Genomic DNA, 115343 nt, shown 5'->3' with positions numbered 1-115343 from the left:
CAATCAGAAGTGGTTGTGTTAAATAGACATCCGCCCCTTCAAATCCGGTGAAAGACGCCAACGTACTGATACTTGTCATCAGCATTTGATTGGTAGACGTCGGATATTTTCCGCGTTCGGTCAGATAGTAGTCCGCAGCTTCCTGAAGATCTTTTGGGGCACTGGTATCACCCAATTTGGGCACATAGTTGACATAAACTGGTGCGCCGCCTGCTGCTTCGACTGTGCGCTGTTTAGCAACCGCATCCAGAGTTGGAATGAGTTCAGATTCTGATGTTGTTCCCTCCCAGCCTTTACGGGTCGCCGCTCCAACATCTACGGCACTGACCGTTGCCAGCGCTTTGATTCGGCGTTCCGTCATCGACGCTTTAACCGTGATACCACTGCCTGCACAAACGCCTAATGCGCCGATTCGATTATTATCGACATAAGGGAGAGTCGTCAGGTAATCGACTGCGCTATAGAAATCGACGACTCGCTTCATGGGATCATCAACAAAACGCGGTAATCCGCCACTAGCCCCCTGATGGGAGGCATCAAACGCCAGAGTGACAAATCCTTCTTTAGCCAGTTTTAGGGCATAAAGTCCAGCTGTCTGTTCCTTAACGCCACCACCAGGGTGGACAACCACAATAGCAGCGTATTGACGGTTTTCGCTGAAATCCGGGGGGACGTAGACATTTCCGGACATCATTATCTCATTGTTCCGGAACAGGACGCTGGTGACTGTGATGCCATCTACGTGTGTAGTGGTGCCAGATGTATTAGGTGTAGGTGAGAGCATGGCTGAGGCATGACCCGCCATCAGTAACCCTGCTGAGGCCACTGAACTCGTCAGGATAAAATTACGGCGACTTAACCCACCTGTTTTTTTACTCATTGCAAGACTCCTTCATATACATGATGGCGGCCCTGGCCGCTGAAAGAACATGGATTGTTTCAGCGGCCATCTTAATCTCTTTAGTATTGAGAAATTAGATGCTTAATTTCGCATGGGCTTAGAAGGAGGTTTTATTAATAGGGTTATAAGTAACTGAGTTCGATATGGACCAGGACAAACAGCGCTCAAAGGTTATGGGGTACGGAGTGCTTCGAGCACAAGTGCAAATGCCGGAGAATGTTGTAGACGGCTGGGGTAGTAAAGATGATAGGGGGGACGCGGTGGGCACCAGTCTGTCAGCACCTGGACTAACATCCCGTTTTCAAGATAATTCTCCACGGTATCTAGCGGCAGATAAGCAAGTCCCAGTCCATCAAGGGCGGCCTGCCTCATCATATTTATTGTGCTGAAAGTTGCTCGTCCATCAATACGGACCTTAATGTCAGTCTCATCCTTGCGAAACTCCCAGGTATAGAATCCGCCATGAGTGGGTAGGCGTAATCTGATACAGCTATGATCGTTTAAATCACGAGGCGTTCCCGGATAGGTCTTCCCCATGAAATAAGAGGGTGCTGCGACCACTGCAAAACGGAAGTCCTTGGCAAGTGGCAGGGAAACCATATCCTTATCGACCTGTTCGCCCAACCGAACGCCAGCATCATAACGCTCAGCGACAATATCTTTGAGTCCGTACTCGCTGATAATTTCAATGTTGATATCGGGATACTCAAGCATCACCGGGGCGAGTTTAGGCCAGAGAATTGTATCGGCTGCATGTTCAACGGCAGTAATACGCACAGTACCGGCTGGTTTTTCTCTCAACCCGCTGAGTGCGGCGATCTCACTTTCAATTTCGTCAAAATATGGTCCTATACGGGAAAGTAGCCGCTCGCCAGCTTCTGTCACAGAAACGCTACGGGTGGTACGGGTAAGAAGACGAAGGCCAAGATCTGCTTCTAGAGTCCTTACGGTGTAGCTCAGCGCCGACTGTGAGACACCTAACCGAGCGGCCGCTTTTGTGAAGCTTTTTTCACGGGCTACTGCGATAAAGGCTTGGTAATCGTTCACATTTTTTCGGCGCATTTATTGACCAGGTTCTTTTGGATTAATGTTTCTTACTTATAAAATAATTCCTGGCGTGGAGGTTTGTCTATTGGTAACGATCCAACGTTCCTCATCCACGACAAGTATCCATCAGCACTCACTAATGCTCAATAGAACCAAGGCTTACCAACTTCCGCTTTTGGCGCATGGCTGACTGTCGGATCAGTGGCCATGGCTCCGGCTGAGTTGTTTGGCACGGAATTTACGGTCGTCGCTCATTCCAACATATAAGCGTTTTCATCGTAGTGTATTGAAACTATTCCGTAAGCCGCTTGCCAGTTGCGTAAACACCTCAATAATTTTTGGCAACGCCCTTTGCGGATCGTCGCTCGCAGCAATCCATAGTGCGGAATTCAGCGCAGCACTGTTTAACAGATGTGCCGCAGCATCCGCGTCTACCGGTTTGAGTATGCCGCGTTCGATCAACTTTACGACAGTCTGGCGGGTGGATTCGAGGCAGCTATTCTGGCTGGGCCATTGTGCAGGATCCCCAAGAAAAGCCGGACCATCAAGCAAAACGATGCGCCGTACTTCTGTGTCCAGCGCCATCTTAATGTAAGCAATCCCTTCAGCCAGCAGCCTTTCCCAATCGTCACCGGCAGTCGCGGCGGCGGCTTTGGCTCGTTGTGCCATTTCACCATCTACTTGTGCAACAACAGCGGCAAGTAGCCCCTTTTTATCACCAAAGTTGTGGTACAGCGCCCCACGTGTCAGGCCAACACTAGCGGTTAATTCATCCATTGATACGGCAGCAAAACCTTTTTCGGCAAAGGATTTCCGCGCTGCCGTAATCAATTTGGCGCGGTTCTCTTCCATTGTTTCGGCGCGACGTTTGGCGGCCATAAGATCCCCTTTTTGACATACGTGACGTATATTATTTGACATACGCGGCGTATGTGTGATTAATTCAACATACGCCGCGTATATTAAATCAATTTTACATGCCGCGCATCCCGCATCCCGCATTACACATTGACTTAAGAAAGGAAATTCCATGATCCAGCGTGAACCTATTTTTCCTGCTAACCGTCATGCTCTCTATGAAGAGCACGGCTATTCAGCCGCGATCCGTTCTGGTGATATGTTGTTCGTTTCCGGTCAGGTTGGTAGCCGCGCCGACGGTACGCCGGAGCCGGATTTTGCCGCGCAGGTACAACTTGCATTTGATAACCTGGCAGCGACTCTTGCAGCAGCGGGTTGTACGTTTGACGACCTGCTGGATGTCACGACCTTTCATACTGACCCGGAAAATCAGTTTCCGACGATTATGCAGGTGAAACAGTCAATTTTCCCGCACCCCCCTTACCCGAACTGGACAGCCGTTGGTGTTACCTGGCTTGCGGGATTTGATTTTGAAATTAAGGTTATTGCCCGAATCCCAGCACCAACCTCCGCAGGCTGACAGACCTTGATTGTACCCCGTATCTGTTGGTGATCATTTTGGTTGTCATAACCCGTTCGGAATTCAGCTTTAGTTTCTCTATCAGCACGTTACTGACTACAGTGTTCCCAGTCAGAGGAGCCCGATTAAAGAAACTTAAGCGGGCTTTTTGTTTTTGTGATTTTGGTTTTTATAAATAGCCAGATTCGTCAGTCGGCCAAAAATTGGTTATCATCCGCTCCCACTTTCCATCCCGGTAGCCTGATGTCTGCGATTATCGATACCTTTATTGCTCCACCGTGCCATGACGAAATCGAGATCCTCTATCAGGACGACCATCTGGCGCTTATCAATAAACCTGCCGGGCTGCTAAGCCTCTCGGGGAAAAATCCGCAAAATCTCGATTCGGTGCATCACCGGCTGGTACAAATATTCCCCGGCTGCACGCTGGTCCACCGACTGGATTTCGGGACGTCCGGGTTGATGGTGATTGCACGCAATAAGGCGATAAATGCCGCCCTCTGCCACCAGTTCAGCCAGCGCACCGTGACCAAAATGTACAGCGCCCTGCTCTGCGGGCATCTTGACGACAACCAAGGAGTGATAGACGCAGCCATCGCTAAAGACCCGGCGCTGTTCCCGCTAATGTCAATTTGCGCAATCCACGGCAAGCCCGCCCGCTCCACCTATCAGGTTGTTGATCGCTTTTATCATGAATGGGAAGACGGGACGTTGCTGCCATTAACGCGGGTAGTGCTTACTCCGGAAACCGGGCGGACTCATCAGCTGCGCATTCACTGTCAGCAGTTGGGCCACCCTATTTGGGGTTGTGACCTGTATGGCGGCCGCCTGCTGCCGGGTACCGAACAGACATCGCGGCTGATGCTGCACGCCAGTGAGCTGCATTTTGTTCATCCCATTGGCGGGGAGCAGATCAAAGCCAGCAACAACAGCCCGTTCTGAACGCGGTCATTACCACATCAAATCATCGGGCACTTTAAAGTCGGCATAAGGATCTTCTTCATCCTGCTCTTCCTGGCTCAGCGTGCTGTTTAATACGATACTGCTGGCATCGCGCTGTGCAATTTTATCGGCAACGATAGCGGGGATAATCGCGTATTCACTTTTGCCACTGCTATCCACAACCAAACGGGCAATGGCGAGACGGCCACTGATCAGCTGAGCCTGAGTGGTTTTATCCACATCGATTTTTTTAATTAAATTATTATCTGTGAAGTTAAAACCAATATTGCCTTTTGAAATGTCGATTCTGTTCATTTCAATCAGCTGCTTCACCTGCGCTTTATGCTCTTTAGATAAAGCCGCTTGTTTTTGCTGTTCGCTCAACTGCTTATCACGCTCAAGTTGCGCTTTTTTGTTTTCTTCCACCGCCTCTCTTGCCTCACGAGCCTGAACGCGTGATTTTTTAGCCGTTCTTTGAACTTTGGCCATTTTCTTGCTGGTCACTAAACCCGCTTTTAGCAGTTGCTCTTGTAAGGAGAGTTTTGTCATTTTCTTTTCTAAGCCTGTTGGATATTTTCTGAGATTATACCTGTAATTTTCGAGGCTGTACCAGATTGCAGGACTTGATGGCTGTCTGGCTTGGTTTTAGAGCAAGGAGTCAAAGACTGGGACGCAAGCGAACAGTAATGAGAGGCTAACTTTCTGAATGACAGGTGATTTATCGATGAGTCTAAGCTAAAAATCACAGGGTGTTTCCGGTAGGTTTTACCAAAAAAATCAACATCCTATTTCTCTTTCATTTCTCCTTCTGTTCCATTTTGGGATATATTGGGAACACTCGCGTAAAATTATCTTTTTATAACAGGTGGCACCGGCAATGGCTCTGATCCCAAAAAACTATGCACGGCAAGAAAGCGGATACCGTGAGAAAGCACTAAAAATCTATCCGTGGGTATGTGGACACTGCTCGCGTGAGTTTGTTTATTCAAACCTACGGGAATTAACGGTTCACCATATCGATCACGACCATACCAATAACCCGGAAGACGGCAGTAACTGGGAGTTGTTGTGTCTGTTTTGCCATGACCATGAACACTCGAAGTACACGGAAGCTGACCAGTACGGCACAACCGTTGTGGCCGGCGAGGACGCGCAAAATGATGTGGATGCAGCGACCTATAATCCCTTTGCTGATTTAAAGTCGATGCTTATTAAGAAGAAATAATGTCCGCAGCCTCCGCGCCTGCTGCCAATCTAACGACCCGACCTGATGTGTCCCCATTAAAAAAGCCCGCATAAATTTCCTTAAGCGGGCTTTTGGCTTTTCAATTCTCTGTTACTTAATCACGCCAGCCCATTTCGGGAGCGACGTGTTTTAGGATAGATTCGATCACATGCACGTTGTAATCAACGCCCAGCTGATTCGGCACGGTCAGCAATATCGTGTCAGCCTCAGCAATCGCTTCATCCTGCTTCAATTGTTTAATCAGCGTTTGCGGATCAGCGGCGTAGCTGCGGCCGAATATTGCGCGGGTTTGTTCATCAAGATAACCAATTTTATCGCCATCGTTGCTGCCCGCGCCAAAATAGGCACGGTCACGGTCATTCATTAGGGCAAAAATACTGCGGCTAACGGAGACTCTTGGCGCATGTTGGTGGCCAGCTTCGGCCCACGCAGCTCGGTATGCCCGAATCTGGTTCGCTTGCTGAATATGGAAGGGTTCGCCAGTTTCATCAAATTTCAGCGTAGAACTTTGTAAGTTCATTCCGAGCTTCGCCGCCCAGACCGAGGTCGCATTGGTCGCGGCCCCCCACCAGATTCGCTCGCGCAAACCAGCAGAAAAGGGCTCTGGGCGCAAAAGACCCGGCGGGTTCGGGAACATGGGCTGAGGGTGCGGTTCGGCAAAACCTTTTCCGCGCAACACTTCCAGCAGCTCTTCGGTATGACGTCGCGCCATATCGGACTCCGTCTCGCCTTCTGCGGGACGAAAACCGAAATGCCGCCAGCCGTCGATAACCTGTTCCGGCGAGCCGCGGCTGATCCCCAACTGCAAGCGGCCACCAGATATCAGGTCCGCTGCACTAGCGGTTTCAGCCATATACAGCGGATTTTCGTAGCGCATGTCAATCACGCCGGTTCCGATCTCAATCTTGCGGGTTTTCGCGCCAATCGCGGCCAACAATGGGAAAGGCGAGCTCAGCTGACGAGCAAAGTGGTGCACCCTGAAATATGCACCATCTGCCCCCAACTCCTCGGCAGCTACGGCAAGATCGATAGATTGCAGCAACACATCAGCCGCCGAGCGGGTGGCCGACTGCGGGGATGGCGTCCAGTGACCAAACGATAAAAATCCAATCTTTTTCATAGCGTAGTTATCCTCATATTCCGGCTGAGCGTCAGCAGGAAAGCTCGGCATATCCTGGCAAGGTATGCCGTCGTCATGCGATTACTTTACGCGACTCTGGATGAGAATAAATTTCATTTATTTAACCTAAGGGTTCAGTTTATTTGACTAACTTCGTGGGGTTTTCAGTCAAAGGAACCTAATAGAGAAGCCCGCTTAACGCCATCTAAGCGGGCTTTTAACGTTCTAGCCGTTCACCACTTTCTTCGCATCCAGCGCCTTATGGATTGCCGCTTCCAGTTCATTGATTTCAAACTTCGCGACATAGCCGTCGGCGCCGACTTTGCGGACGTGATCTTCATTGGCACTCCCCGATAACGACGAGTGGATGATCACCGGAACGTTTTTCAGGAATTCATCGCGTTTAATATTCAGCGTAAGCGTGAAGCCGTCCATCTCCGGCATTTCCAAATCCGTTAAGACGAACGCGATTTTATCGGAAATGGGTAGTCCTTCTGCCTTGGCCTGTTCTGCGATTTTTTTAATATTGTTCCAGGCTTCAAGACCGGTGACGTGCATAACGTTGGGGATCTTCATCGAATCGAGACCACGCTCAAGCATGGACCGCGCGACTTTAGAATCTTCCGCCACAATCGCCACCGCGCCCGGTTTAAGATCAAAGGGCCGGGTTTGTGCGCTGTCTATTTGGGTATTCCGTTCCGGCGGCACGATGTCATACAGGATTTGCTCAACGTCGAGTACCAGCGCCAGGCGGTTGCTCGCAGAGTCGTTGTCCAGACGCGCAATGCTGGTGATATTACGGCTTTTCACGCCAGCCTCTGCGGCCAGTACCTGGCTCCATTCAAGGCGAACAATGTCATCTACCGACTCCACGGCAAAGGCCTGCGTGCTGCGCGCATACTCGGTGACCAGCAAAATGTTCAGGCCGGTTTTCGGTACACAGCCCACTACCGCAGGAAGGTCGATCACCGGAATAATTTCGCCGCGAATATTCGCGATGCCTAACATCGGTGACACCATGCCCGCCGCTTTGGTCAGCGGTGGCATCGGGACAATTTCACGCAGCTTGAATACGTTAATGCCGTACAGCTCAGACTGCTCCTCGTCCGCCGATGCCCCCAGACGGAACAGCAATAACTCGAAGCGGTTTGATGAAGTGAGATTGGTTCTCTCATCGATGTCTTTCTGAAAATTGTCCATACCTTCCCCAATGAGAAAATTTTGTGATGTGCACTTATCCATGTGTGTCGTGCAGAACTGATCTTATTATCGGCAAAAGGCAGGAAATACTTAGGCGTGTGAATGATGAAGAGTGATAAAAGAAAAGCCCGCCGGAGGTGACGCGGGCGGGCTTCGTTGGGTCAGAGGATTCGATTCGTCTACGACTGCGTATCCCGGTCCTCAACAGACAGCGACACCAGCCCGATCCCCAGTTTTCTCGGCTCAAAACCGCCACTGGTGCCTTCGGTTGGCTCCGTCGGCGACGGCGGCGTGATGATAATGCTCTGTGCCGTGCCCGGATTACTGAACTGTACGGTGATCGTTTCGTCTTTGTCGCTGAAGGTGACGAAATGCTCTTCTTCGCCCACTTTCACCGAAATCGGTTTGCCAATGTTATTGCCATAGGCGCGTGCGCGCAGTACGACGTCAAAGCTGGCGGGAAGCGGATCGACGTAATCAATTTTCACGGCCGGTGCCACATTGGCATCCGACCAGCGGCCCCAGTTTTCCACCGTGGAGACACCCGTAATGGCTTTCACCTGCTGCGGTAAACCGGGCAGCATAAAGGCGATGGCCACAGACTGGTATTTGGTTTGTTCGTCATCGATGTTCAGGGTTTTCACCGTCTCCTGATAGGCCTGCTGGCTACCGGCGCTCTCCTTGCTGAAGTCAACGCTGCCTTTGTACACCCCGCCATTGGCCTGCACGATCACCGGTTTCGAGCCCAAATTACCCGACGCGACACACAACCCCGTATTGAGTGAAAGTTCCGGCGCCCATACACGCCCCATCTCGTAACATTTATCCACCCAGACAAAGTTGTCACTGACGGTGAGCGAAGCCAGCTGTTTTTTCAGCGGTGTTGACAGGTAAACGTCAAACATCGGCTCAATTTTGTTGGGGGTGACTTTCAGAATAAACGGCGCTTTTATCGCCATGCCGGAGAAGGTAAAGGTATTGGCTTTATTATCCACCACATATTTGCTGATACTGTTCGGGAAGCCCCACTGCTTGATCACCGCTGGTTTCCAGCCGTCGATTTTCTCGTCGATATTCATAAACTGCGTCGCCAGTGACGTACTCGATATACCGCTGCGGCCAAGACCAATGAAGTTATCACCGCCCATAATATCGAGCACCGTGGCACCGTTATCGATGGTGCTGCGTTTAACGTTATTCAGTTCAGCCTGCGGGTTGCGGCCGTCCATCACGAAGAACAGATCTTTGCGGTTTTTCTTCGTCAGGATGTCATACGCGGTGTTATTCATCGCCAGATGGTCAGAGCTCACGACGATAATGGTGTTGTCGTAATAGCCGGAAGCTTTGATTTTGTCGATAAATGCCGCCACCAGTTGCTGGCTGCACGCCACTGCGCTCAGTGAGCGGTTCTCTTTTTTATTGTAGAAATACTCTTTTTTGGTGCAACCGCGCGAGATAAAACCGTCCGGATGGTGGGTATCCACCGTCAGGGTAAACAGCGAGAAAGGCTTACCGGCCTTGCTCAGTTCAATAAATTTTTTAAAGACTTCGTCCAGCAAAGTGTCGTCGTACCAGCCCCAGTCATTTTTATACTTAGGATCGGCCACTGTGCTGCGCAGTTCGTTGTAACCGTATAAATAGTCGAACCCGTGCGAGGTGAGGAAGGTTCCTTTACCGGCAAATGCCAGTTCCGCGCCCTGATAGAAATAGTTTTGATAGCCCGCCGCTTTGAGCACATCACCCAGGCAAACATTTTCCGGATAGAAGGTGGAAAGCGCGCTGGAAGCGTTACCGTCAAACGGCGCAAACAGCGGAATTCCGCACTGGGATGAGACCATACCGGCGATGGTGTAACCGGTCCCCGGCACCTGACGCGTGGCAGTAAAATCGATGCTGGCATCTTTGTGGCGTGCAAGTTCAGTGGTCAGCCCCGGGAAGGTCTGCTCATCGAAATAGGTTCTCTCCAGACTTTCGCCATAGATATAAACCAAATTCGGCTTTTTACCTTTAATCACCTTCTGTGGCACTTTGTAGTAGTCGTCAAAGTCGGCAGTGTCGCCACTGATTTGGGTTTTCACCAGCCGCGAAATGTTTTGGAACGCCTGCGTTGAGCCGACAGAAAACACCGCCAGCACCACGGCCAGTACGCTGAATTTCCAGCTGCTGTTATGGCTTTTGCGTTTTTTCAGGCACCAGACCAGCAGGCTGACAATCACCGCCAGCGCGACTACCAGACCCGAAAATGGCAGAATATATTTGGTCAGCCCCGCGCCTTTGAGGCTGCTGGTCACGGTGTAGAGCACCGCGTCGGTGATACCGTCGCCGGTAAAATAGTTACTGCCGATCAGCACCAGATTCAGAATGACGTATAAACAGAGGAAAAATAGCAACAGGGAAAACCAGACTCGCCCCGCAGAGGCCCGCCGTATATAGAGAAAAATGGACGATATAAAGAACAGGAATGAAACCAAATCTGAGACCATCTGCTGCGACCTGCGACATAAAAAGGTTAAAAACGGGGATCATGCCTGCGATGCGCAGGGGCCGTAAAAAACGGGGATGCGCTATATAGCGTAATAAAATCAGCAGGGTCAACGACTGTTTACTGCCTGATGCCACGAAAGTGTCATAAAGCCACAAAACATCCAAAAAATGTGATCTGATTCGCGCATTGCCGTAGTAAATTGTTCACTTAGATTCAATTATGTCGCAACATTCAGCAGCAGCAAGTTAAATTGTGCGGATGCCCGCAGGCCCGCACAATTTCGGTTAATTCTCAGGTGAAAACCGCTCAGATCCCGCCTAAGTAAGCCTTGCGCACTTCGCTGTCCCCCAGCAAATCCGCCCCGCTGCCGGTCATGCGGATCTGGCCATTCACCATCACATATCCCCGGTCTGAGAGCTTCAGCGCATGGTGCGCATTCTGTTCCACCAAAAATATCGTCATGCCACCCCGCGCCAGTTCCCGCAGCGTCTGGAAAATCTGCTTAACGATGATTGGCGCCAGCCCGAGGCTCGGTTCGTCCAGTAGCAGCAGTTTTGGCCGGCTCATCAGCGCACGCGCTATCGCCAGCATCTGCTGCTCACCACCGGATAAGGTCATCGCCCGCTGTTTTCGCCGCTCTTTCAGGCGGGGAAACAGCTCAAACAGGGTTTGCAGATCCTCAATTGCGTATTTATCGCCAATGGGAATGGTGCCCATCAGCAGGTTCTCCTCGACGGTCATATCAGGAAATACCCGCCGCCCTTCCGGCGACTGGGCAATGCCGCCGGAGGCAATAAAGTGCGTGGGCTTGCGGCTGATATCTTCGCCGCGAAACAAAATTTGCCCGCTGCGGATATGCGGCTGGCCGAAAATCGACATCAACAGGGTCGATTTTCCTGCGCCGTTGGCACCAATCAGTGCCACGGTTTCCCCCTGATTCACCGTCAGCGAGACGTTCTGCAACGCCTGGATCGCACCGTAATAGACGTTCACATCGCGAAATTCGAGCATGGCTTCACTCACCGGTCAGTCTCCTCGTCATCCGCGCCCAGATAGGCCGCAATCACCCGTTCGTCATGCGCAATCACCTGCGGCGTACCTTTGGCAATCACGTCGCCGTGGTCGAGCACAATGATGTGGTCGGAAATTTCCATCACCATGCCCATGTCGTGTTCAATCAACAGCACCGTGATCTGATGGTGGTCACGCAGGAAACGGATGATTTTACTCAGCGCCCGCGTTTCCACCGGGTTCAGACCCGCCGCCGGTTCATCCAGACAGACAACCTCAGGCCCCGTACACATGGCGCGGGCGATCTCCAGCCGCCGCTGCTGGCCGTAAGACATCTCACCGGCAAGCCGGTTGGCGCACTCCACCAAATCCACCACTTCCAGCCAGTAAAATGCGCGGTCCAGCGCGCGCTCTTCCGCCTGCCGGTAGCCCGGCGTATTGAGAATACCGGTGATCAGATTGCGGTTAGTCTGCATGTGCTGGGCCACCAGCAGGTTTTCCACCACCGACATGTCGCGGAACAGGCGGATATTCTGGAAGGTACGGGCCAGTCCGGCGCGGTTGACCTGATGAGTACCACCGAACATTTTATAGAACAACCGCCGCCCAAACCGTGGCGGATTCAGCCAGTCACCGGGCTGGAATTTCTGCCCGAGCACCTGGATCACATTGGTGGTTTTCAGACGGGTATTGAGCAGAATAGTGCCGCCGCTGGCTTTATAGAAACCGGTCAGGCAGTTGAATACCGTGGTTTTTCCGGCTCCGTTGGGGCCAATCAGCGCCGTAATCGAACCGCGTTTCACCTCAAGATTGACGTCATTAAGCGCTTTGATGCCGCCGAAATGCATCATCAGGTGTTCGACGCAAAGAATGTTGTCGCTGGTCTGCGTAAACACTTCACTCATGGCGCGACTCCTTTACGCACGGCAAACCCGCTGCGGCTGATGCGCATTAATCCGCGCGGCCGCCAGATCATCATCACTACCATCAGCACGCCAAACAGCAGGACGCGATATTCGGCAAAACTGCGCAGCAACTCGGGGGCAACGGTAAGTACAAACGCCGCCAGCACCACCCCGAGGGTTGATCCCATCCCGCCCAGCACGACAATGGCGAGGATCAAGGCGGATTCAAAAAAGGTGAACGACGTCGGGTTAACGAACCCCTGATAAGTGGCAAAAAATACCCCCGCCAGCCCGGCTGTTGAGGCCCCGAGCGTAAAGGCTGAGAGCTTGACCAGTACGTGATTCAACCCCATCGCCCGACAAGCGATCTCATCTTCCCGCAGCGCTTCCCACGCACGGCCAATCGGCATGCGGGTCAGCCGGTGTTTGATGTAGAGCACCAGCAGTACCACCAGAATCAGGATGCCGTAGATAAAGATGAATTTCAGATTGGGGTTATAGGGAATATGCAGGAATTCGTGAATGGGCACGCCGCCCTCTTTCGCCCTCCGGCCAAACTCCAGACCGAAAAAGGTCGGCGGCGGCGCGGAGATGCCGTTCGGCCCGCCGGTAAAACTGACCCAGTTGTTGAGCACCAGCCGAATGATTTCCCCAAAGCCCAGCGTGACAATCGCCAGATAGTCACCGTGCATACGCAGCACCGGAAAGCCCAGAAGCGCACCCGCCATGGCTGCCATAATGGCTGCGATGGGCAGCATCGACCAGAACCCCAGCCCGAGATATTGATAGCCGAGCGCCAGCCCGTAAGCGCCGATGGCGTAAAAGGCCACGTACCCGAGATCCAGCAGGCCCGCAAGCCCGACCACGATATTCAGCCCGAGCCCCAGCAGCACGTAAATCAACCCCAGAATAGCCACGGTCAGAATGTATTTGGTCGCCACAAACGGAAAGAAAGCCGCCAGCACCAGGATCAGCGGAATGACCCAGCGCAGATTACTTTTGTGCCCCACGGGCCTTACGTAAACGCCCGCGCTGTCGGCTTCAAAACGCTGCATCGCCCGCTGGCCGGTGGACGTCTGTAAGAACACGCTGAGCAGAAAACGCCCGGCCATCACTGCGGCAACTATCCACACCAGCCGCAGCGCGTGAAAATTAAAGCTGTAGCCGTCGAGCACCACGCCGACAATCGGCCCGAAGATAATTAAGGCGATAAGCCCGGCCAGTACCGCGTCCAGCAGGCAGGGTTTGAGTTGAATACGCGAGGGCATTGTGTGTTCAGACATCATTCCCCCTTAGACCTTAGCCACAACGGGACGGCCAAGCAGCCCCTGCGGACGGAAAATCAAAATAACCACCAGCAGCCCGAAGGAGAAAACGTCTTTGTAATCGGAATTCACCATGCCCGAGAACTGCGCTTCGGCAATACCTAAAATCAGCCCGCCGAGCATGGCACCAGGCAACGAGCCGATGCCCCCCAGCACCGCCGCCGTAAAAGCTTTGATGCCAATGATAAACCCGGCGTAAAAATCGAAAGTGCCATAGTTCATGGTCACCAGCACACCCGCCAGCCCTGCCATCGCCGCGCCAATCATAAACACCAGCGAGATCACCCGATCGGTGTTAATACCGAGGATCGAGGCCATTTTGCGATCCTGCTGTGTGGCCCGACACATACGGCCCAGTTTGGTGTGCCCGATGATATAGGTCAGCACCAGCATCCCGACCAGCGACGCAATCAGGATAAAGATTTTGGTGTAGGTCATCTGGACAAAGCTTTCACCAATATGAAAACGCACCGCGCCTTCAATCATGGTCGGAATGCCCTGCTGGCGCGGACCCTGGCTGATTTGCGCGTAGTTTTGCAGAATAAGCGACATGCCGATGGCTGAAATCAGCGGCGCCAGACGGGTTGAATTGCGCAGCGGTTTATAGGCGATACGTTCAATTACCCAGCCATAAACGCCGGTCACCGCAATGGTAAACACCAGCGTGCCGAGAATCAGCAGCGGAAATGAGTGCAGACCAAAAAAAGACAACAGCGCCAGCGCAATGGCGCACAGATAGGCGGAGATCATGTAAACCTCGCCGTGGGCGAAGTTAATCATGCCAATAATGCCGTACACCATGGTGTAACCAATGGCGATCAGGCCATACACGGCGCCGAGCGTGATGCCGTTAAACAGCTGTTGCAGGAAGAATGAATCCATAAGTGCGCAGTCTCTTTTGGCGACCGCGCCCGGCTAAGGCGCGGTCTGATACGGGTTCAAAATGGCAAATAAATTAGCCTTATCACTGCACTTCCTGGTATTTGCCTTTGTCATCCCACTTATAGACGACGTAATCCGAGACTTTCAGGTCGCCCTTGCTGTCCCAGGACTTTTTGCCCATCACCGTATCAACGGAATTGGCTTTCAGCCACGCACTGGCTTTGGCGGAATCGGTGCCGCCGGTGGCTTTGAAGGCGGCGGCAATCGCCTGAACAGACGCATAGGAGTAAAGCGTATAACCTTCCGGCTCAAATTTATTGGCGCGGAATTTATCAATCACTGCTTTGCCGTCAGGGATCAGGCGCGGGTCTTTGCCGAAGGTCATCAGAATGCCGTTGGTATACTGCGGGCCACCGGCGGCCGTCACCATCTCTTCGTTGACGATACAGTCACCAGAGAAGAAGGTGGCTTTCACACCCTGTTCGCGCATCTGGCGCACCAGCGGACCCGCTTCCGGGTGGCAACCGCCGAAGAACACCACGTCCGGCTTGGCCGCACTGATTTTGGTCACCAGGGCGTTAAAATCTTTTTCACCGCGAGACAACCCTTCATACATCACTTCCGTCACGCCGCGTTTATTCAGCGCGGCTTTGGTGGCATCCGCCAGCCCCTGCCCGTAGGTGTCTTTATCGTGGATCACCGCAACGCGTTTGGCGTGCAATTTGTCGACGATATAATCACTGGCGACCAGCCCCTGCTGATCATCACGCCCGCACATGCGGAACATGTCGGCCATACCGCGTTCGGTAATTTGCGGGTTAGTTGACCCTGGGGTAATAGCAATAATGCCCGCATCGTTATAGACCTCAGAAGCAGGCATGGTGGAGGAGGAACAGAAATGCCCCACCACCGCCTGCACCTTGTCCTGATCCACCAGACGGTTCGCTACTGCCACCGCCTGTTTCGGTTCGCAGGCATCATCGCCCTGCACCAGTTTGATTTTCTGCCCGTTAATACCGCCTGCTGCGTTAATGTCTTCCGCTGCCTGCGTCGCACCGTGCCAGTACTGGTCACCGTAGGTGGCATTCGGTCCGGTAAACGGCCCCGCCACGCCAATGACAATATCCGCCTGCGCGGAAAATGCCGTCACCAGACAACCTGCCAGTAAAAGGGAAAGAGGATTTCTTATAAATTTCATCGACATCATCGTGATCCTTAGTAGCCTGTTTGAGCAAAATGGTTTTAATAAGAACGCATGAGCGTGGTCATAAATCCTGTAGCAAAAACACCAACAAAAAGCACTGAGGGGTAGAGTGGTTGAAATCTTCCTGGGGACGACTGCGGGGTTTCCTTACGGTTTTGCTAAAGGTGTAAACCTTAAGCAAAATTGCTGCCAGTGTTGCAACCGGCGATTGAATGCCGGGTCATTCTGATTATAGAGCGCGTGCAGCCACGCCCTGAGGCAAGTTACAGAAACAACGGCGGGATCACACCGCACTGCTTTGGTGCCGCAGCGGCAAAGCAAAGTAATGTGTCTGTGGGAGGTGCACCAAAATGAAACGGGGGAATTCCTGCTGACAGGTTCGCACTATTACGCTTCCTGACATTTTTATCCTTTGCATGTTGGGGTGGGTTGCTTTGTAATGCGGGCAGATGATTGCAAAGGGAAACAACTGAACAATGAAGATATTATCTTGCCTGACGGCCATCGCGCTGGCCCTGACGCTGTCTGGCTGCGCCGGTGATTATGTGATCAACACCAAGGCCGGTGACCAGCTTTTCGCCCATGGCGAACCCGACCGCGACCGCGATACCGGCATGACCAGCTACACCGACATGAACGGTGATTATCATCTGATGAATACCAATGATATTGCGGGGATTGTGAAGAAATAGGGGTATGGCGATCGAAACACACCGTTCCCGATCGCCTTTGCAGCCAGCCTGACTCACCGTCACTTTTGGAATACTCATCCTCATTAATCTGTCCCTTGTTACCGTAATTACTGGCGGCATGCGGGGGAAGATCTGCTCGTAAAACCGATGCCTGTGGGGCATCCAAGCACTCTGTAGATCTCAGAAACAACCTGCATCGTTGCGTCTTCGATCATTCCGTCATTGCGGCATAAGGCCCAGCCGTGGTTTGCAATTTCTCGCTCGAAAGCTTGGGTACAAGCGACATGATCTTCCAGCTTATGAATCACAGTACTACTTAGCCCACGCGGTCGGGCCGCGGCCCTGGCCCATGAAATATCAGGCGCTGTAACAACTCCGACATGCAGGTCTGGCGTTCGTACGTTTCGTTCAATGTTTAGCTGTAAAATCTTTGCAAAGGGAACCATCCGGCGAAACGCGGCTTCCGACGGGTACCACCGATCCATCAAGATGATGCTACCCGGTGGCTGTTTAGTCAGTATATGCTCGGAAATCCATGCACGGCTATCAGCAAAGCGCTCACAAACCTCCCATTCTAAATCCCGGGCGGGATTTCTGGCGAACCTGTTCACGAGGGCCATTGTTTCCCTCCTGTAAGGATCGCTTTTTTTCTCGCAAAGTCGGACCACCTTCTTGTTATCCGCCCTTAGTACTTTCGTAATGGCCTCCAACAGCGTGGTTTTGCCGACTCCCTTGGGCCCATCCAGAGAAATAAACAAGGGACGACTCATTCTTGCCATGATGATTGATGTACGGTTTTTGAAAAGCTCAAATCTGGCAAAAGCATCTTACTTCCTTCGTATGAAACGCTGACTACCTTCTTCGTTCGTCGTTGCCGCCTGGCACGTCAGTGCGAACCGAATGGAAGGTACTTATAACAAGACACTGATAAACATTCTGGCAATAGGTTTAACTCACAGGTCAAAAAAAGCTCACCGGCTAACGCGGTGAGCCTGCTTGCTTATTAACGTATTACACTAACATTTTCAAATTTCACCAGACCTTCAGCTTTATCACCTACTTGCTGAGCGACCGGGACGAAGACGTTGAGATCTTGCAGCCAAGCTAATTTTTCACTGGTCTCCAGTTGCCCTTCACTCTTTGCATGACACGCAACTGATAGATATTTCCCACTAAACTCAGGTGCAATGCTATGTGCGTCCCCCTCTCCCCTTACGTCACAGCGTAACGATGAAGCAGTGACTTTCTTATCGGAATCAATATTGTCCAATTGCGCCTGATATTGTTGACCTGTCACTAACGGGAAACGCAGATCCGTGTCTAACTTGCTGAGCAGTGAGGAACCTCTACTGATGGACATGGTGAACTTCAGCTGTAGCTGATTAGCCAGCGTTAAACGTTGCACCGTCCAGATACCATAATCTTCAAGCTTGCGTATATAACCATCCGGTTGTGCATCCAACTGTACTTTGACCTTACCTAACGCGCTGACTTCGGTATAACGAATCTGTTTAAAGCGCGGAAGCGCCCATGGTTTGATCAATGACTGCGCCTGGCGGTCAATGGCAGCAGACAGGGGGGATTTATTCAGCCACTGCGGATTATTATTACTCAGATCGGGCATGGATGGCCCCATCAACGTTGATGCTGGCTTGTTAACAGCGGGGACAAAGCGCCCTTCGGTTGTGAATGTTTTACCTGCTGGCAACTGGCAGAGCTGCTCGAAGCGTTGTGCCATTTGAGTGTTAATTTTGAAGCTACTCTTGCGGCGAACAATCTCAGCAGTGATGAGTGAGTCCGTAACGCGCCCGTCGCTATCGAAGTTCATTGCAGCGACAGCGTTCCCCTGATGGGTTTTACAGTTATACAAGTAGTGCTCGATCTTTAATTCAAGCGGCGCGTCGTAAGGCGGTTCCCAGATGATATCTGCAAAGTCATATCCCATGCGTACCGATAAAATGTCGCCAATACGCTGAATGCTATTAACATCGATAAGATTGGTAATGCCGAATTTAGACGTGGCTGATAATCTTTCCCACCGTGCATCTTTTATCGGTAGCGTGCAAACCGTCTGGATATCCTCTGCTGTCATCTGCTTATCATCCTGAGCAGGCGCATAACGGAGGTAGCTGGTGCCGTAAGAGCGAGCTTTGGTAAACCCCTCCGCATTCAGTAAATCCTTGTACAGAAGCTGTGCTTTGCCCTGTTTACAATCAACGGAACGCCATTGCTGAGCTGTTTTTCCGTTATTGAAGTTTAACGACACCATGTAATTCACACGATCGTGGATTCTGGTTACAGACAAGGGATTAGTGCCACCACCTATCAATGCAGGCTTATCAGCAGCCTGAACGAAAGAAAATGGGAGGAGAGACAGAAAAAAAAATGGGCGCATCAAAGGGCGTACGCAGTACATACATGTTCCTTCATATATTGATTAAGAAATAATGGTATCGGCATCAAGGAATAAATAATTAGTCTGACTTGATATGTACCTTATAGATCAAGGTGGTGGCGTGTTAGTTACGTCCATTTCTGGCACGAAGCAGCTATGTTAGAACAGCGCAGCTATGAGCGAAAAATGGAAGTTAACACATTACGCTGGCTTTGATAGAACGTTATTAAAACCGAACAGCTGTCACTATCTGGCTGGCAGCAACGCATCAAAGGCCGAATATAGCTTCAATTTCTATTGAGAGGTCAGGTGAGAAGAGGCGGCTTACTTCTACAAGTGAACTGGCAGGCCGGTGATCGCCATAATTGCGGTAGAGCACTTTCCGTAGCTCGTTGATCTCCTCAAAAGAGGTGAGGAATATAGTCACCTTGATCAGTGCTGAAAAATCAGTGCCTTCTATGCTGACGATTTTCCTAATTTGGCTGAATATTTCTTCAGCCTGCTCAGCACTGCCTTCATGTTGAGCCGCTGTGCCAAACGCAGTCAGCCCTGAAATATAGAGCGTGTTGTCATGCTTTACAGAATGAACGTAAGGAGCCTTTACTTCACCTAACTCAGGATAATTTTTTCTTACCACATTGTTCATATCTAAGCCCTTTTTGAAAGAGGACCAGTCATAAGCTTATCATTCCTCTGTCAATGCTCAGCGTTAATTGGCAGAGCATGAGGTATGCAATGTCCGTTTAACTTGTGGCATGGAAGCATCTCGATTATTCGTGTCTATTCGCAAAGAATTTGATAACTTGAGTCGCCCCACCACCTTAGAGTGCGATCCTACTAATAAAGGAATAAATAATGAAAGCAAGGGTGCTTTTAAGTCTATTACTTTTGGCAATGTCATTTAATGTTGCTGCATTTACTCAATTCAAACCGGCGGTATTAAATGCTGCTCTTTTGTTCGAGCATGATGCAACTACCGGGAACGTAAAACATAGCCTTCAGTGGATCCGAGATGTTTACGGTAAACTTCAGGCGATGACAGAAGTTAGATATGATCGTAGCGGGTGCTTTACTAATATCAACATGGTCGATAAGGCAAATGACCGAGAGTTTCATTTGGTAAACAAAGATGGCGTACTGACCTCTTTTAAAGGCCAGCGTATTACCGGAAAAATCAATGAACGCTGCGAAATCACTGAGCTTGAGAATGAAAAAGGCAAATATGTGCTCAGCTATAATGTTCGCGGATTGCTTGAAACAATCGCGGACAAAGACACGGGCGAAGTTGTAGAGCGATATGAATATCACAATAGCCAATTCCCTGTACGCATAAGAAACTATAAAGATCAGAAGGACAAGCGTATCTTTTACCCATCCGGAAGCGCGCAATTTCTTGACTCAGAGATAGTATCAAAAAGAGGAGGCTTAACTGTCCGAGTGAAGCAAAGCTGTGCTTACACCGCTGATGGTAATGCAGATAAATGCTCGCTGATAACCTCCACTAATGACGACTATCGTGGCTCAATCTTAATATGGATTTCTAATCACGAAACGGAATATTTTTAATATCTATTGAAAAGAGCAGAACCAACATAACCTCCTCCGAGAGATTGACCTGCTTCCTAATATTTAACGCAATTGAAATATTATTAATGTCCGCTTCTGGCACACAGCAGCCAAGTGCCTGGGGCGGAGTCCGCCATAAACGACAAGCAGAAATGAGAACTGAAAATTAATTCCAGGTATCAGCGGATCGAATTTTCAGAATTGATGCGGAGACTGAGTCAATCCAGACAAAGGGAAATTTTTATTTGAGCAAGGATCAAAATCTGAACAATGTTGTCGCACAGGAGTCATACAGGCAGTATGGATGCTACCTGACACAATAATAAATAAGAGAATTTAATGTTCCGAAAACCGACTCTGATGACTTTACCTCTGCTGATAACATCGGTATCCCTGCTGACAGGATGTCCCCCAGCACCGGATCTAAAAAAGTGGCAGCGTTCTGATACGAACATCGATGGCGTGCGCGTCGCGATGGGTAAATGCGGCGTACAACTCCCTGGCCCCGATATCCCTAAAACGGATAATGAGTCAGTTCTGTATTACCAATGCATGGAGAATATGGGATTTACCCGTAAAGACGGATTCAACATTTGCAGCGTTCGGATTTACCACGATACACCAGCCTGCTTTGAGCAAGAGCAGGGGCATCCCATAAGTCAGAATCAGCTGGATGCACTCCCTTTTGTCGCAGACAGAGGGTTTCATCCGATTAAACCGGATTCCGGCGTGAGCACCTTTTCCCTGATCACCTGGCGTAAAGTGGGGGCGTCACTGCATTTTTCTCATGACGTTGAAAATGACAAACAAGCACTGGCGGTGATGTATCAATGCGGCTATCCGCAACCTTTAGGCTCGGTGCCATACGTGCCGACGCTACGTAAAGCCGCTATTGTTCAGCAATGCATGCTGGATAAAGGTTTCGAGCCGAAATACAAACTCAATCTGGTATGTCGCAATTACCCGCAAGTCACGGGCTGCCCAAAAACATAACTATGTCCTCTGAACTTACCCCAAGGAAGCGGTATTTACGCAGTAGGAATATCCCCCAATGATTATGGCGGTCGATCAAGAGCGAAGAGCGGACTTAATACTTTAAAAAATCAGACAATAAAAACCAAACAACATTTCAAATTTAGTTAAGCCAACGCGACCAAAACATTTAAATCAACTCTCAGCAGCACCTATTAAAACCGGGCTTTCGCCCGGTTTGTCGTTTTCAGCATCAGCGGACATTTAACACCCTGCTCACTCCTCCAGCAACGCCTCTGCGCAGGCCTCGTCAGTGACCAGTCCGTTGATCCATTTACCGGTTAGGGCGGCGCGGACGGCGACGTGTTTGTCGCTTCCCCCCGCCAACGCAATCACCGGTTTACCCTCCTGCGGGTGCAGGCCGACGCTGGTGAGGCGGGCGTTGAGTTCGCTGTCAATGCGCTCACCGTCTGGCCCCATAAAGTGGCCGAGGATCTCCGCCACCGCGTTCTTCGCCATCAGGCGCTCGACGTCGTCGGCACTGATAAAGCCATCTTTGTGTAACGGGCAACCGGGTTCGATAGTGCCGATACCGATAAAGGTGACATCCGCCTGACTGGCCTTCTCGCGAACCGTGCGGTAAATGCGGTGGCTGCACCACATCGCACGGTCGTCCTCACCATCGGCAAACAGCGGTGCGGGCAGAATGAAATAGCGCCCCTGAGTTCTCTCTGCCATCAGCAGCGGAACGTCGTAACGGGTACAGGAGCCGTCAGAGGCAATCGCGCCAATCAGCGACACGCTGCTGTGCTGTGGCCGTTCGATGTCGACCAGTTCATCAATCGCCGCTTTCAGGCTGCGCCCTGACCCTACGCCAATAATCATCGGCTGCTCATTGCGGATAAACTGCGCCATCACCTCAGCCCCGGCGACGGCAATCGCGTGGCTGATGCCAGCGCTGTCCATCCCCTGCCCTGGCACCACCTGACACACTCCCAGGCCGTAGCGTTTTGTCAGCTGCGATGCCAGTTCCATACAGCGCCCGACCGAATGCGAAATATGCACGCTGACCAGACCGTTATCGATGGCGCTGGCCACCAGCCGCTGCGCCACCTGCCGCGAAACGCCCAGTGCGTTAGCGATATCATGCTGCGTCTGCCCCGCCACAAAATACATCCACGCCGCGCGCGCCGCCTGATCCATTTTTTTATCATTCTTACTCATGCGTACTTCCCGAACGGCTGATTTCAATGGCGGCATTTTATCGCCATTTGCCTGCCGCCGTGATCGCAAATTCCGATCAGGATCTGAATATGTGAGCCAAAGCCCATTTGATGGGCAAATGTTCTATTAAGCTAATCACAACTGAGCAAAAGCCCAACTAACGAGCTTAAGCCCAAAGGTTACCTTTAGCGGAGAACATCATGAACACGACAACCCCCTCAACGCCTTCCATCTGGCTGCACATCGGCAGTGGCTCTTTCCACCGCGCCCATCAGGCCTGGTATCTGCACCGCCTGCTGGCAGAAGGTGATAACCGCTGGTCAATTGCGCTCGGCAATATTCGTGAAGACGGCGTACCGCTGCTGAATGCATTACAGGTGCAGGAGGGAAAATATGTGCTGGAAACCGTGACGCCGCAGGGCGAGCGTGAATACGAGATCATCACATCGATTCAGAAAGTCATCCCGTGGGATAACGAGCTGGCAGCACTGACAGAGCAAGGGGCGGATGCACACACCAAAGTTGTCTCCTTTACCGTGACCGAAGGCGGTTATTACCTCGATAACCAGTTCAATCTGGACCGGCTGAACGCTGACATCCAGGCCGATATTAACGGCGGTTGCCGCACTATTTATGGCGCGGTCGGCCATATTCTGGCGCGGCGGATAGCGCGTAACGGCGGTGATGTCACTCTGCTCAATTGCGACAACCTGCGCCATAACGGCGACCGTTTTCATCGCGGCCTGTTGCAGTTTCTGGCCCTGCGCCAGCAGCAGGCCGTGATTGACTGGGTGGCAAAACACGCCAGCTTCCCAAACACCATGGTGGATCGCATCACCCCGCGCCCTTCCCCTGACGTGGCGCTGCGCGTTGAGCAGGCGACCGGCTTTAAAGATCGCGCCCCGGTGATGGGTGAAGCCTTTATTCAGTGGGTGATCGAAGATGATTTTATCGCCGGACGCCCGGCGCTGGAGAACGTCGGCGTAGAGATGGTGGAATCCGTTCTGCCATACGAAGAGGCAAAAATCCGTATTCTGAATGCCAGCCATAGCTGTATCGCCTGGGCCGGAACGCTGCTGGGGCAGAGTTTTATCGATGAAAGCACACGCACTGAGACCCTTTGTAAAATCGCTTACGACTACGTGACCGAGGACGTTATTCCTTCACTGACGCCAAGCCCGCTGAACCTGGAGAATTACCGTGACGTGGTGCTTGAGCGCTTCAGTAACCCGCATATTCAGGACACCAATCAGCGCGTGGCCGCCGACGGTTTCTCCAAAATCCCCGGTTTTATTACACCGACATTGCAGGAGTGCTATCAGCGCGGACAGGTGCCGCACGCCACCGCCATGTTACCGGCGCTGTTCTTTGTCTATATGCAGCAGTGGCACCAGAACCGCCTGCCGTATGAATATCAGGATGGCATTCTCGACCCCGCGGCTGTACATGCCATGTTCAACAGTTCGGATCCTGTCGCCATTTTCGCCAGCGATGAAAAACTATTTGCCTCACTGGCCGGTAACGCGGAATTCACTGACCTGATGCGTAAGTCGGTAGCGCGGGTCAACCAGTGGCTGGCCGATGCCAAACGCGCATAAGGGGAAAGCCATGTATCTCGGACTGGATTTAGGCACCTCGGAAATCAAAGCCGTGGTGATCGATGAACAAGGCAAGCTGCTGGCAAGCGCGGGTGAACCCCTGGAAGTCAGCCGCCCGCATCCACACTGGTCGGAACAAAACCCTGCCGACTGGTGGCAGGCGACTCACCTCGCCATCGCACGTCTGCGCAATAAACTTCCGCAACTGTGGGGGGAGATCCGCGCTATTGGCCTCTCGGGCCAGATGCACGGCGCAGTGCTGCTCAGCCGTGAAGGGCGGGTACTGCGCCCGGCCATTTTATGGAATGACACCCGCAGCGCGGCAGAGTGTGAACAGCTCACCCAAAGCGCGCCGCAGTTGCATCAGGTGGCAGGTAATCTGGCGATGCCCGGTTTTACGGCCCCCAAGCTGCTGTGGGTAGCCCGTCATGAACCGGCCATATTCGAACAAACCGCCACCGTGCTGCTGCCAAAAGATTATCTGCGCTGGATGATGAGCGGCGAGAAAGTCTCTGATATGTCAGACGCCGCCGGAACCTTATGGCTCGACGTCGCCAAACGTGACTGGTCAGACTCCCTACTGGCTGCCTGCGGGCTGACTCGCGACCATATGCCACGGCTGGTGGAGGGCAGCGACGTCAGCGCCACGCTGAAAAATGATATCGCCCGCGCGTGGGGGCTGCGTGACGACGTAGTGATTGCCGGAGGCGGAGGCGACAACGCCGCCAGTGCCGTCGGTATTGGTGCCGTCAATCCAGGTGATGCTTTTATTTCCCTCGGCACGTCCGGCGTGCTGTTTGCAGTTAATGACCGCTTCAGGCCCAACCCGCAGTCGGCAGTGCATGCGTTCTGCCATGCGCTACCGGGGCGCTGGCATCAGATGAGCGTGATGCTTACTGCCGCCAGTGCGCTGCGCTGGTACTGCAATCTGATAGGCAGTAACGAAACCACACTGCTGGCGGAAATCACTCAGCTCAGCCCGGCACAACAGCGGCAGGCACCGATATTTCTGCCCTACCTGTCCGGCGAACGTACACCGCACAACGACCCGAATGCCACCGGCGCGTTTCACGGTATGACCCACAGTTCTGACCGCGCGGCCCTCGGCTATGCCGTGCTCGAAGGCGTGGCGTTCGGTATGGCCGACGGGCTGGACGTCATGCAGCAGGCCGGTACTCAATTACAACAATGTTCGCTGGTCGGCGGCGGTGCGCGCAGCGACCGCTGGGCGCAATTGATGAGCGATGCCCTGAATTTACCGGTAGTCACCCACTGCGGCGGCGAAGCCGGTGGCGCACTCGGTGCCGCACGCCTCGGCTGGCTGGCGGCAGGCGGAGAGTTCGCCGACGTGTGCCGTAAACCGACCATTGAACGCCAGTTCCTGCCTGATATCGAAACCCGCGGCATGCTGGGTGAACGCCTCACCACCTACCGGCAGCTTTATCAGCAACAGGTCGCTTTGCGATCCGCATAACCAAAACCGAGGGCGCCTGAGCGCCCCATCTCTGTCCCTACCTATCACCAACTGCGGGCCCGCCCGCAGAGGAGTCCAATATGCACGATATACAAAAACCGCGCACCCACTGGTTCGGTTTGCCAATGAACCTGTTCTGGGGTTACATCGCCATCGCTATTTTCATGAGTGGCGACGGCTTCGAAATGGCATTCCTCTCCAAACATATTATCGATATGGGCTTTACGGCCTCTCAGTCCGCCGTGGTCTTTACCGTGTACGGGCTGGCGGCGGCGCTGGCGGCCTGGAGTTCCGGCGTGGTCGCGGAGATCATTACGCCGCAAAAAGCCATGCGCATCGGTTTTATCCTGTGGGTGGTGATGCATGTGCTCTTTATGCTGTTTGGTCTGGGGATGAAAAATTATCCGCTGATGCTGTTGTTCTACGGCGTTCGCGGGCTGGCTTATCCGCTGTTCATCTACTCTTTTGTGATGTTGGTAGTACAGACCGTGCCGAAGCAGAATCTCTCTTCCGCCATGGGCTGGTTCTGGGCGATGTACTCAATTGGTATCGGTTGTATCGGCAGCTATTTGCCGAGCTTTACCATCCCGCTGATGGGCGAAACCGGCACGCTGTGGTTCGCGATTGCCTGGGTGGTGGCAGGTGGTCTGATGGCAATCACCTTACTGCGTAACGTGGGTAAACCGAGCATTAAAGCCAGCCTCAGCCCGAAGGAAAAACTGGGCGAGCTGAGCCGCGCGGTAACGATTTTGTTCACCAACCGCAATATTTTCCTCTCCTGCCTGATCCGAATTATCAATACGATTTCGCTGTTTGGGTTCGCGGTGATCATGCCGATCCTGTTCGTCGGCCGTCTGGGCTTTAGCATGCCCGAGTGGTTGCAAATCTGGGCGGTGTTCTTCTTCGTCACCATTTTCACTAACATTATGTGGGGAATTCTGGGGGAGAAAATTGGCTGGTTGCGGCAGGTACGCTGGTTCGGCTGCATCGGTTGCGCCATCTCCAGCCTGACGTTCTACTATCTGCCGGTCTATTTTGGGCACAACTTCTGGATGGCGCTGATCCCGGCCATTATGCTCGGCATCACCGTCGCCGCCTTCGTGCCGATGACCGCCGTTTTCCCGGTGCTTGAACCCAACCATAAAGGTGCAGCGATTTCGATTTACAACCTGTCCGCAGGCCTGAGCAACTTCGTCGCGCCAGCTATCGCTTCCATCGTGCTGCCGTTCTTTGACATCGTGGGCGTAGTCTGGGTCTACACTGCGCTCTATCTGGTCGCCGCCGTGCTGACGGTCATTGTTAAAGTCGAACAGCCGGGGCATCCGTCAAAAACCAAACCCGCGCCCTTACCCGCCGCCTCTACGGTGCGGACATAAAAAAACCGGGCGCAGGCCCGGCTAGAAACTCAATACGTTATCAACCCCAAAATCATTCAAGTCGCCTAGAGGCGCCTGCTTTTGGTACAGGAAGACGGCCAACGCATCTGCGGCTTGAAGGATGCAGGGGAATCAGACGCCCTGCTCGGCAATATCCATCGCAAAGTAGGTCAGGATGATATCTGCTCCCGCACGCTTGATTGCGCCGAGGCTTTCACGCACTACGGCGCGCTCGTCGATGGCGCCGGCCTGTGCGGCAAATTTGATCATCGCGTATTCACCGCTGACCTGATATGCCGCCAGTGGCAGGCGCGAGGCTTCGCGGATATCGCGGATCACGTCGAGGTACGCACCGGCAGGTTTCACCATCAGTGCGTCGGCGCCTTCCTGCTCATCCATCAGGGATTCGCGCACCGCTTCGCGGCGGTTCATCGGGTTCATCTGGTACTGCTTGCGGTTGCCTTTCAGCACGCTGCCGCCTGCTTCACGGAACGGGCCGTAGAGCGAAGAGGCAAATTTCGTGGAGTACGCCATGATTGAGGTATCGATGAAACCGGCTGCGTCCAGCGCGCTGCGAATGGCCTGTACCTGACCGTCCTGAGCGGCGGATGGCGCGATGAAATCCGCACCGGCGGCGGCGGCAACGACGGCCTGTCTGCCGAGATTTTTCAGCGTTGCATCGTTGTCTACGCCGTGGTCATGCAATACGCCGCAGTGGCCGTGCGAGGTGTATTCGCAGAAACAGGTGTCGGACATGACGATCATTTCCGGCACGGTGTCTTTACAGATCCGCGCCATACGGGCAACCAGACCGTTTTCGTTCCAGGTATCACTGCCGGTAGAATCCATGTGTTTGGAGATACCGAAGGTCATCACCGAGCGGATACCGGCGCGGGCATAACGCTCAATCTCAAACGCCAGACGGGATTCAGGAATACGCATCACGCCAGGCATGGCTTCAATCGGTACGTATTCAGATGTCTCTTCTTCCACAAAGATCGGCAGTACCAGATCGTTCACGCTGAATTCAGTTTCCTGAAAAAGAGCGCGCAGCGAGTCGGACTGTCTCAGGCGGCGAAGGCGTGAACTGGGGAACTGATTAGACATGAAAACTCCTAAGAAATTAACCTGTTGCGTGTAGAAAGTGTTCGCATACCAAGTCAGACGGCGGGAGGAAAGCCAGCGCCGTCGAAAAGCGAGAGATCTATTTTATAACAATGCGTATAAAAATGATGAACTTTACGTGAGGGGATATTACAAGGGGTATGCGGTTTATCCGCATACCCCTAATAGGCTTATATCTGCACAAAATGCCCTTTCGATACTTCGCTGTATTTCCTGACTGGCGGCACATAACTGTTATCCCGCACCGGGCTTTTCAGTTCATCAACCTGCATGTGGCGCTTGAGCGCGCGTCTGGCCGGGTCAGGCACTGGCACCGAAGCCATCAGTTTGCGGGTATAGGCGTGCTGCGGATTATCGAAAATCGCGGCACGCGGGCCGATTTCCACAATCTCTCCGAGATACATGACCGCCACGCGATGGCTGACGCGTTCGACCACCGCCATGTCGTGGGAAATAAACAGGTACGACAGGTTCATGCTCTCTTGTAAATCAAGCAGCAGGTTCACCACCTGCGCTTTCACCGACACATCCAGCGCCGACACTGACTCATCCGCCACAATCACTTTCGGATCGAGCGTCAGCGCGCGGGCAATGCAGATGCGCTGGCGCTGACCGCCGGAAAACTCATGCGGGAAGCGGCGCATCATGTCCGGCGACAGCCCAACTTTATGCAGCAGCGCGGCGGCCTTCTCTTTGGCATCCGCGCGGTTATGCAGTTTGTGTTGCAGCATCGGCTCAATCAGCGCGTCACCAATGCGCATTCGCGGGTTCAGGCTGGCGAACGGATCCTGAAAAATCATCTGGATACGCTGGCGCATCTGCAAGATTTCACGCTTGTTGATGTTCATGACGTTGAAGCCGTCGAAGTCGATGGCACCGCTGTGTGGCGTCATCAGCCGCGTCACGGCGCGACCGGTGGTAGATTTACCGCAACCCGATTCCCCCACCAGCGAGAGCGTTTCGCCCTGCAACAGATCAAAACTGATGTTTTCCACCGCGTGCACCGCCCCAACCTGACGGCTCAGTAAACCGCCGTAAACCGGAAAACGGGCGCTGAGGTTTTTCACCGACAGCACCGGCGACTGGCTGATGTCCGGCGTATTGGCGACTTCCACCGGCTGAGTGGCCGCGCCGGTTTGCAGGTCAATTTGCGGGAATCGCAGCGGCCAGGCCCGGCCCTGCATCGATCCAAGTTTCGGTACCGCCGCCAGCAACGCACGGGTATAAGGGTGCTTCGGGCGGTGGAACAGTTCGGCCGTTTCGCCACTTTCGACACATTCACCGCGGTACATCACCAGCGTGCGGTCTGCTATCTCCGCTACCACACCCATATCATGGGTGATGAACAGTACCGCCATGCCCTCCTCTTCCTGCAAGGTTTTGATCAGATCAAGGATTTGCCCCTGAATGGTGACGTCGAGCGCGGTGGTCGGTTCGTCGGCAATCAGCAGTTTGGGTTTGAGCGCCAGCGCCATGGCAATCATGACGCGCTGACGCATACCGCCGGAGAACTGATGCGGGTACTCGTCAAAACGCGCCGCGGCGTTGGGAATTCGCACTTTTTCCAGCAGCCGCAATGTCTCTGCCCGCGCTGCTTTTGAAGACATACCGCGATGACGTTTCAGGCTTTCGGCAATCTGCCGCCCGATGCTGAATGTCGGGTTCAGCGAGGTCATCGGTTCCTGAAAAATCATCGCCATTTCATTGCCGCGAATATCGCGCATCGCCTTGTCGGAGAGTGTCAGCAGGTTGCGCTGATTAAGGCTAACCGAGCCTTCAATTTTGCTGGAATTCGCCTTCAGCAAGCGCATGACTGACAGCGAAGTGACACTTTTGCCGGAGCCGGACTCACCGACAATCGCCAGCGTTTCGCCCGGATAGACTTCAAACGAGAGATCCCGTACCACGGGCAGCCAGTCGTCGTCACCCCGAAAGGCGGTGGTGAGATTTTTCACTTCCAGTACCGGCAGGCGTGGCGTGGCGGCAGGTGCTGTCATGATTGGGGTCATGCTGTTTCTCCGGCAAATTCAGGTCGGTAAATTAACGGCTACGGGCGGAAAGCACCGGTTGCGGCGTAAAGCTGAAATCTTTATCAAACGGGAAGGTATCGCGCACTTTGCGGTTGCGCGGCAGACGTTCGACAAACTGATCCACCACGCCGTTGGAGAGTGCCATCAGGTTTGGCCGGGCAATCGGCGCCAGTTCAGGCGACAGATAACCGGACTTCACTACCACGATTTGGGCAGCATGGGGGTCCAGCCCCAGCGCGGTGAAATCACTGATGTTGTGATACGGTCTGCGGCGCGCCGACACCACGACGTCGATACCGCCGGTGCGCAGCAACGCCTGACGGTCAGCGGGAGCCAGTGCGTCGAGCAGCAGCACCACTTCAAATTCACCTTTCACCTGCGGGCTGTCGTGATCGAGCGAGGCGCCCAGCGTCAACGTTAAGGTTGAACCCACACCGGCGTTGAATGCCGCTTCGGTCGCCGCTAAATCGGTGATCCCGGCGACAATGACCCCTTCGGCATATTGTGCAATAAGTTCGGCCAGCACATCGGCACGGTCACCCACACCGCCGCCGGTCGGGTTGTCGCCGGAATCGGCTAAGACCACGGGCTGCGTCGGGCTGGCGATCGCCTTCGCAACGCAGGCTTTCACGGTGTCGGTTTCACAGCCGAACACGAAATCTTCACGGGCATCCCAATACGCCTGTGCCAGTTGCTTCGCTTCACGCTCAAGCACGGCCTGGTCGGTGCCGGTCATGATCACCGCCGCCGTAGCACGCGGCTCATCGGCCCAGACATAACCGACCATCAGCGAGCTGTCCCACACGCCGTCGATTTCATCCATCGCCGGTAAGCGGGCGTATAAACTCCTGGCCGGTTCATCTTCGGTACTGGTGCGTTCGCCCGGTAATACCACCGGCACAGGCACCCAGAGTAACGTCGGTTTCACACCGGTTTGCAGCGTTTTCACCAGCATGGCGACCGAGCGGCGCATGGTCTCTTCGGTATCAATGTGCGGCGCGGTGCGGTACGTGGAGAACATGTCGATGGCATCAATAATTTTCTGCGAGACGTTGCCATGCAGGTCGTAGCTGACGCTGATAGGACAGTCCGGCCCGACGACCTCGCGGGCAGCAGCGATCCAGTCGCCTTCGGCATCTTCCATTCCTTCTACATACATGGCGCCGTGCATCGGCAGATAGAGGCCGTCGAAGGGCTTTTGTGCTTCCAGACCGGCAATCAGTTCGCCTTTGAATTTCTCATAGGTCGCGCGCGAAACCGGCCCGCCGGCGATAGCACGGGCGTGGATCGTCGGCAAAAACGTCGCCGGATAATCCTGTAGAAACCTGAAATAGGGAGCGGCCAGCAGCGCGGCATCACGCGTGACACGGAAGTCTTTTTCTTCGTTAAGAACCGGATTGTAAGTACTGCATTCGATATGGATACCGCCAACGGCTATACGCATGAGATTGTTACCTTACAGTGGAATCAGGGCCTGTCAGAAAACGATGCGCAGAGATGCTCGCCGCAGCGCGCGACCACGTATCGTCGTTAAGTGAAAATGTCCGTACCGGCGTCATACCGGCCACGCCGGGCAGGACGTTGGCGTCAATGGATTGCTGCACCACCGTGCCGAATAACCCGCTGAACGCGCCTTCCTGATGGGCAATCAGGATCATTTCGGGGTCATTGATTTGAATAAGATGCGACACCGCCAGCCCCAGCGCCGTCCCGGCGTGGTGCAGAATGCGCACTGCCTGGTTGTTGCCCTGCGCCGCCAGTTGCTCCAGCTGCGCCATCGAGCTGACTTTCAGCCCTTCAGCTTTCGCCGCCTGCATCACTGCATTGAGCGAGGCGATGGTATCGAGGCAACCGCGTTTACCGCAGCGGCACGGCGTGCCGTTCAGCTCGATGGTGCTGTGGGCAATTTCCCCCGCACCGCCGTGCGCGCCCCGGTATAAGTGACCGGCAATAAAATGCGCGCTGCCGATCCCTGCGCCGTGGCTGAGCAGCGTAAAGCTGCGCAGTTCGCGGGCGTGACCGAAACGTTTTTCACTCACCGCCAGCGCTTTGGCATCGTTCTCTATCGCCACGTCCATGCCGGTGGTTTCGCTGACCAGCGCCGCCAGCGGGACATCACGCCAGCCGAGCAGCGCGGACTGCACGCAGGTCGACTGATGGGCATCGATAAACCCTGAAAGCGTGACACCCAGCCCGAGCAGCTTTCCGGCGGCTCCGGCATGATGTTCAAGCAGTTCAGGTAGCGCGGCGGCAATGTCTTCGGCCAGCTGCTGCGGGACGTTGCTGAGCGGAAAAGTCACCCGTGAGAGGATCTCGCCGTGCAGGTTGATAAGCACCATGTGGGCGGGATCCTGTAATAGCGACACCCCGGCGAAATAGGCCCCTTCAGGATGCACCATCAGGCGTACTGACGGCCTGCCCTGACCCGCGCCCGGCACGGTTTCGGCTTCAAACAGAAAGCCCGCGTCAATCATCTCCCGCACCACGCCGCTGACGGCGGCTTTGCTCATTCCGGAAAATTGCACGAGGTCAGTCCGGCTCAGGCCATCTGACGCGGCAATGGCACCCAAAATCTGTCGTTGTAAGGGAGTTAACATATTCGTTTTCCGGCTCTCAAATTTAACTCAGCTGCATTGACATTAAACATTAAAAATGGATATATCAATGTCTATTAGTTCACAATTTGAACCAAACATCGTTACATAAGTTTTTCATATGAACTAAATACACCGTCCACGGGCACACTATTTACAGTCTTCAAAAGAAAGGGATTTGTGACGGTTTCTGAGCAGTTTTTTCTCACTCACATTATTTTTGGCAGAGGAAATACGATGAACACTTTCGGTAAAATTAGACGTCCGGGGCGGTTAACACTTCTGAGTACAGCGCTGCTTGCCGCGCTTTCCTCCCCGCTCTATGCGGCAACCCTGACGGTGATGCAAAACGAAGCGCCGCGCAGTATGGATCCGGGCAACCAGACCGCGACGTTTACCGGTACGGTGCTCGACCCGATGTACGAAGGGTTGCTGAAAATGTCGCCGGAACTGAAACCGGAAGCGGCGCTGGCGACGTCGTGGAACAGTGATGAGAGCGGTCTGAAGTGGACCTTTAAACTGCGCGATGGCGTCACATTCCATGACGGCACCCAGTTCAATGCCGATGCCGTGGTCGCCAACTTTGACCGCCATCTTGATTCCAAACGTGGCCTGGCCGCCAGTGGCCGCCTGCGTACCTTCCTCGACAGCGTGACCAAAGTGGATGACTCCACTGTGCTGTTCACGCTGAAAAAACCGTATCCGGCCTTCCTGAATTTACTGACCACCGGCGCATCGCTGATGGTCAGCCCGACGGCGGACAAGGCAGGAACCCTCGACAGTAAAGCCGTCGGTACCGGCCCTTATAAAATGGTGCAGTACAAAACCGGTGAGTTCGTGCTGGAAGAGAAATACCCCGGCTACTGGGGCAATAAAACCTCCGGGCCGGATGACCTGAAATGGACCTGGAGCGCCGAGCCATCCGTGATGAACATGGCGTTGCAGGCCGGTGAAGCGGACGTGATTAACCCGGTGCCGCCGCAGTTTGCCACGTTGCTGAAAAACAATTCCAAGTTCCAGCTGCATGAAAGCCCCGGCTCCGCCGTGTTCTGGGTGGCGCTGAATACCGATCTCAAACCGCTTAGCGACGTACGCGTGCGTCAGGCGCTGAACTTCGCTACCGACCGTGCCGGCCTGGTGCGCGCCATCATGTCCGGCTTCGCCATTCCGGCCAACTCGCCGCTGGCGCCGGTCACTGCCGGGTATGACAAAACGCTCGACCCGTATCCGCTCAATCTTGAAAAAGCCAAAGCCCTGCTGAAAGAAGCCGGTGTGCCGGACGGCTTTACCATGACGATAGCCGTACAGGGTCAGGACGCACGTATCGGTCAGGTGCTGCAGAGCATGTGGGCGAAAATCGGCGTGAAACTGGATGTGCGTCAGATGGAAAGTGGCGTGTGGGCCAAAGCCGCCTTCGCCGACCAGGCAGGTAAAAAAGCCGACAACACCGGTGCCGTACTGGCGTCGTGGTCATCTGGCGTCAACGGCGCGGACCTGCAACTTCGCCCACTCTATTACAGTAAAAGCTTCGCACCAGGCGGTGCAAATCTGGGCTTCTTCAATGATCCGAAACTGGACGGGATGTTAGACAAAGCGGCATCCACGCAGGATGAAAATGCGCGTAACGCCATTTATGTTGAGGCACAGAAAGAGATCAATCAGCAAGCCCCTCAGGTGTTGCTGTATTACCAGAATGATTTGTACGCCACAGCTAAAGATGTGTCCGGAGTAAGTATGATCCCCGGCGGACAGATTGTCGTAAAAGACGCACATAAGGGTTGATATGAAAGCTTATCTGGCAAAAAAACTCATCGCTTTTCCGATCATTTTGATCGGCGTGTCGATGCTGATTTTTGGGTCGATCCGCGCGCTGCCGGGCGACCCGGCGCGCCTGATGGCCGGGCCGGAAGCCACGCAGGAAGCGGTGGACAATATGCGCGTACGCCTTGGGCTGGACCAGCCCATCGTGACCCAATACGTGCATTTTGCCACCGACGTGTTACACGGCAATCTCGGGCTGTCGCTGCAATCGCAACTGCCCGTGACGCAGGAGATCGGTGAACGCCTGCCGTTCACCCTTGCGCTGGCCGTGCTGGCTTATTTTCTGGCGGTGGCAATTGGCGTTCCCGCCGGGATGATTGGCGCGGTGTACCGCAACCGCTGGCCGGATTACGGCGTAATGCTGCTGGCGATTGCCGGGGCCTCTGTCGCTAACTTCTGGCTGGGGCTGATGGCGATGAACTACTTCTCGGTGTCACTCGGCTGGCTGCCGCTGCTCGGCGCGACGTCGTGGAAAAGCTACATTTTACCGTCAGTCACGCTGGCTGTTTTGCCCATGGCGGTGATGGCGCGCATGACCCGTTCGAGCATGCTCGACGTGCTCTCGGAAGATTATATCCGTACTGCACGCGCCAAAGGGCTGTCTGCCGTCACCATTTATTGCAGCCATGCGTTTCGTAATGCACTGATCCCGATTGTCACTATTGTGGCACTCAACTTCGGCAGCCTGATTGGCGGCGCGGTGGTCACCGAGTCGGTGTTCAACTGGCCGGGCATCGGGCGGCTGCTGGTCGATTCCGTACGTTACCGCGACTACCCTGTCATTCAGGGCGTCGCGCTGGTGGCCGTCTGCGGCGTGGTGGTGATGAACCTGCTCGGAGAGCTGTTGATCGCCTTCCTGAATCCAAAAATAAGGTTCGATTAATGTCTGCCATTATCACGCAACTGCCCCGCCGCAAACCGCGGACTTCGCGGTTCTTCCGCTGGTTATGGCGTCATCCGGCGATCACGCTCGGAGGGCTGATTGTCAGCGCGATTGTGCTGATGGGCATCTTCGCCCCGCTGCTGACTCGCCATGATCCTTATGCTCAGGATCTGCTCGATACCCTGCTGGCACCCTCGGCTGAACATCTGTTTGGCACTGACGATTATGGCCGCGACATTTTTTCCAGAGTCATTTACGGCGCACGTATTTCGATTGTCGAAGTGGTGCTTAGCGTTGGCCTCGCGATGATTGTTGGTATTCCGCTCGGCGTGATTGCCGGGATGGCAGGCCGCTACGTGGATATGATCATTATGTGGTTTATGGACATGCTGTTCGCGTTTCCGGGCATCGTGCTGGCTATCCTCGTTGTGAGTATTCTCGGCGGCGGATTAATCAATTTACTGATCGCCATTTCACTGTTTGCCATTCCCGTATACGCCCGTCTGAGCCGCAACCTGACGCTGGGGCTGAAACAGATGGAGTATGTCGAAGCGGCGCAGGCGCTGGGGCTCTCGTCCTACCGGATCATCGTGCATTACATTCTGCGTAATGCCGTCGGCCCTATCATCGTGCAGTCCACCCTGACCGCCGGTACGGTGATCCTCGCCGCCGCCAGCCTGTCATTTCTTGGTTTGGGCGTGCAGCCTCCGATGCCGGAATGGGGTACCATGATGAGTGATGGTCGAAACTTCCTCGGCATTAATATTTATCTTTCGCTGTTCCCCGGTCTGGCAATTATGCTGACGGTGCTCGGATTCAATGTCCTGGGCGATGGATTACGCGATTTACTGGACACCCGCTCATGAGCAAACCTTTTACCGCCGCGCCTGTTGATGCGGCGGTTTTTTGTGCCGATATCGGCGGTTCTTTTATTAAGCTTGGCGTTTCACGACGTGCCGGTGTTGTTGAAGAGTTCGGCAAAGTCCCTACGCCGACTGCATCCTGGGCTGAGTTTGTTGCTGCGGTTCAGGGTTTACTCAACGAATTTGGGGGAGATTTCCCCGCGGATACGCCGCTTGCGATCTCCACCGCCGGGCTGGTTTCACCGCAAACCGGCGAACTGCTGGCGACCAATATTCCCGCGTTTACCGGCCGCTCTCTGGCAGCCGATCTGAGCCGCGAATTACAGCGCCCGGTGACCGCCGCTAACGATGCTGACTGCTTTGCTCTGGCCGAAGCCTACGCCGGCAACGCGCAAAATCAGCCGATCGTCGCCGGCATTATTCTCGGCACCGGTGTCGGTGGTGGTCTGGTGATCAACGGTCAGTTAGTCCGTGGCCACGGTGGCGTCACCGGAGAATGGGGCCACGGCGCCATCACCCGCACCGAACTGATACTGAACGGAAAAACCTACCCCATTCCCCGCCTGCCCTGCGGCTGTGGCCAGCTCGGATGTCTCGACATTCTGGGCGGTGCACGCGGGCTGGAACGCCTGCATCAGCATTTACATCAGCAAGGCCGCACCAGCCAGCAAATCGTCGACGGCTGGCAGAACGGCCAGCCGGATTCAGCCCTGACCATCAGCGCCTGGCTGCAACTGGTAGCTGAACCGCTGGTACTGCTGGTGAATATTCTCGGCCCTTCCAAAATAGTGGTTGGCGGTGGTCTCGCTAATGCCACAGCGCTGATATCCGCGTTAGATTCGCAGGTACGGCTGGGGCCATTACATCGCTATACCAAACCGCTGGTGGTGCCAGGGAAATTTATTGGTCACAGTGGGAACGGTGGAATGATCGGGGCCTCGGTGCTGGGGCGGCAGCACAATCCCGCTTTTTAAATTCAACGTCAAGGTCGTGGGCACCGGCCCACACCGGGTTAAGGGCAGTAAACGCTGCCCTTAACAACCCTGCGTTTTTTGCTGCTATAACACCGCAGCTACGCGAGTCACAATGGCCGTGTTTCAGGTGCCACAGTGATAGCCGCAAAATGTCATCGCTCCGCGATCCCCGGCTGCGGCTTTGAGCCAACGATAAACCCGTTGTCTCGCCACCGACTTGCCGGTGACATTTTGAACGCGGCCGACGCTTTTTTAAATTCAAATTCAAAACCAGAAAGTCGACGTTGGTGAGAGGTTTTGACTTCTGATCCCCCTTATTCTGTGTCAGGAAATCGCTGAAAAACGAACATTCCGCCGACGGCCTGGGCGTAGCGCGCGACCGTTTCCAGATTGGGGGAAACAACGCCATTCTCCATGGTGGGGTTTTAAAAAAAACCGGCCGCATTCAAAAATGGCGCCGACGGAGAGGTGCAAATCCGCGAGGCTTTTTGCGCGGGTTGAAACCCGAACGGAGGGGACCGCAACGCGGCGACATTTTGCGGCTATCACTGAAGCGCCTGAAAGACGGCTATCCCGATTCAGCGACAGCGCGCAGTGAAAAGAGCGTAGAGTCCAGAGACCCACACGACTGCGGGTCTCTGGTCAGTGTGGGCCGACGCCCACGACCTTGAATTTGAATTTGAATTTGAAGTTGAAGTTGAAGTTAAAAGCGGGTTTGGGCAGCAGCCCAGGATCTTTAGGTTAAGGACAAGATGGGTCCGCTATCCAATCCCTTTTCCGCAGCCGATACAGGCAATGTTCCTGCAACCAGCTTCCCGCCTCCACTGCCGGATGGTCAAAATTTTCATCCGGGCTGAGGGTCATGCCCATTCTCTGCATCAGCGCTTGTGAACGGAGATTCGGCAATGCGGTGAACGCTACGATCTCGTTGAGATTGAGCTGGTTAAAACCAACATCAAACGCGGCGCGGGCGGCTTCACTCGCCAGCCCTTTTCCCCACGCAGCAGTGCAAAGACGCCAGCCCATTTCCACACAGGGGGTAAAAGGCAGGTTATAACCCGGCGTGTGCAGGCCAAGAAAACCGATAAATTTGCCGTCATCACGGGTTTCCAACGCCCAGATCCCCCAGCCGCGCTCGGCGATCAACGCACTACAGCGCTGCGCCATGCCATCGCTCTGCTCGCCGGTCAGCGTTGCTGGAAAAAACTCCATCACTTTTGGGTCAGCGTTCATGGCCGCAAAAGGGACCCGATCCTCTTCACGCCACTGGCGCATTAGCAGACGCGGCGTCGTGATTTCAATGATTGGGGTGACAACGGGAACGGTAAACTCTTCCATGTTTTCTCCTTGCTGATGGGCGGGGTTTTTACAACCTAACAGGATGTCAAAATAACAGAACAAGACGACAGTTCACGAATAACGCCACAGGGTGAAACCCTTAAATGTGGAATCCTTATCGCATTTATAAATCATCGTTACGCAAATCGAAAATCTTATTTCGAAACATCTCGCATAGGGGAAATGTGCCTGTGATCGTTGAATAAAAAAGGAATAGTGTGTCGTTGCTGTGGCAAAAATCCGCAGCCGGGTGTAGGAACCCGGACATACACAAACTAATACAGTTCAGATAATGTATTACCGTCTTACCTATTACGTTAGTTGTTGTAACGTGACAATGGTGGCTCAGGCGGGGCAGGCTTCGGACTGACCGGAAGTGGATACCGGTTCCTACCTCCGCCTGAGGTGTCTCCAAGAATGTAGGATTTCAGGAGACAGAAATAACCACTATTTAAGACAGGACGTAATTCAATGAACAACATTACGCACCCAATCAACTCCGTCGATGGTTTTTACGATCACTGAACTGAGTAATCCCGTAGCCAAAAAGTTGCTGAACGTCGTTCTGTGGGAACGCCTCGACCAGTTGTATCAGACGCTCGATGCGCCAGTAAATGATGATGAGACTGTTTTGGCGGTTGCGGTTTAATACGTTGAGTGATCCTACCCGCGAATGTGAACGGGCACACTGCAATGCGCCCGTTTTAGAAAAATTGCTCTCTTAGTTCAACATCGAACGTAAGATTTCCCACGCTTTATCCAGTCGCGTAAAACCATCACGATCAAGAAAATGTCCGCCCTGCGGGATCCCGAAAAGGGCAGCATTGAGATCCTGACTCAGGCGAAGCGAATGTATTGGGGCAACGATACTATCGTCCAGTGACAGTAAAACGGCACGTCTGCGAATACGCTTTTTAAGTAAATCAAAATCCAATGGGGTACGGGTAAAACCCTCTAGCTGAGGTAATGTCTCTACCGTTTGGCCGAAACCAGAAACCATCACGACGCCACCAACGGTAACGGGATTTTTGAGCAACTGAATAAAGCGCAATGCTGTTACGCACCCTAAACTGTGACCGACAAAGAAAGTGTTTTCGTCTGTATCGCTGACCACGTTTTGCAATGTTAATTGCCATGCCTCGTCATCAGGCGAAGACGAATCGGGCATCTGTAACACATGGGCCTGTGCACCATGGCTTTCTGCCTGCAGCTTCAACCAGGTGAACCAGTTGGAGTCGGGCCCCGCAGTATAACCGTGGATAATGAAAATTTTGCTTATTGCACTCATACCATTCCCTTTTTTAATAGCCGAATACATTACTTGTGATTCGGCCCCCCGAGGTTCCAGACAATATACTCAAGACGTAATTATTTAAAAGCTCAAAACTACATTCAGAAATGACACAGAATCTTAGCTTTAAAACTCGGGCCGCATTCAAAAATGGCGCTGAACAAGAGGTTCGAAACCTATGGCTCGAACCCGCAGAAAAGCAGGTTTGGGCGGCAGCCCAAGATTCACCGTGCTGGCCGACTTAACGCCAACCATGCTAATACCGCCCCGGTATTTTCCTGTTTGCGCTGCAGGATAGTCATATTGGCGCGCAGGTTGAAATCCCGCAGCGGTTTATACAGCAGGCCGGGCAGCGGAACTTGTTCGAACGTAGCCGGAACCATCGCGAGCCCCTGACCGGCGGCGGCGAGGATCAATACGCTGAGCGTGCTGGAAACGCGGTGGGAGATATTGGGTTCAGCCCCCAGCGCCTGGCGCAGTTGTGCCAGTTGACCGACGTCGGCAGCCCCTTCGGTGGCGTAAACCACCAGCGGTTCTGAGGCGATCATGTCAGGAGTCAGGAACAGCTGCGAGGCCAGCGGGTGATCGGAGGCCATCGCGATAATCATCGGCCAGTCGCCGACCCGTTCGGCACTGAGCTGATCGTCGACATCAAACCCCATTTCAGGACAGTAACCGACGTCGATTTTACCGGCCATGATCGCTTCACCCTGCAACTGCGGTGCCATTTCGCGCAGTTCCAATTCGACATGCGGATAGGCGGCTCTGAAGGCCCGCATGTCGGCCAGTAATTTGCCGGTGAAGACAGCGTTACCGGCAAAGCCAACACGCACCCTGCCGGTTTCGCCACGCAGTGAACGCTGCACCACGGTTTTGGCTCTTTCAGCCTGCGCTACGGCCAGTTCGGCCTCCGCCCGGAAAAGCCGGCCGGCTTCAGTCAGTTCCACTTTACGGCTGGTACGCAGAAACAACGCGCCGCCAATCTCTTCTTCCAGCGACTTAATCTGCATACTCAACGCGGGTTGTACAATATTTAACCGTTGTGCCGCGCGACCAAAGTGGCCCTCTTCGGCTACAGTCAGAAAGTAACGCATTTGACGCAGATCCATTTTTGTCGATTCCATCAATTAAAATGATTGATAACTCAATTTAAACTATTTGTTTTGATAACTACAAGCGCCGATGCTGTGCGCAGAGAAATTCCTCACCATCCTTCAGGAGAACCACTATGAGCGCAACATTACAAGACCGTCAGGACATCGCCGACTTAATGACCGGCTGGATCCACCGTGATTTGGCCGAATGGGATCAACTGCTGGAACTTTTCCACGATGACGGCGTGATTGAGGTGACCTGGTTTGAAGGTTTGTTCAGCCAGTTTGTCGAGGGGTCGAAAAAGATGGGCGGCTCTGATCTTGCCACTAAACATTTGATTACCTCACCGGTGATCACCTTTAACGGCAATCGCGCCATTGTTGAAACCAATGCCATTATTATTGGTGAAAACACGAAATTGGGCCTGGGATGTAATGGCCATAACCGCTTCTACGATCTGATGGAAAAACGTGACGGCGTTTGGCGGATTGTGAAACGCCAGTCAATTTATGACATGGGCAATTTCACCTTCCCGACAGGCGTGGTGGAAATTGATAAAGACGTGGTCGCCAAATACCCGCGTGAGTATGCGGCACTGGCCTACCTGCTGGAGAAAAGCGGCTTCCCGGTCAAACGTGTTTTTGCCACTAAATTCAGCAGGCTGGAAAAAGAGATGAAGGCTGCCGGTAACCAGTGGCTGGCTGAAGCGAAATAATACCGGGCCACGCTTTCCGCCCTCCGCTCAGCGAATCACCCGTTATCCTTCCCGCTCTTGGGAAATTCACGGTCAGTCGGGACTTCAGGCAGGTCGTTAAGATCGGGCTGAATCCCTTCTGAGATATAATCTTTCGCGGCCATGGCCTGTTCATGGCCCGATTCATCCCGCACCAGCACATGTTTAATTGTGCCGTCTTCCAGTACTTCGCGGTGAATACCCTTAAATTCGCTCATAAGTTCCTCTTTCTTATTATCAAACTGAAGCCGGATGCGTCATGCCGACAGTGAGCTGCTCATGTTTAAGCGTAGTGGCTTTCCTGAGGTTCACGAATAATAAATATCTGAATATTCCTTCAGCGGCGATAACCTTTTCCTGATAAATTAACGGACTAGTCAGGGTCACACTGACTTCCTCAAGATTCATCGGCGCACCGACAGGAGAAGGCATTTTGGACGCGAGTACTATCAACACACTTTTTTTTATTGGCGCCCTGTTGGTAGCAGCAAGCATTCTGCTCAGTTCGCTCTCTTCCCGCCTCGGGATCCCTATTTTAGTCATTTTCCTCGCTATCGGTATGCTGGCAGGCGTTGATGGCATTGGCGGCATCGCTTTTGACAATTACCCGGCCGCGTATCTGGTCAGTAACCTCGCGCTGGCGGTCATTTTACTCGATGGCGGTATGCGCACCCGCGCCTCCTCATTTCGCGTGGCCCTCTGGCCCGCCCTTTCGCTGGCAACCGTTGGCGTACTCATCACCGCCGGGCTGACCGGTCTCGCAGCCGCTTGGCTGTTTAACGTGGATTTGATTCAGGGCCTGCTGATTGGTGCCATTATCGGCTCGACGGATGCCGCGGCAGTGTTCTCGCTGATTGGCGGCAAAGGGCTGAACGAACGCGTCAGCGCGACGCTGGAGATTGAGTCCGGCAGCAATGACCCGATGGCGGTATTTCTGACCATTACGCTTATCGACATGATTGCCAAAGGCCAGCACGGCCTGAGCTGGATGTTCGTGCTGGATGTGATTCAACAATTCGGGCTGGGGATTTTCTTTGGTCTGGGCGGCGGCTGGCTGCTGCAAAAGTTAATTAACAAGATTTCGCTGGCAACCGGTTTATACCCGTTACTGGCCTTCAGCGGCGGGCTGATGGTGTACGCGCTGACTGTGGCGATGGACGGCAGCGGCATTCTGGCGGTTTACCTGTGCGGTCTGGTGCTGGGCAATATGCCCATCCGCAACCGTCACGGGATTATGCAGACATTCGACGGGCTGGCGTGGCTCAGCCAGATTGGGATGTTCCTGGTGCTCGGGTTGTTGCTGACGCCAAGCGATCTGCTACCGATTGCCGCCGGTGCGCTGGCCCTCTCCATCTGGATGATATTCTTCGCGCGCCCGCTGTCGGTGTTTGTCGGCCTGTTTCCGTTTAAGAATTTTACCCTGCGCGAACGCTTCTTTATTTCGTGGGTGGGTCTGCGCGGCGCGGTACCCGTCATTCTGGCGGTGTTTCCGATGATGGCAGGCATTCCTCAGGCCAATCTCTATTTCAACGTTGCGTTCTTTGTGGTGCTGGTGTCATTACTGCTACAGGGCACCTCGCTCGGCTATGCCGCGAAGAAAGCCAAAGTGATCGTGCCGCCAATGCCGACGCCGGTGTCCCGCGTGGGGCTGGATATCGATGTTTATAATAACTGGGAGCAGTTTATTTATCAGCTGGGCTCAGAGAAATGGTGCGTGGGCGCCGCGCTGCGGGATTTGAAAATGCCGCAGGAAACCCGGATTGCAGCCCTGTTTCGGGGTACGGAAATGCTCCACCCGAGCGGCAGCACGCGCCTGAAAGAAGGTGATATTCTGTGTGTTATTGGTCAGGAAAAGGATTTGCCGGAACTCGGCAAGCTGTTCAGCGACAGTAATGCCGTGGTGCTCGACGATCGCTTCTTCGGTGACTTTATTTTGCAGGCAAATGCACCGCTCGAAGCCATTTCACAGCTTTATGGTCTTAATCTGGAAGAGTCAGTTGATAAGTCGCAGTCACTCGGCAACTTCGTGATTAAGCTGCTCGGCGGTGAACCGGTTATCGGTGACCACATCGAATGGGACGGCCTGACCTGGACTATCGCGGAAATGGAAGGCAAAGATGTGAGCAAGGTCGGCGTGCGGATCGTAACGCAGAAAGCCTGAGTGATTTAAAAAGCACTCCAATAAAAAAACGCCTGTCAGGTTAAACCTTGCAGGCATTTTTTTTGAACTTCACGTTTACAGACTTCTTAGATCCTAAACCCAGCGGTTACTGCGCGGCAGCCTGTGGATCTTTGTCGTAGTCAGAACAAGACTGGTAGCCTTTGTTCATGACATGACCGGTGTCGTTGAAACTGACGAAGTAAGTTTGCGCTTTACCATCACGTGGAGCAACGGCATAAGTCTGGCAAGTCCCTTTAGCATGGACCAGCGTCGCTTCGGTAGACGGTGGTCCGGCAAGGGCACGTACCTGAGCTTTGGTCATCCCGACTTTAACGTCGCTGACCACAGGCTCTTTAACGTAGCTTGCCGCACGATCGTAAGTCTGACACCCAGCAAGGACTGAAACGGCGGTAGCAACAATAATCAACATTTTCTTATTCATGACTTCTTTCTCCTGAAGTGCTTATGTCCTATTAAGAGTAGAAGAGATAAGGTTTTTTTCCAACCGATATGACTTTTATTTATCAATTTCGCTGTAAATTAGGTTTTTTCTGATAACGGCCTTTGGCCGCACTTCTCCGCCGCGGCAATGATTTCCTGCTGATTTAATGTTAACCCGCCGTTTTTGTTCTATACCTGAAGGTTGTAAGCCATTGAGCTTGCAGCGCTTCATTTTACTTTTTGGGACAAGGAGCCGTATTCATGCCTTTGGATCGACGCCAGTTTTGTACGCTGCTCAGCGTGGCCGCCCTGCTGCCGCTCTCCTTGTCGTTGCACGCTCAACCCCGAGAGGTTCCCGTGGAGATTCTGCATCTCGATAAACCCGACGGCGGCGTGCCGAACAATCATCTGCCGCTGCTGATTTACCATCATGTCATCCCCCCGCAGGCCGTTGATAACGCAGATTATCTGGAGCATCTGTTCCGCTCTAATGGCTGGCCGCCGCAGTGGCGTTATCCGGTATATCCCTACACGCATTTTCACTCCAATACACATGAGGTCGTGGGGGTGTTTTCGGGTTCGGCGCAGCTGCAGCTGGGGGGAGAGCATGGGAAAATCATAGAGATCAAGGTGGGAGACGTGTTGCTGATCCCGGCCGGTGTCGGGCATAAACAGATTTCAGCCGACGATGATTTTATGCTGGTTGGGGCTTATCCACCGGATGTCACCGCCGATCTTTGCCACGATGAGCCAAAGAAAATGGCCGGAAGGGTGAAGTCCATCAGCCAGGTACCGCTGCCCGAGACCGATCCGGTGACCGGTCACTCGGAAGGCAGCATGCTTTACTGGCACGGTAAGAATTAAGCGTTAACGCAGCGGGCGCTGCATAACCGTAACCTGCTCGTTATCGACTTCGCGTTTTTCGACTTCCAACCAGCCGTGACTTTTATACAGCCCTTGCTGATCGGGCGTATAGAGCCATAAGGTATCCACACCCGCAGCGCGGGCCCGTTCGATACTGGCTTTGATCAGGGCTGAACCAATACCTCTGCCGCGTAAATGGTGACGGGTAAACACTTCGCCCAGCCAGTATTTTCTCTCTGCGACGTCATCAAGTTCATAGCGCATGACGCCAGCGGTGCCGACGACGTCGTCATTTTCATCAAATGCCACCAGCACAAACTGGCGACCTTTACTGCTCAGGCGCTGCTCAAGCCGCTGACGGATATACTCTTTCTGCGCCCAGTGTGGAAAAGCAGACCATTCGCCATGCAGATATTCCGTGATCACGTCCAGATACTGGGGAACATCCACAAGGTTGGCGATTTTCACAGCACAGGCGTTGGATGGAGATGAAATCTGAGTCATGGGAAAACCGTTTTAAGCAATCAAGGGGAACTAATTTGATGATTCATCCCGCGAGTGTCAAGCCGCGAACACGCAGACTCACTTTTTCTGCCTATTTCTTAATGGTCTTTTCCCATCCATTCGCTTCACGCTTATCCAACCGGCGCAGGCTTTCATGCTGAATATCAGTCATAGAAGCAGGGTCCTGTGAATAGCAGTGTTCAACGGTGGAAAGAGTCGTGCACGTCGGTTCAGTAAGGATACGCACAGGAGCCATTTTCTCTTGCCAGATATTCGGATCAGAAAGATCAACTTTGTTGAAAGAAGCTGCATGGGCAGCCCCTGCAAGCAATGCGGAAAATAACCACAGAGATATAAATCGCATATCCTTATCCTCTCATTTTCATTAAATTTCGTGTCCGTCGTCTTAATGCACAGCATGGGTAAATTAGCAGAAATGGGAGGTTTAAAAATAAGCACTCTCTGATTATATGAATAGGTGAAAAGACTCATCAGGAGCTGCTTTGACGCAACCCCTGGATGATTTAGCTTTTAGGGAAAATCCACAGATGTTCAACCGGCAAAGAAAGGCGGCACATCTCCTGACTGCGCACGTCAGTTCCGTAGGCGCGGACCACGAAATCTTCTGCCACGGTACGGAAGAGATATTCCCAGCGGTCACCGAGATACATGCTGGTCAGCAGCGGCAGCTCTATCTGGTTGCCGTCCGGGTTGTCCCCCATCCGCACACGTTCCACGCGGATAACCGCGGTGCCCTCCTCACCGGCTTTCACCCCTTCGCCTGCCTGTCCCCACAGCTCCCAGTCTTTGCCTTGAATTCTGGCTTTGCCGTCGGTCACTTCAGTCACTTTTCCGTGCAGACGATTATTACTGCCCATGAACTCGGCGGTGAACAGTGTTTTGGGAGAGCCATACATCTCCTGCGGCGTGCCCTGCTGCTCTATTTTGCCGTTATTGAGCAGCAGAATGCGATCGGAAATAGCCATCGCTTCGTTCTGATCATGCGTGACCATCAGGGCCGACAGCCCCAGTTTGATGATCAGCTCACGCAGGAAGACACGCGCTTCTTCGCGCAGTTTGGCGTCAAGGTTCGACAGCGGTTCGTCGAGCAAAATCACCGGCGGGTTATATACCAGAGCACGGCCTATCGCCACGCGCTGCTGCTGCCCTCCCGATAACTGGTGTGGATGGCGCTTGCCCAGATGGCCTAAACCGAGCTGCTCCAGCACGGCCTGCACCCGCTGGTTAAGTTCCGACGAAGCGACTTTGCGCAGTTTCAGCGGATACGCCACGTTCTCAAACACGGTTTTATGCGGCCAGAGTGCGTAGGACTGGAAAACCAGCCCGAGGTTGCGCTCCTCTGCCGGGATCTCGCTGCGCGAAGTACCGTCATAAACGGTGTTTTTGCCAATCACAATGCGGCCCTGCGTCGGTTTTTCCAGCCCGGCGACGGCGCGCAGCAGCGTGGTTTTTCCGCTGCCCGACGGCCCCAGCAGCGACACCACTTCCCCGCGCTTGAGATCCATAGAGACGCCTTTCAGCACCGGATTGTCGCCGTAGGTTAAATGCAGGTTATCTACTGATAGCTCAATCATGTAATTTGACTCCGAAACGTAAGGCAATACCCAGACCTAACACCACCAGAAGGATGTTAATAAAGGAGAGCGCGGCGACGATATCAATCGCACCCGCAGCCCAGAGGGAAACCAGCATCGAGCCAATGGTTTCTGTCCCCGGCGAGAGCAGGTAGACCCCGGTGGAGTATTCGCGCTCGAAAATCAGGAACATCAGCAGCCAGGAGCCAATCAGCCCGTAACGCGACAACGGGATGGTGACGTGACGGGTAATTTGCCCGCGGGTAGCACCGGTGCTGCGCGCCGCCTCTTCCAGTTCAGGACCAACCTGCAATAACGTTGAGGAGATGAGCCGCAGGCCATACGCCATCCACACCACGGTGTAAGCCAGCCAGACGCTGAAAATGGTGCTGCGCAGTGAACGCAACCACACCACCAGATTGTCACGCAGCCACTGCGACCACCACATGTCCGACAGCCAGCCTGATTTGAGCGAGTTATCGAGCCACATCGGCAGGAACAGGAAGACCCACAGGAACGCCAGACCGGCCAGCAGGCCCGGCACCGCACGCGGTACTAACACGCTGTAATCGAGAAAACGCGTCACGCCGTCCGGTTTACGGTGCATAGCAATGCCGATAAACAGGTAACAGACCACGGCCAATGCGCCACCGATAACGCCAATGCTCATCGAATTGACGATCGCCCGTAGCAGGTTTGGCTGCTCCCAGATAGTGCGGAAGGTATTCAGCGAAAGCTCATCCCAGATAGATACGCCCACGCCCCAGTTGGAGATAAAGGCACGTAAGATCACGCCCACCAGCGGCACACCAATCGTCACTGTCAGCCAGAAGGCCACCACCGCACCGGCCACCCAGCGCCATTTGCCAAGCGGTAAGGCACGGGCCTGTGACGCTTTGCCCTTAACCGTCACAAAGCGGTTGGCGGTGCGCATCAGGCGACGCTGTAACATTACCAGCGGAATGGTGATACAGATAAGCACCACGGCGACGGCGGCCATCAAGTGATAGGACGGCGTCCCCAGTTTGTTGGTCAGTTGGTAGAGGTAAGTCGCCAGCACCATGTTGCCTTCCGGGTCGCCGAGCACCAACATCAGGCCGAAGACTTCCAGCCCGAGGAAGAACAGCAATACGGTGGCGTATAAAATCGCCGGGCGAACCATCGGCAGACTGACCGCCGTCATGACTTGCAGCGGCGAAGCCCCGGCGGTACGGGCGGCCTCTTCCACGTCAGAGCCCACGCTGCGCAACGCAGAAGAGATATAGAGATAGGCGTGAGGAACGTGGGTAAGACCGGCGATCACCACGATGCTCGACATGTCATAAATGTTCCACGGAACAAAGCCGAACAGCGATTCCGCCCACAACGAGAAAAACCCTACCGGCCCGGCGGCAACCACATAGCCGAAGCCCAGTACCATCGGCGACACAAAGATCGGCACCAGAATCAGCGGCTCAATCAGACGGCGGCCGGGTAAATCGGTTCGCACCATCAAAAAGGCCAGTATCCCGCCAAGCGGAATAGAGATAACCACCAGTCCGAATGCCAGAATAAAGCCACTCTTCAGCGCTTTATAAAAGTCGGGATCGGTAAAGATAAATTCAAAGGCTTCAAGACTGAAGACTTTTGACGGCGAAAAGAACGGTGCTGAAAGAAAACTTTGTATAACGATAAACGACAGCGGGATGTAAATAACAAGGGCTGTTATCAATACCACCATACTGCGCGGCAACCCCTGCCACTTTCGGCGTAATGTATTCATGAGTGATCCCTTGGATGGTAAACCTGCACGACGTGATCAGGCAAAAATAAGGAGGCTTTCACCTCCTTATTTACCCAAAATCATTCGGGCTGCAGCTAACGCAGCTACAGGTTGAAGGATGTCGGGTAATTTATTTTGCGGCTGCGGCGCGCCACTCTTTGATGTAATCCAGACGTTTTTTCTGCTGCAGATATTCCAGCAGGGTTTCATCAACCGGGATCGGTTTGAGCGCGTTACCGAGCATTTTGGTCATGCCATCGATATCGTTGGTGCCTTCGATATCATTACGAATTGAAGGAATGTCGGCTTTGTTAGCAAGAATGCTCTGCCCCGCTTCTGACAGCACGTAATCAAGCCACAGTTTTGCCGCGTTGCTGTTTTTAGACTCCTGGCTGATAAAGGAGACGCGCGACAACACCAGGGTGTAATCCTTTGGATAGGAGATACCGAGAGACGGGTCGGTTTTGGCGCGGGCTTCAGCGTAAGAGCCAAGAATGTTAAAGCCAATCAGGTTTTCCCCTGAAGAGACCCTTTCCATCATGGTACCGGTCGAGGATTGTACCGCCAGCCCACCTTTCGCCACTTCACTCAGCGTCTTGAAGTAATTCGGGTCAGCTTTGAAATCCTGTACGGAGAGCATGAAGCCGAGACCTGATTTTTCAATGTCATAGGTCGTGACTTTTTTCTTAAATTTGTCTGGCTGACTGGCAATAAGCTTGGCCAGCGCCGTGTGGGAGTCAGGAACGTCGGCCTGCGGGATCAGGCGTTTGTTATAAATAAAGACCACCGGCTCATACGTCGTGCCATACGCCTTGTCTTTCCACACGGCCCACTTCGGTAATTTTGACAATTCAGGTGACGAGTATTCAGCGGCGTAGTTCGTCGCCAGTTTCAGCGCGGTGTCCATCGATGAACTCCACACGACATCACCACTGGTGCCACCCGCCGCCTGTTCGCTGATATAGCGGTTGTAGAGTTCGGTGCTGTTCATGTCGTTATATTCGACTTTTATACCCAGATACGCGGCCTCAAAGCCCTGAATCAGCGGGCCTGCCGCTTTGGTGTCGGTGGTCGAATAGATAACCACCTTGCCCTCTTTTGTCGCCGCATCGACGATTTTTTGATAGTCAGCAGGATACCCTTGAGGCAGTGCAGAAAGCGCAGAGGTAGAGATAAGTACAGCAGAAGCAATCAGAGAGATACGTAATTTTTTCGACATTATTGTTAACCTCTAGTTACATTTGAGAAACTAAAAATCAACATAACGCATAACATCTGACAGGCAATGGGGTAAATTTTTTATCTTCGCAATTTGTGATTCGGGGCGTTTTTTAGGCAATTAACTCCATTAAAACCACGGAGAAAAGGAATTTGGCGGGGCTGGGCTTAACGACAGGCACAAAAAAAGCCGCTAATCACTTAGCAGCTTTCTTTTGTTGTTTGTGGCGGAGGAGGAGAGATTCGAACTCTCGAATGGTTTCCCATCGCCGGTTTTCAAGACCGGTGCCTTCAGCCGCTCGGCCACCCCTCCGCAAACAACAACTTGCCTGAACGTTCAGTTGTTCAGACGGGGCGTAGTATACAAGACAGGATAAAAGATGCAAACATTATTTTCATTCCAGCTTGTTGATTTTATGAGCATTTACACAATATCCCCAAAAGACAGGCACAAAAAAAGCCGCTAATTGCTTAGCAGCTTTCTTGTGTTGTTTATGGCGGAGGAGGAGAGATTCGAACTCTCGAATGGTTTCCCATCGCCGGTTTTCAAGACCGGTGCCTTCAGCCGCTCGGCCACCCCTCCGCAACGAAGCGAACTATAAACATAGCCTTTCTCCTTGTAAAGCCTGATCACGTTCATTTGCCTGAAAAATCGGCATTCGATGATCAAATGATGATTAAATCATCATTGCGGCCATTTTTACGTCACTGCGCCGCGGTTTACCGGCGTTCTGATGGGTAAAGAAGGGTAAAACGCCTTTAATCACCTGCCGTAACTATCTATGATCCTCTCCTGATTGTATTTTCACCGACTCCAACTTTTGTCGATAAGTGAGATTTTTACTATGGATCGTATCGTTGCTTCTTCCTCATCACGCGCGGGTTCGCTGTTAAGCACACACCGTGTGCTGCGTAATACTTATTTTATGCTTGCGCTGACGCTGGGCTTTTCTGCTATTACCGCGACGGCCAGCACGATACTGCGTCTGCCTTCACCAGGCATGCTGATCACTCTGGTCGGTTTTTACGGGCTGATGTTCCTGACTTACCGCACTGCCGATCGTCCGGCCGGAATACTGGCGGCGTTTGCCCTGACTGGTTTTATGGGTTACACCCTTGGTCCGATGCTCAGCTCACTGCTGGCAGCCGGTGCGGGTGACATTATTATGCTGGCCCTCGGCGGTACGGCACTGGTGTTCTTCTGCTGCTCAGCCTATGTGCTGACTACCCGTAAAGATATGTCATTCCTGTCAGGGATGATGATGGCGGGTTTTGTGGTGTTACTGGTGGCGGTGGTCGCTAACCTGTTCCTGCAGATCCCTGCGCTGTCGCTGGCGATAAGCTGCCTGTTTATTCTGTTCTCCGCCGGTGCGATTTTGTGGGAGACCAGCAACATCATTCATGGTGGCGAAACCAACTATATCCGCGCGACGGTCAGCCTGTATGTCTCGCTGTATAACGTGTTCGTCAGCCTGTTGAGTATTCTGGGGCTGTCACGCAGCAACTGATTCTCACGAATGACGACCAGAGCCCCGCAAGTGCGGGGCTTTTTATTTTGTGCCGATGACCTTTTTGCTAGACTGTGTGCTGAATTTTTATCGCTTTGAGGTTATATGCTGGAGTTTGCAGGTCGTGAAATTGAGACCGATGCGCAGGGTTATCTGAAAAATAGCGCGGACTGGGACGAAGCCTTGGCCCCGCGGCTGGCCGAACAGGAAGCCATTACCCTGACTGACGCCCACTGGGAAGTGATCCGCTTTGTGCGCGAATTCTATCTGGAATTCAATACGTCGCCTGCCATCCGCATGCTGGTCAAAGCCATGGGCCAAAAATATGGCGAAGAAAAAGGCAACAGCCGCTATCTGTTTCGGCTATTTCCTGAAGGCCCGGCGAAGCAGGCCACTAAAATTGCCGGGCTGCCGAAGCCGGTGAAATGCCTGTAAGAAATACCGGCAAATTCTCCGTCAATGGCGGATTTTAAAGTCGCTGAAGTCACCAGACGCCGCCGGTTCGCTTAATACACGATCCACGGTGGCATGTTTCGGCCCACCCTGTTTGAGCCACGCCAGTAACTGGTCGACTTTATCCTGCTCGCCGCAGGCCACTACTTCAACGCTGCCGTCATCCAGATTTCTGGCATAACCGGTCAGACCGAGTGCCGTAGCCTGATGCTGTGTTGCAAAGCGAAAGCCGACACCTTGTACCCGGCCGTAGACATAGGCGGCTATACTGATTTTTGCCATAATATTCTCTCCGTTAGCGGTATGGTTCGTTGCAATTTAGACTGCTTGCCCGGACAATGACGCTCTTTTTTTGTCTCCGAACTGACAGAACCTAATTCTATGACTGCTCGTTTATTTCTGGCCAAAGGCCGCGAAAAATCCCTCCTGCGCCGCCATCCTTGGGTGTTTTCCGGCGCTGTTACCCGTGTTGAAGGCAAAGCGAATTCCGGCGACACTATTGATATTGTAGACAGTCAGGGTAAATGGCTGGCCCGCGGTGCCTATTCTCCCTCTTCGCAAATCCGTGCCCGCGTCTGGACTTTCCGCCAGGACGAAGACATTGATATCGAATTTTTCGTCCGTCGTTTACAGCAGGCACAAAGCTGGCGTGACTGGATTGCCAAACGTGATGGCCTTGATGGCTACCGTCTGATTGCCGGTGAGTCCGACGGCCTGCCGGGCATTACCATCGACCGTTTCCAGAATTTCCTGGTCATACAGCTGCTGTCCGCCGGTGCAGAATATCAGCGTGCTCCGCTGCTGGCGGCGCTGCAAAAATGTTACCCGAATTGTGCCATCTGGGACCGTTCTGACGTCGCTGTGCGTAAGAAAGAGGGTCTTGAACTGACTCAAGGCCACGTTCTGGGCGATGAACCGCCTGCCCTGCTGCCGATTCAGGAACACGGCATGAGTTTGCTGGTCGATATTAAAGCCGGCCATAAAACCGGCTTCTATCTTGATCAGCGTGACAGCCGCCTGGCAGCACGTAAATATGCGAAAGGACGTAAAGTCCTGAACTGCTTCTCATACACCGGCGCTTTTGCAGTCTCTGCATTGATGGGCGGCTGCGAGAAAGTGATTAACGTCGATACCTCGCAAGGTGCACTGGATATCGCCCGGCAGAACGTCGAGCTGAATAATCTGGATCTCTCCAAAGCCGAGTTTGTGCGTGAAGACGTCTTCCAGCTGCTACGTAAATACCGTGCAGAAGGCGAACAGTTCGATATGATCGTGATGGATCCACCGAAATTCGTCGAAAATAAAAATCAACTGGCCAGCGCCTGTCGCGGCTATAAAGATATCAACATGCTGGCATTACAGTTGTTGCGTCCGGGCGGCATTTTGTTGAGTTTCTCCTGTTCTGGCCTGCTGCCAACCGATCTGTTCCAGAAGATCCTCGCGGATGCGGCACTGGATGCTCACCGTGAGATTCAGTTTGTGGAGCAGTTCCGTCAGGCGGCTGACCATCCGGTGATTGGTTCTTATCCGGAAGGTCTCTACCTGAAAGGCTTCGCCTGCGTGGTGATGTCCTGATTTTATCGATCTGTGCCTTTAACGGGCACAAATCGCGAATCATCAGTGCTGAAAGTGGTCAAAACTTGAAATAGCGCGTCCTGCCTCCATATAGAAGGTAGAACGTATTTTTCAGGAGGTAACTATGATTGCCAGCAAATTCGGTATAGGCCAGCAGGTCCGCCACAGACTGTTAGGGTATTTAGGTGTGGTGATTGACGTGGATGCGGAATATTCACTGGATAAACCCGATGCCACAGAAGTGGATGCCGACGAAGCAATGCGCACTGCGCCCTGGTACCACGTAGTGATGGAAGACGATAAGGGCAAGCCGGTACATACTTATCTGGCTGAGATCCAAATTGATCACGAAGCCGCGCGCTCGCACCCCGAGCAAACTTCGCTGGATGATTTGGCGGAGTCGGTCCGCAATCAGTTACTGGCACCACGCCTGCGAAATTAGGCCTCTGCAAAATAGAAGCATCTGCCACAAAAACCGGTCTTCTTGAGACCGGTTTTTTTATGACTGCGTTAACTGCCGGACCTATTTTTCCATCCCCAGGCGTGGGATCTCAATTTTAGGACAGCGATCCATGACCACCTCCAACCCTGCCTGTTTCGCCAGTACCGCCGCCTGTTCATTGATCACGCCCAGCTGCAGCCACAAGACTTTTGCGCCAATATCGATGGCTTCCTGCGCGACGCCATAAGCGGCCTCTGCATTACGAAAAACATCGACCATATCTATCGGATGAGGGATCTCCGCCAGCGTCGCGTAGGCTGTTTGTCCAAGCAAGGTTTTACCTGCCAGTTTTGGGCTCACCGGCGTCACCTCATACCCTTGCGCAAGCAGATACGCCATCACACCATAGCTGGGACGTGAAAAATTATCACTGGCACCGACCAGGGCGATGGTTTTGACGTCGTTAAGGATCGTACTGATATCTTTGTCTTGCATGGCGTAAACCTCATTGAATGACGTCTGGAAAGTGTAACTCACCCGGCGGCTTCAACAGCGTTTCCTCACAGCAAATGCGGGACATCGACTGCAGGAATAGTGTTTCAAAAAGTAAACATGAATACATTCTGCAAAATTTTGACACATTATGTGCGTTGTTCGATAATAGAGGGTGTCAGTCGCGGTTAAAGGAGGAACTATGAACGTCAAAACAAAGGCCATGATGGCCGCTTTATTATCGGTTTGCCTGCTGGCACCCGCATATGCCACCAGCCTGAAGCTTTCACCTGAGCTGGATTTGCTGGTTATTGATGGCAAAAAGATGTCAGGCGCCATTCTTAAAGGAGCAGACAGTCTGGAGGTCGATGCCGGACAGCACCAGATTTTGTTTCAGGTGAGCAAAACACTGCACCCCGCCATGATGGCCCCGATGACTTACCACTCCCCTGCGATGATCGTGACGTTCAGCGCGAAAGACTTACGTTCAGTTTCTTTCGTTTTGCCTCCGCTCAATAATGAAGTGGACGCTGCCTTCTTCAGCCGGAAACTTAACTACCGCGTGGTGGATGAAAACGGCCGGGATATTGCGACCCGCCGCGATGTTCTCAGATCAGCCACCTACAGCAATTCCGTCGATCTGGTGAAGATGATGATCCGCTATAACCAGTCAGGTCTGAAAGCCTCAGTGCCGGATTTTGCCACACTGGCACAAAAGAGTGATTCTGTAGTAAATCCTACTTCGCTCTCCGCACTGATCCCGGCCAGCCCTTCGGCAATGCAGTCATTACCGCCGTTCTGGGCGCAGCTCACTTCATCTGCGCATTTTGGTCGTTTTTTGTCTTGGTTCACGCTGCCCCACGCCTGATATCAAACAGATTTTCCAGCCTGCATCACGAATTACATGTTCATTCCCTGAATAGTTGCACCAGCGCTATGCAGTAAAACGCAGTTTCAGTACTCTGAACGCAGCTATACTCTGCGTTTCTGACTCTGCGTTTAAGGGATAATCGATGGAATTTACCACCCGCACCATTGCCAAGAAAAAACATATCGCGCTGGTCGCACACGACCACTGTAAAAATATTTTGATGAAATGGGTCGATAAGAATATGGCCGAGCTGGCGCAGCATACGCTTTATGCCACCGGCACTACGGGTAATCTGGTGCAGCGTAATACCGGCATTGAGGTGAAAAGTATGTTAAGCGGCCCGATGGGCGGCGATCAGCAAGTGGGCGCGATGATTGCGGAAGGGAAAATCGACATGTTGATTTTTTTATGGGATCCGCTGAACGCGGTGCCCCATGACCCGGATGTGAAAGCTCTACTGCGTCTGGCCACCGTGTGGAACATTCCGGTTGCCACTAATCTGTCGACGGCAGATTTTCTGATTGCATCGCCATTATTTAAATCAGAAGTGGAAATTTCAATTCCTGACTACCAGCGCTATCTGTGGGCCCGCCTGAAAGATTAATCCGTTTTTTGCCCGTCAATGCACCTTTTGCTGCATTAACGGGCATCCTCACTACAAATCAGGGTTTCCGCTGGGCCGGCACGCCTAAATCTTCCAGTTGCTCAACAAACACCGACGGCTGAGATTTGTTCTGCAACAACCAGACATTGTGCTTCGCTCTTGTCATAGCGACATAGAGCAGACGCCGCTCTTCGGCATCTGCGAAGTTCTCCGGCTCGGGCAATAACACCTCTTCCAATAACGACTCGCGCACTGCCGCCGGAAAACCATCATTCCCTTCGTCCAGACCAACAATAATCACATATTCGGCCTGCTGACCTTTGCTGGCATGAATGGTCATAAAGTCAATATTCAGCTTCGGCCAGCGGGTCGCAGCTTTCTGCAGGACTTCTGGGCGCCGGTGATGATAACGGGCGAGCACCAGGATGCGTTCTTCAGATTTGGCAAAGCCGCTAAGCTTGTCCAGCAGCGCATCCAGCTGATCCTGCGGCAGGATAACCACGTTTTTCTTATTTCCCTTTGTCAGGCTATTCAGCGGTTTCTTCAACTGGTAGGGGTTTTGCTGAACGAATGTGTTAGCAATTTCACCAATGCGATCATTAAAGCGGTAAGTCGTATCGAGGGCGCACTGCGCACCGTCGCCAAAGTTTGCGGCAAAAGCCGTGGTCAGCGACAGTTCTGCCCCGCTGAAATGGTAGATGGCCTGCCAGTCATCTCCCACGGCAAACAGACTGGTGTGACTATTTTGCTCGCGCAGGGCGGCTAAAAGGCGCGCCCGCTGAGGCGAGATATCCTGAAATTCATCCACCAGAATATGTTTCCAGGGACTGACAAAGCGGCCCTTCTCCAGAATATTCACTGCCTGATGAATCAGACCGGAAAAGTCGACTGCGTCTTCATCCTTCAGGGCTGACTTCCAGGCTTTCAGCAACGGGGCCATCAGGCGAATACGTTTCTGGAAAAGATCCCGCACCTCTTCGGATGCCTGTTCGACCATTTCCGCCTGGCTGCCGCCGTGCATGCGCATCAGGCCAAGCCAGCGCTCAAGACGGCTCCCCAGACGTTCGGCCAGCGCTTTATTTTTCCAGTAATCACCTTCGGGAATATCCCACTCAAGTTCGTCCGTCATCCACTGCCGCCAGCCGCTGGCCTGTACTTTTTTCTCAGCGCACTGCTGCTGCCAGGTTTTGATTAACAAACTACGGCGGGCTTTGCTGTCCGTTTCCAGTTTGCTGATTTTTGGCGCTTTCTTACTGCCTTCCTGAATGATATGCAGTGCCAGCGCGTGAAAAGTTTTGGCCTTAATGTCACTGGTGTTCAGCCGCTCTTTGATGCGGGCGTTCATCTCATCTGCCGCCTGCCGGCCAAAGGCCAGTAGCAAGACCTGTTCAGGATGGGCCTCCTGCCGGTGCAGCAACCAACCGGCGCGCGCCACCAGCACAGACGTTTTACCGCTCCCCGCGCCAGCTAAGACCAGCACGGAGTCTTCGCCGTTAACGACGGCACGGCACTGGCTGTCGTTTAGCGGCGAGGTTTCCACGCTGTCAAAAAATGCGCGGTTTTGTTCGATAACCCGGCTGGTCCAGGCAATATTGCGTTTATCGACGCTTTGCGCGCCCTGCCGCAGCCACTTCAGACAAAGTTCGTAATCATCACGACAGTTATCGAATTCACCCAAGCGCTCAACGGGAACCGGAACAGCAGTAAAGGCCTCCGCGATGTTTTGCTGAACCGCCGCCAGTTCGCTTTTTTTGAACCATTTGTCCTGCTGCTCAATGCCCGCGATGCTTTCCGCCTGCTGATGCAGAACGCCGGCACTGACGTCACTCATCTCCTCACTCCAGCGTTGCCACACTTTCAGAAGATGGTGATAAAACTGCTGCGTTTCCTGCCATTCGGTACCGTGCAGCCTGACGACTTTTTCTTCCGGCAGCTCAAACTCCAGCTCACCCCAGACAATGCCGCGCTTGCAGCGGATATGAATGAGCTGATTGAAAGGGATCAGGTAATGATGTTTATCGCCACTGACTTCAACGCCTGCATTGAGCAACCGCACCCGGTTATAAGGATGCTGTGCCAGATGTTTCCCGAACGAAGTCGATCTCAGTTCCATATCATCAGCCATGATTTCTCATTTTAAGAGCCATTAATTGATAGCTAATTATTAATTAAGGATTTGCAGGCAGTTTACCTGCAACAAGCGCTGGCGCTCTACCCCCAAAGTCAGGGTAGAATAAAAAGAGTAGAATTTCCGTTAACGCGATGGCGTTACTAACCTCTTTTGACCTGAGCCGGGTGATTACATGCGTGCTATTTTAAATATTCTGAATTTCGTATTGGGTGGTGTCTTTACGACGCTGGCGTGGCTATTCGCCACACTCATCAGCATCGTGCTGGTTTTCACTCTGCCGCTGACCCGTTCCTGCTGGGAAATCACCCGGCTGTCATTGGTTCCGTTCGGCAATGAAGCCATGCACGTCAATGAATTGTACCCGGAAAAACGTAATGCCGTGTTATCCGGAGGCGGGACGTTGCTCAATATCTTCTGGTTCATCTTTTTCGGCTGGTGGCTGTGCCTGTCCCACATTGCCGCCGGTATTGTGCAGTGTTGCACCATCATCGGTATTCCCGTCGGTATTGCTAATTTCAAGATTGCCGTGATCGCACTGTGGCCTGTTGGTCAGCGTGTGGTTTCCGTTGAGCTGGCGAAGCAGGTCCGTGAAGCCAATGCCCGCCGCAATCTGGACAACGGCCGCATCCGTTAATTATTGCCTGATTTTTCAGCCATTACTTCAGCCTTTTTATTACGTGGAGTTCGTCGTGCTCTCTTTTGCTCCGGGTCTGAGGCGTTTTGCCTATAACAGCAATGTGCTTTATTACATCCGTATATTTATCACGCTTACCGGGGCGGCGGCGGTGCCGTGGTGGCTTCAACTGCCGAAATTAACTATCCCGTTAACGCTGGGCGTGGTGGCTGCTGCGCTGGCGGATCTTGATGACCGGCTGACTGGCCGCTTACGCAATTTGCTGATAACTCTGGTTTGCTTTTTCATTGCTTCGGCTTCGATCGAACTGCTGTTCCCTTATCCCTGGTTTTTTGCCTTAGGGCTGATGGTCTCTACCTGCGGTTTTATTCTTTTAGGCGCACTGGGGCAACGCTATGCCACGATTGCTTTCGGCGCTCTGCTCATTGCGGTTTACACCATGCTCGGCACCAGCATGTATCAGGTCTGGTATCAGCAACCGGTACTGCTGCTGTGCGGGGCTATCTGGTACAACCTGCTGACGCTGGCCGGACATATCCTCTACCCTATCCGCCCTTTGCAGGATCTGATTTCGCGCTGCTATCAGCATTTGGCACACTACCTGGAAGCCAAAGCTGCGCTGTTCGACCCCGATCAGGAGGGGGATAACAAGAAACAGTTGGTGGAGTTGGCAATGGCCAATGGTCAGTTGGTTGCCACACTAAATCAGACTAAAAATACGCTGCAAACCCGCCTGAAAGGCGACCGGGGACAGAAAGGAACGCGCAGAACGCTGCACTATTATTTCGTCGTACAGGATATTCACGAGCGGGCAAGCTCCGCTCATGTGCAATATAAAAAGCTGAGTGAACAGTTTCATCACAGTGACATTTTGTTCCGCTTTCAGCGCCTGATGAATATGCAGGCCCGCGCCTGTATGCAACTTTCGCAATCCATTCTTTACCGGCAAAAATATTCTCATAATACTCAGTTCGAACGGGCATTTTCCCGCCTTGACGAAGCCCTGCTGCGCCTTGATTCCCAAGCAAAACACAGGGGAATGCTCCAGGCACTGCGTCATTTACTGCGTAACTTACGCGCCATCGATGCTCAACTGGCCAGCATTGAATCCGAACAGACATTACCTGAGAACCAGGATGGAAAAAGTCCGTTTGCAGAAAACAAACTCACCGGCTTTGAGGATATCTGGTTACGCATATCCCGCCATCTGACCTCGAAATCAGCTCTGTTTCGCCACGCCATCCGCATGTCGATTGTGCTGGTCATTGGTTACGGATTTATTCAGATCAGCGGGCTGAGCCACGGCTACTGGATTTTGCTCACAAGCCTGTTTGTCTGCCAGCCAAACTACAACGCCACCCGCCGCCGTCTGGCGCTGAGGATCATTGGTACGTTGGCCGGGATTGCGCTGGGTATTCCCATTTTATATTTCGTCCCTTCGATCGAAGGACAGATGGTGCTGATCGTCATCAGCGGCGTACTGTTCTTTGCATTTCGTAATGTGCAGTACGCACATGCCACGATGTTTATCACTCTGCTGGTCCTGCTGTGCTTTAACCTGCTCGGCGAAGGATTCGAAATCGCCATTCCACGTATTATTGATACGCTTATCGGCTGTGGCATCGCGTGGGCAGCAGTGAGTTTTATCTGGCCGGACTGGAAGTTCAGGCAACTGCCTGCGGTGGTAGAAAGAACGTTCACTGCCAATTGCCGCTATCTTGATGCCATTTTGGTTCAATATCATCAGGGCAAAGACAACGGGCTGGATTACCGGCTGGCGAGGCGTGACGCACACAACTGCGATGCGGAACTGGCATCCGTTGTCTCGAATATGACCTCAGAAAAGAATAATGATCCGGAGACGCTTGAGGCGGCGTTCCGCCTGCTGTGCCTCAATCACACCATGTTGAGCTATATCTCCGCACTCGGCGCGCATCGTGAAAAACTACATGATGCAGAGACCCTGCGGCTGCTGGATGACGCAGCATGCTGTGTCGATGGTGCGCTACATCATGAACCTTCAGAATCCGGACGCATTCAGCAAGCGCTGGAACAGTTGATGGCGCGCATTCAACTGCGCACCACCGAGTCGGACAGTAAAGAGCAACTGGTCTTGCAGCAAATTGGCCTGCTTGTGGCTCATCTTCCTGAACTCACCGACCTTAACAGCAAAATTCTGCCGGTCACCGACGCGTAAATTTTTTGAACATCGCAAACAGGTCTCAATGCGCTGGCAATGACGTCAGCGCCTGATGCGATATAAACCATTGCGTTAGCAGAATACGGGCGTCATGAGGCAGTGCCGCTTCATGAAAGCCCAATATCGCCCCTTCTAGTGCCATCAATACATTTAATCCGACATTCTGCTTAACAGAACATAACTTTAAATAGGTGGTACACGCGCCCTGAGCCCTTAATTCCGAAGAGGTGGATATCCCCACCTGCCACAGTAAACGCTCAAGATTCAGACTGATATTCGGCAAGTCTTTGAGTCTCGCATTCCCATTTTTCTTCGTATTAATGTCGTTGAGCATCCCGTCCAGTGAACTTTTTGCCAACCCTAAGAGCCGCTCAGACTCATCCCAAAGGCTTTCGCTCACTTTGAAATAGCGTAATGAAATGGCAATCCCCCTTTTACGGTAAATCAGGGACTCCATGCCCATTAACCCGAAGATTTTTTCGTTCTCCTGGTTCGCCCGCAGATATAACTCACCTTCGGAGACGAGTGCAAACATGATGCCATTTGCAGAGAGACTGTAGCCACCGAACTGAGATCTTGAATGTATGTTTCCTAATGAAGCGAAACGTTGTTTAGATTCAGAAATCCTTTTTTTTGATTTATTAATCATTGCGATATCCTTTCTGTGAGTAGACTCGAATATACTTTTTATAGTTACGTGGGCAACTAAATGCAAAATACGCAAAGTCCCTCGGAGCACCAAACAGAAAATGCATTTACATGAGTTTGCCTTCAAAATATGCGAGATTTCTTGGAAAAATTTGGGTTGATCTTTGTCCAATCAACGAGTACTGTACATCCATACAGTAACTCACTGGCGGGGCATAACATGCGAACTCAATACCAGGAAATTCATCGTTTCAGTCATCAGGCGCTTTCTACAAATTCACCGAGCGCCACTCAACCGATATCGACAAATAATGGTCTGATCACTGAGTTCGTCTATAGCGAGAGCCAACCAGCCCTATCTCAGTTACTTCTACCTTTATTACAGCATCTCGGGATGCAGTCGCGCTGGCTGTTGTGGCTCACCCCACAACAAAAACTCAGCCGCCATTGGATCTCTCAATCAGGTCTCCCTTTAGGGAAAATTGTCCAGGTTAACCAAATTAATGCGATGTCGACTGTTGATGCGATGGAAAAAGCTTTGCTGACAGGAAACTACAGTGTAGTACTTGGATGGTTGCCAGATTTGACGAATGCAGAGCGTGAAAGATTGCGATTAGCGGCAGTTCAGGGAGGGGCTTATGGGTTCATCATGAGACCCACAAATGATGCAATCTCAGGTCATGGACAGCAACCAATCGCAAAAATTCAGTCCTCCGTGTACCATTAGTTCAAATTAGGAATGTTCTGATGAAAATAGAGGGTTTTTCAGTGAATTGTGCTAAAAAGTGCGTTTTTGTCGGTAAAAATGGGCTTAGAAGGTGCAAGTAACCCCATAGTTTCGTCAACAAATAGCCAAACATGTTAAGAAATGTGTACGTTTTAGCCTTTTTTTCCATGTTGTTGCCATATCAAGCTTGTAAGTTTCTCGCCACGTTGTAGACTTTACAACGCCAAGGTTGCTCTATAATGCCAACGTAAAGTGGCAAAGTTCTTAACGGAAGCAATAACTTTGGCTCAAGGATTTTAACCAAGGGCTTAAAATGCTTAAAGCTCAATTGGCCCATTTGGATGATAACGAGGCGCAAAAATGAAAAAGACAGCTATCGCATTAGCAGTGGCACTGGCAGGTTTCGCAACCGTAGCGCAAGCTGCCCCGAACGATAACACCTGGTACACCGGTGGTAAATTGGGCTGGTCCCAATACCATGACACTGGTTTCGCAAATGCTTACGAAGGTATCGGCAATGGCCCTACCCACGACAGCCAACTGGGTGCAGGTGCGTTTGTAGGTTACCAAGCCAACCAGTACCTGGGCTTTGAAATGGGATATGACTGGCTTGGCCGCATGCCTTACAAAGGCGACGTGAACAACGGTGCTTTCAAAGCGCAAGGCGTTCAACTGGCTGCTAAACTGAGCTACCCACTGACTGACGATCTGGACATCTACACTCGTCTGGGTGGTATGGTTTGGCGTGCAGACTCCAAAGGCAACTTTGGCGCAACTGGCGAACGCATTAGCGATCACGACACCGGTGTTTCTCCACTGGCAGCCGTTGGTTTCGAATATGCTGTAACCAAAAACTGGGCTACTCGTCTGGATTACCAGTGGGTTAACAACATCGGTGATGCTGCTACCGTTGGTGCACGTCCTGATAACGCAATGTTGTCTGTTGGTGTTTCTTACCGTTTCGGTCAAGACACTGCTGCAGCTCCAGTTGTGGCACCAGCTCCAGCTCCAGCTCCAGTTGTTGAAACCAAAAAGTTCACTCTGAAGTCTGACGTTCTGTTCACCTTCGGCAAATCTAGCCTGAAACCAGAAGGCCAACAGGCTCTGGATCAGCTGTACACCCAACTGAGCTCTATGGATCCTAAAGACGGTTCTGTTGTAGTTCTGGGTTACACCGATGCAGTCGGTTCTGAGCAGTCTAACCAGAAACTGTCTGAGCAACGCGCTCAAACTGTTGTTGATTACTTAGTTTCTAAAGGCATCCCGTCAGATAAAATCTCTGCACGTGGCATGGGCGAAACTAACTCAATCACTGGCAACACCTGTGGCTACAAATCTGGCCGTGCTACTAAGGCTCAGATCGCTTGCCTGGCACCAGATCGCCGCGTAGAAATCGAAGTTAAAGGTATCAAAGACGTTGTGACTCAGCCTCAGGCTTAAGTCATCCCGCTTTAATACTGTTTAACCACAGATATTAAAAACCCCGCTTAGGCGGGGTTTTTTTATATTCGAATTCAGTGTGAGACTTAGGCGGGCAAGTCAGGCGTGATGAAACGCCCGATTTGAACTACTATTTATTACCGAGGATTTGCTGCAGGTCTTCTTTGAGTGATGACATTTGGGTCGCGTATTTTTCTTTACGCTCTGCATCTTCCAATAACTGGATAATAGTATCGGATAGCGTAGCACCACGGCGCTGGGCCAAACCGGCCAGTCGTTGCCAGACTAAAAATTCGAGGTCGATAGATTTCTTGCGGGTATGTTGATGTTCTGAATTGAAATGACGTTTACGCCGGGCACGAATGGTCTGCTTCAAGCGGTTCTCTAAAGCAACATTCATATTATTAGCGATCCAGTCCAGAACTCTTACCGGCTCATTTTCTAACTTTAGAAGTTCATCTACAGCATCCTGAGCGGCGCTGTTTTCGATATGCCGGGTAATACGTTCACCTTCACGGTGTTTCTTTACCAGGTACTTCCATTTCCAACCGCTCTCAAGATTTTCCAATTGCTGATATTTCATTGTGAGCTCTTCTGTGACCCCGTAACTTTGCTAAGCATAACAGCTTTATTTCATTTTTCACTGCAAATAAATCATGCCGCTCTGCTCAATTTTTGCACGGACGAACCCGCTCTGCAGTGACGAAGGTCTTAACCATGACTCTCTCTGTATGCAGCCGTGTTAATTCTTGTATAATCGCCCTTTCCCTTTTTAAAGATCACAGCTAACACATTGACCAATAACCGACTTGATTGGCAGTTATTACTGCCCGATACCGCGCCTTACGAGGCAACATTCGCAACGGCTGCTGAGTTGGCCCCAGTTGATTTTTCGGCTACACAGCCAAGACTGGAAAATGGTTTAACGCTGTTTTGTCATCCGCTCTCCCGTCCGCGCTTTATGACGATTAAAGCGCTGGAAAGTCGTGAGTATTTGTCACGTATTACAGATGTCGTTAAACAGATCTTGCCTGAGCAGGAAGAGGTCGTTGGCTCCCGATATCTTATCGACGGCAGCCAAATCACTCTTCAGCCTGCGCAATCTGCTGATGACGCATTTGCGGCAAAACTCACCTGTCATTATCAGGAGTGGATCGAATCAGAGCAGTTGTTTGGCTGTGTCCGTCTGTACAAAGATCAGATTCAACTTGAACCAGGCCTGATTCATCAGGTGAACGGTGGTGTGCTGGTCCTTTCTGTACGCTCTCTGCTTGCCCAACCGCTTATGTGGTTACGCCTTAAGCAGATGATCACGCAGGGTTGGTATCACTGGACGTCCCCGGATGAAAGCCGCCCGCTTCCTGTTTCTATTCCGTCAATGCCTCTGGATCTGCGTCTAATTCTGGTTGGCGATCGCGTTTCGCTGGGCGAGTTCAACGAGATGGAATCAGAACTGCTTGAATCTGCCGTATATGGCGAATTCGAAGCAGACCTGCCGCTCACTGAACCCAGCGATATGGAAACATGGTGCGGCTATATCAATACGCTGGCTGATGAGCTGGAGATCCCCCGTCTGGCAGCTGACGCGTGGCCCGCTCTGCTGAGGCTTGCCGTACGGTACAGCACCGATCAGGGTAGCCTCACACTTTGCCCGTCGTGGCTGGGCGCTCAGCTCACCGAAGCGGCGTTATACAACGAAGATGAACAACTTAGTCTGAAAGCTTTTGAAGCTGCTATCACTGCCCGTGCGTGGCGCGAAAGTTATTTGCAAGAGCGTATGCAGGATGAGATTGAACTCGGGCAGATCCGCATTGAAACCGAAGGCGAAGTCATTGGTCAGATTAACGGTCTGTCGGTGCTGGAATATCCAGGCCATCCGCGTGCTTTCGGTGAACCTTCCCGCATAAGCTGTGTCGTACACACCGGCGACGGTGAGTTCACTGATGTCGAACGTAAGGCAGAATTAGGCGGTAACCTTCATGCTAAAGGCATGATGATTATGCAGGCATTCCTGATTTCTGAGTTGGAGCTTGACCAGCCTCTTCCCTTCGCCGCATCGATTGTTTTCGAACAGTCCTATGGCGAAGTGGACGGCGACAGCGCATCGCTGGCTGAACTTTGTGCACTGGTCAGCGCACTGTCATTGCAGCCGATCAATCAGCAGATTGCTGTGACCGGCTCCGTTGACCAGTTTGGTAACGTGCAACCTATTGGCGGCGTAAATGAGAAAATCGAAGGCTTCTTCGAAGTTTGTCAGCGCCGCGGTCTGACCGGTAAGCAAGGGGTCATTCTGCCCACCAGTAACGTGCGTAATCTGTGCCTGCATCCACAGGTACTGGAAGCCGTTCGCGAAGGGCAGTTCCATTTATGGGCAGTTGATAATGCAGCAGAAGCGCTGCCTATCCTGACCGGATTGATTTACTCGTACGAAGAACAGGCTGAAGAAGTGCGCCCAAGCTTGCTGGGCTTGATTCAGGAACGTATCGCGCTGGCTCTGCCACATGATCGCCACCGTTACCCCTGGCCGCTTCGCTGGTTGAACTGGTTCAGCCGCAGCTGATCGGAGTTGTTCAGCTTACACCTGTTAGCTAAACTCCGTCCTTCAATAAAATAAGGCTTAGATAGAACATGGTAGATAAACGCGATTCCTATACGAAAGAAGACCTCGTAGCCTCTGGCCGTAGTGAACTTTTCGGTGCCGGTGGCCCGCCATTGCCATCTGGCAATATGTTGATGATGGATCGCATCGTCAAAATGCAAGAAGACGGCGGCACGCATGGTAAAGGCTATGTGGAAGCAGAGCTGGATATCAATCCTGATTTATGGTTCTTCGGCTGCCATTTCATCGGTGATCCGGTGATGCCAGGCTGTCTTGGACTGGATGCAATGTGGCAACTGGTTGGTTTCTATCTGGGCTGGCTCGGTGGCGAAGGCAAAGGCCGCGCACTGGGCGTTGGTGAAGTCAAGTTCACCGGTCAGGTATTACCGACCGCAAAAGTGGTTACCTACCGCTTGAACTTTAAACGCGTGATCAACCGTAAACTGATCATGGGTGTTGCCGACGGTGAAGTACTGGTTGATGGCGTGGTTATCTATACCGCCACAGACCTGAAAGTGGGACTTTTCAAAGACGCCGCTGCTTTCTAAAATCTGGCTGTTCTTCTAAAAAAACGAATACGGCAACGTATTCGTTTTTTTTATGTCTGCAATACATGTTTACGTCACGTAGAAACGAAAACCTCCGCCCGTAGCGGAGGTTGTTCCTTTTTCTGACAGAGCTCCGCTTAAGCGGTAACTGCCCTGTCCTCCATGGCTTGTCGCCAACCCCCGAGCCAATGTGATCGGGCATCTAATGATTGATAGGGGCAAATCTCTTTCGAACGCCCGCCTATTCCGGCTTGGTAACCGCGTGATAATGCCCGTTCCAGGCGATCGCGTTTTTGTCTCTTCATGCCTTGTTTCCCTCATTTATTCAGGTTCAGGTGGAAAGAAAACAGTGGCCCGCATCTGCGTCCACACTTAACAAATAGCCGCTATCGCCTGAGAGGTCAATGCGCAAATTTCACGCCAATGTCATATTTGTACGCTATTTTATCTGATTGCGCGCGAGCTAATCGCGCCATAAAAACCTTATCTGGCTGATCACCAATAAAAAATCCCGGACACTGAAAGATCAGAATCCGGGATTTTTGTTATTTAGCTTAAATAAAATTAAGCTTAAAAAATGTTCATCTTACCTGACTGGCTATCTGGCCCGCTTCTTGCTGCCAACCGGCTGCCAGCGTACGCACCAATGCATCATAGCCATCTTCATTCTGCTTGAGGACCAGATTGAAGCTTCGCTGAATCGTCTGCCCGTTGCGCGTCAGCACCCAGCTGCCGCTTATCAGGGCTGAACCATCATAGCGTCCATGGAAGCCCGTAACATTGACGTTAAGTACGTCCTGTTCGCCGCTATTGGCAGGTTGTGCCGATACAACGCGGCCCGGCAGTTCACGCCCCAAGTAAGTCACCAAAGACTGCTGGAGTTGTTGATCTAAAGGGCTGGCCCACAGGTTGTTTTGTGTCAGCACATACTGAACATCATTAGTCTGGAAAACCAGACCATTGCCCGCCAGATAGTCCGCCACGCTGACATGTTCAACCCACAACTGGCGCTGCTCGCGTTGCGACACCATGTTGCTGCCGCTGGTTACCGCCGGGGAGTTGCCGAGTAGTGGCAGCTGATAGTAAGTTTTCTGATCACTGCTACTACAGGCAGTCAGAAATAATGCTAAGACGACAGGTATCCATTTCATCATTATTTGGCCTTCTTCGGCTGAGGATCATCTTGCCCTGGGGCTGAGAAAATCAGTGCGTTGCTTTTCTGATTGAGTGTTTTCAGAACCGGTTGCAGTTCACGCAGGGTTTTATCCAGGCTTTGCATATCACCGACCAGATTTCCATAAGCCGGAGAACCAGGCTGGAAGCCTTTAAGGCTGCGGTTCAGTTGGATAAGCGTCTGCTGCATATCCTGCGGCAGAGTTTTCATCTCTTTACTGCCGACAATGGCATTGAGTGAATCAATAGTTCTCTGCGTTGCCTTCATGGTTTTCTGACTTTCTGCCAGCGTACTGGTCGCTTCACGCAACATAGGTTCAATCGGTAACCCGTTGATTTTATCCAGCGTGGTCATCAGTTTTTGCTGAATCTGCGCGAACCCACCGCTCACCGTCGGTAATAATTTGTGCCCTGCTATTTCCAGCGGACCTTTCCACGGTTTCTCATTAGGGTAGAAATCGAGATCGATAAACATCGAACCGGTGAGCAAGTTGGCTGATTTCATCGAAGCACGCAGGCCATGGGCGATGCCATCACGGATATGGTCTTGAATATTGAAGCTACTCCCCAACAACTGATCGAAACGGTCCGGCTCAATGCGAATCAAGACAGGAATACGGTAGTCATCGGTGATTTGCTGATTCATGACATTCAGCGGATATGGCACTTCTGCCACGGTCCCCAGCCGGATACCACGGAACTCCACCGGTGCACCAGGTTGCAGGCCGCGGACAGAATCGGAGAAGAACATCACGTAATCCATATGACGGGTATACAGGGATTCCTGAATACTTTTTTGGTCGTCAAAGAGCTGATAATTATCGCCGTTTTTCGCTTCCTGTCCCTGCGTCCAGCCATTTGGAATATCAAAACTCACGCCACCGCTGAAGAGCGTGGTGAGTGAGCCCATTTCGACACGCATCCCTGCGGCAGACATATCGAAATTCACACCGCTGTCTTTCCAGAAGCGCACATTGTCTGTGACCAACGTGTCGTAAGGAGCACGAATAAACAGCTGGTATTTGATGTTACGGGCTTTCGGATCAAAATGGCTGGTTTCAACACTGCCGACCTGGAAACCGCGGAACAGCACCGGGTCGCCCGGGTTGAGCTGTCCGGAACGTTCGCTCTCGAGCACCACGCGGATGCCTTTGGCATCTGGTGAAGCCAGCGGAGGAGAGTCATCAAGTTTGTACTCCGCCTTTTCGCCGCCTTTATTACCTGGCTGCAACTGGATGTACGCGCCCGACAGCAGCGTACCTAAACCCGACACCCCTTCGCGGCCAATTTGCGGTTTCACCACCCAGAATACGGAGTCGTCACGGAGCATTTTTTCCATGCCAGTGTTCAGACGCGCCCTGATGATAACCTGTTGCAGGTTATCACTTAGGGTCACGCTTTCCACTTTACCGACATCAACGTTACGGCTTTTGATGGTGGTCTTTCCACCCTCAATACCTTCAGCGGTCGTGGTAATTAAAGTGACTTCCGGCCCCTGATGGCTGTAGTGATAAAACAGTATCCAGGCCCCGATCAGTGCCGTCACAATCGGGATGATCCAGACAGGCGACCAGCGTTTAATCTTTTCGATCTTTGCGGTGCCACCGTTACCGTGAGGCATATCATTTTCCGCCATCTTGTTGCTCCTTCATAGGCTGTACTACGGCCCGATCCCAAATCAGCCTTGGATCGAAAATCATTGCGGCGAACATAGTAAGAATGACGACGCCAGCAAAAAGCAGTGCGCCGATGTCCGGAAATATACTCATTAGTTGCCCCATTCTGACCAGTGCAGAAAGCACCGCGATCACAAATACGTCGATCATCGACCAGCGTCCGACAAATTCGACCACCTCATAAATAACATGCAATCTTTCCCGGTCGATCTGTTTGTTGCTATTGGCATCCCAGCACAGCCAGCCGATGGCAATCATTTTTAATGTTGGCACCAGGATACTGGCAATCAAAATGACCATAGCAACGGGATATGAACCTTCACTCCACAGCAAAACAACACCGGCCATAATCGTCGACGGCATCGGCGTTCCCAATACCTGCGTGATCATAATAGGTAATAAATTCGCGGGGATATAAAGCAGAATCGACGTCACCAGCAATGCCATGGTCCATTGCACGCTGTTTTTGCGCCGCGCGTATCCCTTTGTTTCACAGCGGGAGCAGACAAGCTGATCCACGGGCAAAATCGCCATACAGCAATGGCAGGATCGCAGGCCCTGACTCAGCCCGCTTTCACCCACCCGCAGAGGCTGCATCAGCCGTGGCGCGGGCTCAACCTGCTGCCAAAGCCAATAACGGTCGGTACACTGAAATGCACGAAGTTGCAGCAGGCAGAACAGCACATAAGGAAGAAAGCTGGTGCCCACCCCCACATCACCATAAGCCATCAGTTTTACAAAGCTGACCAGCACCCCGGCGAGGAAAATTTCTACCATACACCAGGCTTTAAGACGGAATAGGGTACGTGCGATGCTCACTTTCCAGTGGGCTGTAAGCCGGGTGTTCATGCACAGTACGATGATAGAGAACATACAAATCGCTGGAAGTAATTGCACCACGATCATAAACAGAGAAGCCATACTGGCGTAGTTCTCGGAGACCAGCACCTGCGGAATTTGGATCAACGTCACTTCGCTGCCAAGGCCGGCAACTTTCATGTTCACGAAGGGAAAAAGGTTGGCGAGCAGCAACATAAAAAGCGCGCTTAATGCGTAGCCTATAGGACGTCTGCGGGGTTCTTTCCAGCGTGATGTCAGCGTAGTGTGACAACGAGGACATTTCGCTTTTTGCCCGATGGCAACAACGGGGATCTCCACCAATAAGTCGCATTGGGGACACAAAATGTGCGGGTCATGAATATGAGAACACACAGTCAACTCCTCAACGGCGGAAGATACTAAGACCTGCACAGGCGGAAAAATCCGTTATCCGTCTGTGCAGGAAAGGACAGGCTTAGCCGTTTTTCTGCGCTTCCAGCGCTTCCCAACGTTCAAAAGCCTGCTCTAACTCTTGTTCGACGGCAGCCAGCGAGTTTAATACTTGCTGGGTTTCGTCATGCGGACGGGTGAAGAAATCCGCATCACTCATTTGTTGCTGTAATGCGGCGATGCGCCCTTCCAGCTCGCTGATTTGCGCAGGCAAAAGCTCCAGCTCACGTTGCTGATTATAGCTGAGCTTATTGGCTGTGCGTTTGGCAGGTTCTGCTTTCGGCTGTGCCGACGCTTTGTTTTCAGCCGCTGCAACCTGACGGATTGGCTTCTGGTTACGGCGCTGATGCTGCGCATCATGGTAACCCCCCACATAGCTGCTGATCACACCATTGCCTTCATAAATCCAGCATTCGGTGGCCGAGTTATCAACAAATTCACGGTCATGGCTCACCAGCATTACGGTGCCCTGATAGCTGTCGATCATCTCTTCCAGCAGTTCCAGCGTTTCCACATCCAGGTCGTTGGTTGGTTCATCGAGAATCAGCAGGTTGCTCGGCCGCAGGAACAATTTTGCCAGCAGCAAGCGGTTACGTTCGCCGCCTGACAACGCTTTCACTGGTGTCATCGCACGTTTAGGGTGGAACAGGAAGTCCTGCAGGTAACCCAGCACATGGCGTGAGCGGCCGTTAACCATAACTTCCTGTTTACCTTCTGCCAGGTTGTCCATCACGGTACGTTCCGGATCAAGCTCAGCGCGGTGCTGGTCGAAGTACGCCACTTCCAGCTTAGTACCGCAGTGAACACGGCCGCTGTCTGCCTGAAGCTGACTTAACATCAGTTTCAGCAACGTGGTTTTACCACAACCGTTCGGGCCAACCAGCGCAATTTTGTCACCGCGCATCACCTGAGCAGAGAAGTGGCTCACCAGCTGTTTACCGGCAATCGCGTAACTGACATCTTCCATCTCGAAGACAATCTTGCCGGAGCTTGAGGCTTCAACAACCTGCATCTTGGCGGTGCCCATCACTTCACGGCGGTCAGAACGCTCTTTACGCAGGGCTTTCAAGGCGCGGACGCGTCCTTCGTTACGGGTACGACGGGCTTTGATGCCCTGACGGATCCACACTTCTTCCTGTGCCAGTTTTTTATCAAACTCGGCGTTCTGCAGCTCTTCAACACGCAGAGCCTCTTCTTTCGCCAGCAGATAGGCTTCGTAGTTACCTGGATAGGAAACCAGTTTGCCGCGATCAAGATCGACAATGCGAGTCGCCATGTTGCGGATAAACGAACGGTCATGGGAAATAAAGATAATGCTGCCCTGGAACTCTTTCAGGAACTCTTCCAGCCAGCTGATACTTTCGATATCCAGGTGGTTGGTCGGTTCATCGAGTAACAGAACTTTTGGAGAGCTGACCAGCGCACGGCCCAGTGCGGCTTTACGCAACCAGCCGCCAGAGAGCGACGTCAGTTCAGCATCGGCATCCAGACCCAGTTGCAACAGCACTTCGTTGATGCGGCTGTCGAGCTGCCATAAACCCTGATGATCAAGAACTTCCATCACCTGGGAGAGTTTATTGAGGTTTTTCTCGCTCGGATCGGTTTCGACCAGATGCGAAATCGCGTGATACGCCTTAAGGTGTTCAGCCTGCTCGGAAACGCCTTCAGACACGAAGTCGAAGACGGTACCGGTGACGTTACGCGGCGGATCCTGCTGCAGACGCGCGACAATCAAATCCTGCTCATAAACGATACGGCCATCATCAAGCGGCACTTCACGGTTGATGATTTTCATCAGCGTTGATTTACCGGCGCCGTTACGGCCTACCAGACAGACGCGTTCGTTTGGTTCGATGTGTAATTCGGTGTTATCCAACAAAGGCGAGTCACTGAATGACAGCCAGGCACCTGACATACTGATTAACGACATAAACTTTATTTTTCCTCGCCGGCGTGAGAAAGCAGCCAGCAGTTATGAATTTGACGATTACGGGCGAAATCCTGCGACAGGGTTTGGCTGGTGATCTCTTTTGCGCTCAGACCGAGCTGGCTCAGTCCCTCGAGATCCATCTGGAAACCGCGCTTGTTGTTGGAGAACATGATGGTACCGTTACGACGTAAGATGCGCTTCAGATCTTTCATTAATGAGAGATGATCACGCTGAACGTCGAAACTTTCGGCCATGCGTTTAGAGTTGGAGAAGGTTGGTGGATCAATGAAGATCACGTCAAACTGCTCGTCGCACATGCCAAGATAAGAGAGGCAGTCGGCCTGGATCAGGCGATGCTGACGCCCAGTCAAATCGTTAACCCGCAGGTTTTTCTCAGCCCACTCGAGATAAGTTCGGGACATATCCACAGTGGTAGTACTGCGTGCGCCACCCAATCCTGCGTGAACACTGGCAGTGCCGGTGTAAGCAAACAGGTTGAGGAAGTCTTTACCTTTGCTCATTTCACCGAGCATCTTGCGCGCAATGCGGTGATCGAGGAACAAGCCGGTATCGAGGTAGTCGGTCAGGTTAACCCAGAGTTTCGCGTCGAACTCCTGAATCAGCTGGAACTCACCTTTTTGCGCCAGTTTTCCGTACTGATTCGTGCCTTTCTGACGTTCACGGGTTTTCAACACCAGTTGGCTTGAGGAGATATCCAGCACGGAGAGGGTGGCGTTGATCACGTCGAACAAACGCTGACGGGCTTTCTGCGCATCAACTGTTTTTGGCGGCGCGTATTCCTGAACCACAACTTTACTGCCGTAGCGGTCAACGGCCACATTGTAATCCGGCAAATCAGCGTCATACAGGCGATAACATTCAATCCCCTGCTGCTTGGCCCATTTCTCCAGTTTTTTGACGTTTTTGCGCAATCGGTTAGCGTAATCTTCTGCCATTTGCGTACCTGCCGCACCCGTCGGATTTTCGGCCAGCTGATAGTTTTTCTGCACGCATTCCAGCGGACCGTTTTTCGCTTTGAACTGACGGTCGGCACGCAACTGCACACAGCTCAGCAGTTCAGGCGAGGCGCTGAACAGAGAGAGCTGCCATCCGCCAAACTGGGTTTTCATGATACGTCCGAGCTGGTTATGCAGGGCAATCAGCGCCGGTTCGCTTTCCAGACGTTCGCCGTATGGCGGGTTACTGATCACGGTACCTGTCGGGCCTTCGGGCAGCGGATTGACCAGTTTGCCCACTTCACCCGGTTCGAGGGTGATAAGCTCGGCCACACCGGCGCGACGGGCGTTTGCTCGCGCCATCTCAATCACGCGGCGGTCAATGTCAGAGCCGAAGAAGCGCGAGGTGGTTTCCTGCAGCGCACGGCGGGTACGCACTTGCGCTTCCGTCGTCAGTTCACGCCATAACTCAGCATCAAATTTGCTCCAGCCGGTAAAACCCCAATGCGGACGATGCAGACCCGGTGCGCGATCGGCGGCAATCATCGCCGCTTCAATCAGCAGGGTACCGGAACCACACATAGGATCGACCATCGGCGTGCCTGCTTTCCAGCCAGAACGCATTACAATGGCTGCAGCCAGGCTCTCTTTCAACGGGGCCTGACCTGCAAGGTCACGGTAACCACGCTGATGCAGACCTTCGCCGCTTAAGTCCAGCGCCACGCTGGCGGTATCACGTTGCAGGAAAACGTTAACGCGGATGTCCGGCAGCTGCTTCGCGACGTTAGGGCGTTCATCCATTTTACGGGTAAAGCTGTCAACGATGGCATCTTTGACTTTCAATGCACCGTACTGACTGTTGCGGATTTCGTCGTTCAGGCCGCTGAAATGGACAGCAAAAGTTTTATCGACGCCGAAGATTTCCGGCCAGTCGATAGCCATCACACCCATATAAAGGTCTAAGTCACTGTGGACTTTAAATTCATTCAGAGGCAACAGAATGCGCGAAGCCAGACGGCTCCACAGCAAACTTTGATACATCAGGCGATCGTCACCTTCAAAATGCACCCCTCCCTGCACAACTTTGCAGGCTTGCGCACCCAGCGTTTCCAGTTCGCTTTTTAAAAGTTCTTCCAGTCCACGCGCCGTGCTGGCAAACAAAGAGTTCATATCGACATATCACCAAAAAGAAAATAGTTGCGCATTATAGCTAATCCGGCCCGCTTGTCATAAAGTCTCTGGTCATCAGAAAAAAATAGAGCAAGGAGGCACTTTGTCCGTGACCACTCTTTCACGTTTATTCGTTCACCCGGTAAAGTCGATGCGTGGGTTGCAATTGTCTCACGCTCAGGTGACAGCCAGCGGTCTGGCATTTGACCGCCTCTTTATGCTGACCGACCTACAGGGCATGTTTATTACCGCCCGCCAGTACCCGCAACTGGTTCAGTTTACGCCTGCTTTACTTCCCGATGGCCTCTTAATTACCAGCCCTGATGGCGATACCATCAGCGTACGTTTTCGGGATTTCAACCCGCAGGCAGAACCCACAGAAGTGTGGGGCAATCAGTTTACCTCACTCATCGCGCCAGATGCGGTAAATCAGTGGCTGAGTGGCTATTTAAACCGCGACGTGCAGTTACGCTGGGTGGGTGAAGAACTGACGCGCCGCGTGAAAAAACACGCTGGCGTCCCTCTCTCCTTCGCCGACGGCTTCCCATACCTGTTAATGAATGAAGCCTCGATGCGCGATTTGCAAAACCGTTGCCCCAGCAGCGTGAAGCTCGAACAATTTCGGCCTAATCTGGTGGTTGCAGGCGTGGAGGCGTATGCAGAAGACAGCTGGCAGACGATTCGCATTGGCGAGGTCATATTTGATCTGGTGAAACCCTGCAGCCGCTGCGTATTGACCACGGTGAGTACCGAACGGGGCCGTAAACACCCGCGCGGCGAACCACTGAAAACGCTGCAAAGTTACCGCACGGCCGACAACGGCGATGTCGATTTCGGTCAGAATATGATTGCGCGTAATACCGGCATGATCCGCGCCGGTGACAGCATTCAGGTGCTGGCCACCAAACCACCACGGCCTTACTCTGCCGGTGTGGTGGTAGAAAATGTGGCAGCGCCGAAGAACGACGTTAAAAGTGTCAGCATTAACTATCAAGGCACGGAGTTTACCGGAAATAATCAGCAGATTTTACTCGAACAGCTGGAAATGCAGGGGTTACGTATCCCCTACTCTTGCCGTGCAGGTATTTGCGGAGCCTGCAAGCTGACGCTGGAAGCTGGCGAAGTCTCGCCACTCAAAGCCAGTGCGATAGGCAAAGATGGGACGATTTTATCGTGCAGTTGTATTCCGGGAACGGATATTGTACTGGGCTAATAAAGCGATAGATAAATATACGAAGTCAGGTCAGGCGGGAAATCAAACCGCCTGATCGTAGAAATGTGTTTTATCCGCACGAACCGGTGCAGGCATCAGGCGGTCATGCATAATTTTAATCGCATCCCCCAGCACCATTGCGCGTCCTGCCAGCGTTAACCGGTCTTGTGCCAGCAGACAAAGGCTGGCGTTATCACCCGACTCCACGACCAGCAACGTCGCCTGCTCACCGCTGTCCATAACCTGAACCTGCGCAATCTGCCCGTTATCAGGCTGGAAGGGCCGGTGCTGTTGGGTAAAATGCCAGCTTTTTGGCATCAGCGGTTTAAGAAAGCGGAAAGCCACCAGCGCATTGAGCACTAATTCAGCCCGTTGTTCATTCCCTAGTTTGACGTTCTTGCACTGCTCTTCGTAGTCAAAATAGAGAGCGGCATCATCGACACAAAATGAAGCAGCACCGAAGGCATCCGGAGTCAGCATTTTAGCGGGAAAACGTGAACGGAAAATCATTCCATTGGCTAAATCCAGCATCAGCCGGTCATGCTCAGTATCAAAATACCAACGCCAATTATCATCTGGTTTGATTTTCATTTTCTTATCCCGTTTGCCCCGAACCCACAATCCGATGACCAACTATTAAAAGCAGCGAACATAGATTAAGCTTTTTACCCGTTAACTGATATCAGACAAATCTTGAGCTGGCATTGTCGATATATTGGGGCAGTGGACAAAATATAGACGAGCCGGGTTAAGAAATAAACCCCCGGCTGCTCTTAGATGCAAAAAATATTAGATATGGGTAACAATATCCTTAATCAAACGTGGCCCGTGATAGATAAATCCGGAATAGATTTGAATTAAAGAAGCCCCCGCCGCCATTTTTTCACGTGCTGCCGTTAATGAATCTATCCCGCCGACACCAATAATAGGCAGTTGGCCCTTTAGTTCAGCGCTGAGCATACGGATAATTTCCGTGCTGCGAAGCTGAACAGGACGGCCGCTTAATCCACCCGTTTGTTCGCAATAATTCAGCCCCTGGATCAGTTTACGATCCAACGTGGTATTAGTGGCGATCACCCCGTCCATATTATGGCGAACTAAACTGTCTGCTATTTGGATCAATTCCTCATGAGAAAGATCCGGCGCGATCTTCACTGCGACAGGGACATATTTCTGATGCCGTTGCTGTAATTCGAGCTGTTTATTTTTAATCGCCGCCAGCAGATCATCCAGCGCCTCACCGTACTGCAATGAACGCAGTCCTGGGGTATTAGGCGAAGAGATATTCACGGCAATATAACCGGCATAGGGATAAACTTTCTCCATGCAGGTCAGATAATCGTCTTTACCATTTTCGACCGGCGTGTCTTTATTCTTGCCGATATTAATGCCGAGAATTCCGCCAAAGTGGGATTTTTTAACATTGTTCACCAGGTTATCCACGCCGTGGTTATTAAAACCCATGCGGTTAATCAGGCCTTCTGCCTCGACGATACGAAACAGGCGCGGCTTATCATTACCCTCCTGCGCACGCGGCGTGACGGTACCCACTTCGACAAAACCAAAGCCCATCGCACCGAATGCATCGATGCAATCGCCGTCTTTATCCAGACCGGCAGCAAGGCCTAACGGGTTTTTAAATGAAAGCCCCATGCAGTTGACCGGTTTGGTCGGCACGGACTGACGGATAAGAAATTCAAAGGGTGAACCCGAAATACGGCTCAGCTGACGAAAAGTAAGTTCGTGCGCGCGCTCTGGGTCGAGCTGAAACAGTGCTTTCCTGACAAGAGGATAAAACATGAAAACTCCTGGATTCCCGGTGGCTAGACGGGGCGACATTATCGACTAAGCGCCGCATAAAGGGAAACGTTTCACGGCCAAAAAACGCCTTTCACGCAATCGATACCTTTTTATTCACTTCCCCTTCACGTTTTGATTACCTTTAAGCCAAGGAATTTCCGGCCTTAGCCGCTTTTTCACTTTCCATTTCTAAAAATGAGATTTCCAGTCCCCCGCCCGCGCCTGTTAGCTTTAAATCACTTAGTTAAACAAAATGATGAATCTAGAACTTTAAGTTATAAGGAATGGTGTGATGATGCGCGTTATCTCTCTGGCAGGCAGTCCGCGACAACCCTCCCGCTCTTCGGCGTTACTGGCGCTGAGCCATCGCTGGCTAACCTCGCGCGGCGTGGAAGTGATCTCTTACAGTCTTCAGGATTTCTGTGCAGAAGATTTACTGTTCGCCAATTTTGCTAGCCCACAGCTGAAAAAACTGACGGCGCAACTTGCTGAAGCAGACGGTCTCATCGTCGCTACTCCGGTGTATAAAGCCTCGTTTTCGGGTGCGCTGAAAACCCTGTTGGATCTGCTGCCTGAACGCGCACTCGACCACAAAGTCGTGCTGCCTCTGGCAACGGCCGGTTCGATTGGCCACATGCTGGCTGTAGACTACGCGCTAAAACCGGTACTGGCTTCGTTGAAAGCGCAGGAAGTGTTGCAGGGCGTATTCGCCGATGACAGCCTGATTAGCGATTACCAAACTTTTCCCGCCACCCTTGAGCCCGCACTGAGTGAGCGTCTCGAAGAGTCGCTGGAGAATTTTTATCTGGCCCTGAGCCGCCGTCGCCCTCTTCCACGTCCCGCCGCACTGGCCGCCACCGCCACGCTGCGTATCTGACGGGTCATATAGGAGCTCACCGATGACATCCCCCCTCTCTTTACTGCGCCGTTTACCTTTAGTGGCAGTGCTGTTTGCTACACTGGCATTCAACGCACAAGCAGCCACGACATCGCAAAAAGATCCTGCTGAATTTCGCATTGCGTATCAAAAAGGTTCTGTCGGACTGGTGCTGGCGAAAGCGCATCAGTTGCTGGAAAAGCGATTCCCGGAGACCAAAATCAGCTGGGTAGAGTTCCCTGCCGGGCCGCAAATTCTGGAAGCGCTGAACGTGGGCAGTATTGATCTCGGCGGCACGGGCGATCTTCCCCCGCTGTTTGCTCAGGCTGCGGGTGCTGATTTGCTTTACGTTGGCTCTGAACCGCCAAAACCCAAAGCGGAAGTGATCCTGGTCGATAACAACAGTCCAATCAAAACCGTGGCGGATCTGAAAGGCCATAAAGTGGCCTTTCAGAAAGGCTCCAGTTCGCACAACCTCTTACTGCGCGCCCTGCAACAGGCCGGTCTGCAATTTACCGATATCAAACCCGTGTATCTGACACCGGCCGATGCCCGCGCGGCCTTCCAGCAGCATGACGTCGATGCCTGGGCAATTTGGGATCCTTATTACTCTGCGGCAAAACTGCAAGGCAATGTCCGCGTATTAATCGACGGCAGTACGCTGAATCAAACCGGTTCATTCTATCTGGCACCGAAAAAATACACCGAGGCCAATCCGCAATTTATTCATCAGGTGCTGGCGGTACTGACCGAAGCCAATGCGCTGGTCAGAACTGACCGTGCTCAGAGTATTCAGTTACTTGCTAAAGCCATGGGCCTGCCGGACAACGTGATTGCCAGCTATCTGGATCACCTGCCGGATTCTCCTATTACGCCGGTAGATGAGCGTACGGAGAAAGCCCAACAGGCAACGGCTGACCTGTTCTATCAGATTCATATCCTGCCAAAACCGGTTGAGATAAAAGATCGCATCTGGCGTGACGCCGTCTCGCAGTAATCAAAACCAACAATAACAGTCGCCGCTCATCAGAAGCGGCAACATTGACGACAGAGGAGTTATCACATGAGCCTGAACATTTTCTGGTTTTTGCCCACTCACGGCGACGGTCGCTATCTTGGTACCAACAAAGATGCACGCACCGTTGATCTCAGCTATTTACAACAGATTGCACAGGCGGCTGACCGTCTCGGTTTTGGTGGCGTATTGCTGCCCACGGGCCGTTCATGTGAAGACTCCTGGCTGGTTGCTGCGTCGCTGATTTCTGTTACCCAGAAGCTAAAATTCCTGGTGGCGCTGCGCCCGGGGATCATCTCCCCGACGCTGGCAGCCCGTCAGGCGGCGACGCTCGACAGACTTTCTGGCGGCCGTGCCCTGTTTAATCTCGTGACCGGCGGTGACCCGGCCGAACTTGCCGCCGAAGGGTTACATCTGAACCACAAAGAGCGCTACGAAGCCTCGGCGGAATTTACCCGCATCTGGCGGCGGGTGCTGGAAGGGGAAACGGTTGATTACGAAGGCAAACATATTCAGGTTAAAGGGGCCAGCCTGATGCAACCACCGGTACAACTGCCCCGCCCACCGCTCTATTTCGGCGGATCCTCTGACGAAGCGCAGGATCTGGCCGCTGAACAGGTAGAACTCTATCTGACCTGGGGCGAACCCCCGCATCTGGTGAAAGAAAAAATTGAACAAGTCCGCGCCAAAGCCGCAGCAAAAGGGCGTAGCGTGCGTTTCGGTATTCGTCTGCACGTGATCGTGCGCGAAACCACAGAAGAAGCATGGCAGGCCGCCAACCGTCTGATTGCCAACGTCGATGATGAAACGATTCAGAAAGCGCAGGCGGCTTTTGCCAAAACCGACTCCGTCGGCCAGCATCGCATGGCTGCCTTGCACGGCGGCAACCGGGACAAACTGGAAATCAGCCCGAACCTGTGGGCCGGTGTCGGCCTGGTGCGCAGCGGTGCAGGCACCGCGCTGGTCGGCGATGGTCCGACAGTCGCTGCCCGTATGCAGGAATATGCCGATCTGGGCATCGACACCTTTATCTTCTCCGGTTATCCGCATCTGGAAGAGGCATACCGAGTCAGCGAATTGCTGTTCCCGCATCTGGATCTGGCGACGGCTGATCAGGACACCACGGTCAAACGCGCCATTGAAGCGCGCGGTGAACTGGTGGCGCATGATTTTGCCCCTAAACGCGCTGCCGCTCAGCATTAAGGAACCTGACATGCATACATCGCAACGCTGGCTTGACCGGATACTCCCGTGGGTTGTACCGGTCGCCCTGATCGGCGGCTGGCAGTTGGCAGTGGAAGCCGGATGGCTCTCGAACCGTATTCTTCCTGCGCCGAGCGCAGTAGTGGAAGCCTTCTGGACGCTGGCGAAAAGCGGCGACCTGTGGCAAAACCTGAAGATCAGCACTTTCCGCGCATTGGTGGGTTTCGCTATCGGCGGCAGCCTGGGCTTATTACTGGGTTTTATTACCGGCCTTTCCCGCTGGGGCGAACGTTTGCTCGACAGTTCGTTGCAGATGTTGCGTAACATCCCCCATCTGGCGCTGATCCCACTGGTCATTTTGTGGTTCGGCATTGACGAATCCGCCAAGATCTTCCTCGTGGCACTCGGCACCCTGTTCCCCATTTATCTCAACACGTACCACGGCATTCGCAATATAGACCGAGGTTTACTGGAAATGGCGCGCAGCTACGGACTCACCGGATTCCCGCTGTTTGTACAGGTGGTGCTACCGGGTGCCCTGCCCTCCATTATGGTCGGCGTACGTTTCGCACTGGGGTTCATGTGGCTGACGCTGATCGTGGCGGAAACCATTTCGGCCAACTCCGGTATCGGCTATCTGGCGATGAACGCCCGTGAATTTCTGCAAACTGACGTGGTGGTGGTCGCCATTGTACTGTACGCCATTCTCGGCAAACTGGCCGACCTGCTGGCCCGCGCTCTGGAGAGTGTCTGGCTACGCTGGCACCCGGCTTACCAGAAGAAACAAGGAGACGCCGCATGAGCAATACAGCACGCATTCCTCAGGGTACGCCGGTGACACTGGCGGGTATCAGTAAAAAATATGGCAACCGCACCGTCCTCAATGACATTAATCTGCGCATTTTTCCGGGGCAGTTTGTGGCAGTGGTCGGCCGCAGCGGTTGTGGCAAAAGTACATTGTTGCGACTGCTGGCCGGGCTGGAGAGCACCACGCACGGAGAGATGCTGAGCGGCAGTGCGCCACTAAGCCACGTGCGTGATGATACGAGACTGATGTTTCAGGATGACCGTCTTCTGCCGTGGAAAAAGGTGATCGATAACGTAGGATTGGGCCTAAAGGGTCAATGGCGCGAAGCCGCACAGGCCGCCCTGGAAGAGGTCGGGCTGGCGGACCGTGCCAACGACTGGCCTTCGGCGTTATCTGGCGGGCAAAAACAGCGCGTCGCGCTAGCCCGCGCGCTGATCCATCGCCCTCGGTTGTTATTGCTGGATGAGCCGCTGGGGGCGCTTGATGCCCTGACGCGTATCGAAATGCAGGGATTGATCGAACGTTTATGGCAGCAGCATGATTTTACCGTCTTGCTGGTCACGCATGACGTCAGTGAAGCCGTCACGGTCGCCGATCGGGTGATTTTGATTGAACAGGGCCAGGTAGGTCTGGATCTCCAGATTGATTTACCCCGCCCACGCCGCAAAGGTTCAGCGCGGCTGGCAGAACTGGAAGCCGAAGTGCTGGAGCGTGTTCTCACACCGCAGCCATCGCAAACGGTTCAGCAAGAAGTCAAACGCGCGCAACGTTAATCATGACGTGAGTACAGAATGCAAAAAGGGCGATGTTTCCATCGCCCTTTCGTTTTCTATTATAACGCTGCTTTTTACGCGTCTAATGCCTTACTGATTTTCTCAAACAGATCACCGGACAGATTCTCCAGCCCTTTCAGTTGCTCAAGCGCACCGCGCATCAGCGCCTGACGATTGGCGTCATAGCGTTTCAGACGGATCAGCGGCTCAATCATTCTCGCTGCTACCTGCGGGTTACGGGTATTCAGATCGGTGAGCATTTCCACCAGGAACTGATAACCGCTGCCATCCGCTGCATGGAATGCAGACGGGTTAGTTGAGGCAAATGCACCGATGAGCGATCGTACACGGTTCGGGTTGCTCATAGTGAAAGAACGGTGAGTCAGTAATGAACGAACTTTTTGCAGCACATCAGCCGATGGGCTGGAAGCCTGCAAAATAAACCATTTGTCCATCACCAGACCGTCCTGATGCCAGCGCTCATCGTATGCCGCCATCAGCGCTTCACGACACGGTAACTGCGCCGCAACCGCCGCAGACAGCGCCGCCAGAGAGTCAGTCATGTTGTCGGCCTGCTCGAACTGCGCACGCACAATTTTATCAGCCTGAGCAACATCACCAAACGCCAGATAACGCAGACAAGTATTGCGCAATGTGCGTTTGCCGATGTCCGCATGCACGACGCGGTAAGCCGGCAGGCGATTCGCGTTATACACCGCGAGGAACTCATCTGCCATTTCGGTTGCCAGGCAACGAGTAATGGCGGCATGTACTGCGCTGATCGCTTCCGGATCGATAATCTCGAACAGTTCAGCGATTTCATTTTCAGACGGCAACGTCAGGATCTGCGCCGCGAGTGCAGGATCAATGGTTTCGTCCAGCAGCACGGCGCGGAAGGCATCGGCCACGTGCAGAGGTAATGACAGCGGTTGTTTCTGCTGATGACGGGCCACGTTAAGTTTGATGTAAATGGCCAGCAGGCTTTGCGCTGAATCCCAGCGTGAGAAGTCATTACGTGCGTGTTTCATCAGGAAGGTCAGCTGATGGTCACCATATTTGTAATCAAGCTTAACGGGTGCTGAGAATTCACGTAGCAAAGACGGCACCGGCTGATATTCCACATCTTCAAAGATGAAGGTCTGCTCGGCCTCGGTTACGTTCAGCACGTTGCTGACGATGCTGCCGTTTTGCTTAAGCGGGATCACATTACCCTGCGGATCGTAGAGTTCGATATCCAGTGGAATATGCAACGGCAGCTTTTCAACCTGGTCGGCGGTCGGTGGCGTTTTCTGACTGACGGTTAACGTATATTGCTGTTTTTCCACGTCATAATCGTCACGCACGGTCAGAATTGGCGTGCCAGACTGGCTGTACCAGCGGCGGAACAGAGACAAGTCAACGTTCGACGCATCTTCCATTGCCTGCACAAAATCATCACAGGTTGCTGCACTGCCATCGTGACGCTCGAAATAAAGCTGAATACCGGCCTGGAATTTCTCTTCACCCAGCAAAGTGTGCAGCATACGGATAACTTCTGAACCCTTTTCATACACCGTCAGGGTGTAGAAGTTGTTCATTTCGATCACTTTTTCCGGACGGATCGGGTGCGCCATCGGGCTGGCGTCTTCGGCGAACTGGGCGGAACGCATGATGCGCACATTATCAATACGGTTCACCGAACGGGAACCGAGATCAGAGCTGAATTCCTGATCACGGAAGACGGTCAGGCCCTCTTTCAGGCTCAGCTGGAACCAGTCGCGGCAGGTCACACGGTTACCGGTCCAGTTATGGAAATATTCGTGGCCGATCACCGCTTCAATGCCCAGATAATCTTTATCCGTCGCCGTCTCCGCTTTTGCCAGTACATATTTGGAGTTAAAAACGTTCAGGCCTTTGTTTTCCATCGCGCCCATGTTGAAGAAATCAACAGCAACGATCATAAAGATATCGAGGTCATATTCCAGATTGAAACGGGTTTCATCCCACTTCATCGACTGCTTCAGTGACTCCATCGCCCAGTCGGCGCGGTCAAGATTACCGCGGTCAACAAACAGCTCCAGCGCCACATCGCGGCCTGAACGGGTTTTGAAGCTATCACGCAGCACGTCAAAATCACCGGCCACCAGCGCAAACAGATAACAAGGTTTTGGGAACGGGTCCTGCCACTTAATCCAGTGTTTACCGCCTTCCAGTTCGCCGGAATCAATACGGTTGCCGTTGGACAGCAGGTACGGATAACGTGCTTTGTCGGCCACGATATGGGTTGAGAAACGCGCCAGCACGTCCGGACGATCCAGATAATAGGTAATGTGCTGGAAGCCTTCGGCTTCACACTGAGTACAGAGAGCTTCACCGGAAAGGTAGAGTCCTTCCAGCGCGCTGTTTTTGGCCGGATGAATTTCGTTGACGATGCTGAGCTCAAAGGCATCCGGCAGGCGGTCGATGACCAGAGTTTTCTCTGTAACCTGATAACTTGGCCAATCTTGCCCGTTCACTTTCAGACTGATTAACGTCAGGTCTTCGCCGTTAAGCACCAGCGACGCGCCTTCTGCACCCTGGCGTTTAATCTGGCTGACAGCGGTAACCACAGTCGTTTGTGCATCGAGTTCAAAATTGAGGTCGATATCAGTAATGGTGTAGTCCGGCGCGCGGTAATCGTGGCGGAACTTGGCTTGCGGCAATTGAGTCATAAAAAACCTTTTAACGTTTTCGTTAGGGACGAGGTCTGTTGTTGATCGTCGCTTGTCTGAGTGCTCCGGCAGGAGAAACATCAGTGGCTGATAAAGCTTTCCTGAACTTTACCACAGGCACTTAAAATTCCCAGATTGTTGCCAACTTGTGAGTCTGTTAGGCCACGTTTTGCGCAACACGGACATATGTCACGGTTCTGTATGCCCGGGCTGTACATTTTAGATTCAAGAATAAGGTAGTTTTTTATGCTTAATTTTCGTTAATGCGTCATGAATTCAAAATTTAAATCCGCAGGCTAATCATTAGCATAGTTGTTAATGCTATGTAACATTGAGGCCATAAAAAAATGGGCAACACCGGCGCGCTTGGAACGGATTTAAAAAACAATAAACCAATAAATAACAATACATTATCAACAAGAATTGATTCACTCCCGACCTCAGCAGGCCTGTGGCGATTTATAGTTTTGCTATCACTAGGCGGGTTTTTCGAGCTTTACGATCTTTTTCAAACGGGCTACATCAGTTCAGGTTTACTGGCCGAAAACATATTTCATCTCGGTTCGGCGGGGATTTTCGGCATATCCGATCAGGCTGCGTTCGCTTCCGCCACATTTTTCGGTCTTTTTCTCGGGGCCAGCCTGCTGACACCTTATGCCGACCGCTTTGGTCGCCGCATTACCTTCATGTTTGCGCTGGCATGGTATGGCTGTTTTTCACTGCTGATGGCCTTTCAAAACCACGCCGAGGGCGTCATTTTTTGCCGGTTCCTGGTGGGAGTGGGTCTTGGGCTGGAACTGGTCACCATCGATACTTACCTCACTGAATGGGTACCGACACACCTGCGCAGCCGGGCTTTTGCCTTCGCTTTCTTTATTCAGTTTCTTTCGGTCCCCGCGGTTGCACTCATGTCATGGTGGCTGGTGCCGCAAACCTTCTTTGGTTTGTCCGGCTGGCGTTATGTGGTGATTGCCGGAGCACTCTGCTCGTTAGTGATCTGGTTAGTGAGGAAAAACCTGCCGGAATCTGCACGCTGGTTGGCGCAACAGGGGCGATACGAAGAAGCACATCATGTTGTTAGTGCGATGGAAAAACGTTGTGGCGTTGCTGTCAGCCCCTCCTATTCGCAGGCTGATGTTGCGGTTGAACTTCCACGTAAAGGGACATTTAAAGAGATCTGGTCTTCGCAATACCGTTCACGCACCCTGATGCTAATGACCATGAACTTTTTCCAGGCGATCGGTTTTTTTGGTTTCGGAAACTGGCTGCCCGCATTGCTTTCCGGTAAAGGGACAAGCGTAACCCATAGCTTGTTGTACGCTTTCTTTATCACACTGGCCTATCCGCTCGGTTCACTGATTTGCAGCCGCTACGCGGACAAAATAGAGAACAAGTGGCAGATTGTCCTCTCGTCACTGATGACGGTCATTTTTGGCACACTATTCGCTTTCCAGACCAGCGCCATCATGCTGATTATCTGCGGCTTCCTCATCACTTACTCAAATGCCTGGCTGACCTACAGTTATCACGCGTATCAGACCGAGATTTTCCCCACGCACATTCGCGCGCGCGCTGTCGGTTTCTGCTACTCGTTTAGCCGCCTGTCCACCGTATTTAGCAGCATCATGATTGGCCTTATTTTGCAGTACGCTGGTACACAAGGGGTGATCGCCTTCATCGTCTTCAGCATGTTGGTTGTCATGTTGGTTATCGGTCTGTTTGGCCCCAAAACCCGTGGCATCAATTTGGAAAGTATTTAACTCTGCCAGCCGGGCGCAAGAGCAGGCGCCCGGCCCTTGTATGTTGCATAAATGTGAAGTCACACCGCATTTCATCTTGCAAAAGAGTTAACACAAAGAGCCTTTGTGTCGCTTTGCGCACATTTAATCCTAGACCCCTCGCCGACAATTATGATGTGATGAGGGTTCTTTCGCAGGATATTACGGTATACTTCACAGACTTTGCTGTTTTATCCAGAATGCTTTTTTATCTGGAATGGTTGGATTAATGCGAATGACCTTTATCAATAATGTACAGGTTTTTGCCAGCCAACCTTTTCTGACGAGGATGCTGTAAACGCGCTATGACTTCATACGCCTCCCCGATTTTGACTTCGCTGTTAGATACCGATGCCTACAAGCTTCACATGCAGCAAGCGGTCTTCCATCGCTACCATAATATAAGCGTGGTGGCTGAGTTCCGCTGCCGTGGCGACGAGCTGCTCGGCGAATACGCCAGCGAAATTCGCCAGCAAATCGAGATGATGAGCCAGCTGGCTCTGACAGACGATGAGTTCGCTTATCTTTCTGGTCTGCCGTTCTTCAGCGCCGATTACCTCAACTGGCTGAAGACTTTCCGCTATAACCCTGAACACGTTGTCGTCTCTGACCGCGACGGCCATTTGCACGTGCGCATTTCCGGGCCTTGGCGCGAGGTGATCATGTGGGAAGTGCCGCTACTTGCCGTGATCAGTGAAGTGGTGCATCGCCACCGTTCGCCGCAGGTCACCGCACAAATGGCAGTCGATCAGTTGCGCAAGAATCTGGCGCGCTTTAAAAAAGAAGCGGCCGATATTGATATTTCCCGCTTCCGCCTGATGGACTTCGGTACACGCCGCCGTTTCTCCGGTGAAGTTCAACAGGCAATTGTCAGCACGCTGAAAGCCGAATTCCCTTATCTGGTCGGCACCAGCAACTATGATATCGCCCATAAATTGCAGCTTTCGCCAGTAGGAACACAGGCGCATGAGTGGTTCCAGGCGCATCAGCAAATCAGCCCGGTTTTAGCCAACAGTCAGCGGGCTGCATTGCAGGCATGGCTGGACGAATATCCCGATCAGTTAGGTATCGCCCTGACCGACTGCATTACGATGGATGCTTTCCTGCGGGATTTCGGCCCGAAATTTGCCAACGCTTATGAAGGTTTGCGTCATGATTCCGGGGATCCGGTTGAATGGGGCGAAAAAGCCATCGCGCATTATCAGAAGCTGGGTATCGACCCGATGAGCAAAACGCTGGTCTTCTCAGACAATCTGGATCTGGACAAAGCGCTGCATCTGTATCGCCATTTCCACACCCGCGTAAATCTGGTGTTCGGCATTGGTACGCGCCTGACCTGCAATATTCCCGGGGTCAAACCGCTGAACATTGTGATCAAGCTGGTGCAGTGCAACGGTAAACCGGTAGCGAAATTATCTGACAGTCCGGGTAAAACTATCTGTCAGGATAAAGCCTTCGTCAAAGCCCTGCGAAAAGCCTTTGACCTGCCGCTGGTCAAGAAAGCGTCCTGAACCTGACGTCTGTGGTGGAAAACACTGCAGACGTTTATCCCCTCCCCTGATTTGCCCCCTTAGCCTTTTTCTTCTTTTATATAGATGTTATTCATATTAGCGCCCGGCTTATCCAACACGACGATGGAAAATCCGTTATCTGGCGCTGCTCATATAAATGTTGTCCGGAGGCAGTGATTTCTGCTTGTGTCCTGAGAAAGGCTAAGTAACATAGCAAAATCCCTTTTTGTGGGTGTCCGTTAGTTCTCAATCAACATCTGAATATATAAGAAAGAGAGAAATCTATGAGCGTTGTGCCTGTAGTCGACGTACTGCAAGGCCGTTCTGCGGTTGACAGTGAAGTCACCGTACGCGGTTGGGTGCGTACCCGGAGAGATTCTAAAGCTGGTATCTCCTTCATCGCCGTTTATGACGGCTCCTGCTTTAATCCGTTACAGGCCGTTGTGAATAATTCTCTTCCCAATTATCAGGATGAGGTTCTGCGCCTGACCACCGGTTGTTCCATTGAAGTGACCGGTACGGTTGTCGCCTCACCAGGCGAAGGCCAGAGTTTTGAGCTGCAAGCGACAGCCATCAAAGTCGTGGGTTGGGTTGATGATCCGGATACCTACCCGATGGCCGCAAAACGTCACTCAATCGAATATCTGCGTGAAGTCGCTCACCTGCGCCCACGTACCAATCTGATTGGTGCAGTTGCGCGCGTGCGCAACACCCTGTCGCAGGCGATCCACCGTTTCTATCATGAAAACGGCTATTTCTGGGTATCGACGCCACTTATCACCGCATCGGATACCGAAGGCGCTGGCGAGATGTTCCGCGTATCGACGCTGGACTTCCAAAACTTGCCGCGTACTGATAAAGGCGAAGTGGATTTCAGCGAAGACTTCTTTGGTAAAGAAGCTTTCCTGACCGTTTCAGGCCAGTTGAACGGTGAAACCTATGCGTGCGCACTTTCTAAGGTGTACACCTTCGGCCCGACCTTCCGCGCAGAAAACTCCAACACCAGCCGCCATTTAGCTGAATTCTGGATGGTTGAACCGGAAGTGGCGTTTGCCACTCTGGACGACATCGCCACACTCGCGGAAAGCATGTTGAAATATGTTTTCCAGGCGGTTCTGGACGAAAGAGCAGATGATATGGCGTTTTTTGCCGAACGCGTAGACAAAGATGCTGTTTCCCGCCTGCAGCGTTTTGTAACATCAGATTTCGCCCAGGTCGACTATACCGATGCAGTAGAAATACTGATGAATTGCGGACAGACATTCGAGAATCCTGTGTCTTGGGGTGTTGATTTATCTTCTGAACACGAACGATACCTCGCAGAGCAGCATTTTAAAGCACCGGTAGTGGTTAAAAATTACCCTAAAGATATCAAAGCATTCTACATGCGAATGAATGATGACGGGAAAACTGTCGCTGCGATGGATGTGCTGGCACCGGGTATTGGTGAGATTATCGGGGGGTCACAACGTGAAGAGCGCCTGGATGTGCTGGATGCTCGTCTGGAAGAAATGGGCCTGAATAAAGAAGATTACTGGTGGTATCGCGACCTTCGCCGCTACGGCACCGTGCCACACTCCGGTTTCGGCTTGGGCTTCGAACGCCTGGTCGCTTATGTGACCGGTGTGCAAAACGTGCGGGACGTCATCCCCTTCCCACGTACACCACGTAACGCAACCTTCTAATTAACTAAAATATTTTCCATATAACATTTTAGTTACAAAACTAAGGCCAGCTCAGCTGGCCTTAGTCATTTTTAAAGGTAGATCCCTGTCACAAAGTTCCCAAGAAATTACATTTTGTAATACATTCTTTCTCACTGAAACAAGTTTAGGAGTTTGGTAGCATTTTCGCTGTAGATTAAGCAGCCCTCGGATGGAACACTGCGTTCAGACACAGGAGACACCAAACTCTCAACAATAGTTCCCTTAAGAATTATTGACGGCAGTGGCAGGTGTCCAAATAAAACCAATGAGGGTAATAATAAATGATGAAGCGCAATATTCTTGCAGTAGTAATTCCAGCGCTGTTGGCTGCTGGTGCAGCAAACGCAGCTGAAGTTTATAACAAAGACGGCAACAAACTGGACCTGTACGGTAAAGTTGACGCACGCCACCAGTTCTCTGATGACAATGGCAGCGATGGTGACCAGACTTACGTTCGTTTCGGCTTCAAAGGCGAAACTCAAATTACTGACCAACTGACCGGTTACGGCCAGTGGGAATACAACGTTCAGGCTAACCATGCTGAAGCACAGGGTGACGCAGGTAACAAAACTCGTCTGGGCTTCGCTGGCCTGAAATTCGGCGACTGGGGTTCATTCGACTACGGTCGTAACTACGGCGTGATTTACGACGTAATGTCTTATACTGACCAATTGCCAGTATTCGGCGATGACACCATGTACCAAACCAACGACAACTTCATGGTTGGTCGTTCAAATGGTCTGGCTACTTACCGTAACAGCAACTTCTTCGGTCTGGTTGATGGCCTGAGCTTCGCTCTCCAATATCAGGGCAAAAACGAGAACGACCGTAATACAGAAATCGGCGGCAACGTTCCAAACAGCTCAATCATCACCCAGAACGGTGACGGCGTTGGTACCTCTGTAGCTTATGCAATCGGCAACTCAGGTGTTAGCCTGACCGGTGCTTACGCTAACTCTAACCGTACTGTTGACCAGAAAACTCAGGCAAACAGCGCGCAGGGTAACAAAGCAGAACAGTATGCATTTGGCGCGAAATACGACGCTAACAACGTGTACCTGGCTACCTTCTACGGTGAATCCCGTAACACTACCGCTTACGGTGGTGACAACCAAGTTGCTAACAAAACTCAGAACTTCGAAGTTGTTGCTCAGTACCAGTTCGATTTCGGCCTGCGTCCATCTATCGCTTACTTGCAATCTAAAGGTAAGGACCTGAATTCCGTTACCGGTTCAAACGGCACCTTTGCTGGCGGCGATGCAGACTTGGTTAAATACATCGAAGTGGGTACCTACTACTACTTCAATAAAAACATGTCCACCTATGTTGACTACAAAATCAACCTGCTGGACGACAACGACTACACCAAAGCTGCCGGTACAAGCACCGACAACGTTGTTGGCGTTGGCTTGCAATACCAGTTCTAATTTCGCTTAAACGATGCACTTTCGGGTGCATCCTGAGTGAACTGAAAGGCAGGGCTTAGGCTCTGCCTTTTGCTTTTTAAGACTTTTGAACTCTTTTCTATTATCAAAATTATTAATCTCGAAGCCCGCTTCACAACTCCGCTTTCTTTTTACCGCAAACGGTTGGCAAACCCACTTTCAGGCGGTAACCTGATGCCCTCTTTCTGCTACATATCAGGCCATGGAAGTCTTCCCTATGTTTGAAAAAATCACTGCTGCACCTGCTGATCCTATTCTCGGTCTTTCTGATCTTTTCCGCGCTGACGCTCGCCAGGATAAAATCAATCTTGGGATCGGTGTTTATAAAGACGAAACGGGTAAAACTCCGGTTCTGACCAGCGTGAAGAAAGCCGAGCAATATTTGCTGGAAAACGAAACCACCAAAACTTACCTGAGCATTGACGGGCTGCCTGATTTTGCACGTTGTACTCAGGAACTGCTGTTCGGCAAAGACAGCGCTATCATCGCCGACAAACGCGCACGCACGGCACAAACACCGGGAGGCACAGGCGGCCTGCGTATCGCAGCAGATTTTATCGCAACCCAGACCAGCGCTAAACGCGTGTGGGTGAGTAATCCAAGCTGGCCTAACCATAAAGGCGTATTCAACGCCTCCGGTCTGGAAGTGGTGGAATACAATTACTACGACGCAGCAAACCACGCGCTGGACTTCGATGGCATGTTGAAAAGCCTGAGCGAAGCACAGGCCGGTGACGTTGTGCTGTTCCACGGCTGCTGTCATAACCCGACCGGTATCGATCCTACTGAAGCGCAGTGGGCGCAACTGGCCGAATTGTCCGTCGCTAAAGGCTGGTTGCCACTGTTTGACTTCGCCTATCAGGGCTTTGCCAAAGGCCTGGAAGAGGATGCCCAGGGTCTTCGTATTTTTGCGGCCAAACATGCGGAATTCCTGGTTGCCAGCTCTTACTCGAAGAACTTTGGCCTGTACAACGAACGCGTAGGCGCCTGTACTATCGTGGCAGCGGATGCCGAAACAGCTGACCGCGCTTTCAGTCAGGTTAAATCTGTTATCCGTGCCAACTACTCCAATCCACCGTCTCACGGTGCTGCGGTTGTCGCTACGATTCTGGGTAATGAAGCACTGCGTGCAATTTGGGAACAAGAGCTGAGCGACATGCGTCAGCGTATTCACCGTATGCGTCAGTTGTTTGTCACCACCTTGCAGGAAAAAGGTGCACAGCAGGATTTCAGCTTCATTATTAATCAGAACGGTATGTTCTCATTCAGCGGGCTGACCAAAGATCAGGTTCTGCGTCTGCGTGATGAGTTCGGTGTGTATGCGGTTAACTCGGGTCGTATTAACGTTGCCGGCATTACTCTCGACAACATGGCGCCACTGTGCGAAGCCATCGTCGCCGTTCTGTAATCGATTTATAATTATGTAAAAAAAACCAGTCAGGTAAACTGACTGGTTTCTGCATTTATCGCGTTCTGTATTTAGAGAAGCAACTTACCAGACCGGCAGTTCATCTTGTAAAAACGGATTAGTTTTACGTTCATGCCCGATATCTGACATTGGCCCATGGCCCGGAATGAACGCCATATCATCGCCCAACGGCAACAGTTTGGTTTTGATGGAATGAATCAATGCCTGATGGTCACCCCGCGGGAAATCACTGCGGCCAACCCCACCACGGAAGATAACGTCACCGGACACAGCCAGACGACTCTTCTCATTAATAAAGACGATGTGTCCCGGCGTGTGACCGGGGCAATGCAGAACGGTAAGACGCTCTTCACCCACGCTGACCTCATCGCCTTCTTCCAGCCAGGTATCCGGCGTCAGCGGCGAGCAATCTTCTAAACCAAACATCCGACTTTGTGTTGGCAGGGATTCCAGCAAAAACAGATCTTCTTTCTGTGGCCCGATAATCGGTGCATTAAAGTGTTTGGCAACCTGTGCAGCGGCACCCACGTGATCCAGATGACCATGCGTAAGAAGTATCTGGCTCACGGTAACGCCGAGAGCAGCCACTTCAGCGATGATTTTTTCAGCTTCGCCACCGGGGTCAACAATCGCCGCCTGGAGGGTTTTGCTGCACCAGATAACAGAGCAGTTCTGGCTGAAGGCCGTGACAGGAATAAGATGGTATTTCATAAGGCTCCACAGCGGTTTATCTCACAGAGGATAAACCGCAAATTACGCATATCACCAGGTTCTTGCCGGACCCGTGTCGATATGCACAAAGTTACTTCGTGGATAATATCCTACACCACCCATCTTCATTTTTAACGCGGCTTTGCGGATATTACTCAACTCAATGCCTTCGATGTGAAAATCCATCGCCTGACCTTTCGTATGATAGCTGTCTTTGGCAACGCCACTGCCGGGTCTGCGCATACTGTTATTGGTTGCCAGTGTTCGGTAACCTGAGATCAACTGAACCGGTTTATTGGTTGCCAGCATGATTTGCAGGCGGTAAAGATGATCGAAGAGTGCCGGATCGATACTCTTTACTTTCTCTGCCCGATAGTCTCTGAACAGATGATTCAATCTGGCCAATTCATCCTTGTTGTAACGCTTTCCATCAAAAAACTCTGTTTTAAGGGTTTCACCGGTATTTAAGTTATTAACCACTAAAATACGCGGACGAGGTGTGGAAAGAGTGGCAAAAGCACGTCCCGGAAGGAGTGCGATACCCATAGCGGCGCTACCCAGTGCCAGCCATTTACGGCGATGTTTGTCGATTTGATCCATGAACAGTGTACTACCCGATAAGAGAGTCAAAAATAGATACAAATGTTGTACCGTTCCGAACCTTAGCTGCCTTATTTCAGTGAGTCAACCCACCCATAAAGCAAAACGGGCATGCCGTCGCGGCCACGCCCGTTATCAGGCCAAATATTTTGACCGCTATCGTTTTAGTTTTGCTGCATTTATTGCAGCAAAAGTTGGGCTTTCGACAAAATTTGCGCACCAGATCGCACTGGCGAGTCGTAATTGTAAATATCTGTACGGAACTGTGGCTTACCATCTTCAGCCACCCAGGCTGTCAGATAAAACAGTTTTACCGGTATATGATGACGAATCGGCACAAATGTTGTACTTCCGCCTTGCAACGTTGAGGAGATCCGAGTGTCATTCCAGCCAGCATCCTGTAACAGCATATTGGCCAGTTCAGAGGCCTTATTAACACGGACACAGCCAGAACTCAGCGCGCGAATATCTTTCTGGAACAAACCATGATTTGGCGTGTCATGCAGATAAATCGCATCCGAGCTTGGCATATTGAATTTATAGCGGCCAAGTGAGTTACTCGCGCCAGGTGCCTGACGGATCCGGTAAGGGAAATGGTTTGGTGTCACCACACTCCAGTCGATCATCGAAGGGTCAACGACTTCTGCATCATTATTCCATCCAGCCAGCACCGTATAACCATGCTTCTGGAAATACCCGTTGTCACGCATCGCTTTCGGCACAATATCTTCCCGCACCAGCGTCGTCGGAACATTCCACGGCGGGTTCACCACCACGTTATTCAGCGCACTGCTCATCAGCGGTGTTTTACGGCTTGGGCGACCGACGATCACCCGCGACGTCAACACCTCACTGCCATTGAGATAATAGGTCAATTGATAGTTTGGAATATTCACCATGATACCGGTATTGACGTTACCTGGCAGAATACGCAAACGTTGAATATTCAGCGCAAACAAGGTGGCGCGCAAACGAGGAGAAGCATTAAGCCACTCACGGGTACGCATACCAATGACGCCATCAGGCTCAAGCCCCTGCCATTTCTGAAAGCGTTTCACTGCTTCAACCAGCTCAGGCGAATAAACATTATCTGCCACCGCCACAGGGACTATTGCCGCAGGCTGACCGGTGGTTTCAACGGTAGGAAGTACGTCTGTCACCGACGTTGCGGCAGGGCTGACAACCGGCGATGCTGGCGCGGATTTATCCGCCGACTCATCAACCGACAAATCATCGTTAGCCGCAGCTCCCGGACCATCTTTAGCAATCGTTTCATCCGTAGGCTGCGGTGGTTTCGCTTCAGCCGGAACAACATTCATCATGCCACTACGGTTTAAAATTTCGCGTAACGCCGGGATATCATCACTGATCTGTCCGGGACGCAGACTGGATGCATTCGTCACCTGAGGCCATGGACGGTTATCAGCCAGCATGGCTTTTAACGCTGTATGCATTTTTGGATATAAAGGATGCAGAGGCTCAAGTGTCGCCATATATCCGGCAGTGGTGCCTTTACGCAGGGCCAGCTGCCACTGATTTATCACTGTCAGCGGTGGCGTGGTCATCTTGTAAGGTTTTTCACTGTACAGCCAGTTGTCACCATTGGCTTCAACCCCACTGACAAATTGCAAATACCCCAGCATGGCATCCGACAAAACAATATCACGCGCCATTCCGGTGACTTGCGGATCGGTCAGCCATTTCACCCACTGCGTGAATTGTGGCTGCACACCTGAAATAGCCAGCTCCGCGAGTTGTTGCTGGAATTGGTGAACCGCGTCCCTGTCCTGCCACATAGGTTGCATGTGATTTGCAGCGTATAGCGTCGCAAGAGAAGAGATATAAAGAGGTTTAACATTTGCTGGCAGCTCAGCCTGCAGCTGGCTAAGGCTCTGAACACTGGAGAGCGTCGCAGAACGAACGGGCAGCGTTGGTACCGCTGCAAATGCCGCACTTACAGGCGCCAGCCCCATAGCGATAAGACAACTGGCGACCAGAAATCTGAGAGACCCTTGACCCATAAACATCATCCCTTGCCTCCCGTTACAATGCCCAAATTAAAGTGCTCGAATTTAAGCAAACAACTCGTGGTTTAAGTATAAAAGAGAATTCCATTTTTGCGCGGGATCTCAACACAATAGCGCCCCGCGAGCTGAGAAGACTCTATGCTAGCGGAGACGTTTAATAAAGCATTGTCAGTGGGATTATTACCTCACCCAACATGACTGATGTTTATTTACTCAAAAAATAAAAGTCGTCCGAGGACGACTTTTATTTTTAACAATTGTGCAGCAGATAAATCAGGAGCTTTCCGCTTCTGCATTAGCAATCACGGGTTGCTCGGCGGCGAAACCACGTAAACCGACGACGTGTACATGTTCGTGGTTGTTGAACACTTTGCGGACCAGTTTATAAGTGGTGCCTTTCTCAGGACTGATGTTTTCAGGGGCAGCGATGATAAGCTGCATCTGTAAGCGATCGCAGAGTTCGAACAGCGTGGCGATAGATTTAGCATCCAGACGCGCGGCTTCATCGAGGAACAGCAGACGGCATGGGGAGATGTCTTTGCCGCGCATACGGCTCGACTCTTCCTCCCAGCTCTGAACTACCATGACCAGAATTGACATCCCGGTACCGATAGCCTCACCGGTTGACAGCGCCCCGCTCTCTGCACGCAACCAGCCGTCAGAACCACGGTTAACTTCCACTTCCATTTCAAGATAGTTGCGGTAGTCGAGCAGCTCTTCGCCGATGGTTTGCGGCGTTCGCTGCCCCATATCGATTTGCGGATTCAAACGCTGGTAAAGTTTTGCCAGCGCTTCCGAGAAGGTCAGACGGTTGCTGCTGAACAGGTCTTGGTGCTGTTCCTGTTGTTCGGACAAAACATCAAGCAAACCGGCATGAGCTTCACGCACGTTAACGTTAAGCCGCACGCTCTTCACCTGACCGAAGGCCACGGCTTGCAGGCCCTGGTTCAGTTGGCGAATACGGTTCTGCTCACGCTGAATCGTTTTGCGAATAATGTTTGCCACACTTTTTGAACTGAGCGCCAGTTGCTGTTCGCGCGCGGTCAGTTCTTCGGTCAGACGCCCAAGTTCAATTTCCATCTGTTCGATGGCTTCAACCGGATCATCCGTGCGGATAATATCCTGACGGATACGCTCACGAAGATGCTGATAGACCGCAATATAGAACTGAATTTTACGTTCCGGACGCTTCGGATCTTCGGACAGACGCAGTACATCACGCAGGTGTTCGTTATCGGCCACCGCCAGACGCAAGGCCCCGAGGGATTTATCCGACATTGAACGCAGTTCATCACCATCCATATACGCCAGCTCGCGACGATGCAGACGGCGCTCAACGCCGTTGTCTTTCACCAGACGCATCACGGCACACCAGCCGGCTTTTGCCGTCACCACATGTTCGCGGCTCTGATGGTAATCACGTTCTAGTTTACGTAATTTCTTCTGCAGATTGTCCATCTCGGCTTCGCAGAAGGTGATCTGTTTTTCCAACTGGTTGCAGCGAGAACGGTTGGTGCTCAGTGCCGCATGCAGTTCATCGCGGCGTAGTTTGGCACGCGCCTCGGCGTTCGCATCGGCCTGAGCGCCAATATCCTGTAACTCCTGCCCCAGCTCTTTGAGCATGTCGCGTTTGGCATCAAACGAGCTTTTCAGCGACGCAAGCACCTGACTATACTGGGTAAATTGTGACTGATGCTGACGCAACTGGTCGCGGGCACGGGCACGTTCCGCTTCAGCATGTTCAAGGCGCTGACGCAGTTTGTCATTCAGGTCGGAGTTTTCAGTCAGCATTCCGGCGGAATCGGTGTAACCGAAGTGCGCACGGCGCTGGACCACTTCCGTCAGTGAGAAGGCCTGCTGTTTGGCCAGACGCTGACCGTGCTGTGCCTGAGCATAATCTTCTTTCAACTGATCATGCTGTTCCGGGTCGCTTTGCAGCACGGCAACCAGCGGTTCGAGTTTGGTCAGGGAAGCGCTGTGCTGCTGAATAAAGCGGGCAGAATCCTGCGCTTCGTCCAGCTCTTCACGCAGCTCTTCAACGCGGTCAATCAGCGTCTCATCACACAGCAGGCCGACGCGCGGCTGCAGTTTGTTGAGCATCGCGTAAGCCTCTTTGGACTGCTCATATTGCTGACGCTGCTGCTGATTAGAGCCTTCGTGGGCGTTAAGCGCACGTTCCAGCTCACCACGGCGGCCGCTCAGCGTGCGAATTTCTGCTTCCGGGTCAGCATCAAACGCCACGGCCAGATGACTGCCGATAAAGCGGCTAAATGCCTGATGCACACGCTGTGTTTTCTGCACATCAAACGACAGATTGGCATAACGTTCAGAGAGCGTTTCGCGCTCTTTATTCAGCGTTTCGAGACGGTTTTCACGCGCCGCGCGGCCAAAAAGTGGCACCTGTGGGAAATGGGAGTAACGCCACTGGCGCTCACCACTTTTCACCAGTACGGCACCAGGCATCTCTTCGACGGCAAATACGCTGTCATCAAAGGACTGCGGATCGCCTTCGATCAGGTATAAATCTTCCGGACAGTCATCCAGGCCATCGAGCTGATCGCGGATACGCGATAAGTCAGGCACGACGATCGCATGGCGTGACGGGCCGTACAAAGCGGAAAAGTACGGGGCATCGTCGATGGTGACGTCATCATAAATCTCTGACAGCAACACACCGCCGAAACGTTCTGCCAGCGCAATCATGCGCGAATCTTCCGCGCCGCTTGGCTGGCTGAGACGGGTGATTTGCCCTTCGATACGGCGTTTTTTCGCGGAAACCTCGTCACGTTCAACGGTGGTTTCGCGCTCGGTTTCCAGCAGTTGCTGCATATGCTCCGTGACCTGCTGGCTGCTTTCCAGAGGCTCTTTGCTTTGCTCGCTTAACTGGCTGAGGGCTTCCTGCGCGGAAAGCCAGACCGGTGCCCGGGCAGTCAGTTCACGAATACGTGACTGTACTTGCTCAAGTTCCTGACGCATTTCCATGCGACGTTCGCCCGCCTGAGAAACCACCTGCGACAGCTCTTCAATCTGTACGTCGAGTTCACGCTGCAACTCATCCAGATCTTCAGGATGCACGTCCTGGCCGGTGCGCTTGCAAAACTCCTGCAACTGGCGCTCGGCGTCCTGTTGCTCACGCAGACGCCCTTCCAGCTCGGTAAGGCGCATACGCAATGGTTCTACGCGTTCTGCCTGATGCTGCTGGGAAGACCAGTCACGCAGCAGTTCGCGCGCGGTTTGCCAGGCCTGACTGCGGCTGACTTCGCCGGCGATTTTCACCACCAGCTGATAAGCATTTTCAAACTGGCTGTGCGCGGCGTCCGCCACGCTCATTTTTTGTTCCAGCATCAGCAGAATGTCTGTCGCTTCCTGCTCTTTGCTCTGGAAGGTTTCCAACCACTCTTCGCTGTTCTTGATAGTGAGATCGGGGATCTGACATAGTTCGCGGGCACGTTCGATAGCGTGAAGTGCCTGCTGATACTGAATGGCACGGGTTTGCTGCACATCCAGCGCCTGCTGGTAATCGGCCAGTTGGCTTTTGAGTTCATCCACTTCGAGTTCAGCGGCTTCCGCACGCGCTTCATGCTCGGCGTGCAGCTCACCGGCTTCGGCCACGACTTCATTTTGTTCTTCGAGGCGATAGGTCAGCTCTTCGAGATCACCTTCGTAGCGCTCGATTTTTTCCTGCTGGCGCATCGCGGTCTGCACCAGACTCAGGTGGTCACTGGCCGCCTGATAATCGGTTTCCAAATCACTTTGGGAACCACTCTGCTCCGCCAGTTCACGCGCCATTTCGACGTGGCGGTACTGTTCGCTTGCAAGCTGTTTACGGCTGGTCAGTAAGTCATTTCGCAGCACCAGTGCGCCGTCGAGATGAATACGGCGTTCGTTGGCGTGGCGCATGTAGTCAGCGGCTACGTAGGATGTCGCTTCTGAAATCAGATGCTTAAACAGGTCACGGTCTGACTGGGTAACGCGAATGGCTTCCAGCGTCATGCGGTTTTCGCGCAATGCAGCTTCCATATCCTGGAAGGCTTTACGCACGCCGCTGTTTTCCGGCAACAGATAGTCGCGCAGGGAACGGGTAATGGCGCTGGAGATACCGCCGTAAAGCGACGCTTCAATGAGGCGGTAGAATTTACTACGATCTGAAGCCGTACGCAGACGACGCGGGATAACACCCAAATCGAACATCAGCGAGTGGTAATCAGTGATGGAGTTAAATTGCTTAAACTGCACCCCTTCCATCGCTTCGACGTTGTCTTTCAGCTCCTGTAAAGACAGTACGCGCGCCTGACGCTCACCGACGGTTTCCGTCAAAATTTCAGTCGGTTGAATCGACGTTGGCAGACCCTGAATAGTGAAAGGTTTGATGTCTACTTTGCGGTCACGCCCGGCAACCTGTTGCAGACGCACACCGACGATCACCCGCTGGTGGCGTGAGTTCACCACGTCCAGCGTTGAATAGCAGACGCCCGCACGCAATTTACCGTGCAGGCCTTTATCGCGCGAACCCGAGGTGGCGCCCGCTTCCGTGGTGTTACGGAAATGCAGCAAGGTTAAGTCAGGGATCAGCGCCGTGACGAAGGCCGCCATGGTGGTGGATTTACCGGCTCCGTTACCGCCGGAAAGCGTAGTCACCAGCGCATCGAGATCAAAAGTACGGGCAAAAAAGCCGTTCCAGTTAACCAGCGTTAGCGAGCGAAATTTGCCGCGTTCAATCATTCCTGTTCATCCTCTGCGCTGTCATTGCCCTGCTCAGTCTGCGGTTCGCCGTCATCATTTTCATCATTGAGCGATAAGGCATTTTCAATCGGCATCGCTTCACCGTCGCGGATCATCCGTAACTGCGCTTCGCGGGCATCGTCACCGCTGCGCACATCGGCGCCGAAGCGGAACACGGCTTCGGTAATACGAAATTTGGTACTGTCCGTGCCCATAAACCAGACCATGCCCAGACGGCGCAGGCGGTTGAGCGAGGTTCTGACTTTATCCTGCAGTTTTTGACGATCCAGATCAGAACCGGTAGAGCGCTGGTTGACGTATTTCATCAACTTGGATTCGTCGGCCAGGCTCAGCAACTCGTCGTATAACTCCTGCTGGGTGAAAATGCCCTCATGCGCCAGCCGCTCAGGGCTGAGGTAGAGATAACAGAGAATTTTGCCGACCATCATGTCCAGCTCGGAAAGTACCGAGCGCGGGATAAGCGTGGTAGAACGCGGGCGCAGGTAGAAGAAGCCTTCTGGCGCACGGATTAATTCAACGCTGTAACGGTGATAAAACAGCTCGAGTTCTTCCTGATAATCCATCAGGAAGGCGTGGTTATCCAATTCATCAATGCCAATGTGACGGCCAGAACGAAGCTGACTGTCCAGAGCAGGAAAGAGGGAGTTCGCCAACGCCTGCGCCAGCTTAGCTGGCATTATGTGTTCAATATTTGTCGATGACATGGGCCTGCACCTTGGCTCCGAAATCATTGATTGCCTGCCATTCGGCTGGCAACCCTGAAAAATCTGCTTCAGCCACACCAAGGCGCACGGCCTGGTCGACTACAATTCGCGCTACGTCAAAATGCCGCGCACGCGGATACTGCTCGAGATAATCACGCATCACGGTTCCCAGGTTGAGTGGCGTCTTCTGTTGTTGATAAACCTGCAATGCCTGTTCAATCAACGCGGTAAGTTGTTCACGTATTTCGCTGAACTCTTCGTATTCGAGATCAGGCGGTAATTCACCGGTCACTTCTTCGCTGCGCAAGGCCAGCTCTTCGTCACGCATGTCCAGCAGACGTTCGGCATTGGCAAACGTCAGGGTCCAGGGTTGATCGAAATAGTTTTGCACCGACTGGCGTAAACGCTGCGCAAATACGCGGTTTTTATCCATGTCGATGGCAGTACGAATAAATTTGTGGACATGACGGTCGTAGCCGATCCAGAGATCGATGGCCTGCTGGCCCCAGCTCGTGATGCGGTCGAGTTTACTTTGCAGGTCAAATACCAGTTTGTCGACGAATCCTAATTCACTATCGCCCATGGTGAACTCCTGAATACGCAGTAAATGCGCCTGCAGCAGATCACCTGCGGCCTCCAGCGTATCCTGCAATTCACGCAGCGTACCGGACGTTTCGGACAAGAGCATTTCACAGCTAGAGATCGCCGCGCGCCAGTCTTTATTGAGCAGGGAAGCAATGTCGTCTTTTACGCCCTGTTGCTGTTCGTCCATGATCCTTTGGGTCATGTCGATGCTGTCGAAAATCTCAGCTACCGAGTATTTCAGTGGGGCAAAAACGTTGCGGTGCCAGTGGAACTCATCGCCCCCCTCTTCGGCCGCATCGGCGGCACGTTTAAGCTCCTGCGCCACGATAGACAGCTGCATAGAAAGACGCAGCGTGGAAAATTCGCGCTGGCGGATATAGTAGTCGGTAATACCAATGCCGAGCGGCGTTAAGCGATAAATGGCGTTGCCGTCGGCCAGTTCACTGACAAAACGATTGAGCAAACGCTGACGCACCATATCATTGATGGCGTTATTAGCACGTACTGTGACCGTTTCATGCGTCTGTTCGAAGCCTTTGCTTACGTGACGGAACGCATCAACCAGTTCACCTTCGCTCATTTCCCCGTCAAGACGCTCACCGTTGAGCGTCGCGATCGCCAGAAGAAAGGCCAGCCTCTCCGTTGGCAGCGAAATTGAGAAGTCATTTTTACGTGCCCAGGCGACCAGTTCGGGGACAGTCTGGGAAAATTCACTCATGATTCGTCCTTCAGATTGGGTTTGTGCGCCATCACGTGGATGTAACGTCCCAAACTAACAAAAGGTTCCTGTCGGCAATAACGCTGTTCCAGCGCCAGAAGCTCGTCGAAATCCTGTTTATGTTGTTGCCGGTTACGCAGGTAATCATGGAATACCCGGACGCCCGTCTTGCCACCGATTTTCATCCCGAGCTCTTCAAGCCACTGGTAAACCTGTTGGGGCTCCAGCGGGTGATCGGGCAGCAGCGAGCTTTTTTTAATTTTTGGAACGCCGGCTTCAACGTGACCGAAATTACCCAGGATCATATGTCGCATAACCAGACCGTGGATATTGTAGAACATCAGCGATAGCGCGCCACCAGGCGCAAGACAATCGGTTAACGCCTGCAAAGCCTGTTGCGGCTCGGCCAACCATTCAATCACCGCGTGAAACAATATCAGATCAACCGGCTGTTCCAAATGTTGTGCGATGTTCTGAGCAGGACATTGTACAAATTGCATGTTCCCGCTCACACCTTTTTCATCGGCGGCCACTTTTGCGCGGCGGATCATCTCACCTGAGAGATCGCACAACAAGACCTGATGTCCTAAAGCGGCGAGTTCACACGCCATTTGCCCTTCGCCACCGCCGGCATCGAGAATGCGCAGCGGGCGAGCGGGCAAAGTGGCGATTAATTCCCGTAGATCTTGTCCCAGCACCTCCTGACGAATGCGCCCTTTCGTCGTGCCATAGATATTGCGCGAAAATTTTTCGGCGATATCGTCGAAATTGCGATCCTGCATGGAGTGGCACCTGCTGCGAGAAGAAGAAATGGGCCGATTGCTTAATGACGAACAGACCGACCAGCCTGCTATTTTGGCACAGGCTGACGTAGAATAAATCATCCTGACGTCGATTCATTCCCGGATGCCGTTTTTTCACTCAAAAGGAGCTCTTTCTGATGCTGTTTGTGCTCAAAAAAACTGTTGGCGGGCTGTTATTACCTTTGCCCTTTTTATTATTGCTGATGGCATTCGCGCTGGTTTTACTGTGGTTCACCCGCTGGCAAAGGGCTGGTAAAGTGTGTTTTTTAGTGAGTTGGTTAATTCTGGCTTTACTGAGTCTGCAACCCGTCGCCGATAGTCTGCTGCGACCACTTGAAAACACCTATCCGACTTACCAGCCTGACGCTGCAAAACCCGTTAAATACATCGTTGTACTGGGTGGCGGTTATACCTATAACCCTGAGTGGGCTCCGGGCTCAAATCTGATCAATAACAGCCTGCCGCGCGTTGTAGAAGGTATTCGTATCTACCGTCTTAACCCCGGCGCAAAACTGATTTTTACCGGCGGGAAAGCTATCTCAAACCCGCTGAGCAGTGCTGAAGTTGCTGCAAAAGTCGCCATCAGTCTGGGCGTGCCGGAAAGCGATATCATTAAAGTGGATACGCCGCGGGATACGCAGGAGGAGGCGCAACAGGTCAAAGCGCTGATAGGACAACAACCGATGGTGCTGGTGACTTCAGCCAACCATTTACCGCGCGCCATGATTTTCTTTGAGCAGCAGGGCCTCACACCCGTTCCAGCCCCGGCAAATCAGCTTGCCATCGACTCGCCGCTGAATCCTTGGGAGAGAATATTACCCAGCCCACTTTTTTTATCGCACAGCGAGCGGATCTGGTATGAAACGTTGGGACGGGTCTGGCAGTGGCTCGGCAGCCCGTCAAAGGCAGGTTAATTTAGCCAAGGCAACAATTGCTGGCGCGCATAGTCAAACGCGCGCCGGTCGAATTGCCCGGTATGAATAAGATGAGCCACGGATTCCCAGACAACGTAGAGCCAGCGCCTGGCAAGGAAATTTTCCGCCACGGGCGCACGCTGTAAGTAGCTGAACAACAGTTGCTCGCTCATGCCCTTCTCCCACAGGCGAAAGAGATCAAACTCGCGCGGTGCCCACAAAACGGTCCCCGGATTGATCATCGCCAGCAATTGGTCACTGCGCGGATCTTTCAATAAGCTGCGCAGTGATAAATTGCCATGCACCAGCACCGGGTTATCGTTGAAATCAGCAAATAAGCGGTTCAGGCTGGCACGCGCCCGAAACAGCAGCGTGCGGTCTTCCTGCGTCAGAATGGCAGATTGCAGGTTACTCACCGAAGCCCACAACACCTCAACACGCTGCTGATACCACGCCGCCCAGCTGTTTTCCTGCGTACTGTCAACGCTCCCGACACAGCCGTGGCTGTCAATACGGTGCCACGCCAGTAGCCCTTCGACGATTTGCTCCATCAGGACATTCCAGCGCTGAGGCGTGCGGGTGGGCGCTTCAGCAGAAACGCCTCGCAGACGCTCAATCAGTAAAATCTCCTGATAGGGTGATTGGTGCGTGGTCACCATGCCAAAGACCGTCGGTACTCTGATAACCCCTTCGCGAGCTAACATAGACAGTTTATAAGCCTCCTGCGCTGCAATACCGGCACAGGTAAAACTTTTCGCCATCAAAGGCATAGCGTGTCCCTGCTCATCATAAATCGCAAAGAGATGGGCATAAGGCTGTTCACTGACGCATTCCAGGCGGGAGATGCTTTCGCCCAGGACAATACTTAATTCGGCTTTTAGCTGTTCCATAATCATTACACAGTGGTAAATAGGCTCAGAGCTATGATGGAAGCATCGCGGGGAGATTTCTCCGTTTCAGATCAATGAAAACGGCATAAACGAGACGCATAAAAGCGGAAAGGCGATGCAGCAAGAGTCAGAAAAAGAAAACGGAATGCCGCAGCGACATTCCGTATCCGTGCTGGTGATGCGAATAGGCCATCACAGGCTATTTTAGTGACAGAAAAACTCACGTACGCGCTGTAAATCCTCAGGGGTATCGACACCAACTGAAGGAATCGCTTTCGCTACTGCCACGTGAATTTTTTCACCGTACCAGAGAACGCGAAGTTGCTCCAGCAGTTCAATATTCTCCAGCTGGCTTGGCGCCCAGGTCACATAACGTCTCACAAATCCGGCACGGTAAGCATAAATACCGATATGGCGCAGGAAGGTGGCGCCAACGGTCTCTTTGGATTTAGCAAAACGCTCACGCTCCCACGGAATGGTGGCACGGGAGAAGTAAAGGGCGTAGCCGTTGATATCCATCACCACTTTTACCGCATTCGGGTTGAACGCTTCTTCTGCGGTTTCAATCGGTACCGCCAGTGTCGCCATCCCGGCTTCGCATGAGGCCAGATTTTCTGCTACCTGACGGATGATGACCGGCGGTACAAGGGGTTCATCACCCTGCACGTTGACGATGATATCGTCATCAGAAAAACCGTATTTCTCGATGACTTCAGCCAGGCGCTCGGTCCCGGACTGGTGATCGGCACGGGTCATACAGACTTCACCACCCGCCGCTTCAACGGCTTTAAATACGTCGGGATGGTCGGTGGCAACAATGACGCGATCGGCACCGGACTCCATGGCGCGCTCCATCACATGGATAACCATAGGTTTTCCATTGATATCGGCCAAAGGCTTGCCGGGTAAACGGCTGGAAGCAAAGCGGGCGGGAATGATAACAATGAAACTCATGGATGCGTCTCGTCAGCAGAAAGCGCGCGGGCTTCAGTTTCTAATAACACCGGAATGCCATCGCGAACAGGATAAGCCAGCCCGTCCACTTTACACACCAACTCTTGCGATTCTTTATTGAAATAGAGCTTACCGGTACACACAGGACAAGCGACTATTTCGAGTAAACGATGATCCATACTTCCTCCCCGAGATCACACAGCTGGCAAACAACGCCAGTGCAGTAATGCTTTTTGAGATAAACCCTTAGGGTGCTGAGAATACCATAAGCCTCTGCCTGTCGTTAATCGGTGAAGTGAGGATTGCCGCAGGTTGGGTGATTAAGGAAAAAAATGGAAACTCAAAGGTAAGGGGGTCTTGCAAAGGCGATCACAGCGGCGTAGAATTTTTTGTGACATGAATCACAAAAACAATTCATATTACGAGTGGAAAAATGAAACTGATCAACAAAATCATCGCAATGTTCGCGAACTACAGTAACTAATACTATTTTCACCTGCATTCATCGTGAAAGAACGGCTGCCTTAAGCAGCCGTTTTGTTTGATATTATTTCTCTGTATTGAGCAATGACCAGCCCCTACCCCAGCTGCTATATAACGCATCGGGAAGGTTCCCCGTTGTGATCGCTTCTGCGCCATGCCACAGAGCACAACGGTTAAATGCCCCGGTTAACTCTTTAATCCGACGGGCATTGAGTTTAACCCCCTCTTCAAGATGCAGCGTTTTAACTTCAAACACTTTCTCTTTACGGTGGATTTTGGCATCAACACGCCCGATCAATTCACCGCGGTGCAAAACCGGTAACGTGAAATATCCAAACTTCCGTTTTTCCTCCGGCGTGTAGCACTCAAGCCGGTAATCAAAATTAAACAGCGTCAGTGCGCGTTTACGGTCCCACACTACCGGGTCAAAGGGCGAGAGCAGCGTGGTCACCGTTGAGCTGATCTTCCCGTCCAGCGCCTGCTGTAATAAGCCGAATTGCGACTGATGAACATAACAATCCCCGTCAATCCCTTCGACATTGACCATCGTGATTTCACCGCGCTTTAGTAAGCTTTCAATCACAGCAGCAATTTTTACACGCTTTAAGCGGTAATAATCTGCCAACCATTCAGCCTTAAAAAATCCTAGGCTTTGAGCCGAGCGCCGCAACATCTCCATTTCGGCGTCAGCCTGAGACAGTGCTTGAGTAGCATCGTCCCAGTCAGGGAGCACCCTTTCAGCCAGATCATAAACGCGATGAAAATTACGCCTCTCTACTACCATCAGTTTTCCTGAAGTGAACAGCGTTTCCAAGTGTTTTTTATGCGGTTTCCAGTCCCACCAGCCGCTGCTCGAACGTTTTTCAGCACTGAAATCAGCCGACCGCACAGGACCGTTATCCGCGATGTGACTGAGCAACTGTGTAATATCCGCATGGTGGGTATCAATCCACGCCTGAGAATACTTCCAGCCCATTTTTTCCGGCGCAAGCATTCGGTGGCGTAATAACCGGTAATCATCGATGGGGACAAAACAGGCTTCATGCGCCCAGTATTCAAAGAGTTTGCCCGCAGCTAATGCCTCTTCGAGCCATTCAGCCGGATAGTGGCCAAGGCGGCTGAACAGCACCAAATAAGGGCTGCGTGCCACGACGCTGATGGTGTCAATCTGCAACAAAGCCATATTGTGAATAACTGAAGTCACATCATCACGGACAGGTTTACGCTTGAGAGGGTGTTGTAAATGTTGTGCGGCAAGGTGCAAAATACGGGCGGCAGAGAGAGGTATGACGGGGTGAGACATATCGGTATCCGTTAATGAAAATCATCTTACAGATACCGATAGCATATTTTTCTCAGAGCGTAAATTTTACGCGCTGAAGTCTGAGACAGACTTAGAAGGCAATCACGTCAGCCGCTGCCGGACCGTGAGCCACGCTGCGGTAGGTTGTAAACTCTACACGCTGCCCTGCATTCAAAGACTTATTGCCTGTATTGGCAATGGAGGCACGTTGAACATAAATTTCAGACGAGCCATCAAGAGGGCAAATAAAACCATAGCCTTTGGCTTGGTTGTACCATTTAACTAAACCCATTTTTAACATCATAATTGTAAATCCTTTATTTGGGCATCCATGAACACGCTTTTTATTATTGTTCGGATGCGCTTGCCCATACTAAAGTTATTTTTTTATAAAAACCTCTAATGAGCGATTGTGAAAATAGTGTTTTTCCAATGAAATCATTGAAAAATCTGCCATAGGCAATCAGGGCCAATCGATTAGATTGAATACTTATGGGAGGGACTCAGAAGGTTCGTCTTTGAAGCGGAATCATTAGATATTAGATAACGTCTTGGGAGGAACTACTTAACTCATACATAAATAGCTCTGCATGACAGGCCGAGGAGCATTTACTCATAAGTAAAAAGCAATAGCAAGCTTATTATAGAAAATAATTCCCAAAGGAAGAGTGATTGCTTATATCCTATTATTAATCATAAGGTTAAAAAATAACATCATGAATCAGATCACTAAAACGGTGTGATGAGAAGATGATGACCTGTAAGGAAAGTTATTTATGTGTTATCACCTGCTCGATTTTACTGATGAGATTTTCAGACTGTTCAGCCGAAATGTTGGCATCAACAGGCAAATACCACCAGTTGGGTTCGGCAAACGAACGGCATTTCACCGCATCTTTTTCTGTCATCAGTAATATCTGACTGGCGGTAGTTAACGGTTTTAACTGAGCGGGTTGATAATCCTGATGATCGGCAAAAGTGATCTCTGCCTGCGCCATGGCGCCAAGATTTCTCAATGTGGTGAAAAAGCGCGGTGGGTGCCCAATTCCGGCCATCGCGACGATATTCTGCAAAGCTGTCACTTCACAGCGTTTGCCGGTCAGAATATTCACCGCCAGCCCGGCATCCAGAACCATCGCTATTTCACCGGTCATGGCCGTGCCACCGTTGGTGATCACAGCATCAACCGAGCGCAGGCGCGCGGCACGTTCACGCATGGGCCCGGCCGGCAGCCACCATCCGTTTCCAAAACGCCGCACGCCGTCGATCACCACCACTTCAATATCACGTTGCAGCGCGTAATGTTGCAGACCGTCATCCGTGACGATCACATCAAGCACATGGCTTGCCAGCAGGGCTTTGACCGCGTCGGAACGAATGGGGGAAACGGCCACCGGTGCCCCTGTACGCTGAAATATCAGTACAGGTTCATCGCCGGCCTCAGCCGTTGTGGTTGTTGCATCCAGCACCAGCGGATACTGCGCCGCCTTTCCGCCGTAGCCGCGCGACACAACGCCAGCACGCAAACCCCGCTGTTTTAACATCTCAACCAGCCAGATCACCACCGGTGTTTTTCCGTTGCCACCCGCGGTTAAATTACCGACCACGACCACCGGTAACGGGGCGCGCCAGCTCTTTTTCCACCCTTTTTTATAACTGTAACGAAGCGCGATCGTGATCACCCCGTACAGCCATGAAAAAGGCAGCAGCAATAGATAAAGCGGTGATTTACCTGACCAGATGCGTTCTATCATTGACCAAATTGCATCCGGTGCAGTTGTGCATACGCACCACGCTGAGCCAGCAAATCTTCATGATTACCGCGCTCAACCACACGTCCGTCCTCGATAACCAGAATTTCATCGGCTTTTTCGATAGTTGAGAGGCGGTGTGCGATGACCAGTGAAGTACGGTTCTTTTGCAATTCATCCAGCGCAGCCTGAATGGCACGCTCGGATTCTGTATCAAGCGCCGACGTGGCCTCATCGAGAATCAGTACCGGTGAGTCACGCAAAAGTGCACGGGCAATGGCAATACGCTGTCGTTGTCCGCCGGAGAGTAATACGCCATTTTCACCAATGACGGTATCAAGGCCATTATCCATTTTGCTGATGAAGTCCATCGCATAGGCCATAGTGGCGGCTTTCTCGATATCTTCACGGGTGAACACATCGGTGCGCGCATAGGCAATATTATTGGCAATGGTGTCATTAAACAGATGGACGTTTTGCGAAACTAAGGCCACCTGATTACGCAGGGAAGATAAGGTGTATTCGCGCAGATCGTGGCCATCCAACAGGATCTCACCTTGCTGAATGTCGTAAAAACGAGTGAGCAAGTTCGCAATAGTCGATTTACCTGAACCTGAACGCCCCACCAATGCAACGGTACGCCCGGCGGGAATGCTGAAAGCCACGTCGCGCAATGCGGGTGTATCACGGCCCGGATAGGTGAACGTTACGTTTTTGAACTCAACGTCGCCCTTCGCACGCTCTACAACACGCTTGCCGTCATCTTTCTCCTGTTCCATATCCAGAATGGAGAACAGTGTCTGACAGGCAGCCATACCGCGCTGGAACTGGGCATTCACGTTGGTCAGGGACTTCAGCGGGCGCATCAGGGCAATCATGGAAGAGAAGACTACGGTGATCGTACCCGCACTCAATGTTTCCATAATGGAAGGGAAACTGGCGGCATAAAGCACGAATGCCAGCGCCAGGGATGCGATCAACTGAATAATCGGATCTGAAATCGAGGATGCTGACACCAGGCGCATGCCCTGTTGGCGCATACGGTTGCTGACCGAGTCAAAGCGTTCTGTTTCAACCTTCTGGCCGCCAAAAATCAGCACTTCTTTGTGCCCTTTAAGCATTTGCTCTGCGCTGGTGGTCACATGGCCCATGGTGTTTTGCATGTTTTTACTGATATCACGGAATCGTTTGGAAACGACGCGAATAACAATAGAAACAATAGGGGCAATAACGACCAGAATAATGGACAACTGCCAGCTGTAGTAAAACATCAGGATAAACAGGCCGATAATTGAAGCACCTTCACGTACGACAGTCACCAGAGCACTTGATGAAGAGGATGCTACCTGCTCAGAGTCATAGGTGATACGCGACAACAAAGTCCCGGTGGACTGTTGGTCGAAGAAGGCGACAGGCATACCCATCATGTGTCCGAACAGGCGGCGGCGCATTTGCATCACCACCTTCCCTGATACCCACGAGATGCAATAACTCGAAATGTAGCCACTGATACCACGAACGATCATCAGACCGATAACGACTAATGGCATCCAGAGTAATGTCGAGCGATCTGCTTTACCAAATCCTTCATCAAGGAGCGGCTTCAGCAAAGACAGCATGAAAGTATCACTGGCAGCGTTAGCTACCAGAGCAATAGCCGCAGCGATAAGCCCGGCTTTAAAAGGAGTGATCATCGGCCATAGGCGACGGAATGTCTGCCAGGTGGAGAGATCTTTATCATTCATCATGCATTATTAACCAGCAGCAATAGAAACAGCGGACCATTCTACTCATTATCACTCGATACACCAAACAGGCGGTGATACCAGCGGGGAAATATTTGCTCGCGTAAGCCATTAATAGACCAATAATCGTCGTAAAAACGAGCAGTCAGTTGTCCTGAATGGGCAGTATCGCGCCAGGCAAGGTGCGCGTGATGATATCGGTTGACCACTTTTGTGGCTGGCAGATGCCATTTATTAAACCGCGACGCGGAGGCTATTGATATTTCTGGATTGACCGCGCGCAGGAAAGGCCCGGTCGATGACGAGTTACTTCCGTGGTGAGGCACCTGCAATAACGTTGCCTTCAATTTATTATGATATCGGGAAACCAGATTGTGCTCCGATGCTGCTTCAATGTCCCCGGTGAGTAAAACGCTAAATTTCCCGTCATCAATGCGGATAACACAACTTTCATCATTAAACGGTCTGTCAGTCAGTTTATCCGGCCAAAGCGCGTTGAAGCTCAGGCCCTGCCACGTCCACCCCACTCCGCCAAGACAAGGCAACGAGGCGCTGGTTGAGCTTTCACGCACGGTAGCCAGAGGAAATGCCCGACTGATGCTCTCCAAACCGCCACGGTGGTCTTCATCACCATGGCTGATAATAATCTGCTCCACCTCGATATTACGCCAGCGGATGAAAGGTAGAATATTCATCTCTGCGGCTGAGCCCTCCTCCCAGCGATTACCCGTGTCATATAAAATACCTTTCCCATTTTTACTGATGAGCGTCGCCAGACCGTGACCGACGTCGATCATATCCACCCTCCAGCGTTCGGGAGCTTTCGCACTAAGCCAAACGGTCATCGCTGGTAGCAGAGCTAATACCGTCGCCGGGCAAGTCCGCAGCCAACCAAAGCGCCATATCATCACACCAACCCAGCCAGCAAACGTCAGCGCGAAAGTTGACGCGCCCAAGTAAAACCAGTCTTCAGCAAACTTCCTCGCTCCCCAGAATGCCAGTGAAAGGCTGCTGTCAGCAGCCGACCAGAACCATTGATTTATCACCGCAGGCAAAAACAAGTGGCCGAATAAACCAAACAGCACCAGCGGGACAGTGAAGAGTGAAACAATGGGCACCGCCCACATATTCGCCATGAAAGAGGAGTAATTGATACCGTGAAACAGCCCTATCTGCATGGGCAGCAGCAATAATGTTATACCCAGTTGCAGATGCGCCCAGCGCAATGCTGCCCAGTACCAATGGCGGCTGAACCTTGCAGGTAGTGAAGCCCATTGAAACCAAAAAATCAGCGTCGCAACGGCTAAACAAGAGAGCCAAAAACTGTCGGAAAGAATGCTCAAAGGATCGGCCAGCAACAAAAATGCCATTCCCCACAGCCACACCTGCCAGGGATGACACCTGACCCGATAGAAACGTAACGCCAGCCACAAAGAGAGAGCCAGTGCTGCACGTAACGCCGGGGCATTACATCCGGCCAGCCAGGTATAAATGAGTAGCGTGATTTCACTGATAATCAGTGGGAAACGGTAATCAATGAATCTCAGGGGTAAAAAATATTGTATCCCCCTCGCCAATAACCAGCCTATCCAGGCAGCGATACCAATGTGTAACCCGGATATCGCGACCAGATGCGCAATCCCCGTTTTTTGCAAAAGAGTGTTGTCCTCCGGCCTGATCAGTCCTTTCTCACCAAAGCCGAGTGCGATAAGTACAGGGCGGTTAGCCAGCCCCGACAGGCCATTATTGATCTCAGTGATAAATCGCTGGCGCAGGCTACAGTGGCCATGAAGAACCGTCCCCTGCACTATTCTGCCCTGCAGTGGCCAATGATTTGCCACAGCCCAGCGCTGAGAGTCAAAACCGCCTTCATTGAGCGAAGCGTGAACCGGTCTTAAATTCGCTTTAAATTTCCACACCAGTCCGGCACAGTAGTCTGTCGCTGCATTCTCCCACTGGGTTCTGAAATAAACAGGTGGGAAAACATGCCTGCCGCCAGCCTCAATAATCTTGATGGCAATCTGATGCTTATCAATCCGCCCTAAATTTATCGACTGAACGCTGCCAACCATCTCAACATTTCCCCCACTCAGCCTGTCTGTTTGCATTAACAGATATTGCCCCTGACCTACCGCCCAAACAAAACTCAACAGTAAAATGGCGCTTAGATAGGCCATTTTGTGACGAATCAGCATTATTGCGCACGCCAAAATGGCAATGAACAGGCAACCTGCCAGTGAGGGTAATCCCGGCAAAACGATGAGCGGAAGCATTCCCATTGTGACGGCAAGCGCTATCTCATCCATTGAGATTTTAATAAGAATATCCTTCACTTAGCTCTTAATCTGAAGAGGAGTAAGGACGGGTATCAGCAACATTAATCACCCGCATGTGTGGCAGCAAGTATGATTAGAGTGTTATAGCGGGACAAGCAGAGGAGATGAACGATGCGAGACATCGCGCAGAATAAACGTACAAACGGAGGGATTTTATGCAAAAAAAAACGGCACCTTCAAAAGGTACCGCTTTAGGTTCGCTATAGGCAGAATTTATGTCAGACCGAAGTCTTAGCCATAAATATTCGCGCGATCGCGCAACTCTTTGCCTGGCTTGAAATGCGGAACGTATTTACCATCCAGTTCCACTTTGTCGCCAGTTTTTGGGTTACGCCCAACACGCGGAGCACGGTAGTGAAGAGAAAAACTGCCAAACCCACGGATCTCAATGCGTTCGCCATCAGCTAAAGTTGCAGCCATATGTTCAAGCATCTCTTTCACTGCATCCTCAATGGCTTTCGCCGGGACATGAGAGTGCTGGCCAGCA

101 protein-coding genes and 2 tRNA genes (2 of these 103 running past the window's edge) are annotated in these 115343 nt (G+C 52.2%); 41 read left to right on the top strand and 62 right to left on the bottom strand.

Going from position 1 to position 115343, the window contains the following annotated elements; translation table 11 throughout:
• The 3 genes from ACZRKO_RS03965 to ACZRKO_RS03955 all read right to left on the bottom strand — a co-directional run.
• A protein-coding gene (locus ACZRKO_RS03965) for an alpha/beta hydrolase (RefSeq protein ID WP_463735949.1) crosses the window boundary here: on the bottom strand, window positions 1-880 show its 5' portion. The gene continues 179 nt to the left of window position 1, outside the view; 880 of the gene's 1059 nt are visible here — the first part of the coding sequence; it begins with the start codon at window positions 878-880; the stop codon falls past the left edge of the window.
• A 192-nt stretch (window positions 881-1072) separates the two neighbouring features.
• A complete protein-coding gene (locus tag ACZRKO_RS03960; protein WP_463735948.1) occupies window positions 1073-1963 on the bottom strand; it encodes a LysR family transcriptional regulator in 891 nt (296 codons plus the stop codon).
• Between the two features lie 258 nt (window positions 1964-2221).
• A complete protein-coding gene (locus tag ACZRKO_RS03955; protein ID WP_463735947.1) occupies window positions 2222-2827 on the bottom strand; it encodes a TetR/AcrR family transcriptional regulator in 606 nt (201 codons plus the stop codon).
• Window positions 2828-2978: 151 nt separating this feature from the next.
• Here ACZRKO_RS03955 and ACZRKO_RS03950 point away from each other — a divergent pair, with 151 nt between their 5' ends.
• Entirely contained in the window at window positions 2979-3386 is a 408-nt protein-coding gene (locus tag ACZRKO_RS03950; RefSeq protein WP_463735946.1) for a RidA family protein, read from the top strand.
• 243 nt (window positions 3387-3629) lie between these two features.
• Window positions 3630-4328 (top strand): RluA family pseudouridine synthase, encoded by a 699-nt coding sequence (locus tag ACZRKO_RS03945; protein ID WP_463735945.1) that lies wholly within the window; start codon window positions 3630-3632, stop codon window positions 4326-4328.
• Window positions 4329-4337: 9 nt separating this feature from the next.
• Here the strand turns inward: ACZRKO_RS03945 and ACZRKO_RS03940 are convergent, their stop codons facing one another.
• Window positions 4338-4877, bottom strand: coding sequence for a DUF2058 domain-containing protein (locus tag ACZRKO_RS03940; protein WP_463735944.1), 540 nt, complete (start codon window positions 4875-4877; stop codon window positions 4338-4340).
• 328 nt (window positions 4878-5205) lie between these two features.
• On the opposite strand from ACZRKO_RS03940, the gene yajD reads away from it, so the two are divergent.
• On the top strand, window positions 5206-5553 hold the full coding sequence (gene yajD / locus ACZRKO_RS03935) for an HNH nuclease YajD (RefSeq protein ID WP_463735943.1): 348 nt from the start codon (window positions 5206-5208) through the stop codon (window positions 5551-5553).
• A gap of 115 nt (window positions 5554-5668) precedes the next feature.
• Here yajD and ACZRKO_RS03930 read toward each other — a convergent pair whose 3' ends face one another.
• From ACZRKO_RS03930 to ACZRKO_RS03895, 8 genes are all read right to left on the bottom strand, one after another.
• Window positions 5669-6694: an LLM class flavin-dependent oxidoreductase gene (locus ACZRKO_RS03930; RefSeq protein ID WP_463735942.1), complete on the bottom strand. Its 1026-nt coding sequence runs from the start codon at window positions 6692-6694 to the stop codon at window positions 5669-5671.
• A gap of 225 nt (window positions 6695-6919) precedes the next feature.
• A complete protein-coding gene (locus ACZRKO_RS03925) occupies window positions 6920-7894 on the bottom strand; it encodes a chemotaxis protein (RefSeq protein ID WP_463735941.1) in 975 nt (324 codons plus the stop codon).
• 179 nt (window positions 7895-8073) lie between these two features.
• Entirely contained in the window at window positions 8074-10377 is a 2304-nt protein-coding gene (gene opgB / locus ACZRKO_RS03920; RefSeq protein WP_463735940.1) for a phosphatidylglycerol--membrane-oligosaccharide glycerophosphotransferase, read from the bottom strand.
• Window positions 10378-10685: 308 nt separating this feature from the next.
• A complete protein-coding gene (locus tag ACZRKO_RS03915; RefSeq protein WP_463735939.1) occupies window positions 10686-11402 on the bottom strand; it encodes an ABC transporter ATP-binding protein in 717 nt (238 codons plus the stop codon).
• Entirely contained in the window at window positions 11399-12295 is an 897-nt protein-coding gene (locus tag ACZRKO_RS03910) for an ABC transporter ATP-binding protein (protein WP_463735938.1), read from the bottom strand. Before ACZRKO_RS03910 ends, ACZRKO_RS03915 begins: the two co-directional genes overlap by 4 nt.
• On the bottom strand, window positions 12292-13578 hold the full coding sequence (livM, locus tag ACZRKO_RS03905) for a high-affinity branched-chain amino acid ABC transporter permease LivM (RefSeq protein WP_463735937.1): 1287 nt from the start codon (window positions 13576-13578) through the stop codon (window positions 12292-12294). The genes ACZRKO_RS03910 and livM overlap by 4 nt, the downstream gene beginning before the upstream one ends.
• A gap of 9 nt (window positions 13579-13587) precedes the next feature.
• Window positions 13588-14502 carry an ABC transporter permease subunit gene (locus tag ACZRKO_RS03900; protein WP_463735936.1) on the bottom strand — a complete coding sequence of 305 codons (915 nt, stop codon included), beginning with the start codon at window positions 14500-14502 and terminating at the stop codon, window positions 13588-13590.
• Between the two features lie 82 nt (window positions 14503-14584).
• On the bottom strand, window positions 14585-15706 hold the full coding sequence (locus tag ACZRKO_RS03895; RefSeq protein WP_463735935.1) for a branched-chain amino acid ABC transporter substrate-binding protein: 1122 nt from the start codon (window positions 15704-15706) through the stop codon (window positions 14585-14587).
• A gap of 476 nt (window positions 15707-16182) precedes the next feature.
• Between ACZRKO_RS03895 and ACZRKO_RS03890 the strand changes: the two genes are divergently transcribed.
• Window positions 16183-16398 (top strand): YgdI/YgdR family lipoprotein, encoded by a 216-nt coding sequence (locus tag ACZRKO_RS03890; protein WP_463735934.1) that lies wholly within the window; start codon window positions 16183-16185, stop codon window positions 16396-16398.
• Between the two features lie 107 nt (window positions 16399-16505).
• Here the strand turns inward: ACZRKO_RS03890 and ACZRKO_RS03885 are convergent, their stop codons facing one another.
• From ACZRKO_RS03885 to ACZRKO_RS03875, 3 genes are all read right to left on the bottom strand, one after another.
• Window positions 16506-17168, bottom strand: coding sequence for a dTMP kinase (locus tag ACZRKO_RS03885; RefSeq protein ID WP_463735933.1), 663 nt, complete (start codon window positions 17166-17168; stop codon window positions 16506-16508).
• A gap of 233 nt (window positions 17169-17401) precedes the next feature.
• Complete coding sequence (locus tag ACZRKO_RS03880; RefSeq protein WP_463735932.1) at window positions 17402-18814, bottom strand: hypothetical protein; 1413 nt, start codon at window positions 18812-18814, stop codon at window positions 17402-17404.
• Between the two features lie 247 nt (window positions 18815-19061).
• Entirely contained in the window at window positions 19062-19439 is a 378-nt protein-coding gene (locus tag ACZRKO_RS03875) for a RidA family protein (protein ID WP_463735931.1), read from the bottom strand.
• Window positions 19440-19648: 209 nt separating this feature from the next.
• On the opposite strand from ACZRKO_RS03875, the gene ACZRKO_RS03870 reads away from it, so the two are divergent.
• Together ACZRKO_RS03870 and ACZRKO_RS03865 are read left to right on the top strand one after the other, a co-directional pair.
• The gene (locus ACZRKO_RS03870; RefSeq protein ID WP_463735930.1) at window positions 19649-20359 is read left to right on the top strand and encodes a YnfC family lipoprotein; all 711 of its coding nucleotides are present in this window, start codon (window positions 19649-19651) and stop codon (window positions 20357-20359) included.
• A gap of 339 nt (window positions 20360-20698) precedes the next feature.
• Entirely contained in the window at window positions 20699-21352 is a 654-nt protein-coding gene (locus ACZRKO_RS03865) for a hypothetical protein (protein WP_463735929.1), read from the top strand.
• A 255-nt stretch (window positions 21353-21607) separates the two neighbouring features.
• On the opposite strand, the gene ACZRKO_RS03860 is transcribed toward ACZRKO_RS03865, so the two are convergent.
• On the bottom strand, window positions 21608-22555 hold the full coding sequence (locus ACZRKO_RS03860) for a sugar-binding transcriptional regulator (protein WP_463735928.1): 948 nt from the start codon (window positions 22553-22555) through the stop codon (window positions 21608-21610).
• A gap of 200 nt (window positions 22556-22755) precedes the next feature.
• Here ACZRKO_RS03860 and dalD point away from each other — a divergent pair, with 200 nt between their 5' ends.
• The 3 genes from dalD to ACZRKO_RS03845 all read left to right on the top strand — a co-directional run bounded on the left by dalD (window position 22756) and on the right by ACZRKO_RS03845 (window position 27003).
• Complete coding sequence (gene dalD / locus ACZRKO_RS03855) at window positions 22756-24153, top strand: D-arabinitol 4-dehydrogenase (protein ID WP_463735927.1); 1398 nt, start codon at window positions 22756-22758, stop codon at window positions 24151-24153.
• A gap of 10 nt (window positions 24154-24163) precedes the next feature.
• Window positions 24164-25627 carry a xylulokinase gene (gene xylB, locus ACZRKO_RS03850; RefSeq protein ID WP_463735926.1) on the top strand — a complete coding sequence of 488 codons (1464 nt, stop codon included), beginning with the start codon at window positions 24164-24166 and terminating at the stop codon, window positions 25625-25627.
• A gap of 80 nt (window positions 25628-25707) precedes the next feature.
• Window positions 25708-27003, top strand: coding sequence for an MFS transporter (locus ACZRKO_RS03845; RefSeq protein WP_463735925.1), 1296 nt, complete (start codon window positions 25708-25710; stop codon window positions 27001-27003).
• A 132-nt stretch (window positions 27004-27135) separates the two neighbouring features.
• On the opposite strand, the gene hemB is transcribed toward ACZRKO_RS03845, so the two are convergent.
• The 4 genes from hemB to ACZRKO_RS03825 form a co-directional block, all read right to left on the bottom strand.
• Window positions 27136-28110 carry a porphobilinogen synthase gene (gene hemB / locus ACZRKO_RS03840; protein ID WP_463735924.1) on the bottom strand — a complete coding sequence of 325 codons (975 nt, stop codon included), beginning with the start codon at window positions 28108-28110 and terminating at the stop codon, window positions 27136-27138.
• A 188-nt stretch (window positions 28111-28298) separates the two neighbouring features.
• A complete protein-coding gene (locus ACZRKO_RS03835; protein WP_463735923.1) occupies window positions 28299-30137 on the bottom strand; it encodes an ABC transporter ATP-binding protein in 1839 nt (612 codons plus the stop codon).
• A 31-nt stretch (window positions 30138-30168) separates the two neighbouring features.
• A complete protein-coding gene (locus ACZRKO_RS03830; RefSeq protein ID WP_463735922.1) occupies window positions 30169-31602 on the bottom strand; it encodes a M81 family metallopeptidase in 1434 nt (477 codons plus the stop codon).
• Between the two features lie 7 nt (window positions 31603-31609).
• Window positions 31610-32755, bottom strand: coding sequence for an ROK family protein (locus ACZRKO_RS03825; RefSeq protein ID WP_463735921.1), 1146 nt, complete (start codon window positions 32753-32755; stop codon window positions 31610-31612).
• A 234-nt stretch (window positions 32756-32989) separates the two neighbouring features.
• Between ACZRKO_RS03825 and ACZRKO_RS03820 the strand changes: the two genes are divergently transcribed.
• The 4 genes from ACZRKO_RS03820 to ACZRKO_RS03805 are packed head-to-tail and all read left to right on the top strand — an operon-like array spanning window position 32990 to window position 37293.
• The gene (locus ACZRKO_RS03820; protein WP_463735920.1) at window positions 32990-34534 is read left to right on the top strand and encodes an ABC transporter substrate-binding protein; all 1545 of its coding nucleotides are present in this window, start codon (window positions 32990-32992) and stop codon (window positions 34532-34534) included.
• 1 nt (window position 34535) lies between these two features.
• Window positions 34536-35456, top strand: coding sequence for an ABC transporter permease (locus ACZRKO_RS03815; protein ID WP_463735919.1), 921 nt, complete (start codon window positions 34536-34538; stop codon window positions 35454-35456).
• On the top strand, window positions 35456-36322 hold the full coding sequence (locus ACZRKO_RS03810) for an ABC transporter permease (protein WP_463735918.1): 867 nt from the start codon (window positions 35456-35458) through the stop codon (window positions 36320-36322). The genes ACZRKO_RS03815 and ACZRKO_RS03810 overlap by 1 nt, the downstream gene beginning before the upstream one ends.
• A complete protein-coding gene (locus ACZRKO_RS03805; protein WP_463735917.1) occupies window positions 36319-37293 on the top strand; it encodes an ROK family protein in 975 nt (324 codons plus the stop codon). Before ACZRKO_RS03810 ends, ACZRKO_RS03805 begins: the two co-directional genes overlap by 4 nt.
• Window positions 37294-38034: 741 nt before the next feature.
• Here the strand turns inward: ACZRKO_RS03805 and ACZRKO_RS03800 are convergent.
• A complete protein-coding gene (locus tag ACZRKO_RS03800) occupies window positions 38035-38631 on the bottom strand; it encodes a GNAT family N-acetyltransferase (protein ID WP_463735916.1) in 597 nt (198 codons plus the stop codon).
• 505 nt (window positions 38632-39136) lie between these two features.
• Here ACZRKO_RS03800 and ACZRKO_RS03795 point away from each other — a divergent pair.
• Entirely contained in the window at window positions 39137-39280 is a 144-nt protein-coding gene (locus ACZRKO_RS03795; protein ID WP_463735915.1) for a hypothetical protein, read from the top strand.
• A gap of 72 nt (window positions 39281-39352) precedes the next feature.
• Here ACZRKO_RS03795 and ACZRKO_RS03790 read toward each other — a convergent pair whose 3' ends face one another.
• A complete protein-coding gene (locus ACZRKO_RS03790; RefSeq protein ID WP_463735914.1) occupies window positions 39353-39919 on the bottom strand; it encodes an RBBP9/YdeN family alpha/beta hydrolase in 567 nt (188 codons plus the stop codon).
• A gap of 227 nt (window positions 39920-40146) precedes the next feature.
• Entirely contained in the window at window positions 40147-41031 is an 885-nt protein-coding gene (locus ACZRKO_RS03785; RefSeq protein WP_463735913.1) for a LysR substrate-binding domain-containing protein, read from the bottom strand.
• 119 nt (window positions 41032-41150) lie between these two features.
• On the opposite strand from ACZRKO_RS03785, the gene ACZRKO_RS03780 reads away from it, so the two are divergent.
• A complete protein-coding gene (locus tag ACZRKO_RS03780; protein WP_463735912.1) occupies window positions 41151-41732 on the top strand; it encodes a nuclear transport factor 2 family protein in 582 nt (193 codons plus the stop codon).
• A 35-nt stretch (window positions 41733-41767) separates the two neighbouring features.
• On the opposite strand, the gene ACZRKO_RS03775 is transcribed toward ACZRKO_RS03780, so the two are convergent.
• Window positions 41768-41968, bottom strand: a complete 201-nt coding sequence (locus ACZRKO_RS03775) for a hypothetical protein (protein ID WP_463735911.1) — start codon at window positions 41966-41968, stop codon at window positions 41768-41770.
• A gap of 215 nt (window positions 41969-42183) precedes the next feature.
• On the opposite strand from ACZRKO_RS03775, the gene ACZRKO_RS03770 reads away from it, so the two are divergent.
• Window positions 42184-43911: a potassium/proton antiporter gene (locus tag ACZRKO_RS03770; RefSeq protein ID WP_463735910.1), complete on the top strand. Its 1728-nt coding sequence runs from the start codon at window positions 42184-42186 to the stop codon at window positions 43909-43911.
• Window positions 43912-44017: 106 nt separating this feature from the next.
• On the opposite strand, the gene osmE is transcribed toward ACZRKO_RS03770, so the two are convergent.
• Window positions 44018-44353 carry an osmotically-inducible lipoprotein OsmE gene (gene osmE / locus ACZRKO_RS03765; protein WP_463735909.1) on the bottom strand — a complete coding sequence of 112 codons (336 nt, stop codon included), beginning with the start codon at window positions 44351-44353 and terminating at the stop codon, window positions 44018-44020.
• 260 nt (window positions 44354-44613) lie between these two features.
• On the opposite strand from osmE, the gene ACZRKO_RS03760 reads away from it, so the two are divergent.
• The gene (locus ACZRKO_RS03760; RefSeq protein ID WP_463735908.1) at window positions 44614-45216 is read left to right on the top strand and encodes a cupin; all 603 of its coding nucleotides are present in this window, start codon (window positions 44614-44616) and stop codon (window positions 45214-45216) included.
• A gap of 3 nt (window positions 45217-45219) precedes the next feature.
• On the opposite strand, the gene ACZRKO_RS03755 is transcribed toward ACZRKO_RS03760, so the two are convergent.
• From ACZRKO_RS03755 to ACZRKO_RS03725, 7 genes are all read right to left on the bottom strand, one after another.
• Complete coding sequence (locus tag ACZRKO_RS03755) at window positions 45220-45720, bottom strand: GNAT family N-acetyltransferase (RefSeq protein ID WP_463735907.1); 501 nt, start codon at window positions 45718-45720, stop codon at window positions 45220-45222.
• A gap of 91 nt (window positions 45721-45811) precedes the next feature.
• Window positions 45812-46084 carry a hypothetical protein gene (locus ACZRKO_RS03750; RefSeq protein WP_463735906.1) on the bottom strand — a complete coding sequence of 91 codons (273 nt, stop codon included), beginning with the start codon at window positions 46082-46084 and terminating at the stop codon, window positions 45812-45814.
• Between the two features lie 160 nt (window positions 46085-46244).
• Complete coding sequence (locus ACZRKO_RS03745; protein ID WP_463735905.1) at window positions 46245-47315, bottom strand: ABC transporter ATP-binding protein; 1071 nt, start codon at window positions 47313-47315, stop codon at window positions 46245-46247.
• The gene (locus ACZRKO_RS03740; RefSeq protein ID WP_463735904.1) at window positions 47308-49077 is read right to left on the bottom strand and encodes an ABC transporter permease; all 1770 of its coding nucleotides are present in this window, start codon (window positions 49075-49077) and stop codon (window positions 47308-47310) included. Before ACZRKO_RS03740 ends, ACZRKO_RS03745 begins: the two co-directional genes overlap by 8 nt.
• A 130-nt stretch (window positions 49078-49207) precedes the next feature.
• Complete coding sequence (locus ACZRKO_RS03735) at window positions 49208-50296, bottom strand: ABC transporter substrate-binding protein (protein ID WP_463735903.1); 1089 nt, start codon at window positions 50294-50296, stop codon at window positions 49208-49210.
• 224 nt (window positions 50297-50520) lie between these two features.
• A tRNA-Ser gene (locus ACZRKO_RS03730) sits at window positions 50521-50608 on the bottom strand.
• Between the two features lie 182 nt (window positions 50609-50790).
• A tRNA-Ser gene (locus tag ACZRKO_RS03725) sits at window positions 50791-50878 on the bottom strand.
• A gap of 262 nt (window positions 50879-51140) precedes the next feature.
• Between ACZRKO_RS03725 and yccA the strand changes: the two genes are divergently transcribed.
• Entirely contained in the window at window positions 51141-51803 is a 663-nt protein-coding gene (yccA, locus tag ACZRKO_RS03720) for an FtsH protease modulator YccA (RefSeq protein ID WP_463735902.1), read from the top strand.
• A gap of 105 nt (window positions 51804-51908) precedes the next feature.
• On the top strand, window positions 51909-52238 hold the full coding sequence (tusE, locus tag ACZRKO_RS03715) for a sulfurtransferase TusE (RefSeq protein WP_463735901.1): 330 nt from the start codon (window positions 51909-51911) through the stop codon (window positions 52236-52238).
• A gap of 21 nt (window positions 52239-52259) precedes the next feature.
• Here the strand turns inward: tusE and yccX are convergent, their stop codons facing one another.
• On the bottom strand, window positions 52260-52538 hold the full coding sequence (yccX, locus tag ACZRKO_RS03710; protein ID WP_463735900.1) for an acylphosphatase: 279 nt from the start codon (window positions 52536-52538) through the stop codon (window positions 52260-52262).
• A 99-nt stretch (window positions 52539-52637) separates the two neighbouring features.
• Here yccX and rlmI point away from each other — a divergent pair, with 99 nt between their 5' ends.
• Entirely contained in the window at window positions 52638-53831 is a 1194-nt protein-coding gene (gene rlmI, locus ACZRKO_RS03705) for a 23S rRNA (cytosine(1962)-C(5))-methyltransferase RlmI (protein WP_463735899.1), read from the top strand.
• Between the two features lie 124 nt (window positions 53832-53955).
• Window positions 53956-54273: a heat shock protein HspQ gene (gene hspQ, locus ACZRKO_RS03700; RefSeq protein ID WP_463735898.1), complete on the top strand. Its 318-nt coding sequence runs from the start codon at window positions 53956-53958 to the stop codon at window positions 54271-54273.
• A gap of 81 nt (window positions 54274-54354) precedes the next feature.
• Here hspQ and ACZRKO_RS03695 read toward each other — a convergent pair whose 3' ends face one another.
• Window positions 54355-54768 carry a CoA-binding protein gene (locus tag ACZRKO_RS03695; protein ID WP_463735897.1) on the bottom strand — a complete coding sequence of 138 codons (414 nt, stop codon included), beginning with the start codon at window positions 54766-54768 and terminating at the stop codon, window positions 54355-54357.
• Window positions 54769-54967: 199 nt separating this feature from the next.
• Here ACZRKO_RS03695 and ACZRKO_RS03690 point away from each other — a divergent pair, with 199 nt between their 5' ends.
• Together ACZRKO_RS03690 and ACZRKO_RS03685 are read left to right on the top strand one after the other, a co-directional pair.
• Window positions 54968-55633 carry a DUF2057 family protein gene (locus ACZRKO_RS03690; protein WP_463735896.1) on the top strand — a complete coding sequence of 222 codons (666 nt, stop codon included), beginning with the start codon at window positions 54968-54970 and terminating at the stop codon, window positions 55631-55633.
• Between the two features lie 145 nt (window positions 55634-55778).
• The gene (locus ACZRKO_RS03685) at window positions 55779-56240 is read left to right on the top strand and encodes a methylglyoxal synthase (protein ID WP_463735895.1); all 462 of its coding nucleotides are present in this window, start codon (window positions 55779-55781) and stop codon (window positions 56238-56240) included.
• Window positions 56241-56298: 58 nt separating this feature from the next.
• Here ACZRKO_RS03685 and helD read toward each other — a convergent pair whose 3' ends face one another.
• Window positions 56299-58353 carry a DNA helicase IV gene (gene helD / locus ACZRKO_RS03680; RefSeq protein WP_463737459.1) on the bottom strand — a complete coding sequence of 685 codons (2055 nt, stop codon included), beginning with the start codon at window positions 58351-58353 and terminating at the stop codon, window positions 56299-56301.
• Between the two features lie 190 nt (window positions 58354-58543).
• Between helD and ACZRKO_RS03675 the strand changes: the two genes are divergently transcribed.
• A complete protein-coding gene (locus ACZRKO_RS03675; RefSeq protein ID WP_463735894.1) occupies window positions 58544-59005 on the top strand; it encodes a YccF domain-containing protein in 462 nt (153 codons plus the stop codon).
• A 55-nt stretch (window positions 59006-59060) separates the two neighbouring features.
• Window positions 59061-61202, top strand: a complete 2142-nt coding sequence (yccS, locus tag ACZRKO_RS03670) for a YccS family putative transporter (protein WP_463735893.1) — start codon at window positions 59061-59063, stop codon at window positions 61200-61202.
• Between the two features lie 25 nt (window positions 61203-61227).
• On the opposite strand, the gene ACZRKO_RS03665 is transcribed toward yccS, so the two are convergent.
• Entirely contained in the window at window positions 61228-61854 is a 627-nt protein-coding gene (locus ACZRKO_RS03665; RefSeq protein WP_463735892.1) for a TfoX/Sxy family DNA transformation protein, read from the bottom strand.
• 219 nt (window positions 61855-62073) lie between these two features.
• On the opposite strand from ACZRKO_RS03665, the gene sulA reads away from it, so the two are divergent.
• Both sulA and ompA read left to right on the top strand, forming a co-directional pair.
• Window positions 62074-62580, top strand: a complete 507-nt coding sequence (gene sulA, locus ACZRKO_RS03660; protein ID WP_463735891.1) for an SOS-induced cell division inhibitor SulA — start codon at window positions 62074-62076, stop codon at window positions 62578-62580.
• A gap of 360 nt (window positions 62581-62940) precedes the next feature.
• Window positions 62941-64020, top strand: a complete 1080-nt coding sequence (ompA, locus tag ACZRKO_RS03655; RefSeq protein WP_463735890.1) for a porin OmpA — start codon at window positions 62941-62943, stop codon at window positions 64018-64020.
• A gap of 130 nt (window positions 64021-64150) precedes the next feature.
• On the opposite strand, the gene matP is transcribed toward ompA, so the two are convergent.
• Complete coding sequence (matP, locus tag ACZRKO_RS03650; RefSeq protein ID WP_463735889.1) at window positions 64151-64603, bottom strand: macrodomain Ter protein MatP; 453 nt, start codon at window positions 64601-64603, stop codon at window positions 64151-64153.
• A 210-nt stretch (window positions 64604-64813) separates the two neighbouring features.
• Between matP and ACZRKO_RS03645 the strand changes: the two genes are divergently transcribed.
• Entirely contained in the window at window positions 64814-66580 is a 1767-nt protein-coding gene (locus ACZRKO_RS03645) for an AAA family ATPase (RefSeq protein WP_463735888.1), read from the top strand.
• Between the two features lie 68 nt (window positions 66581-66648).
• The gene (gene fabA, locus ACZRKO_RS03640) at window positions 66649-67167 is read left to right on the top strand and encodes a bifunctional 3-hydroxydecanoyl-ACP dehydratase/trans-2-decenoyl-ACP isomerase (protein WP_120130840.1); all 519 of its coding nucleotides are present in this window, start codon (window positions 66649-66651) and stop codon (window positions 67165-67167) included.
• 137 nt (window positions 67168-67304) lie between these two features.
• On the opposite strand, the gene rmf is transcribed toward fabA, so the two are convergent.
• The 6 genes from rmf to rlmKL form a co-directional block, all read right to left on the bottom strand.
• A complete protein-coding gene (rmf, locus tag ACZRKO_RS03635) occupies window positions 67305-67472 on the bottom strand; it encodes a ribosome modulation factor (RefSeq protein WP_104921488.1) in 168 nt (55 codons plus the stop codon).
• Between the two features lie 276 nt (window positions 67473-67748).
• Window positions 67749-68321, bottom strand: coding sequence for a membrane integrity-associated transporter subunit PqiC (gene pqiC / locus ACZRKO_RS03630; RefSeq protein ID WP_463735887.1), 573 nt, complete (start codon window positions 68319-68321; stop codon window positions 67749-67751).
• Window positions 68321-69976, bottom strand: coding sequence for an intermembrane transport protein PqiB (gene pqiB, locus ACZRKO_RS03625; protein WP_463735886.1), 1656 nt, complete (start codon window positions 69974-69976; stop codon window positions 68321-68323). The genes pqiC and pqiB overlap by 1 nt, the downstream gene beginning before the upstream one ends.
• Window positions 69963-71228 (bottom strand): membrane integrity-associated transporter subunit PqiA, encoded by a 1266-nt coding sequence (gene pqiA, locus ACZRKO_RS03620; RefSeq protein WP_463735885.1) that lies wholly within the window; start codon window positions 71226-71228, stop codon window positions 69963-69965. Before pqiA ends, pqiB begins: the two co-directional genes overlap by 14 nt.
• A gap of 82 nt (window positions 71229-71310) precedes the next feature.
• The gene (locus ACZRKO_RS03615; RefSeq protein ID WP_463735884.1) at window positions 71311-73215 is read right to left on the bottom strand and encodes an ABC transporter ATP-binding protein; all 1905 of its coding nucleotides are present in this window, start codon (window positions 73213-73215) and stop codon (window positions 71311-71313) included.
• Window positions 73216-73220: 5 nt separating this feature from the next.
• Window positions 73221-75341 carry a bifunctional 23S rRNA (guanine(2069)-N(7))-methyltransferase RlmK/23S rRNA (guanine(2445)-N(2))-methyltransferase RlmL gene (gene rlmKL, locus ACZRKO_RS03610; protein ID WP_463735883.1) on the bottom strand — a complete coding sequence of 707 codons (2121 nt, stop codon included), beginning with the start codon at window positions 75339-75341 and terminating at the stop codon, window positions 73221-73223.
• 109 nt (window positions 75342-75450) lie between these two features.
• Here rlmKL and ACZRKO_RS03605 point away from each other — a divergent pair, with 109 nt between their 5' ends.
• Complete coding sequence (locus ACZRKO_RS03605) at window positions 75451-76554, top strand: YcbX family protein (RefSeq protein WP_463737458.1); 1104 nt, start codon at window positions 75451-75453, stop codon at window positions 76552-76554.
• A gap of 42 nt (window positions 76555-76596) precedes the next feature.
• Here ACZRKO_RS03605 and ACZRKO_RS03600 read toward each other — a convergent pair whose 3' ends face one another.
• On the bottom strand, window positions 76597-77145 hold the full coding sequence (locus ACZRKO_RS03600) for a cell division protein ZapC (protein ID WP_463735882.1): 549 nt from the start codon (window positions 77143-77145) through the stop codon (window positions 76597-76599).
• Between the two features lie 198 nt (window positions 77146-77343).
• The gene (gene pyrD / locus ACZRKO_RS03595; protein WP_463735881.1) at window positions 77344-78354 is read right to left on the bottom strand and encodes a quinone-dependent dihydroorotate dehydrogenase; all 1011 of its coding nucleotides are present in this window, start codon (window positions 78352-78354) and stop codon (window positions 77344-77346) included.
• Between the two features lie 295 nt (window positions 78355-78649).
• On the opposite strand from pyrD, the gene ssuE reads away from it, so the two are divergent.
• The 5 genes from ssuE to ssuB all read left to right on the top strand — a co-directional run bounded on the left by ssuE (window position 78650) and on the right by ssuB (window position 83030).
• Window positions 78650-79231, top strand: coding sequence for an NADPH-dependent FMN reductase (gene ssuE / locus ACZRKO_RS03590; RefSeq protein WP_463737457.1), 582 nt, complete (start codon window positions 78650-78652; stop codon window positions 79229-79231).
• Between the two features lie 22 nt (window positions 79232-79253).
• Complete coding sequence (locus ACZRKO_RS03585) at window positions 79254-80228, top strand: aliphatic sulfonate ABC transporter substrate-binding protein (protein WP_463735880.1); 975 nt, start codon at window positions 79254-79256, stop codon at window positions 80226-80228.
• Window positions 80229-80294: 66 nt separating this feature from the next.
• A complete protein-coding gene (gene ssuD / locus ACZRKO_RS03580) occupies window positions 80295-81449 on the top strand; it encodes an FMNH2-dependent alkanesulfonate monooxygenase (protein ID WP_463735879.1) in 1155 nt (384 codons plus the stop codon).
• 10 nt (window positions 81450-81459) lie between these two features.
• Window positions 81460-82251 carry an aliphatic sulfonate ABC transporter permease SsuC gene (ssuC, locus tag ACZRKO_RS03575; protein ID WP_463735878.1) on the top strand — a complete coding sequence of 264 codons (792 nt, stop codon included), beginning with the start codon at window positions 81460-81462 and terminating at the stop codon, window positions 82249-82251.
• Window positions 82248-83030 (top strand): aliphatic sulfonates ABC transporter ATP-binding protein, encoded by a 783-nt coding sequence (gene ssuB / locus ACZRKO_RS03570; protein WP_463735877.1) that lies wholly within the window; start codon window positions 82248-82250, stop codon window positions 83028-83030. Before ssuC ends, ssuB begins: the two co-directional genes overlap by 4 nt.
• Window positions 83031-83104: 74 nt before the next feature.
• Here the strand turns inward: ssuB and pepN are convergent, their stop codons facing one another.
• Window positions 83105-85720 carry an aminopeptidase N gene (pepN, locus tag ACZRKO_RS03565; RefSeq protein ID WP_463735876.1) on the bottom strand — a complete coding sequence of 872 codons (2616 nt, stop codon included), beginning with the start codon at window positions 85718-85720 and terminating at the stop codon, window positions 83105-83107.
• Between the two features lie 347 nt (window positions 85721-86067).
• Between pepN and ACZRKO_RS03560 the strand changes: the two genes are divergently transcribed.
• From ACZRKO_RS03560 to ACZRKO_RS03540, 5 genes are all read left to right on the top strand, one after another.
• Complete coding sequence (locus ACZRKO_RS03560) at window positions 86068-87480, top strand: MFS transporter (protein ID WP_463735875.1); 1413 nt, start codon at window positions 86068-86070, stop codon at window positions 87478-87480.
• Window positions 87481-87803: 323 nt separating this feature from the next.
• Window positions 87804-89009 carry a nicotinate phosphoribosyltransferase gene (gene pncB / locus ACZRKO_RS03555; RefSeq protein ID WP_463735874.1) on the top strand — a complete coding sequence of 402 codons (1206 nt, stop codon included), beginning with the start codon at window positions 87804-87806 and terminating at the stop codon, window positions 89007-89009.
• Window positions 89010-89293: 284 nt separating this feature from the next.
• Entirely contained in the window at window positions 89294-90694 is a 1401-nt protein-coding gene (gene asnS / locus ACZRKO_RS03550; RefSeq protein ID WP_463735873.1) for an asparagine--tRNA ligase, read from the top strand.
• A gap of 302 nt (window positions 90695-90996) precedes the next feature.
• On the top strand, window positions 90997-92142 hold the full coding sequence (gene ompC, locus ACZRKO_RS03545) for a porin OmpC (RefSeq protein ID WP_463735872.1): 1146 nt from the start codon (window positions 90997-90999) through the stop codon (window positions 92140-92142).
• 235 nt (window positions 92143-92377) lie between these two features.
• A complete protein-coding gene (locus tag ACZRKO_RS03540; protein WP_463735871.1) occupies window positions 92378-93568 on the top strand; it encodes an amino acid aminotransferase in 1191 nt (396 codons plus the stop codon).
• Window positions 93569-93652: 84 nt separating this feature from the next.
• Here ACZRKO_RS03540 and ACZRKO_RS03535 read toward each other — a convergent pair whose 3' ends face one another.
• From ACZRKO_RS03535 to cmoM, 7 genes are all read right to left on the bottom strand, one after another.
• Window positions 93653-94300, bottom strand: coding sequence for an MBL fold metallo-hydrolase (locus ACZRKO_RS03535; protein ID WP_463735870.1), 648 nt, complete (start codon window positions 94298-94300; stop codon window positions 93653-93655).
• A gap of 51 nt (window positions 94301-94351) precedes the next feature.
• Window positions 94352-94900, bottom strand: coding sequence for a peptidoglycan L,D-endopeptidase MepK (locus ACZRKO_RS03530; RefSeq protein WP_463735869.1), 549 nt, complete (start codon window positions 94898-94900; stop codon window positions 94352-94354).
• A 179-nt stretch (window positions 94901-95079) separates the two neighbouring features.
• Entirely contained in the window at window positions 95080-96930 is a 1851-nt protein-coding gene (gene ldtD, locus ACZRKO_RS03525; protein WP_463735868.1) for a L,D-transpeptidase, read from the bottom strand.
• 270 nt (window positions 96931-97200) lie between these two features.
• A complete protein-coding gene (gene mukB / locus ACZRKO_RS03520; protein ID WP_463735867.1) occupies window positions 97201-101649 on the bottom strand; it encodes a chromosome partition protein MukB in 4449 nt (1482 codons plus the stop codon).
• Window positions 101646-102374: a chromosome partition protein MukE gene (gene mukE, locus ACZRKO_RS03515; RefSeq protein ID WP_463735866.1), complete on the bottom strand. Its 729-nt coding sequence runs from the start codon at window positions 102372-102374 to the stop codon at window positions 101646-101648. Before mukE ends, mukB begins: the two co-directional genes overlap by 4 nt.
• Window positions 102355-103677, bottom strand: coding sequence for a chromosome partition protein MukF (gene mukF / locus ACZRKO_RS03510; RefSeq protein ID WP_463735865.1), 1323 nt, complete (start codon window positions 103675-103677; stop codon window positions 102355-102357). Before mukF ends, mukE begins: the two co-directional genes overlap by 20 nt.
• Window positions 103674-104459, bottom strand: coding sequence for a tRNA uridine 5-oxyacetic acid(34) methyltransferase CmoM (cmoM, locus tag ACZRKO_RS03505; protein WP_463735864.1), 786 nt, complete (start codon window positions 104457-104459; stop codon window positions 103674-103676). Before cmoM ends, mukF begins: the two co-directional genes overlap by 4 nt.
• A 158-nt stretch (window positions 104460-104617) precedes the next feature.
• Here cmoM and elyC point away from each other — a divergent pair, with 158 nt between their 5' ends.
• Window positions 104618-105394, top strand: a complete 777-nt coding sequence (gene elyC, locus ACZRKO_RS03500; protein WP_463735863.1) for an envelope biogenesis factor ElyC — start codon at window positions 104618-104620, stop codon at window positions 105392-105394.
• Here elyC and ACZRKO_RS03495 read toward each other — a convergent pair.
• The 9 genes from ACZRKO_RS03495 to ihfB all read right to left on the bottom strand — a co-directional run.
• Window positions 105391-106284, bottom strand: a complete 894-nt coding sequence (locus ACZRKO_RS03495) for a YcbJ family phosphotransferase (RefSeq protein ID WP_463735862.1) — start codon at window positions 106282-106284, stop codon at window positions 105391-105393. The two genes, elyC and ACZRKO_RS03495, sit on opposite strands and share 4 nt — an antisense overlap.
• Before the next feature lie 204 nt (window positions 106285-106488).
• Complete coding sequence (gene kdsB / locus ACZRKO_RS03490) at window positions 106489-107238, bottom strand: 3-deoxy-manno-octulosonate cytidylyltransferase (protein WP_463735861.1); 750 nt, start codon at window positions 107236-107238, stop codon at window positions 106489-106491.
• Window positions 107235-107417 carry a Trm112 family protein gene (locus ACZRKO_RS03485; RefSeq protein ID WP_188471083.1) on the bottom strand — a complete coding sequence of 61 codons (183 nt, stop codon included), beginning with the start codon at window positions 107415-107417 and terminating at the stop codon, window positions 107235-107237. The genes kdsB and ACZRKO_RS03485 overlap by 4 nt, the downstream gene beginning before the upstream one ends.
• Window positions 107418-107785: 368 nt before the next feature.
• Complete coding sequence (locus ACZRKO_RS03480) at window positions 107786-109024, bottom strand: winged helix-turn-helix domain-containing protein (protein ID WP_463735860.1); 1239 nt, start codon at window positions 109022-109024, stop codon at window positions 107786-107788.
• Between the two features lie 91 nt (window positions 109025-109115).
• The gene (locus ACZRKO_RS03475; RefSeq protein WP_034789203.1) at window positions 109116-109328 is read right to left on the bottom strand and encodes a cold-shock protein; all 213 of its coding nucleotides are present in this window, start codon (window positions 109326-109328) and stop codon (window positions 109116-109118) included.
• Between the two features lie 466 nt (window positions 109329-109794).
• The gene (gene lpxK / locus ACZRKO_RS03470) at window positions 109795-110778 is read right to left on the bottom strand and encodes a tetraacyldisaccharide 4'-kinase (protein ID WP_463735859.1); all 984 of its coding nucleotides are present in this window, start codon (window positions 110776-110778) and stop codon (window positions 109795-109797) included.
• Window positions 110775-112523 (bottom strand): lipid A ABC transporter ATP-binding protein/permease MsbA, encoded by a 1749-nt coding sequence (msbA, locus tag ACZRKO_RS03465; protein ID WP_463735858.1) that lies wholly within the window; start codon window positions 112521-112523, stop codon window positions 110775-110777. The genes lpxK and msbA overlap by 4 nt, the downstream gene beginning before the upstream one ends.
• Window positions 112524-112561: 38 nt before the next feature.
• Entirely contained in the window at window positions 112562-114853 is a 2292-nt protein-coding gene (locus tag ACZRKO_RS03460; RefSeq protein ID WP_463735857.1) for a ComEC family protein, read from the bottom strand.
• Window positions 114854-115087: 234 nt separating this feature from the next.
• Window positions 115088-115343, bottom strand: partial view of an integration host factor subunit beta gene (ihfB, locus tag ACZRKO_RS03455; RefSeq protein ID WP_034789191.1) — the 3' portion only. 29 nt of this gene lie beyond the right edge of the window; the window shows 256 of its 285 coding nt (coding positions 30-285); its start codon lies off the right edge, out of view; its stop codon occupies window positions 115088-115090.

This window comes from Ewingella sp. C233 (assembly GCF_055407225.1).
Note: the sequence above shows the minus strand (reverse complement) of the source record. Positions and strands in the feature narration are given on the sequence as shown.

Bases quoted from the DNA above. Each gene is read 5' to 3' on its own strand.
- ACZRKO_RS03820 (WP_463735920.1), top strand. From the start codon at position 32,990: ATGAACACTTTCGGTAAAATTAGACGTCCGGGGCGGTTAACACTTCTG.
- ACZRKO_RS03665 (WP_463735892.1), bottom strand. From the start codon at position 61,854: ATGATTAATAAATCAAAAAAAAGGATTTCTGAATCTAAACAACGTTTC.
- ACZRKO_RS03480 (WP_463735860.1), bottom strand. From the start codon at position 109,024: ATGTCTCACCCCGTCATACCTCTCTCTGCCGCCCGTATTTTGCACCTT.
- ACZRKO_RS03745 (WP_463735905.1), bottom strand. From the start codon at position 47,315: ATGATTGAGCTATCAGTAGATAACCTGCATTTAACCTACGGCGACAAT.
- yccA (WP_463735902.1), top strand. From the start codon at position 51,141: ATGGATCGTATCGTTGCTTCTTCCTCATCACGCGCGGGTTCGCTGTTA.
- helD (WP_463737459.1), bottom strand. From the start codon at position 58,353: ATGGAACTGAGATCGACTTCGTTCGGGAAACATCTGGCACAGCATCCT.
- ACZRKO_RS03530 (WP_463735869.1), bottom strand. From the start codon at position 94,900: ATGGATCAAATCGACAAACATCGCCGTAAATGGCTGGCACTGGGTAGC.
- sulA (WP_463735891.1), top strand. From the start codon at position 62,074: ATGCGAACTCAATACCAGGAAATTCATCGTTTCAGTCATCAGGCGCTT.
- ACZRKO_RS03835 (WP_463735923.1), bottom strand. From the start codon at position 30,137: ATGACCCCAATCATGACAGCACCTGCCGCCACGCCACGCCTGCCGGTA.
- ACZRKO_RS03690 (WP_463735896.1), top strand. From the start codon at position 54,968: ATGAACGTCAAAACAAAGGCCATGATGGCCGCTTTATTATCGGTTTGC.
- matP (WP_463735889.1), bottom strand. From the start codon at position 64,603: ATGAAATATCAGCAATTGGAAAATCTTGAGAGCGGTTGGAAATGGAAG.
- ACZRKO_RS03895 (WP_463735935.1), bottom strand. From the start codon at position 15,706: ATGTCGATGAAATTTATAAGAAATCCTCTTTCCCTTTTACTGGCAGGT.
- ACZRKO_RS03755 (WP_463735907.1), bottom strand. From the start codon at position 45,720: ATGACTCAGATTTCATCTCCATCCAACGCCTGTGCTGTGAAAATCGCC.
- osmE (WP_463735909.1), bottom strand. From the start codon at position 44,353: ATGAATAAGAAAATGTTGATTATTGTTGCTACCGCCGTTTCAGTCCTT.
- ACZRKO_RS03930 (WP_463735942.1), bottom strand. From the start codon at position 6,694: ATGAAAAAGATTGGATTTTTATCGTTTGGTCACTGGACGCCATCCCCG.
- hemB (WP_463735924.1), bottom strand. From the start codon at position 28,110: ATGTCTAATCAGTTCCCCAGTTCACGCCTTCGCCGCCTGAGACAGTCC.
- rlmI (WP_463735899.1), top strand. From the start codon at position 52,638: ATGACTGCTCGTTTATTTCTGGCCAAAGGCCGCGAAAAATCCCTCCTG.
- ACZRKO_RS03775 (WP_463735911.1), bottom strand. From the start codon at position 41,968: ATGAGCGAATTTAAGGGTATTCACCGCGAAGTACTGGAAGACGGCACA.
- opgB (WP_463735940.1), bottom strand. From the start codon at position 10,377: ATGGTCTCAGATTTGGTTTCATTCCTGTTCTTTATATCGTCCATTTTT.
- ACZRKO_RS03845 (WP_463735925.1), top strand. From the start codon at position 25,708: ATGCACGATATACAAAAACCGCGCACCCACTGGTTCGGTTTGCCAATG.
- ACZRKO_RS03885 (WP_463735933.1), bottom strand. From the start codon at position 17,168: ATGAGTCGTCCCTTGTTTATTTCTCTGGATGGGCCCAAGGGAGTCGGC.
- pqiC (WP_463735887.1), bottom strand. From the start codon at position 68,321: ATGATGAAATGGATACCTGTCGTCTTAGCATTATTTCTGACTGCCTGT.
- ldtD (WP_463735868.1), bottom strand. From the start codon at position 96,930: ATGATGTTTATGGGTCAAGGGTCTCTCAGATTTCTGGTCGCCAGTTGT.
- ACZRKO_RS03815 (WP_463735919.1), top strand. From the start codon at position 34,536: ATGAAAGCTTATCTGGCAAAAAAACTCATCGCTTTTCCGATCATTTTG.
- mukF (WP_463735865.1), bottom strand. From the start codon at position 103,677: ATGAGTGAATTTTCCCAGACTGTCCCCGAACTGGTCGCCTGGGCACGT.
- ACZRKO_RS03875 (WP_463735931.1), bottom strand. From the start codon at position 19,439: ATGAACAATGTGGTAAGAAAAAATTATCCTGAGTTAGGTGAAGTAAAG.
- ACZRKO_RS03860 (WP_463735928.1), bottom strand. From the start codon at position 22,555: ATGAGTAAGAATGATAAAAAAATGGATCAGGCGGCGCGCGCGGCGTGG.
- yccX (WP_463735900.1), bottom strand. From the start codon at position 52,538: ATGGCAAAAATCAGTATAGCCGCCTATGTCTACGGCCGGGTACAAGGT.
- ACZRKO_RS03740 (WP_463735904.1), bottom strand. From the start codon at position 49,077: ATGAATACATTACGCCGAAAGTGGCAGGGGTTGCCGCGCAGTATGGTG.
- ACZRKO_RS03945 (WP_463735945.1), top strand. From the start codon at position 3,630: ATGTCTGCGATTATCGATACCTTTATTGCTCCACCGTGCCATGACGAA.
- ACZRKO_RS03800 (WP_463735916.1), bottom strand. From the start codon at position 38,631: ATGGAAGAGTTTACCGTTCCCGTTGTCACCCCAATCATTGAAATCACG.
- ACZRKO_RS03780 (WP_463735912.1), top strand. From the start codon at position 41,151: ATGAGCGCAACATTACAAGACCGTCAGGACATCGCCGACTTAATGACC.
- ACZRKO_RS03940 (WP_463735944.1), bottom strand. From the start codon at position 4,877: ATGACAAAACTCTCCTTACAAGAGCAACTGCTAAAAGCGGGTTTAGTG.
- hspQ (WP_463735898.1), top strand. From the start codon at position 53,956: ATGATTGCCAGCAAATTCGGTATAGGCCAGCAGGTCCGCCACAGACTG.
- xylB (WP_463735926.1), top strand. From the start codon at position 24,164: ATGTATCTCGGACTGGATTTAGGCACCTCGGAAATCAAAGCCGTGGTG.
- asnS (WP_463735873.1), top strand. From the start codon at position 89,294: ATGAGCGTTGTGCCTGTAGTCGACGTACTGCAAGGCCGTTCTGCGGTT.
- mukB (WP_463735867.1), bottom strand. From the start codon at position 101,649: ATGATTGAACGCGGCAAATTTCGCTCGCTAACGCTGGTTAACTGGAAC.
- ACZRKO_RS03785 (WP_463735913.1), bottom strand. From the start codon at position 41,031: ATGGATCTGCGTCAAATGCGTTACTTTCTGACTGTAGCCGAAGAGGGC.
- ACZRKO_RS03540 (WP_463735871.1), top strand. From the start codon at position 92,378: ATGTTTGAAAAAATCACTGCTGCACCTGCTGATCCTATTCTCGGTCTT.
- ACZRKO_RS03600 (WP_463735882.1), bottom strand. From the start codon at position 77,145: ATGAAAATCAAACCAGATGATAATTGGCGTTGGTATTTTGATACTGAG.
- rmf (WP_104921488.1), bottom strand. From the start codon at position 67,472: ATGAAGAGACAAAAACGCGATCGCCTGGAACGGGCATTATCACGCGGT.
- pqiB (WP_463735886.1), bottom strand. From the start codon at position 69,976: ATGGCGGAAAATGATATGCCTCACGGTAACGGTGGCACCGCAAAGATC.
- ssuD (WP_463735879.1), top strand. From the start codon at position 80,295: ATGAGCCTGAACATTTTCTGGTTTTTGCCCACTCACGGCGACGGTCGC.
- ACZRKO_RS03560 (WP_463735875.1), top strand. From the start codon at position 86,068: ATGGGCAACACCGGCGCGCTTGGAACGGATTTAAAAAACAATAAACCA.
- ACZRKO_RS03870 (WP_463735930.1), top strand. From the start codon at position 19,649: ATGAAAGCAAGGGTGCTTTTAAGTCTATTACTTTTGGCAATGTCATTT.
- ACZRKO_RS03825 (WP_463735921.1), bottom strand. From the start codon at position 32,755: ATGTTAACTCCCTTACAACGACAGATTTTGGGTGCCATTGCCGCGTCA.
- elyC (WP_463735863.1), top strand. From the start codon at position 104,618: ATGCTGTTTGTGCTCAAAAAAACTGTTGGCGGGCTGTTATTACCTTTG.
- ACZRKO_RS03695 (WP_463735897.1), bottom strand. From the start codon at position 54,768: ATGCAAGACAAAGATATCAGTACGATCCTTAACGACGTCAAAACCATC.
- ssuB (WP_463735877.1), top strand. From the start codon at position 82,248: ATGAGCAATACAGCACGCATTCCTCAGGGTACGCCGGTGACACTGGCG.
- ACZRKO_RS03685 (WP_463735895.1), top strand. From the start codon at position 55,779: ATGGAATTTACCACCCGCACCATTGCCAAGAAAAAACATATCGCGCTG.
- ACZRKO_RS03735 (WP_463735903.1), bottom strand. From the start codon at position 50,296: ATGTCGAAAAAATTACGTATCTCTCTGATTGCTTCTGCTGTACTTATC.
- cmoM (WP_463735864.1), bottom strand. From the start codon at position 104,459: ATGCAGGATCGCAATTTCGACGATATCGCCGAAAAATTTTCGCGCAAT.
- ACZRKO_RS03830 (WP_463735922.1), bottom strand. From the start codon at position 31,602: ATGCGTATAGCCGTTGGCGGTATCCATATCGAATGCAGTACTTACAAT.
- ACZRKO_RS03495 (WP_463735862.1), bottom strand. From the start codon at position 106,284: ATGGAACAGCTAAAAGCCGAATTAAGTATTGTCCTGGGCGAAAGCATC.
- ssuE (WP_463737457.1), top strand. From the start codon at position 78,650: ATGCGCGTTATCTCTCTGGCAGGCAGTCCGCGACAACCCTCCCGCTCT.
- tusE (WP_463735901.1), top strand. From the start codon at position 51,909: ATGCTGGAGTTTGCAGGTCGTGAAATTGAGACCGATGCGCAGGGTTAT.
- fabA (WP_120130840.1), top strand. From the start codon at position 66,649: ATGGTAGATAAACGCGATTCCTATACGAAAGAAGACCTCGTAGCCTCT.
- ACZRKO_RS03475 (WP_034789203.1), bottom strand. From the start codon at position 109,328: ATGATGTTAAAAATGGGTTTAGTTAAATGGTACAACCAAGCCAAAGGC.
- ACZRKO_RS03925 (WP_463735941.1), bottom strand. From the start codon at position 7,894: ATGGACAATTTTCAGAAAGACATCGATGAGAGAACCAATCTCACTTCA.
- dalD (WP_463735927.1), top strand. From the start codon at position 22,756: ATGAACACGACAACCCCCTCAACGCCTTCCATCTGGCTGCACATCGGC.
- livM (WP_463735937.1), bottom strand. From the start codon at position 13,578: ATGTCTGAACACACAATGCCCTCGCGTATTCAACTCAAACCCTGCCTG.
- ACZRKO_RS03950 (WP_463735946.1), top strand. From the start codon at position 2,979: ATGATCCAGCGTGAACCTATTTTTCCTGCTAACCGTCATGCTCTCTAT.
- ACZRKO_RS03910 (WP_463735938.1), bottom strand. From the start codon at position 12,295: ATGAGTGAAGTGTTTACGCAGACCAGCGACAACATTCTTTGCGTCGAA.
- ACZRKO_RS03890 (WP_463735934.1), top strand. From the start codon at position 16,183: ATGAAGATATTATCTTGCCTGACGGCCATCGCGCTGGCCCTGACGCTG.
- ACZRKO_RS03810 (WP_463735918.1), top strand. From the start codon at position 35,456: ATGTCTGCCATTATCACGCAACTGCCCCGCCGCAAACCGCGGACTTCG.
- pepN (WP_463735876.1), bottom strand. From the start codon at position 85,720: ATGACTCAATTGCCGCAAGCCAAGTTCCGCCACGATTACCGCGCGCCG.
- ACZRKO_RS03675 (WP_463735894.1), top strand. From the start codon at position 58,544: ATGCGTGCTATTTTAAATATTCTGAATTTCGTATTGGGTGGTGTCTTT.
- pncB (WP_463735874.1), top strand. From the start codon at position 87,804: ATGACTTCATACGCCTCCCCGATTTTGACTTCGCTGTTAGATACCGAT.
- ompC (WP_463735872.1), top strand. From the start codon at position 90,997: ATGATGAAGCGCAATATTCTTGCAGTAGTAATTCCAGCGCTGTTGGCT.
- ACZRKO_RS03865 (WP_463735929.1), top strand. From the start codon at position 20,699: ATGTTCCGAAAACCGACTCTGATGACTTTACCTCTGCTGATAACATCG.
- yajD (WP_463735943.1), top strand. From the start codon at position 5,206: ATGGCTCTGATCCCAAAAAACTATGCACGGCAAGAAAGCGGATACCGT.
- msbA (WP_463735858.1), bottom strand. From the start codon at position 112,523: ATGATGAATGATAAAGATCTCTCCACCTGGCAGACATTCCGTCGCCTA.
- ACZRKO_RS03750 (WP_463735906.1), bottom strand. From the start codon at position 46,084: ATGCGATTTATATCTCTGTGGTTATTTTCCGCATTGCTTGCAGGGGCT.
- ACZRKO_RS03955 (WP_463735947.1), bottom strand. From the start codon at position 2,827: ATGGCCGCCAAACGTCGCGCCGAAACAATGGAAGAGAACCGCGCCAAA.
- ACZRKO_RS03760 (WP_463735908.1), top strand. From the start codon at position 44,614: ATGCCTTTGGATCGACGCCAGTTTTGTACGCTGCTCAGCGTGGCCGCC.
- ACZRKO_RS03880 (WP_463735932.1), bottom strand. From the start codon at position 18,814: ATGTACTGCGTACGCCCTTTGATGCGCCCATTTTTTTTTCTGTCTCTC.
- ompA (WP_463735890.1), top strand. From the start codon at position 62,941: ATGAAAAAGACAGCTATCGCATTAGCAGTGGCACTGGCAGGTTTCGCA.
- ACZRKO_RS03485 (WP_188471083.1), bottom strand. From the start codon at position 107,417: ATGGATCATCGTTTACTCGAAATAGTCGCTTGTCCTGTGTGTACCGGT.
- rlmKL (WP_463735883.1), bottom strand. From the start codon at position 75,341: ATGAACTCTTTGTTTGCCAGCACGGCGCGTGGACTGGAAGAACTTTTA.
- mukE (WP_463735866.1), bottom strand. From the start codon at position 102,374: ATGTCATCGACAAATATTGAACACATAATGCCAGCTAAGCTGGCGCAG.
- pyrD (WP_463735881.1), bottom strand. From the start codon at position 78,354: ATGTTTTATCCTCTTGTCAGGAAAGCACTGTTTCAGCTCGACCCAGAG.
- ACZRKO_RS03795 (WP_463735915.1), top strand. From the start codon at position 39,137: ATGGTTTTTACGATCACTGAACTGAGTAATCCCGTAGCCAAAAAGTTG.
- ssuC (WP_463735878.1), top strand. From the start codon at position 81,460: ATGCATACATCGCAACGCTGGCTTGACCGGATACTCCCGTGGGTTGTA.
- ACZRKO_RS03805 (WP_463735917.1), top strand. From the start codon at position 36,319: ATGAGCAAACCTTTTACCGCCGCGCCTGTTGATGCGGCGGTTTTTTGT.
- ACZRKO_RS03585 (WP_463735880.1), top strand. From the start codon at position 79,254: ATGACATCCCCCCTCTCTTTACTGCGCCGTTTACCTTTAGTGGCAGTG.
- kdsB (WP_463735861.1), bottom strand. From the start codon at position 107,238: ATGAGTTTCATTGTTATCATTCCCGCCCGCTTTGCTTCCAGCCGTTTA.
- ACZRKO_RS03900 (WP_463735936.1), bottom strand. From the start codon at position 14,502: ATGGATTCATTCTTCCTGCAACAGCTGTTTAACGGCATCACGCTCGGC.
- lpxK (WP_463735859.1), bottom strand. From the start codon at position 110,778: ATGATAGAACGCATCTGGTCAGGTAAATCACCGCTTTATCTATTGCTG.
- ACZRKO_RS03960 (WP_463735948.1), bottom strand. From the start codon at position 1,963: ATGCGCCGAAAAAATGTGAACGATTACCAAGCCTTTATCGCAGTAGCC.
- ACZRKO_RS03790 (WP_463735914.1), bottom strand. From the start codon at position 39,919: ATGAGTGCAATAAGCAAAATTTTCATTATCCACGGTTATACTGCGGGG.
- ACZRKO_RS03615 (WP_463735884.1), bottom strand. From the start codon at position 73,215: ATGTCGTTAATCAGTATGTCAGGTGCCTGGCTGTCATTCAGTGACTCG.
- ACZRKO_RS03535 (WP_463735870.1), bottom strand. From the start codon at position 94,300: ATGAAATACCATCTTATTCCTGTCACGGCCTTCAGCCAGAACTGCTCT.